This window comes from Pseudoalteromonas sp. SR41-7 (genome assembly GCF_014163935.1).
Lineage (GTDB): Bacteria > Pseudomonadota > Gammaproteobacteria > Enterobacterales > Alteromonadaceae > Pseudoalteromonas > Pseudoalteromonas distincta.
Genome location: NZ_JACJEF010000001.1, coordinates 254,739 through 370,081, shown reverse-complemented (window position 1 = coordinate 370,081; position 115,343 = coordinate 254,739). Strand labels below are relative to the sequence as shown.

Sequence of the window (115,343 nt, the reverse complement as noted above, 5' to 3'; positions counted from 1 at the left end):
CCTAATGAAGGATTACCCGTTTCAAAGTACAGCATACCTAGGTGAGCATGTAGGCCAGGTGCAACATTCTTACTTTTGTTTGCGGCATCGGCAATAATTTGCTCAAGCATACTAATTTGCTCTTCGGCTGTTACGTCATCTGCTTTTAAATAGGCGTATACGGCAGTGCTATAGTCACCGTAATAGTAAATAGGTTCTTTCGTTGAGTTACAACCCGTTAGGGCTATACAAACAAATGCTAAGGTAATTAGCTTTTTCATTATTTATTGCCCCATTGGCCAGCTTCAAGACCAGTAACTAACTTGTTAACGACTTCGCGAATAGCTAGATCAAGTACTTTGCCATTTAATGTGGCATCGTATGAAGCTGTGCTACCAAAACCAATAACTTCACGTTCTGATAGGCTGTATTCACCAGCACCTTGCACTGAATAAATAACTTCTGATGTAGTAACATCAACAACATTAAGCGTTACTTTAGCATAAGCAATTTGCGATTTACCTTTACCCAATAAACCAAAAAGCTGGCGATCGCCAATGGCTTTACGGCCAAACTCTGTTACATCACCAGTTACAACAAATTTAGCACCGCTAAGAACTTGTTTTGTACCTGTTAACTTTGCCTCTTCCGCAAGGGCTGCCATATTGTCGCGATCAAGCACACTAAAGCGATTTGTTTGTTGTAAGTGGCTCATTAGTGTTGTTTTTGCTTGGCTACCTAAACGGTCTTGGCCTGATGCAAATATACCATTTTGAAAGCTCGAACGGTTTACAAACTGACCTACGACTAGTTTGCTTTTTGCACCTGAGTAGGTTGTGTTATAGCTAGCAACAGTTGGTGTTTCTATTACTTTTGATGATGTTGTAGCACACCCAGCTAAAGACGAAGCTGTAATTGCAGCGATTACAATTGTTTTAATGTGGCTTTGGTTAATTCGCATAAATTTTTGTCCATATAGATAATTGCAGAAGTTTTTATTGATAGGCGCTTGATTTTTATACTTATAAGTCAATTACTTATTTCAAGAGTCCATTCAACTTACTTTATAAACAAAAGTCGATGTAAATACAATGTTATTTATGTTTTATACAGATACACACAATAAAAAAGAATAAATTCTTTGTAATAACAATGCTAATTCATTAGTTTTTAAATTATTGAAAGCCTTTTTCTATAGTTGATATACAGGGACATTTATTGCGTGCTGAGTTGTTAATTAATAATTTTATTCAATTAACTTTAATTTTTAAAACCAATTGGCTGCAACTTGAAGTGGGGTAGGGTCGCCTTTTTTAGATACCCAAAACACTAAGGCTTGCTTTGTTGGCGATATTTTTTTAGCGCGAGGCAGGGTTAAGCCAGTTAATGATAATTGCTGCTTGGTCTGCATGTCATTTTGCTCGTAGCCAATAACAACAAAGTCGTGTTTTAACTTATGTCCTGCGTTTTCGCCGCTGTGTATTTGTGTTTCTATGCCAAAGCCTAATAGAGCTACATGGGCTATTAAGTTTTGGTTAGTATTATCTTCGATATTAACAGTATCGTATTCGAGATTAATTTTACTGTTGTTTGTAGTCGCTTTTAAATTACCTAAATAACGGGCTTTAGCTACAGGAATAGCTTGTTTATAAAACCAACCTTGCCACCCTTTGCCGTTAACCATAAATCCTGGAGTAGCTACAATCCTACTTTTACCGAGTGCCTTATACGTGCGTTGTCTTTTACTAAAAACAGCAGAGGCAAACGGGTCTTTCCATCCTAAATAATCCCAATAAGTAACATGAAAATTAATAGGGATTAAATCAGTCCATAGTTTTTCATCATCTGTAAACGTTGAAATCCAGCGCTCTGCTGGTGGGCAGCTACTGCAACCTTGCGATGTGTAAAGCTCTAAAAAGGTAGTCTGATTAGCTGTACTGGAAATAGTTACTTGCTCAGCAGCTTGGCTTTGAAAGCAAAAAATTATTAACCCAACAAGTGAGATTAAAAATGGACCGGATAGTGCTTTAAAAGGCATGTTACTTCTCGCAAAGGCTGATATTGCATTCAGCCTAAATGATATTTACGAATGAAGTATCACGAAATACTCACAATTAAATCACGTTTTAACTGTGTATTTTACTTAGTTAAAACTTAATTTGAACACCCGCTCAAGTTGTGCTTTAATCGTTGCTCAATTATTGAGGAACTTTACATGATTAAATTTTATTTTCACCATACTCCTAACCCAATGAAGGTTGCACTCTTTTTAGAAGAAACAGGCTTACCGTTTGAACTTGTTCCTCTTGATACTTTAAAAGGTGAGCAACATACACCTGAATTTAAAGCAATTAATCCAAACGCTAAAGCGCCAGCAATTGTTGATGGTGAAACACGTGTGTTCGATTCGAATGCTATTTTAATGTACCTTTCTGAAAAATATGGAAAGCTAGAAGGTAAGAGCGATGACCGCGCTGAAATGCTGTCGTGGTTAATGTTTATCGCATCTGGTTTAGGTCCGTATTCAGGGCAAAGTGTTCACTTTAGACATATGGCACCAGAAGGGCTTGATTACGCGGTTAACCGTTATTTACGTGAAGCGCAGCGCCACTACGAAGTACTTGATACACATCTTGAAGGTCGTGACTTTATTGTGGGTGATACATACACTATTGCTGATGTTTCTGCTTGGGGCTGGATCGATAAAGCACCGGTTGTATTAGGCGAAGAAGGTTTAGCACCGTATCCAAATCTTAAGCGTTGGTTTGAAAGCATTGATAGCCGCCCAGCGGTTGCACGTGCACGCGTAATTGGTACTGATGTAGCATTTAAAAAAGAGTTTGATGAAGACGCTAAAAAAGCGTTTTTCCCTTCAAATTATCCTAAAGTATAAAAAGTACTTAATACAAACAGCAGAGCCAGCTAGCTGATCTGCTGTTTAGTATTTTATGGATGTGTGAGCGCCTCTTTATTTTCATCTGCCACGAATAAATTAACTTCCTCTGTATGCTGGCTTACGCTATTTCTTTTTAGGGCGATGTATAGGTCTGAGTGAATGTATATGCCCTCTGTTCCTGACTTCATACCGGCAATTTCAAACCATGAGAGCCGCTGGCGTTTTCTGCCTGCAAGTTCAAGCCTTATATCGCGCTTTTTAAATATAACGTCGAGGTCGGCAATGATTGGTATTTTCTTTTATGTGATTAAAGTGATTGCTAAATTAACTGGCATGAGGTTGAACACATGGTTCATCCACAGTAATTTAAGCATAGATCCAAAGAAATAAAAAACGGGCCTTCATGAAGTTATAAGTATTCAAATACAAATTATTTAGGCTAACTTAAAGCCATATATCCTCAAACTTGACTCCGAGGGTATGCTATTAATTTAACACCTTGTTGATAGCTAGGCTTATCAACAAGGCGATACTGAATTATTACTTTTTAGTTGCTTCGAGGTTTGAAATATTTTTTGTATATTCTACACGGTGATTTATATGGACATTAATTATTGTAGTGCAGAGTTCGCAACAAAAATAATAAGGTTAGAATAATCGATGAATTTAAATAGGTACTAAAAGTATTAAAAAACAAAGGATAACCCCTCCACCTCTAATTTACACGTAAGCTTATTTACTTTGGGAGTTGAGTTATTACTCGTCAATCAAGTTGGTGTTAGTCTTGCAATTGCTTTTATGATGATAAAGTGAATTTATTAGTCGTATTTTCAATTATCAATAATTTTTATTAATGAGTGTTAGTAGTTTTACTAAACCACTATTTATTTAATGCGGAGATAATAGCCATGAAAGCGAATATAAGCAGTGGAGATAAAGCCACTAAAGTGGGTGGTATTTTTGACAGCGAACATAAAGCTAAAGCAACCTTTGATATTTTAAATAATGACGAGAATTTTGTAAAACAAAGCATAAGGCTAATTCCATCTCACGATCAACATTACGATGAAAAGGTTGAGCCTGAAGATAAAAAAATTGCTAAAACTATGTTGAAATCACACTTAGTATTTGCCGTAGTTGGTCTTGTTGTTGGTGTGATTATTGCCAGTATACTCTTTTTATTAGAGTTTGAATTTTTACAACAACACATCCTAGAAACATATGTTTCGATAGGTATTCTTTGTACTTTTGTTGGTTTACTAATTGCTGGAGCTTTTTCGTTAAGGCCAGATCACGATGATTTGATCAATAATATAAGAGAAGCAACTCGCTCGGGTCTGTGGGCGATTGTTGTACATACCGATTCCCACGAGAAAATGGAAAAAGCAAAAGATCTTATGCAGCCACACGCTGTATCAATATCGACGACTTTATAATGCTAATTGACATAATAATTTAACCAACAAGGTTGTATAGTAGTGTTGTTGGTTAAACCGTATTATAACTTAGCTGCTCTATTGATGTGACTTCAATATCAGAAGCCTGTTAAGAATTTAGTTATTTTAGCCCATTAAATAGCTTATGTAGTGAATTGAAAATAACTTACAGGGCAATCAGGGGGCTTAGCTGTTTAACTAATCATAAAATACAGTTACTCTTTTTTATTTTATTGCCGTTTATAATTTACAACACGGCTAATTCTTCCTAATTGGTATGAGCTTCAAATAAGGCAACTTCGTCGGTAGGCTGGCTTACACTATTTTTTTGTAGCGCAACATATAGATCGGAGTGAATATATATACCTTCTTTTCCTGACTTCATTCCTGCAATATCAAACCACGAAAGTAGTTGGCGTTTTCTACCTGCAAGTTCAAGCCTTATATCGCGCTTTTTAAATATAACGTCGAGATCGGCAAGCATGGCCATTACACTTAAATCTAAGTGAGTAAAGCAAGGTACAGCGTCAATTATTACACATTGTGTATCGTCTTTTTGTCTTGCGTATTGCTCAAGTAATCTGCGTTTAAAGTAGCTGGCATTAAAATAAGTTAAAGGTGAATTAAAGCGATAGATAAACACGCCTTGCACTGCTTTTGCTTTATCTGTGGCGTCTAAACTTCTTACTACACCGTTAACATCTACGCCGAGTATATTGTCGGTTGGGCGCATAACAGTGCGAATAAATTGAAATAACCCCAGTAATACAGCAAGCGTAATACCTGGGATAACGCCTATAAATAACACCGCTAGTAAGGTAGCTAAGGCGAGATAAAATGCCTGCTTATCTTTTCGTTTTAGTTGCCAAACAGCTTTTAAATCGAGTAAGTGAACAGAGGCAATAATAAGTACAACACCCAGCGCTGCGCTTGGAATAAATTCAAGTGGGGCTGTTAAAAATACAGCTATGAGCGCAATAATAGCTGCTGCAATTATTGATACTAACTGCGTTTTACCACCTGTTGCATCGTTAACAGCGGTGCGTGAGTCGGCGCCACTGACTGCAAAACCTTGCGAAAGAGCTGACGCTATATTGGCAATACCCAACGCTCTAAATTCTTTATCGGCGTCTATGTCGTAGCCATTTTTAGCAGCAAAGCTGCGGGCAGTTAGCATCATACTAACAAAGCTCACGATGGCTAAGTTAAGTGCGGGTACCACCAGCTCACGAATAATCCCTAAATCAAAAACAGGGGTATTAAAAACGGGAAGCCCGCCAGTTACGGTACCAATAGTTTTTATATCAAGCTGTTTTAAATCAAAAATCCATACTAAAAGCGCACCAAAAGCAATGGCAAACATAGATGCAGGCCACGTGGGTTTTATGCGTTTCATGGCAAAGTAAACCGCCAATGTGAACAAGGCCATTAACAAGGTGGGAACATGTGTTTGCGCTAGGTACGTGGGTACACCACCTAGGCGTTCAAGTAGGTAGCGCTCGTCAAAGGTAAAACCGAATACTTTAGAAAATTGACCAACAATAATAGTGATGGCTACGCCGTTTAATAAGCCCATTAAAATAGGTTTAGATAAAAAGTCGGCTAATACGCCTAACTTAAATTTACTAGCTATAAAACACCAAAAGCCGGTCATAGCGGTCATGGTGACAACAAGTTGCCAATGTTTAAAGCTGTCACCTGCAGCAAGAGGGGTTACTACGGCTGCAATAACGGCGCAGGTCGCGGCATCAGGGCCAACTATTAGTTGTTTGGAAGTGCCAAAAAGAGCATATAGCATCATTGGCAGTATGCAAGAATATAACCCTACGGCGGCGTTAACACCGGTTAGTTGTGCGTAAGCAATGGCAACAGGTAAAGCTACGGCAGCTACCGATAGCGCCGCTCTTACATCATCAGCAAACCATTGTCGCTCGTAGTGCAGCAATGTATCTAAACCCGGCATAAAATTATATAAACGCGACAGCACTTCAACCTTTCCTGTTAATAGTAGTAACGCTTTGATAGTAAATTTAATATTCAAATAAGTATAGCTAGGTGGGAGTGTTTTTTACGTAATATAAAGCCACTTTTTTATAGGCGTAAAAAAGCCTGCATAAAAGCAGGCTTTAGTTTCTAGGGAAAATTAAAATTTAGCGCGAATACCAAAGCTGTAACGGCGATCCGCTTCAGTGTACTTCCAAGCACCACCTAGTTCAGATAGGTAAATAGAAGGCTCACCCGTTAAGTTGGTCGCATTACCTACTAAGGTCACGTTTTCGTTAATATCCCAGCTTGCAGAGAAGTCTAACTGGCCTCTGTCGTCACGGTAGTTATTACCGTAAACAGTACCTTCTGCTGAAATACTGCCGTCTGAGTTAATATTTTCTACACGTTTCTCGTTTTCAGTATCTAAGAAACTGTCACGGTAGTTATAAGCTAGACGAGTAGAGAAACCTTCGTATTCCCAAAATACTTGTAAGTTATACGTATTTTTAGAAATATCTAATAACGGGTTACCGTTTGGTTGCTCGCTGTCTGCGTATGTGTAGTTTGCGTTAATGCCTAAGCCAGAAAATGCACCAGGTAGGTCTGTAAAGAACTGTTGATAACCAACTTCAAAGCCTTGTACTGAGCCGTTTTCACCGTTTACATTTTTAACAGTATCGATACCCGTTAGTCCTGCGTCACGTAAGCCTGCTACATGGTTAAAGCCATCAGCATCTACTGGGAAGTCAGTTGCATCCGAGTAAACTAGGTTGTCTTGTGAAACACCTGCAACGTCAAGCTGACATACTTGGTTCCATTGAGTTACGTTTTGACCTGTTGAAGTGCTTGATGCCGCTACACAGCTACTTTCGTTACTTAAGAAAGATTCAACATCTTTATAAAATACTGCGAAAGAAATTACGTTACCTTGGTCAAAGTAATGCTCTACAGATAAGTCGTATTGCGTTGCACGATATGGTTCTAAATCAATAGAGCCTTGCGTTGCACCTGTAATGTCGTTATTAACGTCAAATGCAGGGCTTAGTTCGCTAAAGTCAGCGCGGCGCATAACTTTTGCAGCAGCAAAGCGGAATAATGTTTCGTCTGAGTAGTTATACGTTACGTTTAAGCTTGGTAAAAAGTCGCTGTAGTCATTGTCGCCAGTTACTTTTTCGCCATTAAGAAATACGCTTGATTCTAAATCTGTAGTTACATAACGACCACCCACAATTGCAGTGATGTTATCAAAGTCTAAGTAGGCTGATATATACACGGCAGCAGTATCTTCAACTACGTTGCGGTATGCGCTTTCTTGGAACTCTTGGTTATCTGAAAGACTACCTGTTGACGCTAGGTTAGTACCTGCAAGTAACTGCTGAAGCTGAGCGTAAGTATTGGCCGGGTTAGATAAACCGTTGTAGCTTAAAAAGGTTAGTAGGTCGTTTTGTCCCGAATGACCTAATTGGTCAAATGAGTTGTCGTGGCTAACTGTTGTAAAGCTATTTGAAAAAGCAGCGTTGTAGTCATCAACCCATAAAGTGGCTAACGAACCGTCTGAGTCGTTAAATGCATTTTTATAAATGTCTTTAATTTCTACTTTGTATTGCTCATATTCGTAATCGCGGTTAGTAACACGTATACCCGCTTTTACTTTAGATACCCAGCTTAAGCTGCTGAGTGGCTCAAACATTTCAACATCAAAACGAATAGCTGTTTCGTCATTGTCTGTTCTTCTATCTTCACTTTTAAACGTACGAAGTGCTAAGTTTTGTGGGTCAGTAAATGCATTAGGATCTGAATGAATGATGCTTGGTAATTTATTACCGTCTTGAGAAAATGCACCATCATATAAATGATTTGTTAGCTGAGTTCCACCACTTGCTTCAAATGTTGATTTTTCGATTGGGCGAAGTGTAAATTCAGAATCAGGTCTTACGCTTTCTGATGATGCTACCGCAATTTCACCAGAGATTTTGATACTGTCAGTAAGGTTCCACTCTGCACCAAGTGCATTTGAAAACGAGTCAGTTTCACGAAAGTCACTGTATGTTTTAGGAATACCAAACTCGTTTGTTAACGTGTAATTATTTACGCCGTTAGCATCTTGAGTTGTATTTGCATCTGTTGATAGTGAACCTGCGACACCTAAAATAGAGTTACCAGCTTGTTCACCTGAGCGCTTTGTGCCGCTTAAATCAAGATACACCATGCCATTACCAGATTGTGGTGCCCATTGAAGAGATAAATTTACAGCAGTTCGTTTACGCTGCTCTACGTATTGTTCAACACTGTGCTCGTCTCTTACGATAGCGTTGCCACTAGGTGTATTACCTTCTTGGCCATTAATTTCGATATCTTGAGGTTTAACACGGCTAGATGTTTCATCTTGGCGAATTTCGCGATCTTGGAATGAAAACATAGCAATGGCACCAAAGGTACCCATTTCATCAAAGTCCCAGTTGTTACCAATTGAACCACTAAAAATAGGAGCTACATTTTCTGTTTTATCAGCGTATTCGCCATCTAATGAAACTGCGCCAGTTAGTTTATCTAACTCTAATGGGCGAACTGTCTTTAAACTAACTGTTCCGCCTAATGCACCCTCAATCATATCGGCAGTAGGAGACTTAACTACTTCTACTGTTTTTAAGAAGCTTGATGGGTAATCTTGCAAGCTAATGCCGTCACGAGAGTCACCAATAGTAGAGCGACCATTTAATTCAACACGGTTTTGAGGTAAGCCACGAATCGAAACACTGTCACCCACACCAAAATCGGTATTAATAGATACGCCAGTAATACGTTGCAACGCTTCTGCAATATTATTATCTGGTAACTTACCAATGTCTTCAGCAACAATCGCATCTACAATACGTCCGTCAGTACGCTTAAGCATAGCGGCGGCTTTCATACTGCCTAGCATGCCTTTTACTTCAATAACTTCAATGTCTGCAGCTGCCGTTTCTGAAGCTGCGGGAGCCTCTTGCGCTGCAATATTTGAAGAAGCCATTAATAAAAGGGCTGCGGCACTGATTGTTGTAGAGCTACTTCTTTTATGCTTATTAATTAATGTTGAAGTAATTTGATTGAGTTTCATGTATCTCTCCCGTTTGGGTACGACTTGCGTCATTGTGTGTGTGTTGTTACTTGGCTTGGTTAACCAATTTAACTGTTTCTTTCCTGTAGTGTGTCATACAGGTGGTATGGTTGAAATTAATCCAATTCAACTTTATTTACAACCTTTGTTTACCAAAATTTCACAATGTGTATTACAAAAACCTCTTTTATTTTTCTTATATTTAATAAATTTAATGGCTTATAGGGTGTTTTTATTTTTTGTATTTTGAATGAATTTTATTGAAGTATCTTTACCAAAGGCATTTTTATATATTATTTGTACTATTTAATACATTTGTTAGTACTATTTTGAAATTTTATGTCGTACTTTTATACGTGTTTAGTTTACTTTTTAAGTGATATTGAATTGGAAGAGCGACCATTAAAAGTTCTAAATGATTTATAAATTTGCGAAATAGTGGAGAGGTTAAAATAATTAAAAATCATTTTGGTAATACCAATTTTCTATTGTTTTTATATTGATTTTGTACTAGCTGGGGTGGGGGCGGTAAGCTAGGTAGCGATAAATAGATTTTTACGCAAAAAAAAGCCCAGCATAACAATGCTGGGCTTTCTTACTTTAGATGTATTAGCTTTGTAATTCGCCTGTAGATGATTCTAAATGTGCTCGTATGAACCACTGAAATTGCTCTAAATCGGCTAGTTGGCTGGTGATCATATCTTCAGAGACCGGATCTAGCTCAGAAAGAGTCTCAATTGCTTTGCGGTGATCGGCATTAACGCCATTATATACTTTATCAAGCGCAGCCAAATGTTCGGTTACTAGGCCTTTGCCTACTGAGTATTCGTCCCAAGTACGGCGATCTACAATTGATTTTGGTGTGCCAACAGGTACTGCACCAAGAGTCGCAATTCGCTCTGCAATTGTGTCTGTCATTTCGCGCACAATGTCTACTTGTGGGTCTATCATTTCATGTACGCCAATAAAATTAGGTCCCACTACGTTCCAGTGAATATGCTTTAAAGTTAGTTGTAAGTCTATCAATGCAACCATGCGGTTATCGAGGGTAGCTATTGTTTTTTGGGCTGATTCGTCACTCATACCTGGCGCGGTAAATTTAGTTGTTTTGTTTGATTCGTTATTGTTACTCATAATTTCTCCTACATTAAGTAATGTGTTGCTCATATAATATGTTGCGTTATGAGCATGACTTAAACTTAATGAAGCAACTGTTATGCCGTAAGTTGCTTTATTTGAAAAGTTATTCAAAAACAATTGGTTATATTTTAAATTAAGGTTTCTAAGGCTGCAGAGGAGATTGGGTTTTTGAAAAGCCTGCATATATTTGTAAAATATGCAGACTTTAATTTAGTTACTCTTAGGTGTATTTAAACGTTGGCTTTATATTCGTGCGCTTTTAAAACATCGAGCGGCACTATTTCTAATGATTTTTTATTTGTAGCCTCAAGCACCACTGGTGGCGCAACGTTTGCTGAAATAGCATGAAGCCATCTTACTGCACACAAGCACCATTTATCACCGGCTTTTAAACCTTCGAAATCGTAAAGAGGGTTCGGGCTTATTAAATCGTTACCTTGTGATTTTGAAAATTGTAAAAATTCATCAGTCATAATTGCACACACACTGTGATTGCCAAGATCTGATTCTGGTACATAACAAAACCCTTCACGTGTGTAGCCACCATTACCGCAACATAGTTTTAAGCGTGTGCCGAGTACATTAAATTGATTCGCCATGAAATACCTTAATTTGTGGTGTTTAATAAATTTACTCTAACAGGAGTAACTCGCTTGAGATAGCTATAAAACTTAAAAGAGGGAAGGGCTACACAAACTTAAGCCCGCAGCAAATTGCGGGCTTAGTATTGTTTATTATTTAATACGCAGCGCCATACAATCGCTATGACCGTTTATGATCATGCTTTTATCAACACGCACGCCACCACCAGAGTATTTACCGGCGGCTGTAAAACTACATATTTGTACAAAGTAGTCGTCTACTTTAGGCAGTGCAAATAGTTGTTGGTATATTTGGTCTTGCTCTGCAAAGTGCCCCATTGTTTTTTCTATAACTTGCTGCTGCTCATCAATAAGTTGAATATTAGCGCCACAGCGTCCTACTATTGGTTTAACTACATAACCGGATTGTAATAACTCGTCGTTAAGCTCAAACGCGGTATTAAGTAAATATTTATGATTAGGGAATAAGCTCCACAGTATTGGCAAAATAGCCTTGTTACTTGGAATTAATGTCCACAGCGGTTCAAACACCATGACATTTTTACGCAGTAATACATCGACTAAGCGTGGCGTTTCACCAGCTTTGAATTGTGGTTCAAAGTTATCACCTAATGATTGGTCGGCTTCGCATTCTTCACGAATTTGATCAAGTGCGGTTTCCCACGACCAGGTTTTCCATACGTAACTCAGTTGTGCGCCATCTGTATCTACTATGTTGCCTGACTCATTCCAGCGAAGTGTGCTTAAGCCAATTACTAGCTTACATTCAAAGCCTGCGGCTTCAATAGCTTCTTTCATAAATAATGCGTGGTAATGCTCTTCTGGTTCATCATCTTGCAGAATATGAACAAGACCTTTTACCTCACTTTTTCGCCATGCTTTTACGAGATCTTTAAATAAATTTTGGCCTGCATCTACACCTGTTTTAACACTAAAGTGTTTTGCCCACTTTCCCTGAACTTTGCCGCTTTCCATGTAACACGATGCCGAATCGCAATTGTATTCGTAAACTTTTAAACCTGCTGCTGTTAAGGCAAAGTCAAACCGGCTGGTAATTAATTGGTTTAAGCGGTTATCCCACGATTGGCGAATTTTATTAAGCACAACATCGGGTAAATTAAACTTTTTTAATAACTCAGGGTGCTGCAATACATAGTCGGTTGCATGCATAAATAAGCCATGCAGCTCATTTGTTGCATGCTCAATGCTTTGCTGTGCCGTTTGAGATATTGCAAAGTAATTATGTTGATCCTCATCTACTGATGTAAGTTTATGGCCTTGCATCATTTCTACGTAGGCAGCTTCATCGTCATTCGCAATATTTAACCATGACTTGTTTGCTTGGCCTGTATCTGCTGCTTTATGGGCTTCTATAGTAAATAAGTCAGTGTTTAGCTCAAACGTTGGCTCAGCATATTCTGTTTCATCAGTTTGTGTCATCCAACCTAAAATAGTGGCGTCGCTGTAAGAGCACTCAATCCAATAGTCGCCATCTTTAGTTACTTTTGCTTTTAGTTCACGGCACCAGTTTTGATTTGTTGGCCATATTTGATGCCCTACATTTTGCTCAGCAAGACGTATTTTATCTTCATGCACTTCAACAATGACAGCAACATGACCTGTTTCTTCAAACTCGCCGCCTTCTTCCCATATAAGTAAGCTACCTACTTGAGGATGATGTTTAGCACCATTTTTAAACGCGTTTAGTGGCAATCTGTTTTGGCTATTTACATCGCGCACTGAACGCAGCTCAAAAATATCGTAAGCCATGGCTATGTCATCAAAAATATAACTATGGTTGAGGTACATCCATCTACGGGCAAACTCAACGCATTGCCATTTATAGCCCATGTAAATACCGTCTAGGTAACTACGATAGGCGCTACGATTAGGATAAATGCTTTCGTCAGCCGTATCATAATCAGATGAGTAAACAGCAACATTACCAGGTGCATAACCTAATAAAGTACCAAAATCACTAGCAGGAGCAGAAGATTTCATAAACAAAGATGTTCAAAATAAGGTGTGATAATTTGCTGACTATATGAGCCAAACTGCGTTATAGCAAGATATTACTGGGTATAATCTTTAATTAAATATTGGCGCTAAATAGGGCTTAAAATTATATTTTATCAATCCATCGTTTTAAAAGCAGTAGTTAAGAAATCCCTCCTTCAAAGCGCTTATACATGTAAAACTGAACCTATATTCGTACTTTGGTTAATTTTTTGTTGAACTGTTGCGCTTGGTATAGCAAAACTAGCTAAAATTAGTTAAAAGTTTTTAAAACAGGAAAAATAATGGAAGACATAATAAACAACATTGATATTAATCAATATTTACCCGCTGCAATTACGTGGGCAACCAACATATTACTAGCAATTGCAATTTTACTTGCAGGCTTATGGTTAGCGGGCAAAGTACGCAATTTAATTATTGGCTTGTGTCATAAATACACTCATCTTGACGATACGCTTTTTCGCTTTTTAGGCAGCATGGCTCGCTACATCATATTAGCGTTCGTTATTATTGCTGTGTTAAATCGCTTTGGTGTACAAACAGCCTCTATTATTGCTTTACTCGGTGCTGCGGGACTTGCTATAGGCTTGGCGTTACAAGGTGCAATGTCGAACCTTGCCGCAGGCGTTATGTTGCTAATATTTAGACCTTATAAAGTGAATGACTTTATTGAGGCTGCAGGGCGTTTTGGTAAAGTAACAGAAGTAGATATGTTTACTACTATTTTACAAACGTTCGATAACCAACAGGTTATTATACCAAATAGTCAAATTTGGGGCGCGCAAATTATAAACCATTCACATCATCCAATTCGTGGTGTGGATATGCATTTTGGTGTTGCTTACGGTGAAGATACAACGGCTGTACGTAAAGTTATAGATGGGGTACTTGCAGCGCACCCACATATACTAAAAGATCCAGCGCCTTTTGTTGAAGTAGAAACACTTAACAACAGCTCAGTAGACTTTTTAGTAAGGCCATTTTGTAAGGGCGAGCATTACTTCGATATTCTTTACACTGTGCCAGAGTTAATTAAAAAAGCACTAGATAAAAACAACATTGAAATACCTTTCCCACATCGTAAAGTTATTTTAGTTAACGAGAATAAAGATTAACTAAATTTAAAAATGCATAAACCTAAGAGCACTTTTAAGTGCTCTTTTTTTGTGTGAAAAAGTTACATACCTGTGTAACTTTTTCTTTTATAAATCATCTCAAATACTACATTGTTATCTGTACAGCCCTTTTTTACTAGGTTGGATGGCTGGTCTTTATTTTGCATTTGCATAGTCGCTTTTAGCTTTAAAGCTCATAAAAACTATTGACCCATTAAATCAAACTGTATGAAGGACTAAACATGGCTGAATCATTTAAATACTCAGGTAATAAAGGGCATGGCGGCGAATTGCATCAAAAAGCGTCGGATGAACACCCTACCATGACCACCGCGCAGGGCTGCCCTGTAAGTGACGATCAAAACTCATTACGTGCGGGCAAACGTGGCCCCGGATTATTAGAAGATCACATAATGCGCGAGAAGATCTTTCACTTTGATCATGAACGCATTCCTGAGCGTGTAGTGCACGCTAGAGGCTATGGTGCACACGGATATTTTGAAACTTACGACACGCTTGAAGATTTAACCTGTGCAGATATTTTTCAGCGAAAAGGTGAAAAAACGCCTGTGTTTACTCGCTTCTCTACGGTTGCAGGTAATAAAGGATCACCAGATTTAGCACGTGATGTACGCGGTTTTGCGGTAAAATTTTATACCCAAGAAGGAAACTGGGATTTAGTGGGTAACAATATACCGGTATTCTTTATTCAGGATGCAATGAAGTTTCCTGATTTAATTCATAGCGCTAAAGCCGAGCCTGATCGTGGTTTTCCGCAGGCGCAAACAGCACATGATAACTTTTGGGACTTTGTGAGTTTGTCACCTGAGTCAATGCACATGGTTATGTGGGCAATGTCTGATAGAGCTATTCCACGCTCTTTACGCTTTATGGAAGGTTTTGGTGTTCATACCTTTAAATTTATTAATGCCAAAGGTGATGAGAAATTTGTTAAATTTCATTGGAAACCAAAAGGCGGAATGCAATCTGTAGTATGGAACGAAGCACTTAAGCTAAACGGCGCGGACCCTGATTTTCATCGCAGAGACATGTGGGAATCTATTGGCAACGGCGACTTCCCTGAGTGGGAACTAGGTGTACAGGTGTTTGATCAGCAATTTGCTGATGAATTTGAATTTGATGTTTTTGATGCCACCAAGCTTATACCTGAAGAGCAAGTACCAGTGCAAATTGTTGGTCGTATGGTGCTTGACCGTGTTGTAGACAACTTTTTTGCAGAAACAGAGCAAGTAGCATTTTGTACTCAAAACATTGTACCGGGGCTCGACTTTACACCTGACCCGCTACTGCAAGGTCGTAACTTTTCATACTTAGATACCCAAATCAAGCGTTTAGGTGGTCCTAACTTTACGCATATTCCGGTCAATGCGCCTAAATGTCCAATGCGTCATTTTCAGCAAGATGGCCACATGGCAATGCACAATCCAAAAGGGCGTGTTAATTATGAGCCAAACTCATGGAGCGGCGACGAAAACAACCCGCGCGAATGCCCAGTACATGGCTTTAAAAGCTCAAAGGAACCTGAAGTAAGTGGCGGTGATAAACTGCGTTATCGCTCAGAAACATTCAGCGATCATTACAGTCAAGCTCATCAATTTTATTTAAGTCAAACAGAGGTAGAGCAGGCGCATATTCAATCTGCGTACGTGTTTGAGCTGTCTAAAGTTGAGCATTTGCCAATACGAGAACGTTTGGTATCGCACTTGTTAAATATTGACGAAACCCTCGCAAATAAAGTTGCCGAAGGACTTGGCTTGCAAGAAATGCCAGATCCGGCAGAAGCTGCAATGCCAACACGTAAAGACTTACCTGTATCTGATGCGTTAAGTATTTTGAAAAATGCGCCCAACACCTTCAAAGGCCGTAAATTAGGTATTTTAGTAAGTGATGGCTTTAATGCAGAAATTTTTGAATCGGTTACCAATGCACTTAAAAGTGAAGGTGCAAACTTTGAAATTATTGCCCCGCAAGTTGGCGGTGCTAAATGCAGTAAAGGTAAACACTTTAAAGCTGATCAGGTTATTAATGGTGGTCCATCGGTTTTATACGATGCGGTACTTGTACTCACCACCGAAGATGGAGCTAAAAAACTAGCTGCCGTAGCAGAAGCTAAAGACTTTGTAAGTGATGCGTACGCACATATGAAATTTATAGGCTTTACAAATGAGGCTAAGCCTTTATTTAAAGCGGCAGGCCTTGATGGAAAAGTAGATGATGGTTGGATAGATTTAGAGGCACATTCAGCCGATAAATTTATAAATACATTGCGTAATTTAAGATATTGGGAGCGTTAGTAAGCTCAATAATTAAAAAAACCACAGCATGTAATTGTTGTGGTTTTTTTAGCTCACCTAGTTAAGGTATTAGTTCAAGCCAACAATAAATATTGGATATATTATGAAGCTTAATGGCGCTTGTCACTGTGGCAAAGTGGTATTTACGGTCAACTCAAAACACCCTTATCCTTACAATTTATGTTACTGCTCTATATGCCGTAAAACCGCAGGGAGCGGCGGGTTTGTTATTAATTTAAACGCGCAATACAGCACGCTTGAGGTTACAGGGCGTGAACACATAACTATTTATCATGCAAAAATAGGCGATAAAATCAGCCCTGCAGAGCGTCATTTTTGTAAGCATTGTAGTGCTAACTTGTGGTTATACGATGCACGTTGGCCTGAGCAAGTTCACCCCTTTGCTGGTGCAATAGATAGTGAGTTACCCATACCGCCAGAGCGCACTCATTTAATGCTTGGTAGTAAAGCAAATTGGGTAAATGCGCCCATTAGTGAAGGTGACAAGCAGTTTGAAGAATACCCTGATGAAAGTATTGCTGCTTGGCATAAACGTTTAAACCTCGAAAAGTAACGCAATTTTTTGTATGAGCTAAGCTTAAATTTAGGGGCAATTAAACGCATATTTAGTTAATTAAATATTAAAAATCACCGCGTAAGTAAAGGAGAATATTATGGCAGTCTCAGCAATACCAAAAGGGTTTCATTCAGTTACACCTTATTTAATTATGAATGACGCACAAAAAGCGATAGATTTTTATTGTGATGCATTTAGTGCTGAACACGTAATGCAGATGCCTTTACCTGATGGTGGAATAGCCCATGCAGAAATAATAATTGGTGATTCGCATATTATGCTTTCAGATAATGGTTCTGAAGAGCATTTAAAAAACCCAAAAGAACTCGGTGGTACAGCGCTAAGCCTTATGCTTTATGTTGAAGATGTTGATACCGTGTTTAAAAAAGCAATTGAGCTTGGTGCAACACTAATAAGACCCGTACATGACCAGTTTTATGGTGATAGGACCGGCACACTACAAGACCCATTTGGTCATATATGGATCATTGGTACACATAAAGAAGATGTTAGTGACGAAGAGTTAAATAATCGAATTGGGAATATAACAAATCAAGAGCAAGACGCATAACTCGCATGCTAATTAGATTTATGTACCTTTCTAATTACATTGATGGCTTTAATGGAAGGTTTGTGGCTTTTGCTTCAGCTTAACTAGGTTTTACCTTGTTATCGACACGGTTTTCTTATCTAAAAGTAGCTCACTTCGTAAAGCGAAGTGGTATAGATTACTAGTTAAATTTTAGGCATAAAAAAACCTCAGCCAATAATTAGCTGAGGTTCAAAAAGTGGTACCAGCGGCCGGACTCGAACCGGCACTCCTTTCGGAAGGGGATTTTGAATCCCCCATGTCTACCAATTTCATCACGCTGGCATAATTTTTCTTTAATCTTTTAAGCATAAAAAGATAAAGAAAAACCACTTAAAATAAAAAGGATACTTATATACCTCTTATTCTGTATCCGCATTATACAAACAAAAGAGGGGGCGGCAAGCCTTTTCTTTTATTTGCATAAACAACTGGTTGATAATTAATCGTTTATAGCAAGGAGACTCCATCGGTAAATTTTTTAAGTCTTTTTGGGCTGATATATAAAGCGAATATTTTGGGTTATGAGTGCTATTAAACTGTTATGCGATTGAATAAATAAGCAATTGAACTATTGATAATAGTGAATCGTATTATAATAATTATTCCTGCTTTATGCCGATTTTGCGCTTGGTTCAGGTATTATTTGTACAACAAGGTTTTTAAGACATTAATTATGACCCAATTAAGTGCCAAACAGAACATTCAATCGATTGTTAAAGCTATTAAGGCAGAAGAAGCATTACTTCGTCAAAAATACCCATTACTTGAACATCAAAATACCTTAGGGTTAATTATTTTATTGCTGTCGCTTAGCGCATTAATTGGTGTTGGTGTTTTATATTATTTAGCCCTAATACCTGCTTGGGTGTGTATAGTACTTGCCGCTATTGCTGCGTCTATTTCCCATGAGTTAGAGCACGACCTTATACATAAACAATACTTTAGCAATCAGCCTTTCATGCATAATTTTATGATGTTAGTAGTATGGTTAATGCGGCCAAATACTATTAGCCCATGGTACCGACGTAAAATGCATTTACACCATCACAAAACCTCAGGCACACAACAAGACCTAGAAGAACGCTTGGTGGGTAACGGTATTAAAAATCCATTTTTACGTGCGCTAGTTATTGTAGATGGGTTACTAGGGTTAGTTATTTCTACCAAACGTTTTAGAAAAGAAATTAATGGCTTTAGTTTTTCGAGTGTTTTTAATGCAGGATTTCCGGTAACAACTGTGTATTTTGCTATTTTATACAGCGTTATTGTGTTTCATAGCGTTGATTTATTTATACCACTTTCGCTAAATTCACCTAGTTGGTTGTTAAGTACAATGGATGTGTTTGAATTTTTAATGGTTGTGCTCATTGTGCCTAATATTATTCGCTCAAGCTCGCTTAATTTTGTTACCTCAAGCATGCATTACTATGGCGGCGTTAATAACATGCTTGAACAAACTCATGTCCTAACGAGTCGTTTATTTATGCCGTTTCACTTCTTTTGTTTTAACTTTGGTAAAACGCATACCATTCATCATTTTGTGCCAAATCAGCCGTTTTATTTACGCCAAATGCTAAGTAAAAAAATACTTAGAGTAATGGCGCAGCACAACGTGCGCTTTAATGATTTTGACAGCATTAAAAATGCGAATGCATATAAATAATTACCCCCAACATAAGGGAGGTTCTACATTGCTATTCTTATTTTATAGTTTGAATAGCGATTATGTGCCAAGCCCATTACCCGTGAATTTACTCTATCCATCGCAACGTTTATTAAGCCCAACTGTCCGCGCTTTGGTGGACTATTTAGTGCCATTTTTAAATCAACAAAAGCAAAAGTGGTAGGCTTAATTAGCGCTAAAACTTTAAACTAAAAATAGATAAAACCAGTGAAAAGTGAAGTGGCCCTTCATAGTTGGGCATCTAGCTTAAATGGGATTGATTATTGTAGAGCCTTCAGTAATAGTGGTTATAGAGCAAACTAATTATATTCTCAATAATACATAAGGGCTCGTGCTCATCAATATTATAAAACCAATAAATATAATAAGGACAAACAGGATGAAAAAATCACTAATTTCAATAGCGTTGGGCTTTGCTGCCCTTAGTGCGTTTAATGCCAATGCAAACATTGATCAGCAAGTTAAAAAGATAGAGCAACAGGTTATTGATTGGCGACGTGATTTTCATCAAAACCCTGAGCTTGGAAATCGCGAAACCCGCACAGCAGGTATTGTCGCTAAGCACTTAAAGTCGCTGGGTATGGAAGTACAAACAGGGATTGCTTATACAGGTGTTGTGGGGCTATTAAAAGGCGCAAAGCCTGGCCCGACAGTAATGCTACGCGCAGATATGGACGCGCTGCCAGTTACTGAAAAAGCAGATGTTGATTTTAAATCAACTAAAACCACTAATTACCGTGGTGTAGATGTAGGCATAATGCATGCTTGTGGGCACGACACGCACGTGGCTATGCTAATGGGCGCTGCACAAGTGCTTGCAAACATGAAAGATGAGCTACACGGTAATATTATGTTTGTATTTCAGCCTGCAGAAGAAGGCGCACCTGAGGGGGAAGAGGGGGGCGCTGAGTTAATGCTTAAAGAAGGCATATTTAAACAATACAAACCAGAAGCTGCTTTTGGGTTACACATAACATCTAGTTTGCACAGCGGTAAAATTGGCTATAGAAGTGGCCCTGCAATGGCCAGTGCAGACCGGTTTGAAATAACAGTACATGGCAAGCAGGCACACGGCTCTGCACCGTGGACTGGGGTTGACCCCATTGCCGCAGCTGCGCAAATAGTAACAGGCGTAAATCATATTGTTAGTCGCCAAATCAACATTACCAAAGAGCCTGCTATTGTCTCGTTTGGTAAGATAGCGGGTGGGGTACGTAATAATATTATTCCTGAAGAAGTCGAAATGGTAGGTACAATTCGTAACTTTGATATGGATAACCGAGCACAAATATTTGAAAAAATAAAAACCACAGCCATGCACATTGCTAAATCGTCAGGTGCTACTGCAGAGGTACATATTCACGAAGGTTATCCGGTAACGATTAATAACCCAAAGTTAACTGCGCAAATGTTACCTAGCCTTAAAAAAGCAGCAGGTAATGAAAACGTAGTTGAAATGGGAAAAATAACCGGCGCAGAAGACTTTTCGTTTTACGCATTAGAAGTGCCGAGTGTATTTGTATTTTTAGGCGGCACACCAAGTGAGCAAGATTTAAATACAGTGGCTAGTAATCACTCACCTTATTTTTATGCCGACGAATCATCGTTTAAAGTAGGCACTAAGGCGCTCAGCCTGTTAGCTGTTGATTATTTAAACGCACATAAAAGATAGCTTAAACACACCACGTTACGCTATTAGCTTAACGTGGTATTGCTGTTTTATTTAAAACATCGCATCATGTTTGTAGCACTTGCTCAATTTTGAAAAAATCACTCTCAAAAATTAAAAACCTAACCGAATATACAAATGAACCGGCGAGCAATTTTTTATATTTTAAAAATAATGGATCGATACTGCCGGTCTTATATCTCGATTCAATCTTCATAAGCATTAAGGATTTAAATAATGGAAATTACTGGAAGCTGTTACTGTGGTGAAATTAAATACCAGGCAAAGTCTCAAAATAACAATGCACTTGTTTGCCATTGTAGCGATTGCCAACGTATGTCGAGCGGCCCATTTAGAGCCGTTATAATTGCAGAGCCAAATTCGGTAGTATTTACCCAAGGTGAGCCAAAAGAGTTTGTTAAAACAGCGCAAAGTGGTAACAAGCGTGCGCAAGGTTTTTGTGGCACATGTGGTACAACACTTTATGCAACTAACGAAGCTAAAGCTGACCGTGTATATGGCTTGCGTATTGGTGCGGTTGATCAGCGTGATCAGTTTACGCCAACAGCACAAATTTGGGCTAAATCAACATTGAGCTGGTTGAGCGGCTTACACGAAGTACCTGCGTTTGATACAACCCCACAAAACTAGTTATTTGGGGTTATCAGTATTACTTTTTTAGTAAGCGGTTTGAAATTTATTTAACCAAATGACTGTCTACTTATAAGTCAGTCATTTGGAGAATAATATGTGTAGTTCACCTAAAAGCAGCCGAGCAGTGAAAAAAACAGCCATTAGTTTTAATGATGAGCTTACTCAAGAGCAGCGCTTGCGTTTTACTGCAAAAGCTAATTTAGCACAAGAGCGCCGTGAACAGCGCGAAGTAACGAATAAACGCTATGAGCAAAAGCACGCGAGTAGTAAACCTTCGTCTGGTTTATTTTCGTGGTTACAGCAGCTAGTTAGCTGATTTAGCTAAAGTGGTGTTTTTACCACTGCCCAAACCACATAAAGCACACAGTACTCCGGCAATAGCGCACAACCACAATGGCGCACTCCAACTGCCTGTTGTAGTGTGTAATGCACCAGCTAGCATAGGACCAATAGCCGCGAGCAAATAACCTACGCTTTGCGACATACCTGAAAGCGACGCTGCTTGTTGCGAATCGTCAGTTCGTAAACTAATAAACGACAGCCCCAATATAAAACATGCCCCAGAGCAAAAGCCCAGCATTAGGGTCCAAACAAAAGCAAAGCTAGGCATGTAAAGCAGCCCCAATGCACTGAGTGCACTCAACATGGCTAAAATAAAGCTAAGCGCGCTTTGATCTTTTAATTTGGCAAGTAACGGAATTAATATTAAACCCGGTAATGCAGTCGCTATTTGAAAAGCACCATGATAAGCACCTGCTTGGGTAGCTGAGTGACCAGTTTCGGTTAATATGCTTGGTAACCACGTAATAATTATATAATTTAAAAACGAGTTTAAGCCCAGCAGTAGGGTAATTTGCCATGCTAGTAAATAACGCCATACACTTTTTGACGTGTCGGTGTGTTGAGCAATACTCGCGGGTTTTGTGTGCTTACTTAATTGCGACATCCATACAATAATACTCGCCAAAGTAATAAGAGCTGATGAGCCCAGCGCAAGTTGCCATCCTAATCCGTTTAACTGACTAAGCGGAAATAGCAAAGTAGAAAACCCACCCGATACCACGCCCATAGTAAGCACGTAGGCTGAGGTCATTAACGCAACCTTTGCAGGGAAGTCGCGCTTAATTAAACTTGGTAATAATACGTTTGCGATGGCAATGCCCACACCAATAATAGCGGTGCCTACAAAAAGCATGGCTGAGGTATTTATTACCCGCGCTGCAACCCCTGCAAGTATAAATAACAAAGCCACAAACAAGGTGCGCTCTAACCCTTGCTTTTTAGCAAGAGTTGCCGCCATTGGCGATGCAACCGCAAAGGCTATGAGTGGCAGTGTTGTTAAAAAACCAGCTTGCGATGCGCTAAGCCCAAAGTGATTAATAATTTGTTCAAGCACAGGTGCAATACCTGTAAATGTGGCGCGTAAATTTGCGGCAATAAGTAATATGCCAAGCACAAGTAATATGCCAGCAAAGCGTGATTTAGGTGTGTTATTTAACAACAGGGAAGACCATTAAAGCTAATACTTAATGGGCGCTAGTATAAAGGCTTAGTAAAAACTATAATTTAGAGATAATGACATTAAATAACTAAAAACAGACAAAACTATGTTTGATGCAATTGGTTGGGACGACATTAAAAATTTTGAAACTATGGCGCAGCCCATAATAGCCAAAATAGAGCATGCCCATGCAAGTCACGAAATACCACTACATACCCATCCAAAAGGGCAATTAATTTTAGCGCTGCATGGGTATGTAACGTGTGAAGTATCGGCCAAAATTTGGATGGTGCCCACGCACAGTGCAATTTGGATCCCAGCACAAAAGGTGCATAGCAATAGGGCGTCTGATAACGCGCAGCTTTGTCATTTATTTATTGATAGTAGTAAAAACGGTATGCCGCTAAATACCTGTACGTTAGCTATTACGCCGTTGGTTAAAGAGCTAATGTGTGAGTTGGCTGGCCATAATCAGCACTATACTTTAAATAGTAAAACAGCGCGTTTAGCGCAGGTGTTATTTGATCAACTTATTGATATGCCCGTACAACCACTTGATTTTGTATTATCTAAAAACGAGGTAATTCAAACCATGAGCGATCAGCTTATAAATATGCCAAACAACCGAAAAACACTACCACAATGGGCTAAGCAGTTTGCATTAACTGAGCGCACATTAGCGCGGTTAATTAAAAAAGAAACAGGCATGACATTTGGAAAATGGCGTACGCAATTGCATATAATTACAGCCTTAAAAGCGCTTTCTGATAAGCAAAGTGTGCAGCAGGTGTCGGAGTTATTAGGGTATGAGTCGGTGAGTGCATTTATTACTATGTTTAAAAAGGTAATGAAAAAGTCGCCCATGAAATACATGAGCGACTTAAATCAGCTTAGCCCTTAAATAAGCACTACCACGTGTAAGTTGCCGAAAGCATCGCGTTACGAGGCCTACCCGGGAAGTATCTGTCACCGGTGAAACTGGTGTAATCGGCGCGCTCCGCATAAGCCTCATCAGTTAAGTTAATAATACGAGCAAGTAGCTCAAGATTACTAGTAACTTGCCACTGAGCGCGCAAGCTTAAAACATCATGCCCTTGGTATTTATTTAAGTTTTCTGGGTCGGTGTAGTAGTTACCAACGCGGTGCCACTGCAAAGCAAATTGCGCGTTGTTTAATGCCTGCCATGTTAAATCGAGATTAGCAATATTACGGGGCGCGGTATCTATGTCGTTGCCGTTTATATTTAAACCGTTAAGTATTTGGTTGTTAGTATAAGTATGCTTTGCGTGAGTGCCAGCAAAGTTAAGTGCAAGCGACTTAGTGAGCTGGTAGTCAAGCTCAAGCTCAATACCACGATGGCGAGAGCTGCCATTATTTACCGTAAAAAAGTCACTATCGCGGTAAATCGTATTGTGTTTACTCATAGCGTAAAGTGACACGCCATAACGTAGTTTTTCGTAAATCCCTTTAATACCCAGCTCTGCGTTATTAGCTATTTCGGCGCTTAAAATTGCAGTGGTTTGCTCGCGTTGTAATTGGTATAGCTCAGCCGCTTGTGGCGCTCTGTAACCACGAGAAAAGTTTGCATAAAGCGTGTTATTTGTATTGTACTGATAACTAACCCCAAGCTTTGGCGATAGATTACTAAAACTATTTTTAGCACTCGCTGGGCGGCTGTATCGGCAACCACCAAAGCTGCATTCTGTACCATCGTCTTTTGTTCTACCTGCTAGCATATTATTGGTGTAGTCGTACTGCATATGCTCGTAGCGCATACCTGCAGTAAGTAACCACTTATTTAATTGCCAATCAACCGATGCAAAAGGGGCATAAAGCGTGGCGTTTACATCGTAATCGTAATGCTTACCTTGGGGTACTGTAGCAACTAAAAATGCAGAACCTTGAGTGGGCTCGTTTTGGCTTTGAGTAAAATCGGCTTGCGTGTATTCGCCATCAAGCCCTAGGTTTATTTTTATATTACGTTGTAAATTATGTTGATAAAGCGATTGCACACCAAAGCCGGTTTGGCTGTTTGCTTCAAGCGGTGTGCCGGGTAAAAAGTGCTTAAAAAAGTCCATGCTTTGGTCGCGAAAATATAACGTAGTAGAGAGCACATCATCGTTATTTAATTGCCATGTTGCATTGCTCCATGCTCTAAATGCGCGTGCTTTTCTAAATGCGTCAGGGTCAAAGTTTTTTTGCGCGAGGTCTTCGTTTTTATAGCTTTCAAAGCCTGTAATAAATCCCGCAGTTTGCTGATCAAGATTTGTATAAGTAAGGCCTGAGGTAAGTAATAAATTATTATTTGAATAGCGATGGCGAATATTTACTTTTTGTTGCTCTACGCTTTCGTCGTCGCGGTAACCTCTATCGTCGGTAACACTTGCGTTAATGCCGATACCGCTGTTGCCGTAATCTTGCCCTGCGCGTAATTTGTAGCGAGTATAACCGTACGAGCCATAATCTAAACCAACTAAGCCACCGCCTTGTGTGGTGTCGGGCGTTATTACATTAATAACACCATGCACAGCGTTTGAGCCATAAAGTGCAGAGCCTGGGCCTTTTAGTACTTCAATGCGCTGCGCCATTTCGCTGTGCGCCTCAAATAGCTCGTTTATGTTACAAAACCCAGCGGCTCTCAGTGGTATGCCATCCTCCAAAGTCAATATCCCACCACAAGCGCCAGCGCCCGAAAGTACGGGGGAGCGAAGTGCGGGTAAATATTCTTGGCCATTTCCGCGTTGAATATTAGCTCCTGCTACACGTTGCAGGGCTTCTTCAATATGGGTAGGCGCTATGCTATTTAGCTGCGCTTCACTAAGTGTACTTATTGATAAAGGGAGTGGGGTAGATAGCGCTTCAATACGTGATGCCGTAGTTGTTATGGTTTCTATTGCATCGTTGTTTTGATTATCGGCAAACGCAGCGTGGCTAAAGGGTAATATCAGCGGCAAAAAATAAGGTTTCATACATTCCTTGAAAGTAATCTATATTGCATTGCCTCTATAATATGCGGTTTTAATATGCATTTAAACTTGTTGCGTTAAAGCGTACGTAACCTATAAATCCGATACGTAATTGATAAAACAAAACAAGCCACAGCAGGAAATACCAAAGCCAGCACTAAGTAATGCTTAAATAAAACGTAGCCGGTTATACCGCCTAGTAAAAAGCCTGCAATAATGAGTAAAAACATAACGCCTTTACGGGTATCAAATTGCTCACCTTTAAGCGCTTTACCTAGCATTAAACCAAGGTCAGTAAAAATACCGGTTAAATGTGTCGTACGTATAACAGCACCACTGTAATTAGTTGCTAGCGCATTTTGTAACCCACACGCAGCAGACGTTAAAACAATGCCGTAAACGAATGTGTTTTTGAGTAAATAAGCACTCGCAAGTAGTAGCAATCCTTCAATAAAAAGCAAAGTGTCGTAATGACGACCAAGTTTTAATGAGCCACCAGAGAGCAAAAAGCCCGACAGTGCCGAACCCAACATAAAGCTAATAATTATTGAAAGTAGCAATAAAGCAGCACTGGGATTAGTTATTGCTTTAATACCAAGTAAAGTAACAGTGCCAGATACATGCGAAATAGCCTGGTGCTCAAATCCCAATAAGCCTACAGCGTTTACTATGCCCGCTATAAATGCGAGCGTAAACGCGCCATATTCAACCCACTTTGGTAGTTTTGTAAACATTGGTTATCTCTTAACGTGTACAGTGTTAATTATTGAGTTTGTGCTTTAAAGCGCTTTATTTGCTCATCAACTAATTTTGTATCTATTACGCCACGCTTAAAAGCAATGTAAGTAGGAAACGTAAACTCATTGAACTGCCTAGCGTATACGTTTTGATATTCCTTTGAGTACCACAAACCTGCTTGATAGTTAGTTATTGCGTATTCAACGCGTTTTTTTTCTAGCAGCTCAAAAGTGTCTTTAGTTGAAAGTGAGCGAAGTAGATTACTCTCATCAAGTTTATACTTTTTAGCAATAACCTCAGGCACAGCAACACCGCGTAGCATTGCTATTGGGGTATTTGATAAATCGTCAGTGAGCAGTTTATCTTTGTTTAAAGCAAATAAACCATACTTAGTAGTATGCAAGGGCACGCTTGTAAAATCTAAATACTTTGCTCGTTCCTCTGTATTGGCCAAAGAGAAATAGCAGTCGTAGTAGCCCAGCGCCATTTCTTTTTTAACGCGCGCCCATGGAAGATGAATTACGTCAATCTTAAGATTCAAATTACGCTCAATAAAGGTTAAGTATTCAATATCTAAACCTGTGAACGTATCGCTTTTCTCATCAAATATAGTAAAAGGCGGGTAGTGAGTTGTTACGCAGCGCAAAGTCTTACTTGGCGCTGCAAGCAATAATGAAGGTAAAGTTAAAGCTAAAAACAGAAATATTGCGCGCATAAATAAAAATTCGATATCTTTTAAAATACATAAATTGAACGCCAATTATACAGTTACTGAGCTTAATTGCATTGATCTAAGTATTTTTACCTAGCGTATAAGTTAAATTTTGTGAGATATACCATGTTTAACGCAGAGCAGCAGTCACGCATTATCGAAATGGCGTGGGAAGATAGAACCCCTTTTGAGGCAATAGAGCAGTTATACGGATTAAAATACCCGCAGCTGGTGGTATTTATGCGCGAACATATTTCAAAAGGCAGTTTTAAAGTGTGGCGTAAACGCCATGCTGGTCGTAAAACAAAACACTTAAAATTACGCGATCCCGCTATTATGCGAAGCCACTGTAAAACACAATATAAACAACGTTAAATAAGTGTAAGTTGTTTCATATGATGTTCAGCCGTGTTTGTTAACCTTTAGCTATAAATTACGCTAGAGATTATTTATGAGAGCACTAACATACACAGCACTAATAGCATTGGCTTTATGTTCAATAAGCGCAGACGCAAAACCGCATAAAGATAAGCATGGTCATAAACACGGCCATAATAAGCATCATTCACATAAACACAACGACAATGACTACCAAGAGGCTAAGCAGTTAATTCGCGCAGGTTGGACGCCACCAGGGCTAAGTAAAAGCTACCACAGAGGCGACTATTTAGATCGTGATTTATATAAACGAGGTAGAGTGATTGAACGCTCTAGAGATAATGGTACAGTGAGTATAGAAATAGACCGTACAGTTATCCATATGGTGCACGACACCCGAGAAATACTTTCAATCTTAAGTCGCTAAATTAACTTTATAAGGATATTAAAATGCTTATTGCGCTGGCTATAATTATTGGATTTTTTTTACTGGTTACCTTGTTGCCTATGTCGTACAGCCAGCATTACTTAGTGCGTAGCTGCGACTTTGTGCGCTTGCAAGTATTTTATATTGCCAGTTTTGTAGCCGTTACATCGCTGTTTTTATTATGGCAAAGTAGCGCAATAGGCTACGTGTTTATAGCCTTAACCTCATTACTTATAATGATTTTACAAGGTAAATGGATTTACCCGTATACGTGGCTTGCTAAAAAAGAAGTGCAAAGCGCACCAAAGCATATAGACCACAGCGTACGAATTATGTCGGCAAATGTACTGATGTCGAACCATAAAAGCGAGCAGCTAATTAGCCTTGTAGATGAGCACCAACCCGACCTACTTATTACGCTTGAGAGCGATAGCTGGTGGGAAAATAAATTATCAGTCATTAAAAAAAATTACCCGTATTACATAGAATGCCCTAAAGATAATCGTTATGGCATGCACTTATACAGCAAGTTTAAAATACTCGATGCACAAATATGTGAGCTAATAGAAGAAGATATTCCTTCAATTCATATTTTGTTTGAAAACGATGAAGGCCTGCAAATGCAAGGGCACTTTATTCACCCCGCACCACCAAGCCCGACCGAAGAAGACTCATCACGTCCGCGCGACTCAGAGCTAATAATGGTGGCTAAAGCACTTAAAAACCCAACACGACCTACCATAGTTGCCGGTGATTTAAACGACGTAGCATGGTCGCGTAGCACCCGTTTGTTTATGCAAATAAGTGGCTTTTTAGACCCTCGAAAAGGCCGTGGTTTTTATAACACCTTTCATGCAAGCTACTTTTTTATGCGTTGGCCGCTCGATCACTTATTTCACAGCGAAGGCTTTAAAGTAAAGCGTATTAAGCGCTTAGCTAAGTATGGCTCTGATCACTTTGCACTCCTTACTGAGCTTTCTTACGAAAACGCTAATCAGGAGTCACTAGAAGATAAACCCGATGAGCTTAAGCAAGAAGAAATTCAAGAGCTTGCTATGAATAAGGCAGATAAGCGAAAAGTGCCGAGGTTTGAGGAAAAGTTATAGCTATTAGGCAGTGTAGGTCGGATAAGCGAAGCGCCATCCGACACAGTAAAATACCTTGCCAGTTATAATCATTATTTATGTTGTCGAGTGGCAGGAGAGTGCCAATTGCAAACAGTGGTAACGCCCGCATAACGGGCAAAAACACGTAGGCTATAATACCGAGCGAAGCGAGGGGAGCCTACGTGTTAGCTGCCGAACTACTCTAAGTCTTCATCGTAAATACGAGTAAAGTTTTCAAACTCTGTACCTACAAGGTCTTTTTCAATGATGCGCCTAGCAACCTCAAAATCGACAACGTAATTACATACTTCCATAGTATCACTGCCAATACTTCCGCCATCACAGTGTCCTAAGCCAGTCCATCCAAGTGTTTCATTTAGACGATCTTGAAGCCTTGCTCTTTTTTCTAGATCTTGTGGTGTCCCAAATCCGTCTACAGAATACTCGACCATAAGGGTAAATTCTTGCTCGACTTGATTGAATCCATTAGCGACTAAATCATCAATTTCCTTTTGAATAGCTTTCTGTGGATTTTTAAACAGGCCATTTTTGAGAACTTTACTCTCGCCAGTCGTACCGAGTTCTCCCCAGTGAACCGTATGAGATCCATCATCATTTGGCCAAGTTTCCCAGTATTCCTTTTTCTCTTCAGAGAATCGATATAGTTTTAGCACAAAATATCCTATAGGCAGCTAACGCCCGTATTTGCGGCGGTTTTGTAGTGAGGCACGAACGGAAAAACCGTCCAAGCCACGCAGTGGCTGATGCAACATGCGTTTGTTATAAGTCATGCAGATCTCAGAATAAAAGCTACAACTACAAATATTAAAAACAAAACCCAAGGCCAGTAGTCTAACATTTTTGCAGCAAGAAAATAATCGAACCACTCGTCTTTAAATGAAAGCTCTTCATACCAATCATCAAGTTTAATATAATCAAATTTAAGGTAAAGCATAGTTGTTATAAAAAAGAAACCCGACCATAAAGCGCCAACCGACAAGCTACTAGCATCGTCAAACATAACCAAATGTAAGGCAGCAGCTAGAGCCAGTATTAATAGCAACGGTAGAGTTCTAATTAGAAAAATCATATTTTAGACTTATAACAATTTAATAGTGCGCTCATCGCGCATATTTCTGCCGACGTCACGCTCATTTTTCTGAATGATATAGTTTTAACAAATAGTTTAAGGTATTACTATTACTAAGTTTCTGAAACTTTAAAGAAAAGATAAATAGAACAATATGCGCTCAGCGCTCATTTTCATGAATATATGCGCAAAGAGCAGCCTTACCAATCAATTCACGACGATATTTGGCCAATCTCAATGACCGCTTATCGCTCATTGTTGCCTGTCAGGTTAAGTCTAGTGAAATAGATTGCATTGCATTGCATTGCATAGTTAAAGTTTTTATATTGTTCGGCAATATTTTATTTGGTGCTAATAAAGCACTGCGTGCAAAGGAAAGCATGTGAATTATAAAAAAATGTACTACCCAGTTAAGGCGCTTGCTGTTTTATCTTTAGTTGCTGTTGCTATTAAGTACTGGATGCCAACTGAAATTGGCTTTGCGTTTATGCTGTTGCCTTATTTGCTTCTATATTTTTTAGCTAACGCTAAAAACTATAAAAATAAACGGCTCATTTTTATTAGAATTATAGCTGCATTACTTACTATTACTTTAGCGGCAGTACTTGTCTTTGGTATTGAACCTGACCCTCAAGCTGGGATTGGTATTATGTTTTTGCTGATAATGCAGCTAGCTGCAATTAGTGCCTCTGAATTTATTATATTATTCTTTTATGTTGATAATGATTAAAAAGCAAACTGCTCATTTACAGTTATTACTGTGTAGTTACTTTGCGGTTTGAACTTAGTAGAGACTAAGCTCTTCTGTAATCTAATTCTAAAGTTAAAAAAACCTAAAAGCGGTTACCCACTTTTAGGTTTTCTAATGTATTAGTATTTAAAGCTAAATTAGCTATTGATCATAATACATTTGATATTCACAAATTCGCGCATACCAAAGCCGCCGTGCTCTCGGCCGTAGCCACTTTCTTTAACACCACCAAACGGTAGGTTAGGTTGTGCTAAACCGTAGCCGTTAATATTGATCATGCCGGTGTCAAAGTACTTTTTAGCAAGCTCAATGGCTTTTTTCTCATCTTTAGAGAAAATACCGCCGCCTAAACCGTAGCGAGAGTCGTTAGCGATTCGCATTGCATCGTCGTTGTCTTTGGCTTTAATAAGCGAAGCTACTGGGCCAAATAATTCGTCGTCATAGGCTGGCATACCAGGGGCTAAGTTATCTAGTAGAGTAGGTGGGTAGTAATAGCCCGTTTGCGAAGGGATTTCGCCGCCCGTTACTATGTTTGCACCTGCTTTAACTGATTCCATTACTTGGTCGTGAATGCCGTCGCGTAAATCTTCACGAGCCATTGGCCCTAAGTCTGTATCGTCAGCCATTGGGTCGCCCATTTTCATGGCTTCAAATTGCTCTTTAATTTGCGCTTTAAAGTCATCGTAAAGTGACTCTACAACAACAAAACGTTTAGCTGAAACACACGTTTCACCGTTATTGATCATGCGCCCGGTTACACAGGTTTTAACTGCAAGCTCTAGGTCTGCGTCATCAAGTACTAAGTAAGCGTCGTTACTACCAAGCTCTAACACTGTTTTCTTAACGTATTTACCTGCTTCTTCTGCTACTTTTTTACCTGTCGCATCACTACCGGTAAAGGTTACGCCGCTAATTGCTTTGTGCGAAATTAAAGAACTGGCTGTTTTGCCGTCGATAAGTAGATTGTTAAAGCAATACTCTGGGAAACCAGCTTGTTTAAATAGCTCTTCTATTTTTTCAGCCATGCCAAATACATTACCAGCATGCTTTAATACGGTTGTGTTACCCGCCATGATGTTAGCAGCACTGTAGCGAATTACCTGATAAAGCGGAAAGTTCCATGGTTGAATGCCTAATAGTACACCTGTTGGTTGGTAGCTGATAATTGCGCGGCCGCCGTCCATATCACGTTCTTCGTCAGCAAGTACTTGTGGGCCTTGTTCGGCTGTATAACGACAAATTCCTGCACATAGTTCAACTTCTTGAAAGCCTTGCTCGTAAACTTTACCCATTTCTTCGGTCATGAGTTTTGCAATAGCTTCTTTTTGATCTTCAAAGAGTGAGGCTAACTTATTAAGGTATTTTGCACGTTCAGTGAATGACGTTAATCGCCATTTTAAATATGTTTCGTGAGATTTTTCGATTACCTGTTCTGCTTCCTTTTGAGAAAGTAGTGTATAGGTTTCAATGGTTTGCTCAGTTGCGGGATTAATCGTTTTAACTGTGTTACTCATTTCTATCTCCTTACAAATTTAGTTATTTAAAAGGTGCAAGGCTAGAGCCAGTTTTTATAAAAAGTTGATTTTGTTTTTATCCATCTGATTTTATTAATTAAATTTATATTTTTGCTGAAGGAGGATTTTTTAAATATAAAAATTGAGGTGCTCGAGGTAGTAAAATATTCTGGGCGTTGCAAAATTTACAACACCCTCTGGGGCAAACACAGAGCTTTATATTAGCTCCTTTGCAATGCGCTTTAATAAATAAGTTTCTCGTAAAATAGAAAGCCCTTGTTTTTCACTGTTAGCAATGGTGCGCTCGTTATGTGCAATTGCGTCGTTAATATCAACCCATTTAGCTGTCATGCCATTTTGCTGCTCGTAATGCTCTAACTGCGCTTTGCCAAACTCGTCGCCAATACTGCATACAAAGCAATACGATTTAATATGAATAATATCAAAATCGTCTTTATACCAAGGGCGATACTCTTCATAGAGTCCATAAGCTTTAACTACACTTATTTGTTGTGCACCGGTTTCCTCGCTTAGTTCGCGAATTAAGCCTTGCTCAATACTTTCGCCGTCATCTACTCCACCGCCGGGCAGGCTGTAGTCTTCATAACGGTTTGTATACATTAAAAGTATTTTATTATTTTTAATTACAATAGCGCGAGCTGTTAAGCGTGTAAATTGAGTACCTTGGTCAATATTAATACCTGAATGTATTAAGGTTTTTAATTGCTGCATTTCGTCTCCTTTTTTAGGTTTTTAATAATAATAGTTGCTACCATTCTATAAATAGAAACGGTTTTAATTATTAATCATAATTTGTGATCGATTTTTTTCAGCATACGTAAATGTTAGGTTGGTAACATTAATAGCATTTAATCGCTTAAGTTTATTTTAAAAATTAGATTCTGGGCGCACCTTTAAATTAATATCAAGGATGCGTAGAATAAGAAAAAAAGCATAGGGATTTATCATGTTAGACATACTTTTAGTAGACGATGACGTCGAGTTTAGTGACGTTGTATGCCACATAGTCGAATTCCTCGGCCACAATATAAGCACAGCTACCAGTTTAAAAGAAGCACATCAATGGTTTGAAAATAATGCCTTTGATCATGTGCTGCTTGATTTTATGCTGCCTGATGGTAGCGGTTTGCACTTACTTGATCACTTAAAAACGATTGGGCAATCTCCAAAAATTACACTTATTTCGGGCCATCCTTCAGTTAAAGGTATTTTAGCTGATATGTGTGAGCCAAATGTAGGGCATTTATTAAAACCTTTACAACGTGAAGATTTAGAACTCGTTTTAAATGGCCCTAAAAAAGCAGTTAAAAAAGCAAAGTCGAGCGGTATTCTACGCCACTTTGGCGGTTTAATTGGTGAATCTGAGCCAATGCAAAAGCTTTACAACATGATTGAACGTGTAGCTAAAACAAATGCTAACGTGATGCTTATGGGTGAAAGTGGTGCAGGTAAAGAAGTAGTGGCTCAAGCTATTCATAACGCAAGCCAGTGCGAAGGGCCATTAGTTGCTAGCAACTGTGGCGCACTTTCAAAAGAGTTAATTGGTAGTGAGTTATTTGGCCACGAAAAAGGCGCATTTACAGGCGCAATTGCACGTAAAGAAGGTGTATTTGAGCAATCAAATAACGGTACTTTGTTTTTAGACGAAGTAACTGAAATGCCAATTGATATGCAGCCAAATTTACTGCGAGTGCTTGAAACTAAAAAGGTAACACGCGTAGGTGGTAACAGAGAAATACCAACCAATTGCCGTGTTATTTCAGCTACTAACCGCTCGCTTACCGATTTGGCACAAAATAATGTTATTCGTGAAGATATTTACTTTAGGTTGGCTGTTTTTCCTATTGATATACCGCCACTTCGCGATAGAAAAGAAGATGTACCTTTATTAGCGAAAGCCTTTTTAGATCAACTTAATGACGAAAACGGCACTGCCTTTAGTTGGACTGCCGCACAGCTCAAAGAGCTGCAAAGCTATGAATGGCCGGGTAATGTGCGAGAGCTCCGCCATGCTATACACCGTGCATTTATTATGAGCGACCCCCAAACCAGCGACATTATTTTACCTGATAACTTAGAGTCACCCTTTTCGCGCGTTAATAATCAAGCTGCCGAAAAGCCTGTATCAGCAGGGCAAACAATTGAAGAAGTTGAAAAAGAACTTATTCATGCAACGCTTGATAAGGTGCAAGGTAATAAAACGCTTGCTGCACAAATGCTTGGTATTAGTACTAAAACACTTTATAACCGCCTTAATGCATATGGCGGTATTGGCGAATATAAATAGATTTGAGGAAGGGCATGACATCCGATAACCAAACAGAGCAACTCAATAAATTAGTACACGATGCAAGAGGGCCGCTAAATCGTATTTCGATGAATGCTGAGCTGATTAAATTGGTACTTGAAAACGATATGCCAAAAGAAAAAGCGTTAGATGCACTTGATAAAATTATTAATAATTGCCAACAGTGCAGCGAAAGTTTGCAAAAAATATCAGACTCTCAATAAATATTAAGTGTTGTATAAACTTTAATTCGGGAAGCTAAATGAGCAAGAAAAAACAGCAAGGTAAAGCGAATATCACTTGGGCAACATTTATGGTGGTTGTGCTAGGTATTATTGTGGGCAACGCATTTTTAGCATTGAATACGATTCAAGGCTTAACACAAACCCAAAAAAGTTTAGACAACACTAGCATGCTAACCACTGCAATTGAGAAGCTGCATCTATCCATAGTGCAGGCTGAGTCTGGGCAGCGTGGTTATTTATTGACAGAAGAGACTGACTATTTAACGCCGTACTACGATGCTGTAGGCCAAATTGAAGCGCAAACAGATCATGTCAAGTCGCTTCACTCTGAGATTGACGGTCAAGCTGAGCGTATAGCCCAGTTGTTAGTTCTTGTAGATAGTAAAATTAAAGAATTAAAACAAACTGTAAACCTTGCGCTAGATGACAAAGAAAGACGTGCGTTGTATGTATTAAATACGCATAAAGGAAGAAAGCTTTATAAGCAAATTAGAGAGTATGTTAATGAAATTCAAGACCGTGAATTACTCTTTAAAGTAAGCCATTTTTCTAAATTAGCACAGATTAAAAATGAAGCTAAAATTACTTTCGCTATAACAGCAATAACGAGTGCGTTACTGATTGTTAGTATGTTTATTATGACGCGCCTTAATTTAAGAAATGCAGCACAATATCGTTTTGAGCTTGAAAAACAAAACGAAACATTAGCAATGAAGGTTTCTGAGCGGACACAAGAGCTAACATTATATTCAGATGAATTGAGCCGTAGTAACCGAGAGCTTGAAGAGTTTGCTTTTGTAGCAAGCCATGATTTACAAGAACCTCTTAGAAAAATCCAAGCCTTTAGCGACCGTCTTGAAACCATGTTTAAAGATGAATTGGGTGAAAAGGGGATGGATTACATTGGGCGCATGAAAAATGCAGCGCAGCGTATGTCTAACTTGATTAACGACTTATTAGAGTTTTCGCGAATTACAACGCGTGGTAAAGATTTTGATGACACGAATTTAAATGAAGTTGTAGCTGATATATTAAGTGATTTAGAGATTGCGATAAAAGAGTCTGAAGCACAAATTGATGTAGATGATTTACCAGTTATTCAGGCCGATAAAAGCCAAATGCAGCAGCTGTTTTTAAACTTGTTGTCGAACGCGGTTAAATTTAGGCGTCCCGACGTAAACCCACACATAAAAATCAGTTATCAAGATGAAGATATTTTCAGCTCTGATCATAATACTCATTTAAGTTTTCAAGTTATTACCATAGAAGATAACGGTATTGGTTTTTCACAAGAATATGCCGATAAAATATTTGTACCGTTTCAGCGCTTGCATGGACGCTCACAATATAAAGGCACGGGTATTGGCCTTTCTGTATGTAGGCGTATTGTGGAGCGCCACGGCGGAACAATTACAGCCCAAAGTAAAGACGGTGAAGGTGCAACCTTTATTATAAAACTACCTGTGGAAGCTGAGCTTTTCACATTGCAAGGAGAGGCTTAAATGCCCTATTCAAAAGTAAAACCGATTACTATTTTAATGGCAGACGACGATGAAGATGATCGTTTGTTAACACAAGATGCCCTTGCTGAAAGTCGTGTCCTTAACGAGCTTCATTTTGTTGAAGATGGCGTTGAGTTGCTTGAGTATTTAGAGCGTAAAGGTAAGTTTGAAGACAAAGCAGTTTCGCCGCGTCCTGGACTTATATTACTTGATTTAAATATGCCTAGAATGGATGGCCGTGAAGCGCTTGAAGCTATAAAAGGAAACCCTAACTTAAAGGGAATTCCGGTTGTTATATTAACTACGTCTAAACAAGAAGAAGACATGGTTAAAGGGTATAACTTAGGTGCTGCATCTTACATTACAAAACCAGTAACGTTTGATGGTTTGGTTGATTTGATGAAAACGCTAGGAAAATACTGGGTAGAATTTGTAGAGCTACCGACAACATTTAACGATTAATGGAGATTGTATGTTAGATAAAGTGACTCAGTTGCTGCTTGTAGAAGACGATGAAGATGATTACATACTCACCTGCGACTATCTGGACCAATTGGATTCACACACGTTTAACATTCAATGGATAAGCTCTCCAGAGCAGGCAATTGCAACGCTTAGTAAAAATGAGCACGACATTTGCCTGCTTGATTACCGCTTGGGTGCATCGAATGGTTTAGATGTATTAAAAGAAGCAATTGCCAATGGCTTTAGCGGTCCCATTATTATGCTTACCGGGCAGTCAAACGACGAGTTAGACTCGGCGGCGCTTGATGCCGGTGCAGTAGATTACTTAATTAAAACAGAAATGAGTTCGAGCCGCTTTGCGCGAGCTATTCGTTATGCTTTGGCACGTAAAGATGTTGAAGGCGAGAGAGTAGAGCGCTTAAAAGCTGAAGCCGAAAACCGTTCAAAAGATCGATTTTTAGCTCATTTGAGCCATGAGTTACGTACTCCTCTATCGTCTATTTTAGGCTACACCGAACTGTTAATGCAGAGCGATTTTAGTCAGCAAGCTGAAAATGAATTGGGTGTTATTTATCGAAACGGTAAACACTTATTGAGCTTGTTAAACGACGTGCTCGACTTATCTAAAATAGCAGCCGATAAACTGGAGCTGACCCTAAGCGAAGTTAACCTTGATAGCATGCTTGCCGATGTTTACACGCTAATGCGCGTATCGGTGCTTGATAAGGGCCTTACGCTGCGCTTTGAATCACATCAGCCATTACCTTTGGTTGCACGACTGGATGCAACAAGAGTTCGTCAAATTTTAATAAATTTAATAAACAATGCGGTTAAATTTACCGATAAAGGCGAAATTGTTGTTAATGCGTGGATGCAATGGGTTGATGATCGCGAAATGCTATTTTTTAGCATTAAAGATTCAGGTATGGGCATTGCCCCTGAAAAACAAGAACTTATATTTAAGCCATTTGAACAAATAGCAGATGTAGAATCACGCTCTGTAGGTGGCGCAGGCTTAGGTTTGGCAATATGTGCTGAATTGTTAGCGCGTATGCACGGTGATATTAGTTTGCACTCTGAAATAGGCAAAGGTTCTACATTTACGATTTCGGTATATCCAGGTGATATTAGCGAAGTAGAACGACAAGTACTTAATTTTAGTAGTGCCCCACAATTACAAAGTAAATCGGCTCCATGCAAAGTGCATGGGCGAGTATTAGTGGTTGATGATTTACGTGATTTACGCATGCTAGTTGGTCATATGATCAGTACCTGTGGTGCGCGCGTAGATTATGCCGAACATGGCCAGCAAGCACTTGAAAAAGTACGCATAGCAGATGCGTATAAAGCGCCTTACGATATTATTTTTATTGATATTCATATGCCTGTAATGGGCGGCAAGGAAGCTACCATAGAGCTTAGAAAAATGGGCTACAAAGGCCCAATAATTGCGCTCACTGCAGCTACTATGAAAGGCATACATGAGGAGCTTGCTGCACTTGGTTTTAACGATGTAATACCAAAGCCTGTTGATAGCGCGGCTTTATATCAATGTTTGCAAGATTACTTGGTAGCGCCAGAGCATGCACCGCAAGCTAAAGATATAAATTGTAGTAATGGCTTAACCGAGAAAAAGCAGCGCTTTTTACTTGTGGAAGACGATCATGATGCAGCGCAAATTACGCAACTACTTTTAGAAAGTTTAGGCGTTGAAACCGTCATTGCGTCTAGCTGCGCACAATGTTTGCAAATACTTAATCACGACCAGCAATTTAATAAGGTATTGTTAGATATGCATTTACCTGATGGTCGTGGCGTTGACTTAGGCCAGCAAATTAATGAACGATACCCTGAATTACGTTTAGTGATTGTAAGTGGCGCAGAGCCAGATCCAAGAGAAATAAAAGATTTAAATATTGACCGAGTTTTACTTAAACCTATTAATTTGAGCTTACTTGAAACGCTTATTAGCTAGGGCCTGTTTATCTTTCGAGGTTAAATTTGCAGCAGTTTATTTGGTATTTAGGCAAGGCTGAGTCTATGTAGTGTGGTTATTCCCCATAAATAGGCGATAACGTAGCACAAATGCCAAATATGCGCTGCCCGAAGGGTTCTGTCCAGGGGCTATTTACTTTTTGTTGCTCGGTTTTTACTTATTCTTACAGGGATGTAAGTCAGTAGAATAACGCAGGAGCAGTTATCGAGCCCACTAGGTTACAAATCTCGCGCCGCGATTAAATAGCCCCTAGATTGAACAAATTTTAATCCTGAAAGGTCAACAGGTCCAATAACTGAGACATTATTTATATGCATTCAATAAAGTTAGTATCTGAAGAATTAACACCATCAAAAGTAGTGTGTGTTGGTCGTAATTATACCGCACACATTGCAGAGCTAAATAACGAAACGCCAGATCAAATGGTTTTATTTAATAAGCCAAATAGCGCAATTACTAATACGTTATTTGCAGCTCACAACGGCGATACGCTGCATTATGAAACCGAGCTATGTTTTGTAGTTAAAGATAAAAAATTTGTAGGTGTTGGACTCGGCCTTGATTTAACTAAGCGTACTGCGCAAAGTAAATTAAAAAATAAAGGGCTTCCATGGGAGCGCGCTAAAGCGTTCGACGGCTCTGTAATTTTAACTGATTTTGTAGCGCTAACTGATGCAATGAAGCACTTTACCTTTGAACTTAAAATTAATAATGAAGTGATTCAGCGAGGTGATACTCATTTTATGCTGCACAACCCTGACTCAATTTTACAAGAAATTAGTGAATTTATGAGCTTAGAAGACGGTGATGTAATAATGACAGGTACACCGTCGGGCGTAGGTGAGGTAACAGCTAAAAGTATTTTTGCAGTGGCGCTTTATGCTAATGATCAGTGTTTGCTTGAGCATCAGTGGCAAGTAAGTAAAAATTAATGACTTGCTGTTGGTAGTGTTTATCAAAGTCAGTAAAGGTGGTTTTAAGCCAATTATGCTGACTTTGTTGATACTCAGGCGATTGAAGTACATTATTTTTTAATGCGCGGTTAATTTTTTTAAGGGCTTGCTCTGCAAAATTATTAGGTGCTTTAGCCGCACAGCCTATTGCTCCTCTTATAAATTGAATGTCATTTTCTGCAATTGGCACACTTTCTATATTCGTATACTCCCCTTGTTTATTAAAGTAATCAGCCATAAACGGGTAATCAATTGAGTAGTCTAAAAAGCCGTGACTCAAGCGTGCTATAACAGCCTGACTTTCATTTTCGCTACTCCAACTTAACGAAGACTCTTTATCTCGTTTTGTATTTTCAATAATTGTATTAATTTTAGTTGTAAATTTACGTGCAGCCGCTTGCCCGTATACATATTGCGGGTCGGTTAATAAATTAATAAGGTGAATAGGCGAGCCGTGCTTTTCTTCTAATTGCGGCTTTAGATCTTTAGTCGTGATAATTGAAAATGGGGGATATACCGTTGTTGGATTTGAGTAGTTAAGTTGTTGGTTATTATTTTTTTTATAAATAACACATGGAAAACATACATTTTTCCCTTCATTTAAATATTTATTTATACGCTGCTGAGGAACAATTAAGCGAGTATGTTTTACATCAGTTATGGTTCTAATGAGTTGCTCGGTTAGGTTGTCGCAAATACCGCCTTGTGGTGCGCTTTCACTTTTAGCTATATGAAAAGGGGGCGTGTAACTTTGCAGCCAAATAATCTCATCTAGAGGTTGTACTTTTTGCTCAACGGCGTGCGCGTTGAATACAATTAATAAGCAAAATGCATAGTATCCGTTTTTCAGCATTGATAAGTGTTCGTTGAATTAAGAAAACTTAATTAAAGTATAGTGTTGGTTGTAGTAGGGTCAAATATTTTAGTTTAAAAGCAACCTCATTCAAGGCTGCTTTTAACTCATACATGCTTAATAAGGCATCGGATGGTTTCTAAATATGGTGTTAATCTCACTAAGAATTTCGTCGTTTAGCGTTATGCTAAATGCGTCTATATCTTCCTTTAGTTGAGCTATAGATGTTGCCCCAATAATTGAAGAAGTTACGCCATCTACTTGGTTACACCATGCTAAGGCTAGTTGTGCTGGAGTAATATTGTTTGCATGAGCGAGCTCAACATACTGCTTAGTGGCTTGATCTGCATTGGGTGTATCTCTAAAAATACCGTTACGCTGCATGAAGCTCCAACGAGAACCTTCTGGACGAGCACCGTTTAGGTATTTACCCGTTAATAAACCGGCTGCTAAAGGCGACCACGGTAAGTAGGCAATATCTTCGTGTACACATTGTTCTATTAAATACGGCCAGTCTTTAGCGTGCGCTAAGCTAAACTCATTTTGAATAGATACCATACGCGGTAAGTTATGCTCTTTGGCCAAACTTAAAAACTGGCTTATACCCCATGGCGTATCGTCAGATAAACCGCAGTGCTTAATTTTACCTGCTTTAACACATTCATTAAGGCCTTCTAGAATATCAAGCATACTAGCTTGCTGCTCTTGTGTATTTACGTCGGTAAATTTAAGAGTGCCGGGCCATTGTCTGCCAAAGTGAGGGGTAGAGCGGTTTGGCCAATGTAGTTGATATAAATCAATGTAGTCTGTTTGAAGTCGCTTAAGTGAATCATCCACGGCTTCTATTACTGTTTGGCGAGTAATATTGCCGCCATCACGTACCCACGATAATCCATTGCCTGCAATTTTTGTAGCTAGTACCACATCGCTGCGCTTTTGCTGATTACGCGATAGCCAATTGCCAATAATTTCCTCGGTTTTACCATAGGTCTCTGGCGAAGGAGGTACAGCATACATTTCGGCTGTATCAATAAAGTTTACGCCTTGCTCTAGCGCGTAGGCTATTTGTTCATCAGCGTCGCTTTGAGTATTTTGTTTACCCCAAGTCATACTCCCTAGGCACACTCGAGATACGTTTACGCCACTGCTACCTAGTGGGTTGTATTGCATAAAAATTCCTTAACTAAATTAGTTTTGAGCATGGCTGATTAAAGCCGATAAAAGAGGCTCGGAGATTGGGGCTTTTTGCCCTGTAGTAAAATCAAACATTACAACTTTAGATGCACCCGTAGTCGTTATTGCTTTTTGTGCATGGCTGTAAACTGTGTAGTTCATGGTAAAGCGATCTGTTTTAAGATCTGTAATTGTAACGCCTACAGTGAGTGTGTCGGGAAAAGTTACTGGGCGTTTATAGCGAACGTTATTTTCGCTTATTACTGGGCCCACACCGTTTGGGCTTATTGTGTCGAACAGATTTATTTTATTTAAAAAGTCGATTCGGGCTATTTCAAAGTAACGTAAATACACTACATTATTTACGTGTTGTAGCGCATCCATATCAGCCCATGCTACGGTGATATCGGTATGAATAGGGTGCTGATCTTTAAACGTTTGCATTATTTATTGGCCCTTGATTTTAAAGTACTTAGATTATCAACATGGTGTTACGAGCTCAAGGTAATTAATGGCATGTTTTTTTTATAAGATGATTGTACCTGTTTAATTTTAGGTCTACAGTTAAATTACACAGACACACAAAAACACACAAAGGTAATAATATGCAGAATATAATTAATTGGTCCTTAGCTTGTTTGGTTTTTATAGCCTCTTTTACCTGTTACGCGATGGGGAATGAATCTGGCGCTATCATTTTAATGTTGGCAGGATTTTTATTTGAGGTTATGTATTGGCTACGAGGTTATAAGAGATCGGAGGACAATAAACACTTTTTTTAATCGTTAACTAGGGCCTGTTGACCTTTCAGGATTAAAATTTGTTCAATCTAGGGGCTATTTAATCGCGGCGCGAGGTTTGTGACCTAGTGGGCTAAGTAAAAACCGAGCAAAGCTTCCGCGTCCTGCTCACGCCCCTTACCTACATCCATGTAGGCAACAAAGAGTAAATTGCCCCTAGGCAGAACCCTTCGGGCAGCATATGTTTGGCATTTGTGCTACGTTATCGCCTATTTATGGGGAATAACCACACTACATAGGCTCTGCCTTGCCTAAATACCAAACATACTGCTGCAAATTTAACCTCGAAAGATAAACAGGCCCTAGGCTTGCATATCACATTTTATTCTATAATAATGACTGTATAAATAACCAGTTATTATTGTGGTGATGAAGAAGTTTATTCACATAGACATGGATTGCTTTTATGCAGCAGTAGAGATGCGAGATAATCCAAAACTTGCATGTGTACCGCTTGCTATTGGAGGCAATAGCCGACGAGGCGTGCTCTCAACCGCTAACTATATAGCTAGAGAGTATGGCGTACGATCGGCTATGTCGAACTATCATGCTAAACAATTATGCCCCGATTTAGTTATTGTCCCAGGGCGCATGGCTGTATACAAAGAAGCTTCAAACCAAATACGTGAAGTATTTAGCCGCTATACAGACTTAATTGAACCCCTTTCTTTAGACGAAGCCTATCTAGATGTAACAGACAGCACCGCTTGTAAAGGCAGTGCCACACTTATTGCACAGCAAATAAGAGCCGATATTTACAATGCTACAGGGCTCACTGCATCAGCAGGTATTGCACCGATTAAATTTATTGCCAAAATAGCCAGTGACGAAAACAAACCGAATGGTCAATTTGTCGTTTTGCCTGATGAGGTTGATGACTTTTTAGCGCAATTACCGCTTGGGAAAATTCCAGGAGTGGGCAAAGTAACGCTCGAAAAGCTAAATTTAAAAGGCTTATATACCGGCATGGATGTACGTGAAAAAGGCGTTAACTGGATGCAGCAACATGTGGGTAATTTTGGTGTGTCGCTTTATCAAAAATGTGCAGGTGAGTATGTTGGTAAAGTATCCACAGATCGTATAAGAAAATCGCTGAGTGTTGAACATACCTACGAGTACAACAAAACAAGTTTGCAAGAGTGCTTAGATGAGCTGCCAAGATTGTTAGACGAATTAGTTTTAAGGCTTAATAAACAGCAGTTACGAAACCGTATTAATAAATTGAGTGTTAAGGTGAAGTTTGCAAATTTTGTAGTGACCTCTGCCGATCAGGTATACCACGAGCTAAATACAGAAATATTTGTTCAACTACTTACTAAGGCCTACCAGCGTGGGCTACAACAGCCTGTAAGATTACTTGGCATAGGCGTTGGCATTAAAAACGAGCCAGAGCAAAACTTCCAACTTAGTATTCTCGATTAAGCTGTAAAGCCTGTAACTCCAAGTTGCCATTTATTGATAGGTTATGTGATTAGCTCATCGCTCCTTACTGGTCTTCAATATTTAAATCGACGATAATAGGGGCTTATGTTTTCTAACAGGACCTTATTTATGGCATACCCTCAAGCGGTTAGTGCAAGCCTTGAATGCACATCTCATGATGCGCTTATTATTATTAGTAATGACTTTTCTCAGTTACCAAATAACTCATTACGTGATGCTATTTTAGCTCAAGCAAACGTAGATTCTCGCATCGGTAAGCAAGTTACTTTATTAGTAATTGAAAACAAGCGCGTTGTACTTGCGCCAACCGGTCCGTTAAATAGAGATTACGACGACGTGCGTCGTTATTTTGATGCTGCTAAATTAGCAATTAACGAAGCAAAAGCGTCGGGCAGTGTTAACCCTGCATTATTTTTAACAAATTTAAATGGCGATAGCCGTTATCAGCATGCTTTAGAAGTTGCTTATTTAGGCGCTTGCCAAGCCTTATGGCAGCCATTAGAAGCGCGTGAATATCACGGTGAAAGCATTGAACCTATTACACAGATTGGTTTAGTTGGCGCAAGCGAGCAAACTATTAAAGCTGTTAATGCAATTGCAGCAGGCCAATATGCAGCGCGTGACCTGTGTGGCACTGAACCTGAGCGTATGGCTCCCCCACGTTTTGCTGATTACTGCGTTGAATTGTTTAAAGGCTCAAACATTGCAGTTGACGTAATTGATGATATTGCAGCTATTGATAAACACTACCCAATGCTAAGTACAGTTGCTCGCGCATCGTATGCAGTTGAGCGCCATCACCCACGTGTTGTTAAGCTTGAATATGTACCAGAGGGCGAAATTACTCGCACACTTATGTTTGTAGGTAAGGGCCTTGTATACGATACAGGCGGTGCAGATTTAAAAGTAGGCGGCCATATGGCAGGCATGAGCCGTGATAAAGGCGGCGCAGCTTCTGTTGCGGGCTTTATGAAAGCCGTTGCTGATTATCAGCCTAAAGGCGTTAAAGTGGTCTCGTACTTAGCTGTTGTTCGTAACTCTATTGGCTCAGATTGTTTTGTGCCAGATGAAATTATTACTAGCCGTGAAGGTGTTCGTGTACGTATTGGTAATACCGATGCAGAAGGGCGTTTAGCAATGGGCGACCTGCTTAGCGAAATGAAAGATTTAGCTAAAGGTGAGATTAACCCAACGTTATTTACTGTTGCTACATTAACGGGTCATGCAGCTCGCGCAATGGGTCCTTACGGTGCGTATGTTGAAAATGGTCCAGCTCGTAGTGCTGGTGTTTCACGTCAAATAGCTGACCTTGGAGATTTGTGGGCCGATGGCGCTGAAGTATCGCGTTCACGCCGTGAAGACTACGACTTTATTAAACCACGTACGCTAGCTGACGATGTTTTATCTAGCAATAACGCAGCATCTGCCGTTACTGCTCGTGGACATCAGTTCCCTATGGCGTTTATGGCTATTGTTGGTGGGCTTGATAAGCACGGTAACGACTCTGCACAGCCTCTACCTTATGTTCATATGGATATAGCAGGTAGCGGTGTTGAAGGCGGTGATTGGCAGCATGGTAAGCCAACAGCTGCATCAGTAACGAGCTTGTTTGCACGTTATTGTTTGTAAGCTAAAAACTTACATGTAATAAAAAAGCCCTGTTAATTCAGGGCTTTTGCATTTTATGAGAACGCTATCGATTAATCTAATTTAAAACGATTAACTACGCTCGAAAGACCTTCGCTACTTTGTTTGAGGTTATCACTGGCATCGGTAAGCTGCTTAGTATTATTTAATGATTGCTCAGTTGATTGAGATAGCTCATTAATACGCAAATTAACCTCGTCGGCAGCTTGCGTTTGTTGCTCTGTGGCACGTGCTATTTGGCTGTTCATTTCGGTAATAATTGAAACAAGTCGTTCTATTTCATTAAGTGAAGTATTGGCTGATGACGCCTGCTCTACGGTAGAAACTGAAAGTGCTTGGCTTGATTTAACTGCTTCTACTGCTGCTTTTGCACCTTCTTGTAGTTTAGTGATCATGGTTTGAATTTCGTCAGTACTTTGCCCTGTACGACTGGCCAATGTTCTTACTTCATCTGCAACAACAGCAAATCCTCGACCATGCTCTCCTGCGCGAGCTGCTTCAATGGCAGCGTTTAATGCCAGTAAGTTTGTCTGCTCCGATATGCTTCTTATTACATCAAGCACAGAGCCTATATTATGGCTCTCGTTGGCTAAATCTTCTGTTACACGGCTGACTGTTTCAATGTTGCTTGAGAGTGTTTCTATTGCTGTAATTGTTTGCGCAACCACATTTTTACCCGTTGATGCGTTTTGTGCTGCATCCTTAGCTGCTTGCTCTGCGGCTTCAGCGTTACGGCTCACATCGTGTATTTGGTGAGTCATTTGCTCCATGGCAGCTGCAACTTGGGTTGAACTATCGTTTTGAAGCTCAATAAATGAGTGGCTTGTTCTACTTGAGTCGTCAACTGTATGCGCATGTTCGCTTACATCGTTTGCACTTTGTGCTACATGAACAAGTGACTCTCGCATTTTTAGAGCAAATAAATTAAATGAACGTGATAGTTCAGATATTTCATCATTACCGGATTCATTTAATTTACGGGTTAAATCGCCTTCGCCTTGAGAAATGTCTTTCATCATATCGGCTGCTAAGCGAGTCGGTATTAAAATACTCTTACCTATAAAGTAACTAAGTAAAATAACAGCAATAATCATAATTATTGCACTGATGACTATAAGGTTACGTTGCTCGCTAAATGCTTCTTCAATTGAATCAAGGTAAACACCCGAGCCAATAATCCACTGCCATTGATTAAAACCTTTAACAAATGCGATTTTTTCAACCGGTTTATCTTTACCTGGTTTTGGCCATTTATAAGGGATAAATCCCTCGCCAGAGCGTTTAACTATATTTACCATATCAACAAACAATGCTTTGCCGTCAGGGTCCTTGTTATTAGTTAAATCTTTTCCATCAAGCGCAGGTTTTATAGGGTGCATAACCATTGTTGGCTGGTAATTGTTAATCCAAAAGTAATTGGTTTTGTCGTAGCGCAGTGCTTTTATTGCATTAAGTGCTTGTGATTGAGCTTGTTGTTGAGTGAGAGTGTTATCTTGTTCAAGCGCATAATAGTGCTCGATTATACTGTACGCCGTTTCTACTACATTTTGTGTTTTTATGTATTGCTCGTCTTTTAGCGAACTATATTGATGAGTTAGGCTCGATATACTAAGTATTATTAGTCCAAATACAACGATGGCTATTAACAGTGAAAAACGCTGGGATATACTAAAACTTCGTAGATTAGGCATACATTTATCCTCAAAAAGTGTGCGCTTTAGCGCATAGAATAAGCGTAGCTAAAAAAAGAGTTTAATCTAGGCTTAACGCCTATTAATGCAAAAAAAAGGCTGATTTATCAATCAGCCTTTAGTCTGTTATTACTTTACTTGCTTATTTAACGTCAAAATGGCGATTAAAGAAGTTTGTAATTGTTTGATGTAAGTGTGTTTGCACTTGTTTACCGCGTAGGCTGTGCTTAGAGCCTGGGTAGGTCATCATTTCAAACTGCTTTTCGTTATCTTGCAGTTGTTTAAACAACTTAGTTGAATGCGTAAACAATACGTTGTCATCAGCCATTCCATGGTAAATCATTAATGGGCCTTTTAAGCCATCAGCATATGGAAATACTGCGCTGTCTTCATAGCCTTTAGCATTTGTATCGGGGTGACCTAAATAACGCTCTGTGTAATGTGTATCGTATAGAGCCCAATCGGTTACTGGAGCACCTGATACGCCGGCTTGAAAGTAATCGCCCGCTTTAAACATAGTCATAAGCGCCATGTAGCCGCCGTAGCTGTGGCCATAAACACCGATGCGTTGTGGATCAACGTAATCAAGTGTACGTAAAAACTCTACGCCTTTAATTTGATCGGCAACTTCAACCACACCTAAATGTTTATAAATAGCATCTTCAAACTTTTTACCACGGTTGTACGAACCACGGTTATCCAGTTGAAAAATTACATAACCTTGTTGCGCCATGTACTGAAAGTACAAGTTTTTACTGCGCCAGCTATTCGTCACTCGTTGAGCATGCGGGCCGCCGTATACGTTAACAATAACAGGGTGCTTTTTGCCATCAGCAATGGTGCTAGGCTTAAATAAACGGTAATGCATAACTTGACCATCATCGGCTTTAATTGTGCCGTATTCTGGTTTTGTTAAGTCGCTTAAATAAGGGGTAAGCGGATGCTTACTATCAAGCTTATTTTCTTCAAGCCAGGTAATGAATTCGCCGTTTACTTTACGAAGCGCTGCTGAGTTTGGTTTATTATCAGAAGAGCTATTATCGATAAAGGTTTTATTGTCCTTTGCTAGCACAACATTGTGGTACTGACCTTTTTCGGTAATACGTTTAGAATCGCCTTTTTTAAATAAAGGCGCGCTGTATAAATGGCTTTCAAGCGGTGTATCTTTTCGACCGGCAAAGTAAACAATGCCTTTTTTCTCATCAATACCTTTTAAGCTATCAACAGCCCAATCACCAGAGGTGATTTGACGAACAAGTTGACCGTTTGTGCGATACAGATATAAGTGTTTAAAACCGTCGCGCTCAGATGCCCATACAAAGTGTTTTTTGTCTTTTAAAAACTCAAGATCAAAATGTAGGTTTATCCACGTTTCGCTATTTTCGGTCAGCGCCACTTTTTGGACTTTAGTTTCGCTGTTATAAAAACGCAGTTCTAATTTATGTTGCGAGCGATTTTGCCATTGGTACGACAGTGTATTGCCGTCTTTTAGCCATTTAGCGCGTGCAATGTAAATGTCTTCATCTTTACCTAAATCAATCCAATCTACTTTTTGGTCGTTTAGCTTAACCACACCAAGTTGAATTTTAACATTATCGGTACCTGTAAACGGGTAGCGCTGGTTAAATAATTTAACTTCGTCAGCGTAAATTTCGTTACGGATAGCTTCTTTTACAGGGGTTTCGTCAACGCGGGTATAGGCAATTTTAGTTTCATCACCTGACCACCAGTAACCTGTCATTCGGCTCATTTCTTCTTGAGCAACAAATTCGGCCATGCCGTTTTTAATTACGCCGCCGCCATCTTTACTAAGCTGAATCTCTTTACCAGACTCAAGCTCTAAAGCATAAAGGTTTTGCTCTCTAATAAACGATACGTAGTTACCTTTAGGTGAAAAGCGTGCATCGGTTTCAAATGCTTCAGTGTCGGTTAGTTTTTTACTTTTAGCTGAGGCTAAATCGTAATAATAAAGGTCACCATTGAGTGGGAATAAAAGTGCTTTGCCATCTTTAGACCATTTGTATTCAAGTATGCCTTTACCAAAAATACGTTGGCGTTCGCGGCGTGCTTTTTCTTCATCTGATAGGTTTTCTGGGCCTGAAAATAACTTTGCTGAATCAACTAGCACACGGTTGGTGTTATCTTTTAGATTGTATTCCCATAAATCGTAGCGGTTGTAGTCATCGCTTTTGCCTTGTAGGTAAGTTACACGGCTGCCGTCAGGCGAAAATTTAAGTTGTACAGGTGATTTACCAGAAAGGCTCGGATCGTCAAAAATTCGCTCCAGCGATAAAGGTTTTGCTTGAACACTAATAGCGCCAACCATTAACGGTATAGCTAGTGAGAGGTGTTTTATTTTTTTTAGCACAAGGTTGCCTTAGCTTATTATAAATATTGCTTTGATGGTAAAGCCAAGCGTGTGCAACTGCAACTAAATGCTATAAAGTGGCGATTATCAAAGACAAAGTAGGACATAGCAATGACTCACCCTGAATTTAAACTAGCGCCAGAACTTAAACGTGACTGTATAGAACTTGCCGATTGGCCATTGTGTAAAGTGCTTTTACTGAACGACAGCTTGTATCCGTGGTTTGTATTAGTGCCTAGGCAGGCTAACTTAAAAGAGATAATTGATTTATCTGAGGATGATCAAATTGTTTATTTAAAAGAGTCAGCCAAGCTAAGTAAATTATTAATGGATGTATTTAAACCTGATAAATTAAACATAGCGGCTTTAGGTAATATGGTGCCGCAATTGCATATTCATCATATTGCGCGTTTTACGAGTGATGCTGCATGGCCTGCGCCAATATGGGGTAAACACCCAGCAGTGCCTTATACAGATCTACAAATCACAGAGCTAAAAAAAGCGCTGCAGTTTTAAGCTGCAACGCTTTTTTAGGGTTTAACTAACTAAACTTATTTAAGCCCTAGTATTTCCTTACCTTGCTTAAATGTTACATCTACAGGGATATTAGCTTTACTTAGTTTTTCTAAGTCTTTAGCAAGTTCTTCTTTAATGTCGCCATGCGTTGCAATTAGTTGATCTACTTTTTCATAATCGCCATCACCTTGCAGAGTTAAAATTAAGCGAGAAAGCTTGGCCATTGCAATGCTCATTTTTTCCATATTAACGCGGTATAAGCCTTCTTCATTTTTAGAAAAAGCACCCTCTTGAGCAAAAAAGTTAAAGCGGATCATATTTGCTTTACCATGCGCGCTTGATGCTCCAAAACGAACTGAGCGGAATATACCTGCCATGAAGGTCGTGTAATAATCTTCAATAGTGCCTTCAGTAATTTCGCCTTTTTTAAGTAACTGTTCAATCATGTATAGACCTAAAATATCGGCTTTACCTTCTTCAAGGGCACTTGCGTGTTCTTGTAGTGATTGACGAACAGTACCTTTACCAGTAATTGTATTTTTAATACCTAAACCGTGAGCCACTTCATGGAACATCGTATTGGCAAAAAATGCGTCAAAAGTAATGTGTTTACGCTGCTCTGGTACAATTAACTGCTCTGAAATTGGCACTAAAATTTTATCAAATTTAGCACGCATTGCGTTTTTAAGTTGCAGACGACGAGTTCCTTTTTCTAGCTGTACTTGCTCATCGTTTGGTAAGTTAATTGCTATTGTTTTACTACCTGCGTTTGAATGCCCAGCGTAGTAAACAACATCATATGCATTTAGGTCGGCGTCAGAGCCTGGTACTTCTTGTTTGTACTTAGCATCTACAGGTAAGCCTTTTTGAAGCTCAGGTAAAAATGCTGCAAATTTAGCTAAGCGTTCGCTCCATTTTAAATCTTTAATAAGTACGTAAGATTCATAAGCTGCGCGGTAACCAAATAATTGATCTTCATAAGTTTCAATTGGACCAATAACCACATCTACTGGGTTATTTTTCATATCCATCCAAGCAAAGTCAGATACTTGGAAGTCATCTTTTTGTAGAGCATCAGCACGCAAGTTTAGATAGTTAGCAAATTCTTTATCGTCAGCAAGTTTGCTTGCTTCACGTAAAATATCAGCGGCTTTTGCAAGCTCATCAGCGTATTCTTTTGAATAAGGCACGCTGTAAAGCTTACCTTGCTCATCACGCTTAATTACAGAATAAAGCCCTGTTTTATCTTCAACGTCTGCATTGTTTAACTCTTCTTTGGTTATATCAGCAGGGTAAAACTGTGCGCCAAGAGGTTTTTCTTTATAGCTGGATAAAAATGCTTCATCACCATTTAAACGATCCCATGGACCATAGTTAATATCAGCAAATTTACGTACTTTTTCATCGTTTAGTTTTGCTAAAAAAGCATCTTTATTTTCACCAAATGCTTGCTTCCAAAATAACTCATCCATTATTTTTGAAGCGTCAATAAGCTTTGCAACCATTGCTCGTTGATTATCGCTTAAGTGCGATAAATCACTTTGTAAGCTAAAGTCGGTGTAAATATCTAAACGTTGTTTATCTGCATTAATAAGCTTAGGGCCTGACTGTGCACTGCTTTTTTGAGCAAGCTCTACGGCTGTGTTGTCGGTAGAAGACGGCGCTTGTTCAGAACATGCGCTAAGAAAAACAACACCAGAGAGCATAATTGCTTGGCTAATTTTATTTAAGATCATTATATTGCCTGTTAAAAAGTAAGTTTAATAATTTGTACTGCTTTAGTTAAAATATTAAGTATGTACAAACGCTTCCTTATTGTGAGTGCATTAAAGCAAAACTAAATGGTAAATAGCAAGTATTTGGCGTTGTAAGGCAAGCATGAGCGGTAAAGCATTATAAATAAAAATAAACTTCTATAATTTTCTTAACTTTATCGGTAAGTTAGACAATACTAATTATATTACTAATACGAAAATTAACTGCCTGAGTTTGCAGTTACTTTACAGGCTGAACACAAAAGGATGGCAGCTTTATGTCTACAGAAAACGCTTTATTAACGATTCTAGTCGATAGAATAAATAACGATACGTTGGTTTTACCAACGCTACCTGAAGTAGCGATTAAGGTTCGCCAAGCTGCAGATAACCCAGATGTGAATTTAATCCAAATGTCAGATGTAATCTCACAAGATCCAGCGCTTTCAGCTCGTATGATAAAAGTAGCTAATAGTGCGATTATGGGACGTTCTGTAAAAGTATCTAATTTACAACAAGCAGTGACTCGTATTGGATTACGTCAAATTAAAAACATTGCTACAGCTATGGCTATGGAACAATTATTTGTATCAAATAATGAGCTAATTAAAGGCTACATGGGTAAGGCATGGCAAAAAACATTAACCGTTGCTAGCCATTCAATATCACTTATGGAGTTTTATTTAAAAAATAGTAAGCACACGTCACTTAACCGCGATTCTATTACACTCGCCGCACTTGTTTATAATATTGGTGTATTACCAATTTTAACTGAAGCTGAGCGCCACCCAGAGGTATTTGCTAATCCAAGCTTTTTGGCTCATGCAATTCAAAAGCTGAGTGGAAAAATTGGCTCATCTATTATGCAAGCGTGGGAATTCCCTAAAGAGTTTGTTGATGTAGCTCAGAGCTGGGCTGACCCAAGTTACAAACCTGAAAAAGTAAGTTACGTGGATTTTATTCGAGTAGGGGCTATTTTAGAGGGCACGTTACAAGTTTCTGATAAGTCGGCAGCGCTGCAAACGTATATAGACAAAGGCGTTATACCGTCTATGCAGCTATTCACAAGTGATGAGTACAACGACATGCTAAAAGATGTGAAAAACATGTTTAGCTAAAAGTGCCTTCCTACACAACCAAAAAGGGTTAACTTGCGTTAACCCTTTTTTAGTTTTATTTTTCGGTGGTATTTTCTGTTTTAGTTTTTTCGTATCGCTTTATTCCTGCTACCCATGTTTGCAGTACGTTTGTTTTGTATATCTCCTCAACAGGTACTTTAAAGTAGTCTTTATCAATTAAAATAAAGTCGGCCCATTTACCTTTTTCTAAACTACCCACCTTAAATTCTTGATGAGCTGCATAGGCGCCACCAAGAGTAAATGCACGTAATGCATCTTCGCGGCTTAGTACTTCACTTGCGCGCCAGCCGTTTTCCGGTAGTTTGTTATGATCCATGCGTGTAATGGCTGAATACAAACCATCAAATGGATTTGCAAGCTCTACAGGGTAATCAGAGCCCGCTGCAACAACCGAACCTTGCTGTAAAAATGTTTGCCACGCGTAGGCGCCGCTTAGTTGTTTTTCAGTTAAACGCTGCTCTGCCATATGCATATCTGAAGTGGCATGCACTGGCTGCATTGAAGGGATTATTTTTAACGCTTTAAAGCGAGGGATATCATCAGGGGTTACAATTTGGGCGTGCTCTATTCGGTTTCGTAGTAATATACCGCCCGTTTTTTTAAACACATTTTGATAGGCATCAAGTACTACTTTATTTGCTTTGTCGCCAATGGCGTGAGTATTTGCGCTAAAGCCGCTTTTAAAGCTTTGTGTAAAGAGTGCTTCGAGTTTCTCTTGTGTTTCAAGCATTAAACCATGGTGACCAGGTCTGTCTGCATATTCTTCAATAAGTGCTGCGCCACGAGAGCCCAATGCGCCATCGGCGTAAACTTTAACACTGCGAATTTCCATAAAGTCATTTTTGTCGTGGTACCGGCCTGCCTTTAACATTGTGTCTAAATCAGGGCTTGCACCACTTAACATTGCCACAATACGCAGTGGTAAATTACCAAGGTCGCCGCGCTCTTTGTAAACCTCCCATGTGGTTTTATCAATACCTGCATCGTGAGTAGAGGTAATGCCTAAACTTAATAAATGTTTACCTGCTGCATCAAGTGAGTCACTTATATCTTGTTTTGAAGGGGCTGGCATATGCTGGGTAATTAGCGATTCTGCTTTGTCTACAAAAATACCCGTAGGATTGCCAAATTCGTCTTTAATTATTTCACCGCCTTCAGGCGCTTTTGTTTGGGCGGTAATCCCTGCAAGTTCGAGCGCTTTTGAATTAACCCAAATGGCGTGGCTATCAACTCGAGAAAGCACCACAGGTCGATCGTTAACTACTTTGTCTAAATCTTTAGCCGTAGGAAAGCGTGTATCAGCCCATAGCTCTTGGTTCCAACCTCGCCCTATAATCCAACCTTGTTTGTTATCGGCAAATACTTTTAGTTTATTCGTTACTTCATCAACCGATTTTGCACCGCGTACATCAAGTTGCGATAAATTATCGCCAAGGCCAATAACGTGCCCATGAGCATCAATTAAGCCTGGTAATAAGGTATTACCGTGCGCGTCAATTAGCTTGGCATCTGGGTAGCTATCTTTAAGTGTATCGCTACCTAGTTTTACTACCTTGCCATTTTTAATAACGAGGGTAGTAAACTGCTGTACTTCACCTTGGTATAAAGGGGTATAACCATTTGCGTTATAAATTACTTTTGTTTGTGCAAGAGTGTAACTAGAACTAGCGCAAAGGCTGGCTAGTATGAGTGGTTTGATTATTTTTTTGAGCGACATAAGGCATTATTTTTTATTGTTAGTGCGTTAACACTAGCAAACCCAACTTTATAATACCAATATGTGAGACAAATTATGATGAAGAAAAAAGCAGTAAAGCTAGAACATAAAATATCTAGCTTTTGAAAGGGTTTATTTACTAGCGTATAAACTGTATTCACTTAGCGTTAGCTTGCCGTCTTTGTCTTGATCGTAGCTTGAAAACCGAGACCACAAAGCGGGGTCTACAGCGGTTTCTGAACGTGTTAAAAAACCATCCTGGTTTCTATCAAGTTTTTCAAATTGCTCTGCAACATTGTTGCTTGCAGCAAAGCCTAATGTGCTAAAAATACTAAACGCAAAAAGCGCTATATAGCTTGTTTTTTTCATGAAAAATACTCAGTAGAGGTTATTGGTAAGGTAATTTTTAAATTCGATTAACGAAATTTGGTTATCTTGGTTTTTGTCCCATTTTACAAATGTGTTTAATAGTTGTGGTTGGGGATCAAGTTCGTCATGCGTTAAATAGCCACTTTTGTCGCTATCGAGGTGATCAAAGCGTTGCTTTACATCAAGTGCAGCGGCATCAAAGCTTAATAGCATTAAGATGCTTATAACAAGGGGAAGTATCTTCATGGTGTTCCTTCCAAAAGATGTATTTAAAGTTTATGGCTAAAAAAAGGAAAAAGCACTTGCCGTAATTTAACTCCCAACATTAAATCCTTTTACACACTCCCTCAGGGATTATGGCAAATGCTTTTAATTCCAGTTTACCTATAACAAGCTTAAGTAAAGCTTAATCAGTAATTACTCATTAAGGTTTAAAGCTTTCAAATTCTTTTTTTGAGACCTTTTCATCACCGTCTTCATCTAAGTCGGCAAATTGTCTCATTACTTCCTTATCTTCCTTTGCTTCTGCAATTGATATTTGTCCGTCCATGTCTTTATCTAAGTGGGCAAAACGCACATTTGTTGGCGATGCAATTACGGTGGCACTAATTGCTAAAAACATTAATGAAAAAGCGGCTATAAGTTGTTTCATAATCACGTTCCTTATTAAATGAGTTTATTGAATAAATTTTTTGAATTCATCTAGCGACAATTGCCCATCTTGATTAGTATCAATTTGAGAAAAATTCTCGTGTAACACAGCATCTTCACCTGCTTCGGCTTCACTTAATGTGCCGTTACTGTCTTTATCAAGTTCGTTAAAAGTCGCGTGAACGTCCATTGCGTGTGCATTAGCGCCTAAAAAGCCTAAAGCCAGTAATGATGAAATTACTAAAATGCGTTTGTTCATAATTATTTCCTTATTGATTAAAGTTATTACTCCTATTACAAAAATGGTGCCAATAATAATTGTTGTTATTTTTCAGTTGGTTATTGTTTTAGCTTTAAGCCAGTGAGAAGTTTTTACTGGGTTTATTGTAATTTTTGTGCGCCTTTTGCAACACTATTTAATGGGGTTAAAAGGGAGTTTATTAAAATCAACGAGTTACGTTGTCTCTATTTGGCGACACATTGTTTTGTAGTGCTGGCTGTTAATCGTATTAAATATAATTGCTGGTTCAGCTAGTGTATAAGGTAAGCACTTAATAATAGAGCGCTTAACTTAAAAGGACTAAACGAAATGCCAGCAACCATAGCTAAAAAATACCAAGCAATGCTTAACTGGCGGCCTAATTTAATTGGGCAATTTGCAATGAGTATGCTGCTTTCACTACTCCCGCTTTCTATAGTGGTGATTGTATTTTTAAATGCGCTTAACAAGCAATTAGCGGTTACTCAAAGTATTGTGAGTAACAACTACCAAGTTACCAAATCGTTTAATACTTTAAAGCAAGAACTCAACAGCCTTGAACGCGCCACTAGGCAAAACTGGGTATTAAAAAGTGAATCGCTTGATAAGCTCATTGTCGATAAATGGCAATCATCCCTACAAAGCATTGATGAACTCAAATTTGTAAACACGAATAAAGAGTATATCAACCAATGGCAACGCTTATATACCACCTTACAAACCGCGCATGTAGAGCTTGTTGAGAAAAAACAACAGCAAGCTGAGCTATTTGTGCCAGTGAGCGATTTAGTTGCTGAGCTTACTTTATGGTTACGTGATAAAAACGAAGCGCAAATTACCAATAACCAAAAAGAGCTTACAAGCCTGCAAGCGTCATTTATAAATTGGCTGGTGGCACTTATTCCACTGACTTTAATTGTTGGGGGAGGTTTTTTATGGCGCATAAGTGGGCGGCTAAAAGGGTTAACTACGGTTATTGATAAGCTTGGGCAGGGGCATTGGCAGCAAAAAATATCTGTGAAAGGTTCAGCTGAGCTTGTTGAGCTAGGAGAAAAGCTCCAATGGGTACAAGAACAGCTTCATATGCTTGAGCAGCAAAAAGATACTTTTTTACGCCATGTAACTCATGAGCTAAAAACGCCGCTTGCTTCAATGGTCGAAGGCACTGACTTATTAACTGATGAAATAGTAGGTCCAATTACCGCTGAGCAAAAAGCAGTGCTTGAGCTTATTAGCCAATCTATGGTGCGCCTTCGTACAATGATTGACAGTTTGCTGAGTTATAATGCGATTCGCACCAGTAAAGATAGCCTAAGCGAAGTTGAATTTAGTCTTCTTATTAATAAAATTAATAGCCATTTTGAGCATCGCTTAACTGCGCGTCAGCAAGCTCTGCAGTGGCAAAATACTTTACCTAACAAACCGCTTGCTTTACCTAGTGAGCTTATTGAGATGATTTTAATTCAGCTTATTTCAAATGGCTTAAAATTTTCAGAAGATAAGCAAAGCGTTACTATTAATTTAGCGCTTGAGCAAAACCAGCTTTGTATCGTTGTACTTGATAAAGGGTGCGGTATTAAAGAGCAAGAAAAAACTCAAATTTTCAGCGCATTTTATCAAGGTAAACACAGTAAAAATGTTACGCTGCAAGGCAGTGGGCTGGGTTTAACTATTGTAAAAGAGTCTGTTGAACAGCTAAGAGGTACACTTAGTGTTGAGCATAACGAGCCACATGGTTGCCGGTTTTCAATTAAAATTCCCATAACAAAAAATCTAGGAGTTAATTAACATGCGCTTGCGTTTAATCGCTATTTTATGTGTGCTCAGTAGCAGCATGGTTATATCAGGTTGTGAAATTAATAATGGGCAAAAAGAGCGTGTGTCAATTACACCTGCACCTGTGGTCGATACAAAAAAAACGACCGACAAAAACAGTAACCCTAGTCCAAAACCTAGACCAAAAATTGAACCAAGCTATCCTCCTGCAGAGCAAGTTATTGCATGGCACGCTAATCAGTGTGGCGGGTTTAAATTGGTACCTAGCAAAAATGTTTTTACAGGCGAAAACGAGCTTAAACGCTTTTTTAAATTTATGTGCTTAAACATAAATAATGATCCAAATACGGTAATGACTCAGTTGCTAAAGCTCGATCTTGCTTACTTTTGGCCTGATGACATAAAGCAATATTTATGGCTTCAAAAGCAGCAAGTAACTATGCAAATAAATGCTAAAAAAGAGCAGCAAGCACTTAATAATAAAATGCAAGAAACCCTCTCATCGTTAGCAACGATTGAGCAGCAACTTTTACTACGAGAAGAAACGAAGGAGCAGTAACGATGGCCGCAACTAAAGTACAAGGTGCAAAAGTATTACTCGTAGACGACGACGCTAGCTTATTAAAACTGCTCGCTATTCGTATTGAATCAAAAGGATACGAAGTAACAACCTGCGAAAGCGGCTTAACCGCACTACAAATACTTAAAAGCCAAGTGTTTGACGCCGTAATAACCGACTTACGCATGGATGAAATGGATGGTATGGCACTGCATCGTCAGCTGCAAAGCCGCTACCCTGCATTACCTGTCATTATGATGACAGCGCACGGCTCAATTCCTGATGCAGTAGAGGCAACTAAGCAGGGCATTTTTGCATTCATAACTAAACCAGTGGATAAAGATGAGCTATTTGACAGCCTTGCAAAAGCGATAGAAATTCATGGTGTTAACGCCGATGAAGCTGCACCTAAAAGTAATATAGTTACGCGCAGTGGTGCAATGCTGCACTTGTTAGAGCAAGTAAAACTACTTGGGCCAACGCAAGTTAATGTACTTATTTCGGGGGCTAGTGGTACTGGTAAAGAATTACTCGCACAGGCGATTCACCAGCATAGCCATGTAAGCGGTGGCCCTTTTGTTGCAATTAACTGCGGCGCTGTACCAGGGGAGCTTTTAGAGTCCGAATTATTTGGTCATAAAAAAGGCTCGTTTACGGGTGCAATTAAAGATCACCAAGGTTTGTTTCAACAAGCACAGGGTGGCACGTTATTTTTAGACGAAATTGGCGATATGCCGCTTAACTTACAGGTTAAGTTACTGCGCGTATTACAAGAAAAAACAATTCGTCCAGTAGGTTTTCAAGAAGAGATAGCAATTGATGTACGCATAGTGTCGGCAACACATAAAAATCTTCCTGAAGCTATTTTAAACCAGCAATTTAGAGAAGATTTATACTATCGCTTAAACGTAGTTAATTTAAAATTACCGCCACTGTGTGAGCGCCGCGAAGATATAAGCTTATTAGCACAGCACTTTAGTGCAAGCATTGCTAAGCGCATGAACCAAACTGAAAAACACTTTGCAAGCGATGCTATGCATGCGCTTGTACGTTACGACTGGCCAGGTAATATCCGCCAATTACAAAACGTAGTAGAGCAGGTTGTAGCATTAACGCCAAGCGATGTTATTTCAGAGCATTTAGTGTTAGCTGCGCTAAATAGTAACGAAACAAACGTAGAACCATTATCACTAAACGACGCTAAAAAAGAGTTTGAGCGCGACTATGTAATTAACACTTTAAAAATGGCAGGTGGTAACGTAGCTGAAGGCGCTAAGCTTGCCAAGCGCAACCGCTCAGATTTTTATAAGTTGATTAAAAAGCATAATATTGATGTTGATAATTTAGGTTAAGGAAAAGCATGCAGTTATTTATGGTGTATTTAGGTGGCCGGATTCAAGGTTGCCACATTGAAATGCATGATATTCGTTTTGTAGTAGGGGAGAATATAGAGCAAACCTACTCAAAGTTAAAAAGCCAATGGGTAGGCGACAGAAGTAGTGTTCACATGGATAGCTACATGGCAATTAATCATATTGATGGCTTTAAAGTAGAAGTTGTTGATAGCTATGTGGAGCAAAATAAACAACTCTATTTTGTAAATTTAGGCGCTTACAGAAGTGATTCCATGGCTGAGCAACATGACTTTGCACTGTATGTTGCAAGCAGTAGCCATGAAGCTAAAGAGCGCGCTAAAAACGATTTGCTCGCAGGGCTTAGTCATATTCATAAAGATGATTTACATGATGTGGACGATTGCTTTGCCATTGATTTACTCGACAGCCAGCTAAACATTAAGCTCACGCCCAGCGGTATATCGCAGCCGATAAAGCCAGACTGGTTTGGCTATCATATACTTTAAATTATAATAAGTAGCTAAAACAGAGTAGGATTAAGAGTCCTGCTCGTTTTGTTCATCCTTTTCGCTTTTAGCCGCCATTTTAAACGCCACAATAACCAACCCAAACATAGCAAACGGCAGTGCTGCCAACATGTATTCAACCACATTACTGTCTTGAAAATTTGCTTGTAGTAAAAAGTGACCCGCCACACACATTAAAATAACCACTAATAAAATGGGTAGTAACATGAGTTCTTTTTTTGATGAATGGTTTTTCATTAATTGTGAGGCTATAGCTAAAAATAATGCGCCATTGTAATGAGCTTACTTAAGCTTGGCAAATACCGCAGAATTTTTTAATTAATGATATGATTAGCGTCAAACAATTGGGCAAGTGTTATTGGGAATAAAGTGAAAAGTAACTTAAAACAAGTTTACCTCGTTGGTGGTGCAGTGCGCGACAAACTGCTAAATATAAAATCAAAAGATAACGACTATGTAGTGATTGGGGAAACACCAAAAACGATGGAATCGCTTGGTTTTGTGCCAATAGGTAGTGACTTTCCGGTTTACTTACACCCAAAAACAAAAGAAGAATATGCACTAGGGCGCACAGAGCGTAAAAGTGGCAAAGGCTATACAGGCTTTGTGGTTGATGCCAGCCCAACCGTTACGCTAGAAGAAGATTTAGCAAGGCGTGATTTGACCATAAATTCAATGGCGCTTGATGAACACGGTAATATTATTGACCCGTTTAATGGCCAAACTGACTTACAAAATAAAACACTGCGCCACACCACTGAGGCATTTGTAGAAGACCCTGTTCGAGTACTGCGTATTGCCCGTTTTTTAGCGCGCTATGGCAGTGATTGGCGTATTCACCCAAGTACCTATGCATTAATGCGCGAGCTTAAAAATAAAGGTGAGCTAAATCATTTAGTATCTGAGCGCGTGTGGCTTGAAACTGAAAAAGCACTGGGTGAAAAGCACCCTGAGCTTTATTTTGAAGCACTGCAAGGTTTAGGTATTTTTCCAGAACTTGAGCGCATGGTTAATGTACCGCAACCGGCAAACCATCATCCTGAAGGGGATGTATTTGTTCATACTATGTTGGTACTTAGGCGTGCAGCTGATTTAAATTTTAACTTAGAAGCACGTTTTGCTGCACTTACCCATGATTTTGGAAAAGCGCTTAGTTTTAAAAAGCATGGAAACCTACGTGGGCACGAACGCGAAGGTGTTGCAGTTATTGAGGCGTTTTGTGAGCGCTTAAAAGTGCCTAACCGTTTTCGTGATGTTGGCGTACTCACCAGTGATAATCACACCCTTTGCCATACAATTGATCAGTTAAGGCCGCAAACCATTCACAAGCTAATAGTGACTAACTTAAATGCGTTGGTACACCCAGAACGTTTTATAGCGTTTACCCAAGCATGCCAATGTGATGCACAAGGGCGTGGTGAAACACTGGTCGATAAGCCATACCCGCAAGCAGCTAAGCTGCGAGCAATTCATACTGAACTGCAAAAAATGGATAAGAAACAAGTAGTGCAAGATGCACTTAAAAATGGCAAAAAAGGCCCTGAAATAGGCGAAGAAGTAAAACTTGCAGAAATAAGCTGCATTAAAGCATTTTTAGAACATGAGAAGTCCCAAGCGTAATAAAATCAGACTAAGTAGTGCGATACGCCTTGGTTTTTAGTCGCGTCGTGCTTTCTTAGCTCTTTGTAATTGGTGCTTTTTGGTTTTATCTCTTCAGGCTCAGGTTTTTTAGAGGGCCTGTATAAGTCAAAAATAAAGTCTAGTTCTTCACGCTCTAGTGATGGTTTCATGAGTATTCCTTCAATTTAATACTTTAATATGATGTAGGGTATGGTCATTCGACTGAATAAAAAGTGAATAGTTACATTTGAAGTTGTACTAAATTGTAACTGGCGGGTTTTAAGGGATGAGAGGGGTTTATTTGTTAATTTATATAGAGTTAAGATAAATTAAAGTAACTCTTTTTAACTAAAAATATACAGCTGAATTTAATTTATTGCGTACTTACTATTTGCATATAATGCTGTGGCTATAAATATAACGGTACAAATATAACGGTATAAATACAGCCTTAACCATTAACTAACGGCAGTGTTACGGTAAATACTACACCATCACCTTGTTCGTTGTTTTGCGCGGTTACACTGCCTTTATGGTAGTCGCACACCAGCCTTACAATATAAAGCCCTAATCCCAAATGTGGCTGTTGCTGCATTTGCTGGCTACGTACCGACACCATTGAATCAAAAATATGCTCAGTTAACCCTTCAGGTAAAGCGGGACCAGTATTACTCACAGTTAATGTTGCTTTATTTTCGCTCTGCTTAAGGCCTACATTAATAGCCGTATTGGCTTCACTAAACTCCAGCGCGTTATTAATAAGTTTATCAAGCAGCTGAGCTATAAACTCCGGAGCACCTTGCATAGGTAATTTGTTTTGGCATACATCAAGCGTAAATAACTGGTTTGGGTAAGTAAGCTGATAGCCTTGCATGCAGCCATTTATTACTTTTTGTAAATCAAAAGGTTCAGGTTCGTTGCTTTGAATGCTTTGCTCAAGGCGAGTGGCTTCGCTCATGGTGGTTATTATTTTACCTAAGCGTTCAACGCCTTCACTGGCGCGGTCAAGGTATTTTTGACTCAGCTCGTTTTGTGGCAAGCTTTGTAAGTTCTCGAGTGATGAGCGCACTACGGCAACTGGCGTGCGCAGCTCGTGGGATAACCGTGACGACATATTTTCTAAGTAATCGGTATAGCCACCAAGTCGGCTCACAATGTTTGAAAAACTACGAGACAGGTCGCCAATTTCATCGTTAGCATCGCTGTAATTAATACTCCCTGTAACACGCCCTTGTGCATCAATCGCTTGCTCAGCAGTATCGCGCAGTCGCCTAATTCGGTTCGATATACGTGAGGCAAAAAAGAACAAGGTGACAGTACCAATTAGCATCACAGCTAAAATAACGTTAAAGAGTTTTTCGAGCGATTTGTTACGCAGCGTACGTACGCCGTTTGTGGTTTCCTCTGCTATTACCGCGCCAATTACCTGGTCTTGAATCCAAATAGGGTAAGCGGCCGATAAAATAACGGCTTTACTGTCGGGTGTTAATCGCCAAGACGATGCAGGTTGTCCTTTTAATGCTTTCGCTAAATGTGTGCCCTGCATAGAAGCTACATCGTGCAGGGTATCTAAAAACTCATTTTCGGGGCGCGTTAATATTTTATAGTAAATTGGGTGTAAGTAATTTTGCTCAAAGCGCTGCCACCAAGTTTCAGGTGCTTTGTTAGCAAGTCCATCAGCCCATACGCCATCTGCATTTTGAATAGTACCCGATTGCGCAAGTACACGATGATGGTTATCAACCACCCAAATGCGGCTACCACTGTGGCCCATACCTTTTAAAATACGGCTAATTTCTGGGGAAGGGACTAATACCGAGCCTAAATCGTTTGGGTTATTTAAGTTTGAGGTCGACATTATTTTAGGCTCTAGCAATGCCTCTTTACTATCAATGTCAACAATAGCAAAGCCAAGTTTGTTGCCCAGCATGCTAATAGGAAAGCGCAGCTCTACGTTATAACCTGATTCGGTACTTTCAAAATAGCCCTGAATTTTTGTAAAAGGGGCTTTGGTATTTGCATCAAACGCATTAACCCAGCCATCTTGGCGTGGCGCAATAATGTAAGTATTAAACTGGCCGTCAGGCGTTTTTAAGCCAATTTGTAAATAATCGTTATTGGTAATGCTTAAACTATTTTTAGCGCGATAAATAAGGGTATTGTCGGTGACTTTAAATGCGGCGTATAAGTAGTTATCAAACTTGCCAACCATATGATCAAACGATAAGTCACTGGCTTGATGTTTGTTATCTGTTTTTTGTAAGTAGCGCTTGTCGTAATGCCAAAATAACGGCTGGTAACTTTCCCAATCGTTAAGTTTACCGTCGAGCTGAATAGGGTTTTTAAGATTATAAGCGTATAAATCGCGGCCTTTTACTACTTGGTCTAAAAAGTTAGTTTGCTCGTCAAATAATGCAGGGCGCTCATGTAATGCAGTAGCAAGTGCACGAGTGGTGCCTACGAGGGTTTTTTCTTGGCCTTGGCGTAAAAACTTTTCCATTTCCCATACGTACTCGTAGCCAAGCCACGGCAGCAAAAACAAAAAACATGAAAGTAATATAAATTTACTGCGCAGACCAAATCGTAGCATTAGTGTTGTTCCCACCGATAGCCCATGCCATACACGGTATCTATGCAATCAAAGGTGCTGTCGAGTGCTATAAACTTTTTACGAATACGTTTTACGTGGGAAGTAATAGTGCTGTCGTCTACATAAATTTTTGCATCGCTCATTAAATCGTTACGGCTTTTAACATGGCCTGGTCGCTGGGCGAGTGAATGCAGCATCCAAAATTCGGTTACGGTTAAATCAACTAATTGTTGCTGCCAAAATACCTGCATACGTTGCGTGTCGAGCGTTAACTGCCCGCGTGTTATGAGTGCATTTGCATCAGTGGGTTGTTCAAGTGCTTCCATTCGGCGAAATAGCGCACCAATACGTGCAGCCAAGTGAGCCAAGCTTATGTCTTTTGTTAGGTAGTCGTCGGCGCCCATGCGTAGGCCGCATACGGTATCTATTTCGCTATCGCGGGCGGTTAAAAAAATAATAGGCAGTGTTTTAGAAAGCGAACGCAATGTTTGGCACAGTAAAAAACCACCATCTATTTCATGGCCTAGGCCAATATCAACAATGGCTAAATCGGGCAGGGCATTTTTAAATTCAGCTTCAGCGCTGGCGCGATCGGCAAAGCCACTTACTTGGTAGCCCTGTGCACTCAACATTTCTATGTAGTTTTCGCGGATTGCGGGTTCATCTTCAACGATGGCTATTTTTTTCATCTTAATCATTATCCTATCGGCTCTGTTGTGCACTATATCGAAGTTTTTAAGCTAAGTACGCTTAAAAAGGCAATTGCCATTTTTTTGCCACAATTGCTCAGCAGTTTGCCATTTTTGATCCCCTTTGTTGCCACTTGAGCTTGTTTTAATAGGTCCATCAAAACAAAACATCACAAATTAAAAAGTAAGTTTAAGGATCAAATCATGAAGAAGACATTAATTGCGTTAACACTCGTTGCTATTTTTTGTACTCCAGCAATTGCCTCAACATCTAACACGCCATCAAAAGAAGCCCATAAAGAAACGGCTATTGGTTTAGGTGCAGGCGCTATTATTGGCGGCGTAGTAGGCGGGCCAATAGGTGCGTTTATTGGGGCATTTGCCGGTGGTTTAATAGGTGATTCAAAAGTAGCTGATAACAAAATTGCAGAGCAAGAGCGTGCAATTACGGTTATGAAAGAAAAAACCAGCGATTACCAACACGTGCTTAACCACAACAATATGTTAGAGCAACAGCTAGAAGTGCTTGCCAATCAAAATGAGCAGTTAACTCAAGTTCAAATTAATAACTTATTGGCGATGACGGTGCAATTTAAAACAGGTTCAAGTGTTATTGCCCCGCATTTTGCGCTGCAGTTAGACCAACTGGTTACCTTGTTAAACAACCAACCACAACTCGCACTTGATTTAAGTGGCTTTGCCGATCAACGAGGCGATGAGCAAGCCAACCTTTTACTTTCCAAAGCACGTGTAAATGCCGTGCAAAGCTATTTAATAAAACACGGCGTGAGCCATAAACGCTTAAGCACGCAGGCATTTGGCGAGCAGCAAACATTGGCTAACAGTAACACGGTGGAAGATAACTTTTTTGATAGACGCGTAACGCTTACCACTCGCTCAATGAACTCAGTAAATGGCCAAACGGCGAGTAACTAAATCTAACTGAATCTAAGTAAAACAAAGCGTTCGATGGAGTGATTTTATGTTGAGTAAACCGACCAAAATGCTTACTAAAGTAAGCATTTTTATATTCATAGCGATTGTGCTGTTAGCGAGCTTCAAAAGCCATGCGCAATCACCCAAGTTAGAGCTTTTTGATAGCAATGGTGCGCCAGCAGGCCCAGCAATAATATTAAAAAGCGACGCCAATATGACCTTAACCGGCCTAATTAATCATGTTGTAGTTACGCAAACCTATCAAAACGAAAACCCGTTTGCGGTTAATGCGCGCTACGTTTTTCCATTGCCTGATGAAAGCGCCGTACATGCCATGACTATGCGTATAGGTGAGCGAGTCATTAAAGGCCAAATTGATAAAAAGGTAGAGGCCGAAAAAAAATACGAGGAGGCTAAAAAAGCAGGTAAGCAAGCGGCCCTTGTACGCCAGCAACGCGCCAATATGTTTATTACGAATGTGGCAAATATTGGCCCTGGTGAGCAAGTAATTATTGAGCTTGAGTATCAAGAAATAATTGATTACAGCAGCGGCACATTTGCTATTAGATTTCCTACTACCATTACACCGCGTTATCACGCGATTAGTGGTGAAGTTGAGGTGAGTACTCAGAACCAAACGCACGTTAACTCACTCCCAACGGGATGGTTAAGCCCTGTTTACAGTATTAAAAGCAGTAATCAAAATGATAACGTACCAAGCAGCCAATTTAGCTTAAACATAGATATAGACGTAGGCTTAGAGCTGGTGGATATCAATTCTAAATTTCACAATGTTGATGTGCAAAACACCGCGTTTGGACAATATAAAATAGCGTTAAATGAGACAAATGCAGTTAATCGCGACTTTGTACTTGAGTTTAAACCGCTGCAAAAAGAGCAAGCTCAAGCCGCATTTTTTACTCAGCAGTTTGAAAATGGTGACCGATACGGGCTTGCTATGCTAATGCCACCAGGGGATCATTTCACACAAACACAGCGCTTACCTCGTGAAATGGTATTTGTAGTTGATACGTCAGGCTCTATGCATGGGCAATCTATGGAGCAAGCTAAAAAAGCGTTGTTTTATGCACTTTCATTACTTGATAGCGACGACAGCTTTAACATTATTGGTTTTGACAACATAGTAACTCCAATGAGCGATAAACCACTTATAGCCAGTGACTTTAATTTACGCCGTGCAGAGCGATTTATTTATAGCCTAGAGGCCGACGGTGGCACTGAAATACAAGGTGCGCTTAATGCCGTACTTGATGGTAGCGAGTTTGATGGTTTTGTGCGCCAAGTTGTATTTTTAACTGATGGCAGCGTAAGTAATGAAGATGCATTATTTAAAAATATTCAAAGTAAATTAGGCGATAGCCGCTTATTTACAGTGGGTATTGGCAGCGCACCGAATAGCTTTTTTATGCGCCGAGCGGCAGATATAGGTAAAGGCTCATTTACGTTTATAGGCAGCACAAGCGAGGTGCAACCTAAAATGCAGCAGTTGTTTGATAAGCTTGCACATCCGGCTATTACTAATTTGGGGCTAAGCGATGAAAGCGGTAACAGCTTAGATTTTTGGCCGTCACCACTACCTGATTTATATTTTGGTGAGCCTATCATGGTCGCCATAAAACTTAATAATGCTAAAAATGTGGTACTTGCTGGGCAAACAGCACAAGGTCCTTTAAGTATTAAATTAAGTACACAAAATAGCTCAAGCGCTCAAGGTATAGCAAAACTGTGGGCGCGCCAAAAAATCAAGTCATTACTTTTATACAACGAGCAAAATACAGTTAAAGATGAAGTACAGGAGCTTGCGCTTACTCATCAATTACTTAGCCCGTTTACTGCTTTTATAGCGATTGAACAAACTCAAATAAAAGAAGTGGCAGAGCAAACGGCGCAAGCTACTAATGCAGTACCACAAGGTATGGCAATGCGTTTACCGCAAACCGATGGGCAAAGCAGGTTACATATATTACTAGGCTGTATTTTATTATTGGGATCTAGCGCCCTTAAAATAAACCGATCATTTAAGTTAAGCAGGGCACGTAAATGAAAAAGTGGCTAAGCGCGGGTTTACTAATAGCTGGGCTTGGATTATTTGGTCACGGCGCTTATATGCAGGCAAAAGCGTGGCTTGCTCAAGTATTAATTGAGCAAGCATGGCAAGAGGCGCTTAAATCACCCGGCACTAAAGTAAAGCCGTGGTATTACGCCGACAGCTACGTGACTGCAAAGCTTGATTGGCCAAGCCATAATAAAACATTAAGTGTATTAGCTGGAGCGAGTGGTCGCAATTTAGCGTTTGCGCCTAGCCAATTTTTACCCGCAGGGGAGCTGGGCGGAAAAGAGTTTGGAAACGAAAAAGGCGCGCTAATAGCAGGGCATAACGACACCCACTTTGCATTTTTACAACACGCCAAAGTGGGAGAGGCGTTTACTTTGCAACTGCAAAGTGGGGTGATTCAAAATTATAAGGTAACGGGGATTGAGGTTATTCATCAATCCCAAAACTCATTTTTACAAACACCTGGGCTGTATTTGCTTACCTGTTACCCTTTTGATTCACTTGCCTCTGGTACTGATTTAAGGTTGCTTGTATCTGCGCAAATGTCTTCGCCTGATTCGCTAAGCGGTATATCAACCACGAGTTCTTGATGGCGCTGGCTTACCATTACGCCAATAAATACCACAAATATGCTCAGCCATTGCCAAACGTTGAGCACTTCGCCCAAAATAATAGCTGATAAAATAAGTGTAAAAATAGGAATTAAATTAGAGTACGCAGCCGCGGTTAATACTGATACTTTGCTAATTGCATAGTTGTACATGCCGTAGCCGCCAAGGGTTACACACGAACCTAAATACAAAATGCTCATGAGCGCAGTTAAGTCGTGCTGGTTTTCGCTTGGTAGGTCGATAAAAAATAAAAACGGCGCAAAAAACAAGCTGCCGCTAATACCTTGCAAAGCAATTAAAGTCAGGGGCGAGTAGCGATTAGCTAAATGTTTAATACTTACGGTATAAAATGCAGCGCACACCATCGCCATAAGCTCTAAAAAGTTACCTAGTAACGGATTAGGTGCTTGGTCGGTACTTGGTGAAAGAAGCGTAAGTAAAATACTGCCGCCTATACACAGCGTAAAACCGACAACAATGGCTTTGCTTATATGCTCTTTAAGTAATACAAAGGCAAGCAACGCAATAATAATAGGCAAGCAAGAGACAATAACACCAGCCTGCGAGGCTGATGTGTATTCCATTGCATGGCCTTCAAATAAAAAGTATAAGCAAGGCTCAGCAAGCGACATACCCACTAAATACTTCCAGTCACCTTTTAAGTACTCAAACCGAATAACGTAGCGCCATAAACAAAGCGACAAAACTAACGTGGTGAGCATGCGTAAAAATATCACCAATGCAGGGTCGTAAATAGCAATGGCGTATTTGAGCGCAATAAAAGAGCTGCCCCATAAAAAGGTGGCAATAATTAAACATAAACTGGCAGGCATAGAGAGTAATTTACTTAATTTAATAAAATCAGATCCTAGCATGAAAATTTTTAACTTGTTCAAAAATACCGAGCTGGTATAAATTAATTCATCTTTAATTAATCAATAGTAAAAAGCACATGCAAAGGGAACAGGTAATAGTTGTAAAGCTTGGTACAAGCGTACTAACTGGCGGCACCGATAAGCTAGACAAAGCACATATGGTTGAATTAGTACGCCAATGCTGCGAGCTTAAAAAGCAGGGGCATCAGGTTATTTTAGTGTCGAGCGGCGCGGTAGCTGCTGGGCGCGAACAACTATTAAAACCCTGTGGCAGAAGCTTAATTGATAAACAAATGCTTGCTGCAATTGGACAAGGTCAACTTATTCATATTTGGCAGAGCTTGTTTGCTTTATATGGGGTAAATGTAGGGCAAATGCTGCTTACCCGCGCTGATGTAGACGACAGAGAGCGCTACCTTAATGCCCGCGATACACTCAATGCGTTATTAAATTACGATGTTGTGCCCATCATTAACGAAAATGACGCAGTCGCTACCAGTGAAATAAAAGTAGGCGACAACGATAATTTATCGGCACTTGTTGCTATTTTGGCTAATGCTAATAAATTATTGCTACTTACCGATCAAGAAGGGTTATTTACCAGCGATCCTCGCACCAATGCCGATGCCACCCTCATTGGTGAAGTAACACATATAAACGATGAGCTGCGCCAACTTGCTGGTGGCAGTGGTACAAACTTAGGTACTGGCGGCATGGCAACCAAATTACAAGCAGCCGACATTGCAAGGCGTGCAGGCGTTGAAGTCATTATTGCTAAAGGCGCTGGTAAAAACGTTATTTTAAAATGTATGAGTGACGAGTTACCTGGTACACGCTTTTTAAAACTCACCGCCCCAAAAGATGGCCGTAAAAAATGGCTACTAGCTGGGCCTAAAAGTACCGGCCAAATTGTTATAGATGCAGGTGCTATTAGTGCCCTTCAAAATAAAGGTGCAAGCTTACTTGCTAAAGGCGTTACTAATGCATTTGGACGTTTTGAAAGAGGCGATTTAATTGATTTAATAGATACTAAAAATCAAGTAATTGCACGTGGCTTAACGCGTTTTAGCAGTACCGAGGTAAATAAAATCAAAGGCGCACACTCAAATCAAATAGGTGAGTTACTTGAATACGATAGTGGTGCAGAAGTATTGCATCGCGACGACTTAGTATTACTTTAATACCTATTCTAAAGGATTAGTTAATAAGTATTACCTCATAACTTAGTAAATTCATGAGTATTGTCTAGACTAATAAAAGTTTAATTAGTTTAGGCAGTGTAATGAAGGCAAATAAGTGTGGGCACGAATGGATTATTAAGCTTACCCAGCAAGAGGAAGAAAGTGATTTAGATAGCGCATTAATACAAATAATTAGCGACTTGCTCGAAGTTGATAATTTTGCCATTTACGTCAATAAAAATTTTTCAGCCCCCATACCCCCTACTCTTATTAATTCAAACAGTAATTTAGAGCAATTAAGCCCAGATGAAGCATCATTGTTATTACAAAAGGTCACTCAAAATAAAATTAGGGTGAGCTATGCCTTTAGTAGCACATCAAGTTACGTGCCTATTTATCATTTTGGAAAAGTAGTCGGCACTTTATTAATAGAAACCGAGCAAGAATTACCAGAACGAATAACTATGTTAGCTGTACATATTTTAAATATTTATGCTAATCAGCTTGGGCTATTATATAAGTCGCGGTTAGATCCACTTACAGAGCTTTTAAATAGGCAAACATTTGATAAAAAAGTAATTGAGATTGTATCGGGTAACGGTTTTTTGTTACCAAGAAATGATAACAATAAAAAGCGACGTTGGTATTTAGCTATTGCCGATATCGACAACTTTAAAAATATTAATGATAACTACGGGCATGTAATTGGCGATGAGGTTATTTTACTTGTTGCACGGCTACTAAAAAATAATTTTAGGATTGAAGACTATGTATTTAGGTATGGTGGTGAAGAATTTGCAATGTTATTTCAAGCAAAAACAGAGACTGATGCACACGTTGCACTTAACCGGTTACGCCTTAATGTTGCCCAATACCCTTTTCCACAAATTGGCCAATTAACCATTAGCATTGGTTTTTTAGAGTTAGTGAGTATTGATACTGTATCGAGTATTGTAAATCAGGCTGATTTAGCGCTTTACTACTCTAAAAATACTGGCCGTAATAGAGTTACCTCCTACAGTGAATTAGAAGTTAATAACGAACCAAAGATAGATAATAGTATTGAGCTTTTTTGATTGTAAATTTGTGCTAAAATCTGGCTCCTTAAATTGTTGTAAGCAGAGCACAGAACATGAAATTAGTTCGTTGGTTTTTAGGTTGTATAATCTTATTCTTTAATTTTGTATTTACTCCTCGCAGTAAAAAGCGTGCAAGCGACGAGCAAGCACAGCTTGATCAGCAAACCTCACAATTTAAACTGTACCAATTTAAAGCATGCCCGTTTTGTGTAAAAGTACGCCGCGCTATTAAGCGCGAAGGCTTAAACATAGAAACGCGTGATGCAAAAAATAATGAGCAATATCGTCAAGAGCTTCTTGAGCAAGGCGGCAAAGTTAAAGTGCCTTGCCTGCGTATAGAGAAAAATGGCCAAGTACAATGGCTGTATGAATCAAACGATATTATTGCTTACTTAAACAAAGTAGCTGCATAAACCACTTTTATTATCTCACTTATTTAAAGAGAATTTACCATGACAATTCGCACCCGTGTTGCCCCGTCGCCAACTGGTGACCCGCATCTTGGCACCGCTTATATCGCCTTATTTAACTACTGTTTTGCTAAACAACAAGGCGGTGAATTTGTACTTCGTATAGAAGATACAGACCAAGTACGTAGCACGCCAGAGTCTGAACTTGCGATTATGGATAGCTTACGCTGGTTAGGGCTTGAGTGGGATCATGGTCCTGATGTGGGTGGCGAATTTGGTCCTTACCGTCAATCTGAGCGTAGCGATTTATATAAAAAATACGCGCATCAGTTAGTTGACGATGGGAAAGCGTTTTACTGCTTTGCAACAAGCGAAGAGCTTGATCAAATGCGTGAAGAGCAAATGGCAGAAGGCTTGCGCCCTAAATACGACGGTCGTGGTTTAAACCATACAGATGAAGAAATTAAAGCAAACTTAGCGGCAGGCAAACCTTACGTTATACGTATGAAAATCCCAAGCGAAGGCACATTTAAGTTTAACGACTACCTACGAGATGAAATTGAGATCCCGTGGGAAAACGTAGACATGCAAGTGCTTTTAAAAGCGGATGGTTTCCCAACGTACTTTTTAGCGAACGTAGTTGATGACCACCATATGCAAATTAGTCATATTTTCCGTGGCGAAGAGTGGATTAACTCAGCACCTAAGTTATTAAAACTTTATGAAGATTTTGGTTGGGAAGCGCCGGTACTTGGTCATTTACCATTACTACGTAACCCAGATAAATCAAAGCTGTCTAAGCGTAAAAATCCAACGTCTATTAACTACTATAAAGAAATGGGTTACCTACCAGAAGCCGTGCTTAACTACTTAGGTCGTATGGGTTGGTCAATGCCAGATGAGCGTGAAAAGTTCACACTTGATGAAATGATTGAAAACTTTGACATGAAGCGCGTATCGCTTGGTGGCCCAGTATTCGACGTGGATAAATTAAGCTGGTTAAACGGCATGTGGATCCGTGAAAATTTAACCGACGAGCAGTTAATTCAGCGCTTTGTTGATTGGAAGTTTAACGGTGAAATGTTAGCTAAAGTATTACCTGAGGCTAAAACGCGTATTAATACCCTTTCGGATATGGTTGAGCTGGCAGGGCACTTTGTAGGTGGTATTCCAACTTACGATCCTGCGCTATTAACAGCTGGTAAAGCAGACGAAAACGTAATACGCCAAGCACTACAATTTTTTGTATGGCAGCTAGAAGGCTTACGTAGCTTTGATAAGCCCGCTATTTTTGCAATTGCAAAAGAAGTGGCTACATTCCACGAGCTTAAAATTAAAGACTTTTTAGAGCCAATTTTTGTCGCAATTACAGGCAAAACATCAAGTACGTCAGTGCTTGATGCAATGGAAATATTAGGCTCTGACTTATCACGTGCTCGTTTACGTGTTGCACTTGCTCATTTAGGTATTTCTAAAAAGCAGGCTAAAAATATAGAGCGTGCGTACCGCGAATACCCAAGTGCATAATTACTAAACAATGTACTTTTAAAAGCCGAGCTTAGTAAAATAAGTTCGGCTTTTTTGTTTCAGGCTGTTTAGCTATATGACATCGTATTTTGATATTGTTTAGCCTAAGCATTCATAATTTACTAAATGCTACAATGCGGCATATAAACTCATAGGAGGCAGTATGATTGCACTTGTAAAAAACAAAGCCATTTTTAGCAGTAACACATTTTCGATAAACCTTGTTACTTACCCAACCAATCATAGCGTAATGAACCATATTGACCCTGTGCAGCAAGGGCGCTATTACAAGCTTAATTTTGTATTAGAGAAACCTAAAGCGGGTGGGGTATTTAAATGCTCAAAATGCATTATAAATTTATTTAATCGCGTGTATTTGTTCAGACCCGATAAGTACGAACACAGCGTATCTAAAATCGAGTCTGGAAAGCGTGTACTACTGAGCTTTGCGCTTAATATATAATTTGCACTTTTACTTATTAATAGTCGTAGGCCTGTCCGGTGCATAAAACAGATAGGTCGCAGTACGATACAGAGGTTTCACTACAGGAATTAATAGTAAAAGCATTCCCGCCCCTGCGCATAGCATCAGCTTTAAGTAAATCAATCGCGTTTGATTTAGAGCGATTGTAGCTTACATTATTGTTGCCCATACCGTCGCCATCACAGCTTTCACCTTCTATTCGGCCTAAAAGTGTTGCGCCACTTTCGTGTGCTTCTTGGTCGCTATAAAATTGCTGTAAATCTCTTTTATTAACGTAGGTGCCAATTTCTTGAGATAAAACACCGTTGTCTATGTCTGTATGATAGGTCATTCCTGAACAACCGGTTATTGTGGCCAGCACTGTTATTGCCGCTATAAAACGTAGCATATTTATTAGTCCTTTAATTTATTATTTAAAGTAGTAAATTACTAACAAAATCAAACGCTGGCAATGTTTGCTAACGGGTAAATTGTTAGCATTTGTAAATGTATTTAGATTTTACTGAGCATAGGGTAAGTAAACAAAAAGAAGTGAAAAACGTTCACTAACCAGTGGCATATAATAGCCCATTCTAAACGCAGCGTTTTATAAAGAATATAGCCGTATCCTAAGCCTGCAATAAATGAAACCAATACATAGTTAATTCCTCCAGCAAAATGTGCTAAAGCAAACACTGCAGCAGTCATTATTGGGGCAAGTAACGCTAGGCGAGTAGATGTGATTATTTGGCTAAGTTTGGTTTGTAATAAACCTCGAAATAAAGCTTCCTCAGCTACACAGGTAAATAAAAGATTAATAGCAATAAAGGCTAACCAAAAGTTGGGCACTTTTGGGTTAAAGCTTACAAGTCCAAGTGTTAAAGCCGCAGTGAGCGAAGCTAAAACAGTAGTAATAACTATTAAAATGGGTTGTTTAACGTTTAATGGGCCTGCTTTATTGGAGTCTGCTTTTAAAGCTTTTTTATTCGAATAAAAGTAAGCACAAAGGAATAACCCAGCCATAGCTTTATCAAAATTAGCATAAAGGGTAAAAGCAATCGCATCGCTTGTAATACGCTCATCTATAACAATAGGGAGGTTATTAAAACCAGGCACCCAATGAAGTGCTAATGCCAGTGAGGAAATTATAAAAACAGTACCTAAAATAGCGCGTATTATTGCCCGCTTTGCATTTAGCACACAGTAGTATAAAACAACGTAAAGCCCAGTGCTGAGCAGAGCATACAAATTTATATAACCTTGAAAATACCCACTTAGAACACTTAAAGCCATTAAGTAGTGCCAAAAGGGTTGCCGCATTATTGATATTTTGCAGTACGGAAAAACACATATAATTGATAGCGCTAACAAATAAAAGGTCATTGTTTTTTTATTGCTCTGTTTTATTTAGCCATTAATCTAACAGATTCGACCTCTCAATATTTTTTTTCTGGTAATATAGATAGGTTATAAGCAGTTTAAGCAGTGAACAAACTATGTTAAGTCCTTTTTTTCAGCAGCATGCTGATTATGTTTCTATCTCTCGTGAGCAGGGTTGTCGCTTCGCTAAATGCGTTGCTGACGATTACAATCCACTTCATGACAAAGATGCCAAAAAGTTTTGCGCGCCAGGAGACTTACTTTTTTCATTGGTACTAGACCGCTACGGTATTAGTGAACAAATGGAATTTACTTTTGCCGGTATGGTTGATGAAAACACCAAACTTCATTTCCCTGAGGGAGCCGATGAGTTTGATGTAACCAATGGCGAAAAAGTCATTTTAAAGGTAAAGCGCAGCGGTAAAACCAGCCAATGCCCAGCACTAACTAATAGTCTAATAAAAAATTATGTTGAGTTTTCTGGTACTACCTTCCCGCATGTAATTATCCCATTAATGGGCAAGCAAGAGGTAATGATAAACCCTGCTCGTCCGATGGTAATTTACGAATCAATGCTTATTAATCTTGATAACCTTGATATAACAGCGCCAGTACTTGAATTTGCAGAGCCAAGCTTTGAGTACACTGGTAAGCGCGGAAAAATTACACTACGTTTTAACCTGTTAGAAAACGGCGTTAAAGTGGGTAGTGGTGAAAAGCACATGGTGGTTTCGGGTATTCGCGAATACTGCCAAGCAACAGTTGACGATTTAATAGCGTTTTACAACGAACGTAAAGCGACACTAAAGCCAGCTTAAAGCTACAGCAAATTATAAAAGGCGCTAAATACAACGGTTATTTAGCGCCTTTTTTATTATTTTAGCGCTAAAGCGAAAGAGAGCAATCACGATTAAATACTTTTCTGGACTGGTTAATTTACGCAGTACAGTAATATGCGTACAATAGCGCTCTTTGTTATTTTAAAGCTAAGCCTATGTCTGCCACTACGTTCTCATCACTTAATCTCGACCCGTTATTATTAACAGCGATTGAGCAAAATAATTACACTCAACCAACCGCAATTCAGATTAAAACTATTCCGCCTATTTTAGCCGGAAGTGATGTAATGGGCAGCGCGCAAACAGGTACGGGTAAAACCGCCGCCTTTGTTTTACCTCTATTACATAAGCTTTTAAATACCCCTAAAAAGGATGAGCAAGGCCTTGCCCGCGTTGTAATTTTAACGCCAACACGAGAGCTTGCTCAGCAAGTATTTGCCAGCTTTGAAAAGTACGCACAAGGCACTAATATCATTGGTGCCTTAGCCTATGGTGGTGCAAGTATTGGCCCTCAAATTAAAGCACTTAAAACAGCACAAGTTATAGTGGCAACACCAGGGCGTTTACTTGATCATATAGTTAAAGGCAGTGTGGTACTTTCAAGCGTAGACTCTTTAGTGTTTGACGAAGCCGACCGCATGCTTGATATGGGCTTTATTGATGAAATTAGACGTATATTGCGACATATCCCGGGCGATCGCCAAACTTTACTCTTTTCAGCTACGTTTGATGACAGCGTGTTTGAACTCAGTAAAAAACTACTTAAAAACCCTGAGCTAATTGAAGTTGATAAACGTAACTCAGCTGCGGTTGAAGTAGAGCAAGTTATTTACGCTGTAGATGAAGACCGTAAGCGCGAACTTGTATCGCACATGATTGGCATGAAAAACTGGCGCCAAGTGCTTATTTTTACTCGCACAAAACAAATGGCCGATCAGCTTGCTAAAGAAATGTGTAAAGATGGGTTAAAAACCGAATCAATCCATGGCGATAAATCGCAAGGCGCACGTGACCGTGCACTGCAAAACTTTAAAGAAGGTATTACACGCGTACTTGTTGCAACCGATGTCGCTGCGCGTGGTTTAGATATTTCTACACTTAGATACGTAATTAATTTTGAACTGCCGTACATTGCCGAGGATTATGTGCACCGTATTGGCCGTACAGGTCGCGCTGGTGAACAAGGGCTTGCTATGTCATTGGTAAGTCTTGATGAGCAATGGCTGCTAGAAGAAATTGAAGTATTACTCGATACGCGTTTAACGCCGCAGTGGTTAGAAGGTTACGAGCCTGACTTAAATAAAAAGCCCAAAGATAATCGTAAAAATACGAATAAATCTCGAAAAGATCGCGATAAAAAACGCATTACAGGTAAAAGAGAGCCAAGTAGACGTCGTAAATAATAGCTTTTAGTTTACTTTTTTGCCTATACTGGAGCTATTAAATAGCCGAGGTAAAGTTAATGTTTGAAACTGATAAATGGGCATTCTCTGGTGTTGATGGCCAAATATCTTTGCATAAATGGCAAAAAACAATGGACCTTATCACGGGGCTTTTTTCAGCCCCGTCTGGTTATATAGTTCAGGCAACAAGCAAAGGCTATCGCGTTGTTATTAGAAATAACGAAGGTGGCTCAAGCTTTGAAACCAACCCGATACTTCCCCCTCAAACTCCTCTTTTTTGTCGGCACGTCGCTGAAACTAATAATATTTTATATGTTAATGATGCAAGCAATAACGATGCATGGAACACCCTCCCAGAAGTAGTTGAGGACGGTGTTGAATCCTACTTAGGCTTACCTATTCATTGGCCAGAAGGTGAAGTATTTGGCACGCTATGCTTAAAAGACACTAAAATAACTAGCTACACCGATGAATACTTTGAGCTCATAGAGCAACTACGCGATTTAATTGAAGACGACCTAGCGCTTGTTTACAGCTATGAACAAATGCGCGAAATAGCCATGTTAGACTCATTAACAGATATTTATAATCGCCGAGCACTTAACTTACTAGCTCAGCAAAAGCTTAATTTAGCACTGCGTTTGGGCTTCGACGTATGTTGCTTGTTTATTGATATAAACGACTTTAAAAAATTAAACGACACCTTTGGACATGAAGTGGGTGACAAAGCCTTAATTATATTGGCAGATACGCTAAAAAACCATTTAAGGGATGCCGACATAGTAGGGCGTTTAGGTGGTGATGAGTTTGTTGCAGTAATGCAATTAAGTGATAAAAGCAAAATTAACTACATCATGGATAAAATATCCTCAGAGTATTCAAAAGCTTTACTCAAAGAAGACGTTTGCGATTTATCGCTCAGCATAGGTTATAGCTTTACTAATAAACAAAAGCAGCCTTTTGAAACGCTATTAAATGATGCAGACCACGCAATGTATAAAAATAAACAAGCGTATAAGCTCGCTAAAAAGTTGAACAATAAGTAGGAAAAAAATAAACGTTATTTTCAAAAAAACATCAGCGTTAAATTAACGCTGATGTTTTAATTAGCCTCAATTAAGGTTGATCATTGAAATAGAAAGGATAAATATTTCATAAATTAGCTTTAAAGAAAAAATGAATATTTACTTCAATATCCTCTCCCATATCAACTATGCCTAATTTAAAAGGATTAGATTCGCCTATTTGACATTTAAATAAAGTGTCTTTATCTGATATACAATAAAAACTATCAATAGCTCCGTAGTTTAATTTTAAACAGTAAGCTGTAGTATTATCGGGCCAAATTATTTCTCTATCTGTGAAACTGAAGCCATTATCAACTAGGTATTGCTGTATTCCCCTTGTAATAACTACAGCTTTAATACCAGAGCTTACGCTGGGAAAGTTCTTAGCCTGCGAGCATCCACGCTTTCGTAATATCAAATTAAGCTCATTCATTATATGTTTTGTTAAAATAGAGCCTATATTCCAAAAGTCTGTGTCTATATTGTTGTTTCTTAAAAAAGTTGTTCTAGGTAGCTTTACACTAAATGAAGATATGCTTTCATTTACTAATTTTATTTGCTTCAACCCTATTAAAGTTATAGGGCTATTTTCTATTTCGTCTTCAAATACTTTCTTAATTTTTTTAAAAGCATTTGGGTCTAAATCTCCATTTTTTTCAAGCTCTAATTTATATTCGTCTAACTCTTTTATCATCGTAGCTAGAAGAGTATTTGCTGCATTTAAAACTTCATCAATAGTTAAGTAATGACTCGATATGAAATGGGATACTTCGTTAATTAAGACGATGTTTTTTACAATAATCTCTAACCTTTTAGCCGAATAGATAAGAATACTTAAGTCTTGATATTGGAACTGCTTACAGGAAAATAAAGGTTTTTTATTATTGTAAATGCATTTAATAACCTCATAGATTAGAAGCATCCCTGATGAATGAATTATGTTCTCTCTTGGTGAATCTCCAAAGACAAAATAATCTAACTTTTCTGAATTTGTAATGTGCGAAAATATTTCATCTATCGAACTCGGTAATAGCTCTGATGTAAGGTTGTTAAAATTTGTTTTTATTGGGTTGTTTATATTCCTTATTGTTAGGAGGTGACTCTCTTTATTATGGAAATACAGAAGGAAAGTATATGTTAACTGTTCTGCAGCCTTAACATATGCGTTGTCCCAAACCTCTAGCATAAATTCATCGACCTTTTTGTCATCCTGGACGCCTGCATTTTTTAGGACTAACGTGATCTGAGATTTAGTGACTTTTGATTCATTATTTTTAAATAATTCTTCTAGTTCTTTATGTAGGTTAGTTTTGTATAAGTGCTCACCAATTTTGAAGTGAAAGAAAAAGTAAAAATAAGAGCCATTTTTCTCTCTCTGCCATAATGATTTACAAATATTTTTATAAAGCTCTGTTATGATATGTATATTTTCTTTCTTAGAGTGCCATATCAGAGTTCTCAAATGCTTTATTAAGTCAGGAATGCAAATATTAACTCTGTTCTTAAAATGTTCGAATTCAATTAAAAACCTACCGGATGTAAGCGGTTTATATGTATCGTCCCTTTTGCTCTCAACCCACACTATAATTTCATTTAATCTACTTAAAGATATATCATGTTTTGAATCACCAAGTAGCTGAAATGTTAGATAAGATAAGAAGTTAGCTGTTTTTGTATATTTTTCCTCGGGCGCTGTTTTAGGTAAGCTATATAAAATTTTATGTAGGCTATTAAGATAGGTATTCATACTTTCAATAGATTCATGGATATCTGAACTTTTTAATAAATGCCCAAGATCCCTAGCTTGACTACTTAACTCATTAATTTCTTGTTTTTTGATTAATCTAACTTTTTCAATATCCATTAAAACTGCAATTTCAGTGACTGTGATTTCATCTAAACTCTCAGTTTTTTCTAATATTTTGTCATATATATACGTTGTACTACTCAGGTTCTTAAATACGTATGCAAAATACCTAGAATACATTACTACGACATATGCAAAATAGGTAATGATAGTGATAAAGAGGAACGCTTTTAAAGGTATTGTTAAAAGCTCATGTGCCAAAAAAAAGATTAGCGAAAACAGTAAGTATATTAGTACTTTTGGTACTATTGAATTAGCTTGAATGGGGGCTTTGTCATTTAAGTATTTAACTACACTTTCAGAATCGTACTTGTCTTCCATCCATTGCAATGACTGTTGTGTTAGCGGAAGCGCGATAGCCGTTAGTGTAACTAACACTGTTGCTATATAAGTTATAATATTAGAAATGTTGGAGAGAGCGTTGTTCGCTGTCAACTCTAAACAGCTACCTGCGTATAGTTCACCTATAACTTTGAGTGTTAAGTTAATTGATTCCATTTATCTGATCTCCCTATCCACAGTTATCATTTACAGAAAATTGTTAACGCTCTATCGTTAACAATTAAGTGATAGTACTGCTATATGAATTACTCGGTCAATCAGCAAGTTAAGAGAGGTGAAATTATAGGCTTAATTAAAAGCTCATAACCATTTTTAATTTAAGATTAATAAAAAAAGCAAGCCACTAGGCTTGCCAAGAAGGGTGTGAATTGGTTTAGGCTCAAGCTCTAAGCTATTAGCTTTTCCGCAAGGTTCAATTCCATAATGGCTTTTAATAAACGGTATAAGTTTATTGATGCATCAATTTCTTCTTTACGGTTTGTTAAGCTTTCAATATTTAAGCCCAACGGCACGTCTAAATGTGCACAGCTTTTAAGTATTAAGTCGAGGTTTTCGCGGCAAATACGAACTGATTCGCTTAATGTATTGTCTGCATCAAGCATGCGCCATTTTGTAGCCTCTGGCACTGAGATACCCAACCATTGCATAAACTCTAAGGTTTTTTCGCCGCCGCACGGGGTAAACGTTAATATAATACGTTGAGGTGTAATACCCTGTGCTTTACATGTACGTGCGTAGCTAGTAATTAACTCTATAGTAGCTTGTGCGTCGTAAACAGCTTGCGATATAAAAAACTTACAACCCTGTGCTGTTTTTTCTATTAATCGTTCGTGCTCATTTCGTTTACTTGAATGGCGCTCGGCAATTGTAACGCCACCTAAAAAGAAATCATCTGATTGCTCAGCCAATGCTTTATACGCATCTGGCAGGCTTAGCTTTATATCGCCTACCGATGACGGGCTACCTACTAAAACTACATTTTGTAAATCGTAGTCGTTTTTAGTTTCACTTAGCCAATCTTTAAATTCGCCTACGCCACGCTGCGCCACACTTTTATAAGTAATTACATCTTGTGCAGATAAATTACGCAGTAAATGGCTGTATTCACGCGGATCAACGGTTTGTTTAAACGCAAACGGGCGCGCTTGATTGGTTCGACTGCTTTCGTCTTGAATGTCGTAAATTATTACGCCGTCGTATTCAATTTCGTGTAAGCGACCTAATAGCTTTTCTGCAATAGTTTTTAATTGCGCTTTATCGGTGCCTATTTTAGGCGGGGTAGTACCAATAAGATAAACACCTTGGTTGGTGTCCTCTATTTTCTCTTTTAATGATAAAGCCATAATCCTCATTCCAGCCAAGTGCGTTTTGATGGATTTAATATAGCAGCCATTTAGACGTCTAGATAGATTTATTTAGTGAAAATTTTTCAATTAACATGATGTTTATTCATAGTGCTTGTTCCCATAATTTATAATTGACACAGTTGTTTACATAATAAATTCCCTTGGGACTCTTATATTTATTGGCTTTGGGGCATAATCGAGGGTGAGTTAGTATTAAATCTAACAACAAATTTGCTCAATTTAAAAAGGGACAACAATGAAATTTAAATTATTAGCAACCAGCTTAGCGGTATCGCTGGCGTTAACGGGTTGCGCCATGCAACAAAACCAAAGCACGCAAACAACAGCACAACAAGAACAAGTAAATAAAGCTGATGACCGTGTTTTTTCACAAGATTACTTAATTGAAGAGCTAGAAAACGGCTTACGTGTCATGGTTGTTAAAACCGATTACCCTGATGTAGTGTCGCTGCAAATTCCGGTATCGGTTGGATCGCGTAACGAAGTTGAAGAGGGCAAAACAGGCTTTGCTCACTTTTTTGAACACATGATGTTTAAAGGCTCACAAAAATACCCTGAAGATGTGTACTCAGACATATTAAAAAATTCAGGTGTTGATAACCGCGCATATACAACAAACGATTACACAAATTACCATTTAAACTTTTCAAAGCAGCACCTTGATAAAGTACTTGAGCTTGAAGCTGATATTTTTCAAAATTTAACCTACACCGAAGAGCAATTTAGAACCGAAGCACAAACGGTAAAAGGTGAGTACTTGAAAAACAACGCGAGCCCAATTCGTAAATTATTAAGCGCTGTACGCGAAAAAGCGTTTGATAAGCACACGTATAAACACACCACTATGGGCTTTTTTAAAGACATAGAAGCCATGCCTGATCAAATGGCCTATGGTAAAGAATTTTTTGCCAAGTTTTATAAGCCTGAGTATGTGTCACTTGTCATTGTGGGCGATGTAGACCCACAAGCAACAATGGCAATGGTTAAAAAGCATTGGGGCAGCTGGAAAAAGGGTAACTATGTTGCTGACATTAAAGCAGAACCTGTTCAACAAGCACCAAAATATTTACACCAGCAAGATGAAGCGCTACCAGGGCATTGGTTACTCGTATCGTACAAAGGCGCTGCGTGGGAGCCTGCTAAAAAAGACAGAGCGGCGCTTGATTTAATCTCACAGCTTTATTTTTCTAGTAATTCAGATTTATATCAAGAGCTAGTGGTCGACAAACAAATTGCCAGCCAAATGTTTACCTATAACCCAGAGACTAAAGATCCGGGTTTATTACACGTATTTGTTAAAGTAGAAAACGCAGGCGATTTAGCCACTGCGCGCGATGCCATTAATCGAACTTATGCAAAAGCACGCACTGAGCTTGTTGATGAGCAAAAGCTAAGTGATTTAAAATCGAATCTTAAATACAGCTTTATTAATGGCTTAGATTCGTCGCAAGCGATTGCATCAACCCTTGCCAGCTACATGCATTTTGAGCGCGATCCTGAGGTTATAAACCAGCTGTATAAATCGGCAGATAACATCACCAGCGCAGATATTAAAGCCGTTGCTAATAAATACTTTACTGATAACGCACGTACCACATTAACAATGTCGGCACTTGATAAAGCCCCAGGTTTTGAGCAAGAAGTTAATTTAAATGCGCTTACTGCAAAGCTTGAACAAGCACCTGCGGCACCTGCATTTAAAGTACTTGATAAAACCAATAGCTCGCCGTTAATCGATGTTAACTTTTTATTCAATACCGGCGCGGCTGCCGACCCTCAAGGCAAAAAAGGTGTTGCAGCGCTCACTGCGGCAATGCTTGCACAAGGTGGCTCAGAGGCGACAAGCTATAAAGATATTCAAAAAGCACTTTATCCGCTTGCAGGTAGCTTTGGTTATCAAATAGATAAAGAAATGCTGTCGTTCCAAGGGCGTATTCATAAAGACAATGCAGCGCAGTGGTATTCACTTGTGAGCGATCAATTATTAAACCCAGGCTTTAGAGACGATGACTTTAAACGCCTTAAAAAAGAAATGATCGATGGTATTAAATCAGGCTTAAAAGCATCTAACGATGAAGAGCTAGGCAAAGAAGTGCTATACAGTGCACTTTACAAAAATCACCCTTACGAAAGTTACAACTACGGTGATATTTCGGATTTAGAAGCGTTGACGCTAGATGATGTTAAAGCGTTTTATAACATCGAGCTTACGCAATCTAAACTCACGGTTGGCTTAATTGGGGCTGTGCCTGCAAACCTTAAAGCTAAAATGATGAGCGATTTTGCAACGCTACCAAAAGGTGAGCAAAGCCGTTTAAGTATTCCTGATGCGCCAGTGCTTAAAGGTCATCATGCAACTATTGTAGAAAAATCGGCACAATCGACTGCTGTATCGTTTGGTTTTCCTATTGATACAATAAGAAGTAGCGAAGACTGGACAGCCCTTTGGCTTGTGCGTTCGTACTTTGGTGAGCACCGTAGTTCTAACAGCTTTTTATATGAGCGCATTCGTGAAACTCGCGGCATGAACTACGGCGATTACGCATACATTGAATATTTTCCACGTGGTATGTTTCAAACCAAGCCTGATGCAAACCTAGGGCGCTCTGAGCAAATTTTTCAAGTGTGGTTACGCCCACTTCGCTCTAATAACGATGCGCACTTTGCAACACGTACAGCCTTGTTTGAGCTAGATAAGCTAATTAAAAATGGTATGAGCGAAGGTGATTTTGAAGCTACGCGTAACTTTTTAATTAACTTTGTGCCGCAAATGGTCGCAAGTCAAAATCGCCAATTAGGTTACGCACTTGATAGCGAATTTTACAACACAGATAGCTTTGTAAGTTACGTTACTAATAAACTTAAAACGCTAACGCTTGCTGATGTTAATCGCGTTATTAAAGAAAACTTACAAACAGACAATGTTCACTATGTATTTATTACTGGTGACGGCGCTGATATGCAAAAACGTTTAGCATCGCAGCAAACATCACCAATGATTTATAACACTAATAAACCTGCTGAATTAGTGGCTGAAGATAAAGTGATTGCTGATTATAAATTAGCAATTCCTGCAAAAAATATTGAAGTGATGAAAGTCGATAAAGTATTTCAATAACTTAAGTGTTTTTTAAGCGTTAAAATAATGCCTCGGTGCTATAAGCATCGAGGCATTTTTATTATTTAATAATGAAACTTAATAAACAGTTATACCTAATAACCAGAACAAATAACTAAGGGATTAACACCTTAGTGGTTAAATCCGTTAGACTTGGGAAAAGGCTATTTTATATCAACTTAAGGCAGTGCAGTATTATGCGTCATGCAATTTGGCAACAGCTTCGCGACGAAGCTAACGATGTAGTAAAACGTGAACCATTATTAGCAAGTCATGTTTATTCATGTGTTTTAAATCATGATTGTTTAGGTTCGGCATTGAGCTTTATTGTTGCTAATAAGTTGGCTGATGCGGTGGTATCTGCATTCACTATCCGAGAGCTGTTTGACCAAGCATTTGTAAAATGTGACCGTATGCTATCTTTTGTTGCTGAGGATATTAAAGCGGTAAAAGACCGCGACCCTGCATCAGAAACCTATCTTACGGTTATATTAAATCTAAAAGGTTTTCATGCTATTCAGGCGCACCGTTTGGCTAATTGTTTGTGGCAACAAAATCGCAAAGAGCTAGCGCGCTTTATTCAAAGCCGTAATTCTGAAGTGTTTGGGGTCGATATTCACCCAGCATGTAAAGTGGGTAAAGGCATTATGTTTGACCACGCAACCGGTATTGTTATTGGTGAAACAGCGGTAATTGAAGATAACGTATCAATTTTGCAATCTGTAACGCTTGGCGGTACAGGCAATGAGCAGGGCGATCGTCATCCTAAAATTAGAGCAGGCGTATTAATTGGCGCGGGTGCTAAAGTACTTGGTAATATTGAAGTAGGTGAGGGCGCACGAATTGGTGCGGGCTCAGTTGTACTTAGCAATGTTCCACCACACACAACCGCTGTTGGCGTACCCGCTAAAATTATTGGTCGACCGGATTGTGAGTGTCCGGCGCAAAGTATGAACCAAAATTTTTTAGCAAATCCTGAGCCTGAAAACGAATCGCACACGAGTGCAATGTTATAAGTAACTAAAAATAATAAAACTTAAAAGGAATTAACATGAACAAGAATAGTTTATTGGCTCTAGGGATTGGGTTTATTGCGGGTGTAGGTTTAACTTGGAGCTACTTTAATGCAGCTTCAAGTTATCCGGAATCTGTTAAGTCGCAGCCAAGTTATGAAAAACAGAAAAAGCTTCATACTGAACAACAAAGTAATGAGGTATTGAGTAATACAGGTTCAGCACCTGAGCAAGTCGCTAGTATAGAGCCCGCTGAAGTCTCGCCTACAACCAATTCAGAAACCCAAATGCTTGATGAACTACCTTTAGAAGAGCAAGTAACTCAGCTTAAGCAGCAACTCGCCGAACAGAAAGCGGCGCTCAAAAGTGTTTTAAAGAAAATGAGGGGCCTTCAGATTTTGAGCAGATTTTACGTGATAAATTTGAAAATCAAACGCGCGATGAAGAATGGGCTTATCGTACTGAAATGGCATTACAAGATTTTTTATTAACAGCTGATTTATCAATTATTCCTGACGTTGTTAGTGCAAAATGTAAAAAAACAGTATGTGAATTTGAACTTGCCGCCCCTATTGATAACGACACATTTGGTAATGCTCAATGGCGAGAGCTAAACGATAAGTTGATGGAACAAGAGTTTTGGCAACAATTTAAAAGCACTACCTCCACATCGAGCGATAGCGAACTTAAAATGTTGCTAAGTACAGAGCTTTAAATAATTTGTGATTCTATAGAGCCATCGACTAACTCTGTAACTAAAACATCGCCTGTTTTAATTTGCCCCACAGATTTAACTACTTTTCCTTGCTGTGTTTTAGTGATGCTATAACCGCGCGCTAAAACATTAAGCGGACTTACCGAGTCTAACCTGCTTGCTTGCAGTGCTAAGCTATTATTCGCTTGTTGTAACTGATGCTGTATAGCTTGGTTTAGCCTAGCTTGTAATTGCGAGAGTTGATGGCTTGCTGAAGCGAGTTTTTTATCAGGTGATTGGCGCATCAAACGCGGCGTTAAGTTATTGAGTGTGCGTTCTTGCTGATATAAACGATTACGCATAGCTTGTTGCAGCGCAATGCTTAGCTCATCCAAACGTTGTGATTTTTGACTAAGCTGACTACGCGGATGACACAAATTAAGGCGGTGTTGTAACTGCGTTTCTAGAGCGCGTTTATCGGCAATGTCGTGCTTAAACGCGTTAGATAAACGATTAACCAATTGCGTTACTTTGTTGTGTAACTCTTGCGTATTTGGGCTTACAAGCTCAGCTGCGGCTGATGGAGTTGCTGCACGAACATCAGCAACGTAATCGCTAATGGTTGTATCTATTTCATGGCCTACTGCACTTACTATAGGTAATTCACTTTCAAAAATAGCTCGTGCGAGCTGTTCGTGATTAAAACACCATAAATCTTCAAGTGATCCGCCGCCTCGTCCTAAAATAAGTACGTCAACTTCATCACGAGCATTAGCTAATTCAATTTGATTAATTAAATGTAGGTGTGCTTCTTTGCCTTGTACCATAGCAGGGTAAATGATTACCTCTAGCTGCGGCGCACGGCGTTTAAGTACCGTTAAAATATCTTTTATAGCAGCGCCGGTTGCAGAGGTAATAACACCAATACGATTAATTTTTTGCGGAAGTGGTTTTTTATACGCAGAGCTAAATAATCCTTCGGCGGCCAAACGCATTTTAAGTGCATCGAATTCTTGTTTTAGCTGACCTTCGCCGGCCGGTTCCATATGCTCAACAATAAGCTGGTAGTCACCGCGAGGTTCATAAAGTGATACACGCGCTTTTACTGTAACTTGCGCGCCATTTGCAGGGCGATAGCTTTGGTTGCGATTATTCCCACGCCACATAGCGGCTTTAATTTGTGCTTTATCGTCTTTTAACGAAAAGTACCAATGTCCAGATGCAGGGGTAATAAAGTTAGAAATTTCGCCCGTGAGCACTAAAGATGCAAAACCTTGCTCAAGAATTGTGCGAATTTCTCTATTAAGGCGTGAAACGGTGTAAACCGCCTGCGAAGGCTTCGAAAACATAAAAAACAACCTAAAACTATTTATAAAGCAAGGGTCTATTGACCTTTGTAGATTAAAATTTGTTCAAACTAGGGGCGATTTAATCGCGGCGCGAGGTTTGTAACCTAGTGGGCTAAGTAAAAACCGAGTAACAAAGAGTTAATCGCCCCTAGGCTGAACCCTTTGGTCAGCGCTTGTTTGGAATTGATGCTACGTTATCGCCTATTTATGGGGAATAACCACACTGCATAGGCTCTGCCTTGCCTAAATACCTAACAAACTGCTGCAAATTTAACCTTGAAAGGCTAATAGACCCTATATTATCATAAATATTTGCGAAATATTATTTACTCATGCCAACAACGCTGTTAAAATTTGGCCGCAATTCCTTATCTTAGATCCACATGTGAGAAGTTGCCAAAATGCTTAGAATCGCTAAAGAAGCTCTTACCTTTGATGACGTACTTTTAGTACCTGGTCATTCTACTGTTTTGCCACACACGGCAAATATTTCAACTCGCTTAACGCGTGGTATCAAACTTAACTTGCCGCTTATTTCAGCATCTATGGATACTGTTACAGAAGCTCGTTTAGCTATTGCCCTTGCGCAAGAAGGTGGTCTTGGTTTTATTCATAAAAACATGACTATTGAAGAACAAGCGAAAAACGTACGTAAAGTTAAAACCTACGAAGCAGGTATTGTTTCATACCCTGTAACGGTTACTGCCGATTTAACAATTGCAGATGCAATTGAGCTTTCGCACGAAAAAGGTTTTTCAGGTTTTCCGGTTACCGACAGCAATAATGTGCTTGTAGGCATTGTTACTAGTCGTGATATGCGTTTTGAAACTAAGCTTGAACAGCCTGTTTCTACCGTTATGACCAAAAAAGAAAAGCTTGTTACCGTTAAAGAGGGCGCAGCACGCGAAGAAATTTTAGGCTTAATGCACGAACACCGCATTGAAAAAATCCTTGTTGTTGATGATGAATTTAAACTCAAAGGCATGATCACAGTAAAAGATTACCAAAAAGCCCAAGACAAACCTGACGCATGTAAAGATGACCAAGGTCGTTTACGTGTAGGTGCTGCTGTAAGTGTTGGCGCAGGTACTGATGAGCGTATTGCTGCATTAGTAGAAGCGGGTATTGATGTTTTACTTATCGATACATCGCATGGTCACTCTCAAGGCGTTATTGACCGTGTTACTAAAACTCGCAAAGAGTACCCAAACCTACAAATTATTGCAGGTAACATTGCAACGGCTGAAGGTGCGATTGCACTAGCTGATGCCGGAGCGGATGCAGTTAAAGTAGGTATCGGCCCTGGTTCTATCTGTACTACACGTATTGTTACCGGTTGTGGCGTTCCACAAATTACCGCTATTTCAGATGCTGTTGAAGGCTTAAAAGGTCGCGACATTCCTGTTATTGCTGATGGTGGCATTCGTTTTTCTGGTGATATTGTTAAAGCACTTGTTGCTGGTGCATCGTGTGTAATGGTGGGTTCTCTTCTTGCTGGTACAGAAGAAGCACCAGGTGAAGTTGAATTGTACCAAGGCCGTTATTACAAATCTTACCGTGGTATGGGCTCATTGGGCGCGATGGATCAAAAAGAAGGTTCATCAGATCGTTACTTCCAAAAATCAAACGAAGCAGACAAGCTAGTACCTGAAGGTATTGAAGGTCGCGTAGCTTACAAAGGTCCTATTGCAACGATTATTCATCAGCAAGTGGGCGGCCTACGAAGCGCTATGGGCTTAACGGGTTGTGCAACAATTGAAGAGCTAAATACAAAACCACAATTTGTACGTGTTACTTCAGCAGGTATGGGTGAGTCGCATGTTCATGATGTGCAAATCACTAAAGAAGCACCAAATTACCGCTTAGGTTAAGCAGCGTAATTAATTTAATATACTGGGCTTGCTTTGCAAGCCCTCTTTTTAGTCGTTTACATTAACAAACGGCATTTAGCATCAGACTTTACGAGATACTCCATGAGCAAAGATATTCACGATTCACGAATTCTCATTTTAGACTTTGGTTCACAATACACTCAATTAATCGCCCGTCGTGTGCGTGAAATTGGTGTTTACTGTGAACTTTGGGCATGGGATGTGACTGAAGAGCAAATCCGCGAGTTCAACCCACAAGGTATTATTCTTTCTGGTGGTCCAGAATCAACAACACTTGAAAACAGCCCGCGCGCTCCTGAGTATGTATTTAATGCAGGCGTGCCTGTGCTAGGTATTTGCTACGGCATGCAAACAATGGCAGCTCAACTTGGCGGAAGTGTACACAGCTCTGATAAAAAAGAGTTTGGCTACGCACAAGTTGAAAAAGTAGGCAGCTGTGCATTATTTGATGCAATTGAAGACCATATTACTGATGGCGGCAACGGCATACTTGACGTATGGATGAGTCATGGCGATAAAGTAATGGACATTCCAGCTGATTTTACAACAACAGCTAAAACATCTACTTGTCCACATGCTGCAATGTCTAACGAAGAAAAGCGTTTTTACGGCGTACAATTTCACCCAGAAGTAACGCATACTCATCAAGGGTTACGTTTGCTTGAGCGTTTCGCTATTGATATTTGTGGCTGTGAAAAATTATGGACTCCTGCAAAAATCATCGATGATGCTATTGAGCGTATTAAAGAAACTGTAGGTGATGACGAAGTTATTTTAGGTCTATCTGGTGGTGTTGATTCATCAGTTGTGGCTATGCTTATTCACCGTGCAATTGGCGCAAAGCTAACATGTGTATTTGTTGATAATGGTTTACTTCGTTTAAACGAAGGTCAGCAAGTTATGGACATGTTTGGTAATAAATTTGGCTTAAACATTGTTAAAGTTGAAGCTGAAGAGCAGTTTTTAAATGATTTAGCTGGTAAGTCAGACCCAGAAGATAAACGTAAAGCCATTGGTCACACGTTTATTAATGTATTTGATGAGCAAGCCAAAAAGCTTAAAAATGCGAAATGGTTAGCGCAAGGTACAATTTATCCTGACGTTATTGAATCTGCGGCATCTGCCACAGGTAAAGCGCATGTTATTAAATCTCACCACAATGTGGGCGGATTACCAGATGACATGAAAATGGGCCTTGTTGAGCCATTGCGTGAATTATTCAAAGATGAAGTGCGTAAAATTGGTCTAGAACTTGGTTTACCGTACGACATGCTTTACCGTCATCCTTTCCCTGGACCAGGCTTAGGTGTACGTGTACTTGGCGAAATCAAAAAAGAGTACTGTGATTTACTACGCCGCGCAGATGCGATTTTCATCGAAGAGCTACACAAAGCTGAGCTTTACCATAAAGTAAGTCAAGCGTTTACTGTATTCTTACCAGTTAAATCGGTAGGGGTTATGGGCGATGCACGTAAGTACGATTGGGTTGTATCACTTCGTTGTGTAGAAACAATCGACTTTATGACAGCACGCTGGTCACATTTACCATATGAGTTTTTAGGTGTGGTTTCAAACCGTATCATTAACGAAATTGATGGTATTTCTCGTGTTGTTTACGATATTTCAGGTAAACCACCTGCAACTATCGAATGGGAATAATTAATTTTAGTTTTAATTAACTAATTTTAAGTGATTAAAAAACGGCGAATTAGCATGCTAATTCGCCGTTTTGTTTATTTAAAAAGCAGTTGAACTAAAAGAGTGATTTTTCTCTTTACCTTTGGCGAAACTTCTCTATAATTCGTCGTCATTGCAGGGGCGTAGTTCCAATTGGTAGAACAGCGGTCTCCAAAACCGATGGTTGGGAGTTCGAATCTCTCCGCCCCTGCCATTTCTTCTTTACATCGTTTTTATTACTTCTTATATTGTTCAAATGTCTAATCTACTGAGTTGTTATGCATCCACGTTACGCAGCTATTTTTGATATAGAAAATCTTGAACTCAATCAGCATTATTGTTCTCAAGCAAATGACCAAGCAGATACTTTATCGCAAAGCACGACAGCTAGTTCTTTAACGATAAATGAGCAACTATTTGCAGACATTAAGCTCAGTGCAGGGGCTATTATTGTAAATAGCGTTGTACAGGGTAGTGAGATGCAATTAAACGACAATCAGCTTACATTGCCAACCCCACAGCTTACCGCCTCTGAGAAGCGTGCTTTATGGGCTTTAATGAGTGAACACCTTGATAAACTTTAAATCAGTAGATGAAACTGCAATACCTCAATTAATGGCCATCGAAACAGCATGTCATAGCCATCCGTGGACTTTAAATACAATGAGTTCATGTATAGGTGGGCGCTATTTTAATGTTGCCGCATTTGATGAGATGAGCATGATTGGTTTTTATATTGGTGAAAAAGCAGGGCCTGATTTTACGCTTATGGATATTTGTGTAACACCAAGCCACCAGGGTAAGGGTATTGCAAGGCAGTTGTTAGCCCAGTTTATTGAATATGGTGAACAGCAAAATGCTGAAAACCTCTTTTTAGAAGTACGCGAATCTAATACGCGGGCTATTGCGCTATACGAGAACGCTGGCTTTACAGAGATGTCAGTGCGTAAAAACTACTATCCAAGTGATAATCCGGCCAAAAATGGCTTTGAAGACGCTATTTTAATGGGCATGGCATTAGGTTTAAACTTTTCATAATTAAAGTCGGTGGTTAGCGTTTTAAGCATAGAGCACTAACGCACCGAACTTGTACTATTTTGTAAGTTTTCTTTTAGGTTACTTTGCCACTAATTGCTTGCTCAATGGCTGCTATTAATTTATTTACCAGCTCGTCTCTTGGCACTTTATTGTTACTTTTTAAATTTTCTTCAAGTGCCGCAGCGCTGTGATAAATTTCATCAAAATTAAAGCACCCAGAACTACCTTTAATACTGTGCGCTATACTTTTTAATGCTTCCCAGTCATTACAATGTTGCAGAGTTTTAACTTCTTCTAAATAAGTAGGTAAGTTGGCTAAATAGTTATCAGTAATTTGCTGAAACTTTTCGCTTTTTAATAAGCTGTCCCACTTATTTTGATTATCCTTTTCAAGATGTAGGTAGCTTACGAGTACATTTTCCAGAGCATCTTTATCAATGGGTTTAGCGAGTGCTTTGTTGCAGCCAGCTTCTAGGTAAGTGCCTATATCGTGGTTCATTACATTAGCAGTAAGGGCAATAATGGGGCCATCGTATGCTGCATGACGAAGCATTTTAGTCGCTTCTAATCCGCCCATTACAGGCATTTGCATATCCATTATAATAAGCTGATAGTCATTAACGAGTGCCATTTCTACAGCTTGTGCGCCATTACTAGCAATATCGGGTTCAAGGCCCCAAGTTTGCAGTAATAATTTAATTAATAGTTGGTTATCAGGGTTATCCTCAGCGACTAAAATATTAGCCTCAAAGTTATTGGTCGCAAACGATAAGAGAGGGTCTTTCTCTGGTATTAACTGGCTTTCTTGCGTTAAAAACTCAAGCATTGGTTGATCATCAGATAACTGACACGACACCCTAATTGTAAAGCGGCTACCAACGCCAACTTCACTTTCAAGCGTTACATCGCCACCAAGTAACAGTGCTAAATTTTTAGAAATACACAACCCAAGGCCTGTACCACCAAAACGACGTGTGGTTGTGGCATCGGCTTGCTCAAACGGTTTAAACACACGCTCTATTTGATGCTCAGACATACCAATGCCGGTATCTTTAATTACAAATTCTAGCTTTTGACTTGCTTGTAAATAATGCACGCAAATAGACACACTGCCATTTTCGGTAAATTTAACAGCGTTATTTGCAATATTTATAAGTATTTGTTTTAAGCGGGTCACATCACTATAAATGGTGCGAGGTAGCGGCAGTTGGTAATCAATATTAAGGGTTAATTGTTTTTCTTGTGCCAGTGGTTGAATAATCGATTCAATGTCATGCACAAGCTGCACTACGTTTAACGCAGACAAATCGACAGCTAGCTTTTCAGCTTCAATTTTAGATAAGTCGAGTATATTATTTATTAACTCTAGTAAGTGTTTTGAATTACGTAAAATAGTGCTTAGATGTTGTTTGTCGTTGGCTACTTTGTCGTTGTGGAGTAATTGCTCTGTAAAGCCCATAATAGCCGTAAGTGGCGTTCGTATTTCGTGACTCATATTAGCTAAAAAACGACTTTTAAGCTGATTAGCTTGCTCGGCTTGGCCAATTGCAAGCTCTAGTTGGCTGTTCATGGCTTCAAGTGCTTTAGTACGACTTTCTACTTTATCTTCAAGGTGATGTTTATATTCTTCAAGCTGCTGCTGGTAGTGTCTAATTTGATTAACCATGTGGTTAAAGTCGTTAAACAAAACACCCACTTCGTCATTTGTATGAGCTGGTAAGTGCACCGACAAATCGCCATCACCAACACGGTGGCTTGCAGCACCTAATAATTCAATTGGGTTAAGTAATAAATTACGTACCACTATAAAAATTAATATTGGCAGGGTGATTATCGAAATAATAACAATTAAGCCTGTTATTAGGCTTATGGCTTTACCAGATTGATAAAGCACACCTTTGGGAATGGTTGAAACGTAATAATATCCACCGGGCATTTGTACGGCAAAAATCATTCGCTCTATTTTATCTATGCTTGAGAGTTCAATGGTAGAAAGCATGCCTATATCGGCAAGATCATGTACTTGGTTAAGTTCATATTCGCTTATGTATTGGCCGCGCATGTTGTAGTCGGAGCTAAATAAAATTTTCCCGTCTTTGGTCAACATTAAATTAAGTGTGTTGTTATATGGCGCTTCTAAAATACTGGAGTTGAGTATTGAAGGCTCTATATGTATTACAATAAAACCAAGCTGCTGTGGACGTTTCAAGTAGTAATCAACGCTGTCAATTCGTTGAATGAAATATAAGCTCGTGGTGCCATCGTCCTTTTGAATCATAAATTGCTGTGTACTTAAATTACTTTGCAATACTCGATTAAAAAATGGATAGCTTTTAGGCGCTGTTGTTAGGTTATTAGAGTAGTAGGCATCACTTTTCCCACTTGCTGAAACTAAATTAATGCTAATTATATCTGGATAAGCTTCGCTGTAACTGGCAAATACATCCATAAGCGCGCCAAGTTTTCGGGTGTAATTACCGTTGGCACTAATATCGTTTGCTAAAAAGTCACTAAGTACTGGCGAATTTGAAAGTAGTTTTGCAGTAGAGTGAAAAGAGTCGATATAGTTGAATATTTTTTGCTGTTGTTGCTCAACAAAACGGCTCATTATTAAATCAGCTTGTTTTTGTGTTGAATTAGTGACATTGGTGAGCGTAAAGCCACCTAAAAATAGCAGTGGCAGAATAACAAGAGGTGTTATATACCATAATAATCTTATACTTAACTTACTGGTTTTCATGACCAAACGACTTATCCTCCATGCAATCTGCCAATAATATGCGTTACGACCTGATTACACAAGCTTATAGCGGTCTTGGTGGCTAAATTACAATCATTAGTTGCATGATCTTTAGCTCTTTTTTTCTGTTTAAGTTATATAAATTTAACAAATTACACTGAATAATATTAATTCAGTGTTTAAAAACTTACATAGTTTTACATCTTTTAAAGTCAATAACTAAAGTTGATGCATTGCCAGGCGTGACATTAAAAGGACACGTTGACAGTCTAAGTCCAGCAAGTGGTGTAAGTTACTCCACTATTGGTGAGCATAATGCAACAGGCAACTTTACTAAAATAGCGCAGCGCCTACCGGTAAAGATTAGTTTAGATGCTAAGCAGCCTTTACTTAGTCAACTACGTGTTGGAATGTCCGTTGTACCTACTATTGATGTTGTTAAGTAACTACTCATTTTTATTTAAACGATCTACGAGCAAATTGTAGGTCGTTTAAATATTGCTTGCTGTACACATTTATTTTAAAGCTAAGATATTTTTAAGTAGATAGCACACTTTTATACCGACTCCTGTTACAATTGCCATTATTAAAAAATCAACTATTGACGCTTTATTATCAGCTGTTTGCAACGTGAAAATCAGCGAGAATAGCAGTTAATTACGATCAACATAACGGGTTTACTCGCAGACGCTTATTAAAATGCATTCAACCCCGCATATAAACTAAAAGAATTTATCAATGGCAGACCAGACTATTATCAATGAAATCAGCAAGCGAAGGACCTTTGCTATCATCTCTCACCCGGATGCTGGTAAAACAACGATTACCGAAAAAGTATTGTTATTCGGACAAGCTATTCAAAGAGCTGGTACTGTAAAAGGTCGCGGCTCTAACCAGCATGCTAAATCTGACTGGATGGAAATGGAAAAAGAGCGTGGTATATCAGTTACTACGTCTGTAATGCAATTTCCATATAACGACGCACTTGTTAATTTACTTGATACGCCAGGACACGAAGATTTCTCTGAAGATACGTACCGTACATTAACAGCAGTAGATTCGTGCTTAATGGTTATTGATGCGGCTAAAGGTGTAGAAGACCGTACCCGTAAGCTAATGGAAGTTACACGCCTGCGTACCACACCTATTGTTACGTTTATGAACAAATGTGACCGTGATATTCGCGACCCAATGGAAGTGCTGGACGAAGTTGAAACAGAGCTAAATATTGCCTGTGCACCCATTACTTGGCCAATTGGTTGTGGTAAAGAATTCAAAGGTGTTTATCACATTCATAATGATGAAGCTGTTTTATATAAAACGGGCCAAGGTCATAAAATTCAAGATGTTCGCACAATTAAAGGCCTTGATAATCCAGAGTTAGATATTGCCATTGGTGAAGACTTAGCTGCGCAGTTACGTGATGAGCTTGAGCTTGTTATTGGTGCATCAAACGAATTTGATTTAGATTTGTTTTTAGCCGGTGAGCTTTCGCCAGTTTATTACGGTACCGCACTTGGTAACTTTGGTGTTGATCACGTGTTAGATGGTTTAACTAAGTGGGCGCCAACGCCATTACCACGTGAAACCGAAGATAGACTAATTGTTGCAACTGAAGAAAACTTTACCGGGTTTGTATTTAAAATTCAGGCCAACATGGACCCTAAACACCGTGACCGTATTGCATTTATGCGTATTGTATCGGGTAAGTACAGCCAAGGCATGAAAATGAATCACGTGCGAATTGGCAAGCAAGTGAGCATTTCTGATGCGGTAACCTTTATGGCGGGCGATCGTGAACGTGCCGCAGATGCTTTCGCTGGCGACATTATTGGCTTGCATAACCACGGTACAATTCAAATTGGTGATACGTTCACGCAAGGCGAAAAACTTAAATTTAGTGGTATTCCTAACTTCGCCCCTGAACTATTTCGTCGTATTCGCCTTCGCGATCCGCTTAAGCAAAAGCAATTGTTAAAAGGTTTAGTACAGCTTTCTGAAGAAGGTGCTGTACAGGTATTTAGACCACTTATTAATAACGACTTAATAGTAGGCGCGGTAGGCGTACTTCAGTTTGATGTGGTTGTAGCGCGTTTAAAAGCAGAATATAACGTTGATGCTATTTATGAAGGCGTAAACGTGAATACGGCACGCTGGGTAAGCAGTGATGACGTTAAAAAGTTTGAAGAATTTAAACGTAAATGCGAAAGCAATTTAGCACTCGATGGCGGTGATAACTTAACTTACATTGCGCCGAGCCGTGTAAACCTTAACTTATCGGTCGAGCGTTACCCAGAAGTAACGTTTAGCCATACACGCGAAAACTAGAGCTCATTTACAAGAATTAAAAGAAAACCTGCTTTGGCGGGTTTATAAAGGTAAAAAAATATGAATATTCGTACTATTTTAATTGAAAAAGCCATTGCAGCTATGGTCGGTGCAGGCTTACCTGAAGATACAAACCCGGCAGTAACGCAAAGCACGCGTCCACAATTTGGTGATTACCAAATTAATGCAGCCATGGGCGCAGCTAAAAAAATGAAAAGCAACCCGCGTGAGCTTGCACAAAAAATTATTGATAACCTTGATGTAAGCGATATTGCACAAAAGACTGAAATTGCGGGTCCAGGTTTTATTAATATTCATTTAAAGCCTGAGTTTTTAGCGCAAAGCGTGAAAGCGGCTAACAATGATGCAAAACTAGCTGTAAACGAGCACGCTAAGCCACAAAAAGTAGTTGTTGATTATTCATCACCAAACCTAGCTAAAGAAATGCACGTAGGTCATTTACGTTCAACTATTATTGGTGACTCAATTGTACGTGCGCTTGAATTTAGAGGCGATACGGTTGTACGTCAAAATCACATGGGTGATTGGGGCACGCAATTTGGTATGTTAATCGCGCATTTAGAAGATCAAATTAGTCAAGGCGTTGACTTAGATACTGTTGCGCTTGCTGATTTAGAAACTTTTTACCGCGATGCTAAAAAACGCTTTGACGACGAAGAAGGCTTTGCAGATAAAGCACGTGACTACGTTGTTAAATTACAAGGCGGCGATGCGCATTGTGAAAAACTTTGGAAACTATTTATAGCCACCTCAGTTAAACACTCTGAAGAAGTATACAAGCGTTTAAATGTAACGCTTACGCAAGCCGATATTATGGCTGAAAGCGCATACAATGCAGAGCTTAACGATATTATTAGTCTACTTAAAGATAAAAACATTGCCGTAGAGTCGCAAGGCGCGCAAGTGGTGTTTTTAGATGAGCTAGCTAATAAAGATGGCGAGCCATCAGCCTTTATCGTACAAAAATCTGGCGGTGGTTTTTTATATGCAACAACAGACTTAGCGGCATGTGACTACCGTTCAAATAAATTAGGTGCTGATCGCATCTTAATTTTTGTAGATGCACGTCAAAATCTACACTTTAACCAAGTAGAGCTAACAGCGCGTAAAGCTGGTTTATTAAGAGACGAAACAAGCTACGAGTTTTGCCCGTTTGGCACCATGATGGGCGCCGATAATAAACCATTTAAAACACGTACTGGCGGCACAGTAAAACTTGCTGATTTATTAGAAGAGTCAATTAACCGCGCAGCAGCAAAATTAGCTGAACGTGAGTCTGATTTAAGTGATAGCGATCGCAGCGAAATTGCCCGTAAAGTAGGTATTGGCGCAGTTAAATATGCCGACCTTTCTAAGCACCGTACCAGTGATTACATTTTTAACTGGGACAGCATGCTAAGTTTTGAAGGCGCAACCGCTCCTTACTTACAATATGCTTATACACGCGTACGCAGTATTTTCCGCAAATCAGGCGTTGATGCTGCTACATTAAATTCAGACGTTGCAATTGTTGAGCCTCAAGAAAAAGCACTTGCACTTAAGCTACTACAGCTCGAAGAAGTACTTGATTTAATGATCAGCGAAGCAACACCGCACGTACTATGTGGTTACTTATACGAGCTTGCAAGCTTATACATGACATTTTACGAAGCCTGCCCAGTACTTAAAGAAGGCGTAGAGCCAAGCGTGCGCGATAGCCGTTTAGTGTTGTGTAATTTGGTTTCAAGAACATTAGAAACGGGATTAGATCTGTTAGGCATTGAAGTCATGGAGCAAATGTAATCTGCTGCGTGTAGTTCGTTTTGACTGCGTTGTCGTGCTTTTTTAGCCTAAGTCACATACTAAATGTATGCTCCTTGGCATAAAAAAGCACTCCGTCTTGTCAGCACTTCTACACTTGCAGATGCAATGTTTTACATTGTAGGTTGGGTTGAGTGAAACGAAACCCAACGATACACCCGAGACTCGGTGCTATTTCTATCGTATATACCTGAGACTCGATACTTGTTATTACTCAATATCTATTGTTTTAAGCTCGCTACTCTAAGCTCTTTTCTAAGTCTTTATTTAAAGGATTTGTTATGAAACTCGAAGATATCCGCCGTGAATACCTGCAAGACGCGTTAAGCGAAGATAACTTGCAAGATGACCCATTCAAGCAGTTTGAAACATGGCTTGAGCATGCTGTAGCAAGCCAATTACCCGATCCAACAGCGATGGTTGTAGCAACTGTTGATGAAACCGGTCAGCCTTCACAGCGTATAGTGCTTTTAAAGCACCTGGATGATAACGGCTTTGTATTTTTTACCAATACAGGTTCGCGTAAAGCGCAGGAGCTTAAAGGCAATAACAAAATTTCCTTGCACTTTCCGTGGCATCACATGGAACGCCAAGTTATTGTTTATGGCGAGGCTAAACCGTTACCAACTTCTGCTGTGGCAAAGTACTTTTTATCTCGTCCTAAAGAAAGCCAATTAGCAGCGTGGGCATCAGCGCAAAGTCGTCCGGTGTCATCACGTAAAGTACTAATGGAAACCTTTGCTAATATGAAAAACAAGTTTGCTAAAGGTGAAATTCCATTACCTGATTTTTGGGGCGGTTATTGTGTAGTGCCCACTAAAATTGAGTTTTGGCAAGGTGGGGCGCATCGTTTACATGACCGTTTTATGTATCAGCGCCAAGCAGATAACAGCTGGCAAATTACACGCTTAAATCCTTAATAAATAGATGAGTAAGTAACCGTGCAATTTATTGACTCTCATTGCCACCTCGATTTTAGTGAGTTTGATTCAAGTCGTGAATCGCTCATAACCGAGTGTGTCGCAAAGGGAGTTAATCAGTTTGTTGTACCGGGTATTACGCTTGCTCAATCGCATACTCTTATAAAGCTCAAAGCAACCTATCCAAGTATAAAAATAGCGGCAGGGCTACATCCTTACTTCTTAGATCAACATAAAGAATTGCACATAGAAGCGTTATTCGAGTTTGCAACTACAAATAAGCATCAGTTAGTGGCCATTGGTGAGTGTGGGCTTGATAGAAGCATTGAAAACCTCTCTAAACAAACTTATTTATTTGAACAGCAAATAGGGCTTTCTAATGAGCTAAGCTTACCGCTCATTGTACATCACAGGCAAAGCCATGATTTAATTGCGCAAGCGTTTAAACGTTGTAAGCCAAAAAATGGGGGAGTGATTCATGCATTTTCAGGTTCAATCCAACAAGCGAAGTATTATATCAAACAGGGCTTTAAGCTTGGCGTAGGCGGTGTTATTACCTATCAACGTGCAGCTAAAACCCGTGCTGTTATTACCGCTATTGAGCCCGAGCACTTAGTGCTTGAAACAGATTCACCTTCAATGCCGTTAAGTGGCTACCAAGGGGAGGTTAACACGCCATTGCATATACCTGATGTGTTTGACGCACTATGTGATTTAAAGCCACACAGCGAAAAAGAGACGCTTGCAAAGCAACTTTATGATTCTTGTTCAGATGTTTTTTGCATATAACGATTTACCTGCCAGCGCTTTAATCCGCGGCCTAACTGCCACGTAAATATACAAGCAATCACTAGCATTAATAAAACCTGCCTGCCTAAGTCATGAAAATGATTATGGCTGTCGGATATTGCAGCGCGAGTTAAATAAGTAATAGATACAAAACCTATAGGGCGGTCATCATCGCTTATAACAGGTTCCATAAAAGGTGTTTTTAACTTACTTATTCCGGGGGTAGAATCAGAAAGTTGACCATAAACATGGTGCGACTGCCAATTGTCGCTACTGGCTAATAAAATACCCTGTTGATCGTAAATAGTGGCCGAAAGCACGAACTCATCTTTACTTATATCGTTACAAATTGCATTGAGCTGGGGTTTGTTTTTTTCGATTAAAGGTGTTTTAACATTTAAAGCCATAAACTGAGTGAGGCTTTTGGCGGTGCTGTCGGCGCTATCGTAAAGTAACTGGTGACTCTGAAAACTACTATTAACACCCACCCAGCTTAGTAATACAAAACAGCCAGCCGCAAGAATTAAGCGAACGAGCCGCTTTCTTTGGGATGCGCTTATAGGGTTTTTAATATGGTTATTTTTCATAGTCACCGTTTATGCTACTGACAGCATTTTGATTTGATGTTACAACTACACTAACTATAACCTTAAATCCCACCTGATGGCGAATTTAGTGTTGAGAATAGCAGTTTTGAGATGCCAACTATCAGGAAAATAAAAATAAACACGGAGATCCCATGTCGCAAATCAACATGGCACAGCAAGCTGCTGAGCAACCATTACAACACTTAACTCTAAATAAATGGTTTAGCTATAGTGGTGGTGTATCTACACCTCTCGATTATATTCCAAACAAAGCATTAGGGTTATTTAGCATCGCATTTGCAGGTGATTTTGCAGAAAAACACATTGCCAGTATTGTTGACTTTTTAGCGACACATAACCAAAACGTCACCGCTATATGCCAATACCAACCTGATTTAGGGCTTGCACCAGCACTGTGTTTTTACGCGCAAAATGCAGATAAAACTATAAACCCGTTAGTACTACAAGAATTTTCAAACACGCTTGATTGTCAATTAGTGCAAGTTGCTACGCCGCCTAATTTATATGAGCCTGGTTTATTGGTTATGGATATGGATTCAACTGCTATAACTATTGAGTGCATAGACGAAATAGCACGCCTTGCGAACGTATACGATGAAGTTGCTTCTGTAACTGCACTTGCAATGGCGGGTAAACTTGATTTTAGTGAGAGTTTACATCAGCGTGTAGCTAAGCTTGAAGGTATTGAAAAAAGCTTAATTGAAGAACTGAAAAGTTCATTACCATTGATGCCTGGTATTAAAATACTGTGCCAAATTTTAAAGCAACATAACTGGTATTTGGCGATTGCCTCAGGTGGTTTTGTGCCTTTTGCAGAGCGTGTACAAGAGCTGATTAATTTAGATGAAGTGCACGCTAATGTGCTCGAATTTAAAGACGACAAGCTAACAGGTAAAGTACTGGGCACGATTGTCGATGCGCAGCAAAAAGCGGTCGTATTAGAGGTGCTTCAGCAAAAGCTAGGGCTTAAAAAAGCACAAACTGTAGCTATTGGGGATGGCGCAAATGATCTAGTCATGATGGCAAAAGCTGGCCTAGGTGTGGCCGTACATGGTAAGCCTAAAGTGGTTGAGCAAGCACAAGCGGCTATTTGTGAAGGGTCATTATTGCAATTGTTGTATATGTTGGCTATTCCGTTAGAAAAACAACCAACACTTTAAAATAAATTAAGTTAAACCGCTTAACGTAAGCGGTTTAACCAAATAAGCTTACGGCGGCTCATTTGTGCTACTTGCTCTTTTTTTAGTTCTAAATGGCTTAGCGCTTCTTCAGTTATATCTACTACATCACCCACACCAGCTACGGCCCATAAGGCTTCTTCTAAATCTTTAGCTTTGTGCATTGCGTACTGACTTACGTATTTTAGCTCATTAGAAAGATAATCAGTATCGGGGCGACCTGTGCGCGATATATACAAACGCATTACGAATATAAGTTGCGATGTAATACCTTTACTAATTTGTTTATAAAAACTTGAGTAGTCTTCACCTAAAGCGCATTGGCTAACAATAGCCTCTTCAATACTGCCTTTTCGAGGATCGAAGTTAATAGCAAGTGTAAAAGCAAGTGGTGCATCTTGGCGGCTGCGATCTTTAATATTTGGTGTTATTACATTAATAATTTGCTCTTCAGTCAGAATGCTCGAAAAGTCAGTTTTGTTACTTAATAAACCAAAGTTTTGCAAAATTACGTGAATAGGGCTGGCGTATAATCCATATCCAATTGCGCCGGTTTTAAAGTGTGCAGCTTCTTTGTGTAAATATAGCGGAAATTGGCAAACGCTTTTTGTAACCATATTTCTAAGTGCGGTAGATAAGCCTTCTACTTTAGGTGCTTCTTCAGATACTTTAAGTTTGTCTTTATTACCTTCTATTAGCTGAGTGAAAAAGGTCACGCCAGCATGGGGTAAATCAGCAATACGATTTGCTTTTAGGTTAATAGTAGTAAATGACTTACTGATGGCCATTACTTCGTACTTTAGTTCACTAAGCTTATGCTTTTTAGTTATTTTTTGAAGTTCAGGGAATGCTAAAAGTACTATATCGCCTTTTTTAAATGTGGCAGGTTGTTCGCACTCTAACTGCAAACCCATTACCGAAAAGTCACGTGTATAGCCGTTAAATACTTCATCATTAATAGTGACACTAACTGGTGTTTTATAAAGATAGCGCTTATGCGAGCGTAAATTTACGTATTCAAGTGGCACAATATCTAAGTAGGGTGGTGTTTTGTGTTTTGCGTGGCCAAAGTGCTTAAGCTGATTTACTAATGCTTTATCAAAAGTAAGTTGTTTATAATTTGCTTGTTCAGCTTTATTGCCAATATTTGTAAGTACAACAATATACTTAACATCTTTTATAAGGCCTTTTACACGAGGTGAAGGTGGCTTATTTAATTTTTCTATATTTTCACCGGCACTATTAGGTAGTGAAAGCGGTATAAAAGAATCATCTGGATGACTTGGCATTACTTGTATTTTAAAGCACTGCCAGCTCTCTTTTTGGCTACCAAAACCTAAAAATAGATCACGTAATTTAGGGTTGTTATTTAACTCTGTACGCGTCGCTGAGTAGTAATAAATTTTACCTGATGATATATGTGTAAATGTATAGAGGTAATCTTCTTTTACTGCGGTAATTTGAGTTAGTAATTGTGTAATACGCTGATGATTAAGTATATTGTACAAACACGGTATTTTTCTTTCATCGGTAAAGTAGCGCTGAATAAAAATATTATTTTCAGTGGTAAGGCTAAGGCTTGGGTAATATTGCTCATCTTTTTTACTTAAAAACACATATAAAGACGTTACGCGAGGAATGTAGTACTGCTCATACCCCTTTGATACTACAGCATCGAGCGTATTATCTAGATTTACTTTATAACGACGCTTATTACCATGAATAAAACTTTCTAAAAAGTCATTAAAGGCATCGTTGTTTTCTATATAAGTGCGCTTTAAGCGGATGTGATTAAATTCACGAGAGATATTTTCTACTGCAACAACTTCGTATTGAATACCGTTTTTTAGGCCAAGTTCAAAGTCTTGCTCAAGGCCTACTAAGCGCATTGCGATGAGTTCGCCTTTTTTTATAGAGTAGCGCGTTGCAAGCTTAACTTTACAACCGCTTAAAGATATATCTGAGGTGCTAGCAGCAATGTTCTTTTTATCTTTGTAATCAATCGTTACTTTTATTGAGTAATTCATCCGTTCTTCACGGCGGCTCTCGTAAGAGGCAAACTTAATTACTTCAGTGTTTAAGTTATTTTCTAACTCTTGTAACTCTGATTTTTCGGCTGCTTGTTTTTGTAATACGCGGTGGTTATTTTCTGTATTCATTACGGCTTCGTAAACAGCTAAGGTGTATTCACCATGTTGTTTAAGCGCTTTTTCAAACACTTCAATGGCTGTGTCATCCATAAAGTGTTGCTTGCCGTTATGCTCATATGGTTTTACTTGGCCTGTCACTAATCCGCGAAGATCAACAAAACGTGCCACTGGCTGAGATAAACGCGACATTTCCATTTTCATTAAAAATTGCTCAGGTTTAGTTAACCCTGCGGTTTTTGATTTGAAAATTAGATCAAATTTAGCGTTGCCTAAATATGTTTTTAACTCATTCACGAGGTCTTCGTGTTTGAGCATTATGTCATCAGCCATTTATAAAACCATCACCGTCTAATTGAAAAAGTAGGTATACTGTTAAGTCCATTTATTAGAAGTTCAATAAACGTTAAATCGCGCTATGTTATTAATATAGGTACAATTATTTGAGTTACTACTGTTTAGCTCTTGTTATGTATGTGTTATTTGCCATTTTATTGGCAAGTTACTTTAAACTATTACAAAGCAAAAAGTATGCCCTAAATTATAGCTAAAAAGAAACACCATGTGTATTTATTGATTGTGACGCTAGATTTTTAAGCAGGCAAGAGTTTGTTGCTAAGTAAATGCCTGAAATGGCAAAATAAGCGCTTAATAGTAAGAATTTTTTTAATTAAAGAATAGTAGGTAAAGTGATCAATGGCTAAAGCGGCAAAAGTAGAATTTGTTTGTACCGAATGTGGCATGAACTATCAACGTTGGCAGGGTCAATGTCGCTGCGGTGCGTGGAACACATTAGCGGAATTTAAGCCTTCCGCAGGGCACAGTAAAAAAGCATCAATACGAGCAAACGTTGGTGGTTATGCTGGTGGTGTTGGTGGTGGCTCTAAAAAAATCAATGATATTGCTACATCAGAGGCTGAAAAGCAGCTAACTGAAATCGGCGAGCTTGATCGCGTACTAAGCGGCGGGGTGACTACTGGCTCTGTTAATATAATTTCCGGCGATCCGGGGGCGGGTAAGACAACTTTGCTATCTGACCTAGTGGCGAGAATGTCACAACGGATGCCGTCACTTTACTGTACGGCAGAAGAATCTTTATCGCAGTTTAAAAACAGGGTAAATCGTTTAAAGTTAAACTATAACCCGGACGAGCTTTATTTACTTTCAGAAACGAGCGTTGAAACCATCATCGAAGAGCTCGAGAAAAATAAAATTAAGTTTGCTGTTATTGACTCTATTCAAGCTGTTGTAACCGATACGGCAAATGGTAGCCCAGGTTCGCCTTCGCAGGTAAAAAGCGCCGCCCAAGCATTAACTCAGTACTGTAAGCAAAATGATGTAACCATGTTCATTATTGCTCACGTAAATAAAAATAACGAAATAGCAGGCCCTCAAACACTTGTACATATTGTTGATGCGCTTTTACACATAGATACCAACGATGGGCAAATACGAACCCTTAGGGCAAATAAAAACCGCTTTGGTGATATTGATACTGTTGGCATTTTTAAAATGTGTGAACGTGGAATGTTAAGCGTTGATAATCCAAGTGAAATATTTTTATCGGGTTCAACCACCGACTCACCTGGCTCTACTATTACCTGTATTCGTAAAGGGAATCGTAATTTATTGCTTGAGATTCAATGTTTAACTACCGAAACAGAAGCTGAATTTCCGCAGCGTGTTTGTGTTGGTTTAAATATGAATCGTATAAAAATGCTGACCGGTATATTACGTAAGCATACTAAAACTAAAATATTTCACGATACGTTTTTTAATATTGTGGGTGGTTTAAGAATTGATGAGACAGAAACCTGCATCGATTTAGCATTAGTAACCGCGTTACTTAGCAGTTTAAACGAATTTGTTGTACCTCGTACCACGTGTATTATGGGAGAACTTAGCTTAAACGGCGATGTACGCCCAATAGACAGTGGTGTACCGCGTGTTAAAGAGGCTGCACAACATGGTTTTACAGAAATATATATTCCATTTCGCAATTACCATAAATCGATGGAAGGGCTAGGCGCTAAAATTACCCCTGTAAAAACCGTACATGAGTTACTTAGTTTGATTAATTAACACTTATCGGTGATGTTCTTCAGTGTTACTCTTAAGTTGAGACACTTTATAGAAAGAATTAAATAAGGAAATGACATGAAAAAATTAGTTATAGTTGCAGCTCTTGTGGCCGCAGGCGTGGGTGGTGTTAGTTACGCAAACTACGTAGCAACTCAAGAAGTGCGTGCAGAAGTAGATAAGCAACTTGCTTTAGTAAGCGAGCAAACTGGCGCTACATTTAAATACGCTGGTTTATCGGCAAGTGTTATTTCAAAGAGTGTAGAAATAACAAACATGGAAGTAATAAGCCCTGAAGGTGACAATGTTGCTAATATTCAAAGCATTGAAATAACTGGCTACGAGCCGGATAAAATATCACCACATACATCATTTGATGTAAAAAGCTTTCAGTTTGATAAAAGCTTCGTATCAAAATTACCAGCTGATACAAACGAAATGTTAGCGTCGGCAAGTTACGACTTACATTCATCACTTGATTACGATGAAGAGTCTGGCAATAGTGATGTAGTAGTTAAGCTTGATGCAAAAGACATTGTTAGTTTTAATATGGATATGGGTTTAGCTAATTCAAAAGCGTTAATGGATGCTTCATTGGCTATTAGTAAGGCGCAGCAAGAAGCGGGTGATCAACCGCTGACGTATGAACAAGAATTACAGCAGCAAACACTTGTTATGCAAGCAATGAGTAAATTAGAGCCGCGTAATGTTAGCTTTGCCTTAAATAACCAAGGTAAATTAAAAGATTTACTATCAAGCGAGCTTGAAAAGCAAGGTATGACGCTTGAGCAAATGGAAATGACGCTAGAGCAACAGTTACAACAAGCTCCTGTAACTGAAGATATTGCAGAGGCTTTAACTAGCTTTGCGAAAGGTTTAAATTCATTCAGTGTGTCTGCAAAGCTACCTGAAGGTAAAACTATGATGGAAATTAACCAACAAGTTATGATGCTAGTAGGGCAACCTGAAGAACTAGTTAAGTTTATTAACTTAGAAGTTAAAGGTGATTAGGCCTTAGTTCTGTATTAATAAAGGCGCCAATTGGCGCCTTTATTGTAATCTTATTAGCTAAAGCAATTTGCTTTTATAAGATCAGTGATTATTTGTTGTGATGGTTTTATTTTTTCCATCGCTAAAAATTCATCAGGCTGGTGTGCTTGGTTAATTGAGCCTGGGCCCATTACAATCGTTTCACAACCGAGTTGCTGGATAAACGGCGCTTCAGTGCAGTAATTTACTGCGACCGCTTTTTGCCCCGCTATTTTTTCAGCCATTTTTACTAAAGCACTGTCGGTGCTCCCACTAAATGCCGGTATTGGTTCATGTAAATCAATAACGCTCACCGCATTTGGGTATTGCTGATTTATCTCTTTCGTTGCATCGAGTACTAATGCTTGTAGTTCTTGTACACTTAAACCTGGTAATGGGCGCATATCTATATGCATTTCACAGCAACCACAAATTCTATTCGCGTTATCGCCGCCATGAATATTACCTAAGTTTAATGTTGGATAAGGGATTTCGAAGTGGTTTATTGAATACTTATGCTTTAATTGTTCTTTTAAGATCATCAATTTTGTAATCACTTTATGCATTACTTCAATGGCGTTAAGACCACGTTCGGGATCGGAGCTATGCCCAGAGCGACCAACCACTCTTATTGCTGTACTCATATGGCCTTTGTGCATAAATACTGGCGTCATATCAGTAGGTTCGCCTATTATACAACGCGCAGGTTTTAAATTCGGGTGCTTACATATTTGTTGTGCACCAGCCATCGTTGTTTCTTCGTCGGCGGTGGCAAGGATTAAAATAGGCTGAGTTTGCTGCTTTTCATCAAGTTCACTAATCGCTTGTAATACAAAAGCAAAAAAACCTTTCATATCAATACTTCCTAGCCCATACAATTTGTTATCGAGTTCGGTAAGTTTAAATGGATTATGATTCCAACGACTGTCATCAAAAGGCACTGTGTCGGTATGACCAGCTAGCATTAATCCGCCATCACCTTCTCCGCGTTTTGCTAATAAATTATAGCGCCCTTTACCTCCTTCTAATTCTATAATTTCACACGTAAAACCGATTGTTTCGCACCAACTGGCTAGGAGTTCAATTACGTTTTTATTGCTCATACACAGGTTGTCTTCAATAGCACTAATAGAAGGGGCTGCAATCAATTGTTGGTACATGGAAATAAACGAAGGCAAAGGCATAAAAAAATCCAAAATTATTATTCAATTTAATTGCATAACAATATAAAAGTATTTATGATGAATATCAATTCACTTTTTAAGCATAAATATATTAAAAGTAACGCCATGAAAATAATGCGACGATAATCAAAATTCATTAATAAAAAAGACTTAATTAGCGTCTAAGCTAGTTTAAGCGAACATTATAGATAAGTAGTAATTAATTTTAAGATAACGAGTAACAAATGAATGTAGTGATTATTGGCGCAAGCGGATACAGCGGCGCAGAGTTAGCAAGTTTAGTTGCTAAGCATCCAAACTTAACTTTAACAGGCTGTTATGTATCTGAGGGTAGCTTAGATAAAAATAAATTGCTAAGTGATTTATACCCAGAGCACCTTGGCTTACTAGACTGCCCTTTACTTCCTCTTAGCGTATCAGCTTTTGATGACATTCAAAGTGATGCTGATTACGTATGCTTATGTACCGATCACAAAGTAAGTGTTGATCTAGCGCCGCAATTTTTAGCTATGGGTAAAAAGGTATTTGATTTATCTGGTGGCTATCGTTTAGCAAGCAATGACGACTACGTTACTTACTATGGTTTTGAGCATCAACATCCAGAGCTTTTAAATGAAGCGGCTTACGGTCTAGCTGAGTGGAACCATGATGCTATCGCTAATGCAAAGCTAATTGCTGTTGCAGGCTGTTACCCAACAGCAGCGCTTAATGCGCTAAAACCGCTTAAGCAAGCAGGCTTATTAAGCAGCGAAAGTATTATTATTAATGCGGTTTCGGGCGTTACAGGCGCAGGGCGTAAAGCCAGTGTAGGAACGCATTTTTGTGAAGTGTCGCTTGCACCTTATGGTTTGTTTAACCATCGCCACGGCCCTGAAATTGAACAACACCTTGGCCACAAAGTGTTGTTTACACCGCATCTAGGTAATTTTCCGCGCGGTATTTTAGAAACTATTTATGTACAGCTTAAGCCAGGCGTTACCAAGGAAAACGTTGCATCGGCTTATCAAGTACTTTCGAGCGAGCCATTAATTCGTTTATTAGGCGATAAAGTACCTTCAATTAAAGGTGTAGCTAAGCAGCCATTTGTTGATATTGGCTGGCAGCAACAAGGAACGCAGTTAATTGTGATGTCTGCTATTGATAACTTATTAAAAGGCGCTGCTGGACAAGCTTTGCAGTGTATTAATATTTCTATGAATTTAGATCATACCACTGGTTTAAAAGGAGCGTTTTAAATGAGTAAAAAAACGTGGGTAATTAAACTAGGTGGTGCAGTACTTAATACAGAAAATGCAGCAAAAGCGTTGTTTGATGTATTAAATGAGCAAACAAATGATGAGTTTGTGATTGTACATGGCGGTGGCGCTTTAGTTGATACATGGTTAAAACAAGCGGGTTTTGCCAGTGCTAAACACCAAGGATTACGTATTAGCCCAGCAGAGCAAATGCCTTATATAGTGGGTGCGCTTGCAGGTTGCGCTAATAAACAATTAATGACTCAAGCTATTAGTGCTGGGCACAAGCCTGTCGGCTTAAGTCTTTTTGAGGCAGGTGTTACTGCCACTCAAAAGCTAAAAGCGCTTTGCTTGGTGGGTAAATGTAAAAGCAACGACGATTCTATTGTTAATGATTTACTTAAAATCGGTCGCCTACCCATTGTTAGCTCTATAGGCTTTGATGAGCAAGGGCTTTGGTACAACGTAAATGCAGATGAAGCAGCAGCGGCTATTGCTAGTAACTTAAATGCCGAGCTTATTTTTATGACGGATGTTGAAGCAGTGCTTGATGAAAATAAACAGCCGTTACATCAACTTGACACAAAACACATTGATACTTTAATTACAAATGGAGTAATTGTGGGCGGGATGGAGGTCAAAGTTAAGACCAGCCTTCACGCTGCCCAACATTTACGACGCGGTGTGTATATTTCCAGCTGGCAAAAGCCAGAAAATTTAACTGCTCTGCTACAAGGCGAGCATGTCGGAACTAAGATTACACCATAGGTTTATTATGTTTGAGAATTTTTTAACGGGTTTAGAGTTAGACCAAGAAGGCGCACTTAATTTATTAAAGTTAGCGCAAGATATAAAAGCAAAACCAGAAAAATACAGCAATGTATTAGCGGGAAAATCAATCGTAACATTGTTTGAAAAACAAAGTTTACGTACTCGCTTATCGTTTGATATAGGTATTAACCGCCTTGGTGGCCATGCAGTTTATTTAGATCAGCAAAATGGCGCTATGGGTGCACGTGAATCAATTAAAGATTTCGCACTTAATATTTCTACTTGGGCCGATGGTATTGTTGCACGCGTAAATCAGCACAGCACATTAACTACATTAGGTGAATACGCATCAGTACCGGTAGTAAATAGTTTGTGTGATTTATACCACCCATGCCAAGCGCTTGCTGATTTTTTAACGCTTCAAGAAGTTCACGGCGATGTGAGCGAGCTTAAAGTGGCTTACTTAGGTGAGGGCAACAATGTAACTCATTCATTAATGCTTTTAGCGGCAACGCTTGGCACTGATTTTGTTGCTGTAACGCCAAAAGGCAGCTCGCCTGATTCGCAAATCCTTAAAAAGGCAGAGCAAATAGCGGCAATGAATGGCGCATCAGTGATGGTAAGTGACCGTGTTGAAGCGGCTGTTGGTGCAAACGTTGTATATGCAGATACATGGGTATCAATGGGTGATACAACACCGCTTGAGCAAGTTAAAGAAAAATATATGCCTTATCAATTAAATCAGGCATTGCTAGATCAAACCGGTGCAACTACGGTATTACATTGCCAACCGGCACACCGTGAATTTGAAATTACCTCTGAGGTAATGGATGGTCCAGCATCGAAAATTATTCAACAAGCAGAGAATCGCATGCACGCGCAAAATGCTTTGCTAGTTACATTACTAAATCCAAATTTTGTTAAGGAACACCTATGAGTTCAATTAAAAAAGTCGTTTTAGCCTATTCAGGTGGTCTTGATACATCGGCTATCGTGCCATGGTTAAAAGAAAACTACGGTTGTGAAGTTGTTGCGTTTGTAGCGGATGTAGGTCAAGGCGCAGAAGAACTTGAAGGCGTAGAAGCTAAAGCAATCGCTTCAGGTGCTTCAGAATGTTACGTAGTTGATTTAAAAGATGAAATGGTAAGTGATTACATTTATCCAACACTTAAAACGGGCTCGATTTACGAAGGTACTTATTTACTAGGTACGTCTATGGCGCGTCCTATTATTGCTAAAGCACAAGTTGAAATTGCACGTAAAGTAGGTGCTGATGCACTTTCTCATGGTTGTACTGGTAAAGGTAATGACCAAGTTCGTTTTGAATCATGTTTTGCAGCCCTTGCTCCAGATTTAAAAGTAATTGCGCCATGGCGTGAGTGGGACTTATCGAGTCGTGAATCATTACTTGATTACTTAGCAGAGCGTGACATTCCGTGTTCAGCATCTGCTACAAAAATTTATAGCCGTGATGCTAACGCTTGGCATATTTCGCACGAAGGTGGTGAGCTTGAAGATCCATGGTGCCAACCAACTGAGCAAGTATGGACTTGGACTAACTCTCCAGAGCAAGCACCAGATAAGGCAGAACTAGTAACTTTAAAAGTTGTTGAAGGCGAAGTGGTTGCTGTAAATGGCGAAGAACTTAAACCATATGACTGTTTAGTTAAATTAAACGATATTGCATCGCCTCATGGCGTTGGACGTGTTGATATTGTAGAAAACCGTTTAGTAGGTATGAAGTCACGCGGTTGTTATGAAACACCAGGTGGCACAGTAATTATGGCTGCGCTTCAAGCCATTGACGAGCTAGTGCTTGATAAAGCAAGCCGTAAATGGAAAGAAGTACTAGGTGGTGAATTTTCACATTTAGTATACGACGGACGTTGGTTTACACCACTTAAAGATTCTATTTTAGCTGGTGCAGAAGCACTTTCTAAAGTGGCAACAGGTGAAGTGGTACTTAAGCTATATAAAGGTCAAGTAACTGCGGTTCAAAAGCAATCACCAAATAGCTTATACAGCGAAGCATTTGCTACATTTGGCGAAGATGATGTGTATGACCAGTCACACGCTGAAGGCTTTATTCGTTTATTCTCGCTTTCAAGCAGAATTTCAGCATTGGCTAAAAAGTAAATTATTTATAGCCCCTTATAAAAGGGGCATTACAGGGTTTGGAGAGATTTCATGGCATTATGGGGCGGACGTTTTTCTACGGGTCCAGATGAGGCGTTTAAGCAATTTAACGACTCTCTTCCCTTTGACTACCAGTTAGCAGAGCAAGATATTATTGGCTCTGTGGCATGGGCTGGTGCACTTGAACAGGTAAATGTACTTTCAAGTGATGAGCATACAAAATTAGTTGCTGCATTAAATGAGCTACTTGAAGAAGTTAAAGCT

At 39.3% G+C, this 115,343-nt stretch carries 103 protein-coding genes, 2 tRNA genes and 1 pseudogene (2 of these 106 cut by a window edge); 63 read left to right on the top strand and 43 right to left on the bottom strand.

Annotation, left to right across the window (positions count from 1 at the left end; genetic code table 11):
* The 3 genes from H5092_RS01670 to H5092_RS01660 form a co-directional block, all read right to left on the bottom strand.
* Positions 1 to 260 carry the 5' portion of a DUF4810 domain-containing protein gene (locus H5092_RS01670; RefSeq protein ID WP_008165258.1) on the bottom strand. The gene continues 88 nt to the left of window position 1, outside the view, so the window shows 260 of its 348 coding nt (coding positions 1–260); its start codon is at positions 258 to 260; its stop codon lies beyond the left edge, outside the window.
* Positions 260 to 940: a CsgG/HfaB family protein gene (locus tag H5092_RS01665; protein WP_076923668.1), complete on the bottom strand. Its 681-nt coding sequence runs from the start codon at positions 938 to 940 to the stop codon at positions 260 to 262. The genes H5092_RS01670 and H5092_RS01665 overlap by 1 nt, the downstream gene beginning before the upstream one ends.
* Before the next feature lie 306 nt (positions 941 to 1,246).
* Positions 1,247 to 2,017, bottom strand: coding sequence for a DUF1223 domain-containing protein (locus tag H5092_RS01660; protein WP_182732789.1), 771 nt, complete (start codon positions 2,015 to 2,017; stop codon positions 1,247 to 1,249).
* 177 nt (positions 2,018 to 2,194) lie between these two features.
* On the opposite strand from H5092_RS01660, the gene H5092_RS01655 reads away from it, so the two are divergent.
* Complete coding sequence (locus tag H5092_RS01655) at positions 2,195 to 2,872, top strand: glutathione S-transferase family protein (protein ID WP_024590248.1); 678 nt, start codon at positions 2,195 to 2,197, stop codon at positions 2,870 to 2,872.
* A gap of 53 nt (positions 2,873 to 2,925) precedes the next feature.
* Here H5092_RS01655 and H5092_RS20585 read toward each other — a convergent pair.
* A pseudogene (locus H5092_RS20585) lies at positions 2,926 to 3,162 on the bottom strand (sodium-independent anion transporter); the annotation flags it as partial.
* 621 nt (positions 3,163 to 3,783) lie between these two features.
* Between H5092_RS20585 and H5092_RS01650 the strand changes: the two are divergent.
* A complete protein-coding gene (locus H5092_RS01650) occupies positions 3,784 to 4,311 on the top strand; it encodes a hypothetical protein (protein ID WP_182732788.1) in 528 nt (175 codons plus the stop codon).
* Between the two features lie 268 nt (positions 4,312 to 4,579).
* On the opposite strand, the gene H5092_RS01645 is transcribed toward H5092_RS01650, so the two are convergent.
* From H5092_RS01645 to gss, 5 genes are all read right to left on the bottom strand, one after another.
* Positions 4,580 to 6,298, bottom strand: a complete 1,719-nt coding sequence (locus H5092_RS01645) for a SulP family inorganic anion transporter (RefSeq protein ID WP_182732857.1) — start codon at positions 6,296 to 6,298, stop codon at positions 4,580 to 4,582.
* 156 nt (positions 6,299 to 6,454) lie between these two features.
* Entirely contained in the window at positions 6,455 to 9,394 is a 2,940-nt protein-coding gene (locus tag H5092_RS01640) for a TonB-dependent receptor (protein ID WP_182732787.1), read from the bottom strand.
* A gap of 609 nt (positions 9,395 to 10,003) precedes the next feature.
* A complete protein-coding gene (gene dps, locus H5092_RS01635; RefSeq protein WP_024595435.1) occupies positions 10,004 to 10,528 on the bottom strand; it encodes a DNA starvation/stationary phase protection protein Dps in 525 nt (174 codons plus the stop codon).
* Positions 10,529 to 10,764: 236 nt separating this feature from the next.
* The gene (locus tag H5092_RS01630; protein WP_182732786.1) at positions 10,765 to 11,133 is read right to left on the bottom strand and encodes a DUF2237 family protein; all 369 of its coding nucleotides are present in this window, start codon (positions 11,131 to 11,133) and stop codon (positions 10,765 to 10,767) included.
* A gap of 135 nt (positions 11,134 to 11,268) precedes the next feature.
* Positions 11,269 to 13,137: a bifunctional glutathionylspermidine amidase/synthase gene (gene gss, locus H5092_RS01625; protein ID WP_182732785.1), complete on the bottom strand. Its 1,869-nt coding sequence runs from the start codon at positions 13,135 to 13,137 to the stop codon at positions 11,269 to 11,271.
* A 299-nt stretch (positions 13,138 to 13,436) separates the two neighbouring features.
* Between gss and H5092_RS01620 the strand changes: the two genes are divergently transcribed.
* The 4 genes from H5092_RS01620 (at position 13,437) to H5092_RS01605 (ending at position 17,733) form a co-directional block, all read left to right on the top strand.
* Positions 13,437 to 14,270, top strand: coding sequence for a mechanosensitive ion channel family protein (locus H5092_RS01620; RefSeq protein ID WP_182732784.1), 834 nt, complete (start codon positions 13,437 to 13,439; stop codon positions 14,268 to 14,270).
* A 242-nt stretch (positions 14,271 to 14,512) separates the two neighbouring features.
* The gene (locus H5092_RS01615; protein ID WP_182732783.1) at positions 14,513 to 16,585 is read left to right on the top strand and encodes a catalase; all 2,073 of its coding nucleotides are present in this window, start codon (positions 14,513 to 14,515) and stop codon (positions 16,583 to 16,585) included.
* 103 nt (positions 16,586 to 16,688) lie between these two features.
* Positions 16,689 to 17,159: a GFA family protein gene (locus H5092_RS01610; RefSeq protein WP_182732782.1), complete on the top strand. Its 471-nt coding sequence runs from the start codon at positions 16,689 to 16,691 to the stop codon at positions 17,157 to 17,159.
* A gap of 100 nt (positions 17,160 to 17,259) precedes the next feature.
* Positions 17,260 to 17,733, top strand: coding sequence for a VOC family protein (locus tag H5092_RS01605; RefSeq protein ID WP_058154199.1), 474 nt, complete (start codon positions 17,260 to 17,262; stop codon positions 17,731 to 17,733).
* 218 nt (positions 17,734 to 17,951) lie between these two features.
* Here H5092_RS01605 and H5092_RS01600 read toward each other — a convergent pair.
* Positions 17,952 to 18,036, bottom strand: a tRNA-Leu gene (locus tag H5092_RS01600).
* A 391-nt stretch (positions 18,037 to 18,427) separates the two neighbouring features.
* Between H5092_RS01600 and H5092_RS01595 the strand changes: the two genes are divergently transcribed.
* The 4 genes from H5092_RS01595 to H5092_RS01580 all read left to right on the top strand — a co-directional run bounded on the left by H5092_RS01595 (position 18,428) and on the right by H5092_RS01580 (position 22,077).
* Positions 18,428 to 19,417, top strand: a complete 990-nt coding sequence (locus tag H5092_RS01595) for a fatty acid desaturase (protein ID WP_182732781.1) — start codon at positions 18,428 to 18,430, stop codon at positions 19,415 to 19,417.
* A 400-nt stretch (positions 19,418 to 19,817) separates the two neighbouring features.
* On the top strand, positions 19,818 to 21,110 hold the full coding sequence (locus H5092_RS01590; protein WP_182732780.1) for an amidohydrolase: 1,293 nt from the start codon (positions 19,818 to 19,820) through the stop codon (positions 21,108 to 21,110).
* Between the two features lie 234 nt (positions 21,111 to 21,344).
* Complete coding sequence (locus H5092_RS01585) at positions 21,345 to 21,758, top strand: GFA family protein (RefSeq protein WP_007377055.1); 414 nt, start codon at positions 21,345 to 21,347, stop codon at positions 21,756 to 21,758.
* A 97-nt stretch (positions 21,759 to 21,855) separates the two neighbouring features.
* A complete protein-coding gene (locus H5092_RS01580; protein WP_154903460.1) occupies positions 21,856 to 22,077 on the top strand; it encodes a hypothetical protein in 222 nt (73 codons plus the stop codon).
* On the opposite strand, the gene H5092_RS01575 is transcribed toward H5092_RS01580, so the two are convergent.
* Positions 22,066 to 23,262, bottom strand: coding sequence for an MFS transporter (locus H5092_RS01575; protein ID WP_182732779.1), 1,197 nt, complete (start codon positions 23,260 to 23,262; stop codon positions 22,066 to 22,068). The two genes, H5092_RS01580 and H5092_RS01575, sit on opposite strands and share 12 nt — an antisense overlap.
* Before the next feature lie 106 nt (positions 23,263 to 23,368).
* Here H5092_RS01575 and H5092_RS01570 point away from each other — a divergent pair, with 106 nt between their 5' ends.
* Positions 23,369 to 24,163 (top strand): helix-turn-helix domain-containing protein, encoded by a 795-nt coding sequence (locus H5092_RS01570; RefSeq protein WP_182732778.1) that lies wholly within the window; start codon positions 23,369 to 23,371, stop codon positions 24,161 to 24,163.
* Between the two features lie 7 nt (positions 24,164 to 24,170).
* Here H5092_RS01570 and H5092_RS01565 read toward each other — a convergent pair whose 3' ends face one another.
* The 3 genes from H5092_RS01565 to H5092_RS01555 all read right to left on the bottom strand — a co-directional run bounded on the left by H5092_RS01565 (position 24,171) and on the right by H5092_RS01555 (position 27,681).
* Positions 24,171 to 26,231 carry a TonB-dependent receptor gene (locus H5092_RS01565; RefSeq protein WP_182732777.1) on the bottom strand — a complete coding sequence of 687 codons (2,061 nt, stop codon included), beginning with the start codon at positions 26,229 to 26,231 and terminating at the stop codon, positions 24,171 to 24,173.
* Positions 26,232 to 26,305: 74 nt separating this feature from the next.
* Complete coding sequence (locus tag H5092_RS01560; protein WP_182732776.1) at positions 26,306 to 26,962, bottom strand: YoaK family protein; 657 nt, start codon at positions 26,960 to 26,962, stop codon at positions 26,306 to 26,308.
* A 29-nt stretch (positions 26,963 to 26,991) separates the two neighbouring features.
* The gene (locus H5092_RS01555; protein ID WP_182732775.1) at positions 26,992 to 27,681 is read right to left on the bottom strand and encodes an ABC transporter substrate-binding protein; all 690 of its coding nucleotides are present in this window, start codon (positions 27,679 to 27,681) and stop codon (positions 26,992 to 26,994) included.
* A 123-nt stretch (positions 27,682 to 27,804) separates the two neighbouring features.
* Here H5092_RS01555 and H5092_RS01550 point away from each other — a divergent pair, with 123 nt between their 5' ends.
* The 3 genes from H5092_RS01550 (at position 27,805) to H5092_RS01540 (ending at position 29,589) form a co-directional block, all read left to right on the top strand.
* Positions 27,805 to 28,053, top strand: coding sequence for a TIGR03643 family protein (locus H5092_RS01550; protein ID WP_024595124.1), 249 nt, complete (start codon positions 27,805 to 27,807; stop codon positions 28,051 to 28,053).
* Between the two features lie 76 nt (positions 28,054 to 28,129).
* Positions 28,130 to 28,483 carry a hypothetical protein gene (locus H5092_RS01545; protein ID WP_182694402.1) on the top strand — a complete coding sequence of 118 codons (354 nt, stop codon included), beginning with the start codon at positions 28,130 to 28,132 and terminating at the stop codon, positions 28,481 to 28,483.
* Positions 28,484 to 28,506: 23 nt separating this feature from the next.
* Positions 28,507 to 29,589, top strand: coding sequence for an endonuclease/exonuclease/phosphatase family protein (locus H5092_RS01540; RefSeq protein WP_182695738.1), 1,083 nt, complete (start codon positions 28,507 to 28,509; stop codon positions 29,587 to 29,589).
* 197 nt (positions 29,590 to 29,786) lie between these two features.
* On the opposite strand, the gene H5092_RS01535 is transcribed toward H5092_RS01540, so the two are convergent.
* Positions 29,787 to 30,263, bottom strand: a complete 477-nt coding sequence (locus H5092_RS01535) for a hypothetical protein (RefSeq protein WP_182732774.1) — start codon at positions 30,261 to 30,263, stop codon at positions 29,787 to 29,789.
* A gap of 113 nt (positions 30,264 to 30,376) precedes the next feature.
* Positions 30,377 to 30,679, bottom strand: a complete 303-nt coding sequence (locus tag H5092_RS01530) for a hypothetical protein (RefSeq protein WP_182732773.1) — start codon at positions 30,677 to 30,679, stop codon at positions 30,377 to 30,379.
* Positions 30,680 to 31,061: 382 nt separating this feature from the next.
* Here H5092_RS01530 and H5092_RS01525 point away from each other — a divergent pair, with 382 nt between their 5' ends.
* A complete protein-coding gene (locus H5092_RS01525; RefSeq protein WP_182732772.1) occupies positions 31,062 to 31,409 on the top strand; it encodes a hypothetical protein in 348 nt (115 codons plus the stop codon).
* A gap of 158 nt (positions 31,410 to 31,567) precedes the next feature.
* Here H5092_RS01525 and H5092_RS01520 read toward each other — a convergent pair whose 3' ends face one another.
* Complete coding sequence (locus tag H5092_RS01520; RefSeq protein ID WP_182732771.1) at positions 31,568 to 32,944, bottom strand: NAD-dependent succinate-semialdehyde dehydrogenase; 1,377 nt, start codon at positions 32,942 to 32,944, stop codon at positions 31,568 to 31,570.
* 216 nt (positions 32,945 to 33,160) lie between these two features.
* Positions 33,161 to 33,676: an NUDIX hydrolase gene (locus tag H5092_RS01515; protein WP_182732770.1), complete on the bottom strand. Its 516-nt coding sequence runs from the start codon at positions 33,674 to 33,676 to the stop codon at positions 33,161 to 33,163.
* A gap of 235 nt (positions 33,677 to 33,911) precedes the next feature.
* Here H5092_RS01515 and H5092_RS01510 point away from each other — a divergent pair, with 235 nt between their 5' ends.
* The 6 genes from H5092_RS01510 to H5092_RS01485 all read left to right on the top strand — a co-directional run bounded on the left by H5092_RS01510 (position 33,912) and on the right by H5092_RS01485 (position 40,392).
* Complete coding sequence (locus H5092_RS01510) at positions 33,912 to 35,252, top strand: sigma-54 dependent transcriptional regulator (protein WP_182732769.1); 1,341 nt, start codon at positions 33,912 to 33,914, stop codon at positions 35,250 to 35,252.
* Between the two features lie 14 nt (positions 35,253 to 35,266).
* Positions 35,267 to 35,476, top strand: a complete 210-nt coding sequence (locus H5092_RS01505) for a histidine kinase (protein WP_039485081.1) — start codon at positions 35,267 to 35,269, stop codon at positions 35,474 to 35,476.
* A gap of 38 nt (positions 35,477 to 35,514) precedes the next feature.
* On the top strand, positions 35,515 to 36,999 hold the full coding sequence (locus tag H5092_RS01500; protein ID WP_182732768.1) for an ATP-binding protein: 1,485 nt from the start codon (positions 35,515 to 35,517) through the stop codon (positions 36,997 to 36,999).
* Positions 37,000 to 37,461, top strand: a complete 462-nt coding sequence (locus tag H5092_RS01495; protein WP_039485075.1) for a response regulator — start codon at positions 37,000 to 37,002, stop codon at positions 37,459 to 37,461.
* 10 nt (positions 37,462 to 37,471) lie between these two features.
* Positions 37,472 to 39,439, top strand: a complete 1,968-nt coding sequence (locus tag H5092_RS01490; RefSeq protein ID WP_182720829.1) for a hybrid sensor histidine kinase/response regulator — start codon at positions 37,472 to 37,474, stop codon at positions 39,437 to 39,439.
* 332 nt (positions 39,440 to 39,771) lie between these two features.
* Positions 39,772 to 40,392, top strand: coding sequence for a fumarylacetoacetate hydrolase family protein (locus H5092_RS01485; RefSeq protein ID WP_154903471.1), 621 nt, complete (start codon positions 39,772 to 39,774; stop codon positions 40,390 to 40,392).
* On the opposite strand, the gene H5092_RS01480 is transcribed toward H5092_RS01485, so the two are convergent.
* The 3 genes from H5092_RS01480 to H5092_RS01470 all read right to left on the bottom strand — a co-directional run bounded on the left by H5092_RS01480 (position 40,343) and on the right by H5092_RS01470 (position 42,883).
* Complete coding sequence (locus H5092_RS01480; RefSeq protein ID WP_182732767.1) at positions 40,343 to 41,266, bottom strand: ABC transporter substrate-binding protein; 924 nt, start codon at positions 41,264 to 41,266, stop codon at positions 40,343 to 40,345. The genes H5092_RS01485 and H5092_RS01480 overlap by 50 nt on opposite strands.
* A 117-nt stretch (positions 41,267 to 41,383) precedes the next feature.
* Entirely contained in the window at positions 41,384 to 42,436 is a 1,053-nt protein-coding gene (locus H5092_RS01475; protein ID WP_182732766.1) for an aldo/keto reductase, read from the bottom strand.
* Between the two features lie 18 nt (positions 42,437 to 42,454).
* Complete coding sequence (locus H5092_RS01470; RefSeq protein WP_002958095.1) at positions 42,455 to 42,883, bottom strand: thioesterase family protein; 429 nt, start codon at positions 42,881 to 42,883, stop codon at positions 42,455 to 42,457.
* 725 nt (positions 42,884 to 43,608) lie between these two features.
* Here H5092_RS01470 and dinB point away from each other — a divergent pair.
* Positions 43,609 to 44,661, top strand: coding sequence for a DNA polymerase IV (gene dinB / locus H5092_RS01465; protein WP_182732765.1), 1,053 nt, complete (start codon positions 43,609 to 43,611; stop codon positions 44,659 to 44,661).
* Positions 44,662 to 44,790: 129 nt separating this feature from the next.
* Entirely contained in the window at positions 44,791 to 46,311 is a 1,521-nt protein-coding gene (locus tag H5092_RS01460; RefSeq protein WP_182732764.1) for a leucyl aminopeptidase family protein, read from the top strand.
* Between the two features lie 71 nt (positions 46,312 to 46,382).
* Here the strand turns inward: H5092_RS01460 and H5092_RS01455 are convergent, their stop codons facing one another.
* The gene (locus H5092_RS01455) at positions 46,383 to 48,020 is read right to left on the bottom strand and encodes a methyl-accepting chemotaxis protein (protein WP_182695734.1); all 1,638 of its coding nucleotides are present in this window, start codon (positions 48,018 to 48,020) and stop codon (positions 46,383 to 46,385) included.
* Positions 48,021 to 48,162: 142 nt separating this feature from the next.
* On the bottom strand, positions 48,163 to 50,388 hold the full coding sequence (locus H5092_RS01450) for a S9 family peptidase (RefSeq protein ID WP_182732763.1): 2,226 nt from the start codon (positions 50,386 to 50,388) through the stop codon (positions 48,163 to 48,165).
* A gap of 111 nt (positions 50,389 to 50,499) precedes the next feature.
* Here H5092_RS01450 and H5092_RS01445 point away from each other — a divergent pair, with 111 nt between their 5' ends.
* Positions 50,500 to 50,904: an HIT domain-containing protein gene (locus tag H5092_RS01445; RefSeq protein WP_024597591.1), complete on the top strand. Its 405-nt coding sequence runs from the start codon at positions 50,500 to 50,502 to the stop codon at positions 50,902 to 50,904.
* A 35-nt stretch (positions 50,905 to 50,939) separates the two neighbouring features.
* On the opposite strand, the gene H5092_RS01440 is transcribed toward H5092_RS01445, so the two are convergent.
* Positions 50,940 to 52,640, bottom strand: coding sequence for a dipeptidyl-peptidase 3 family protein (locus H5092_RS01440; protein ID WP_182711485.1), 1,701 nt, complete (start codon positions 52,638 to 52,640; stop codon positions 50,940 to 50,942).
* A gap of 296 nt (positions 52,641 to 52,936) precedes the next feature.
* On the opposite strand from H5092_RS01440, the gene H5092_RS01435 reads away from it, so the two are divergent.
* On the top strand, positions 52,937 to 53,776 hold the full coding sequence (locus H5092_RS01435) for an HDOD domain-containing protein (protein ID WP_002961652.1): 840 nt from the start codon (positions 52,937 to 52,939) through the stop codon (positions 53,774 to 53,776).
* A gap of 55 nt (positions 53,777 to 53,831) precedes the next feature.
* Here the strand turns inward: H5092_RS01435 and H5092_RS01430 are convergent, their stop codons facing one another.
* From H5092_RS01430 to H5092_RS01410, 5 genes are all read right to left on the bottom strand, one after another.
* Positions 53,832 to 55,514 (bottom strand): amidohydrolase, encoded by a 1,683-nt coding sequence (locus H5092_RS01430; RefSeq protein ID WP_182732762.1) that lies wholly within the window; start codon positions 55,512 to 55,514, stop codon positions 53,832 to 53,834.
* Between the two features lie 132 nt (positions 55,515 to 55,646).
* Positions 55,647 to 55,883, bottom strand: coding sequence for a calcium-binding protein (locus tag H5092_RS01425; RefSeq protein WP_002961647.1), 237 nt, complete (start codon positions 55,881 to 55,883; stop codon positions 55,647 to 55,649).
* Between the two features lie 9 nt (positions 55,884 to 55,892).
* Positions 55,893 to 56,129, bottom strand: coding sequence for an EF-hand domain-containing protein (locus H5092_RS01420; protein WP_182732761.1), 237 nt, complete (start codon positions 56,127 to 56,129; stop codon positions 55,893 to 55,895).
* A 178-nt stretch (positions 56,130 to 56,307) separates the two neighbouring features.
* Entirely contained in the window at positions 56,308 to 56,535 is a 228-nt protein-coding gene (locus H5092_RS01415; protein WP_024597597.1) for a hypothetical protein, read from the bottom strand.
* A 24-nt stretch (positions 56,536 to 56,559) separates the two neighbouring features.
* Complete coding sequence (locus H5092_RS01410; RefSeq protein WP_002961641.1) at positions 56,560 to 56,793, bottom strand: EF-hand domain-containing protein; 234 nt, start codon at positions 56,791 to 56,793, stop codon at positions 56,560 to 56,562.
* Positions 56,794 to 57,123: 330 nt separating this feature from the next.
* Between H5092_RS01410 and H5092_RS01405 the strand changes: the two genes are divergently transcribed.
* The 4 genes from H5092_RS01405 to H5092_RS01390 are packed head-to-tail and all read left to right on the top strand — an operon-like array spanning position 57,124 to position 60,989.
* On the top strand, positions 57,124 to 58,581 hold the full coding sequence (locus H5092_RS01405; protein WP_182711487.1) for a sensor histidine kinase KdpD: 1,458 nt from the start codon (positions 57,124 to 57,126) through the stop codon (positions 58,579 to 58,581).
* A gap of 1 nt (position 58,582) precedes the next feature.
* Positions 58,583 to 59,128, top strand: a complete 546-nt coding sequence (locus H5092_RS01400; RefSeq protein WP_182732760.1) for a hypothetical protein — start codon at positions 58,583 to 58,585, stop codon at positions 59,126 to 59,128.
* Positions 59,129 to 59,130: 2 nt separating this feature from the next.
* A complete protein-coding gene (locus H5092_RS01395; protein ID WP_024597600.1) occupies positions 59,131 to 60,480 on the top strand; it encodes a sigma 54-interacting transcriptional regulator in 1,350 nt (449 codons plus the stop codon).
* 8 nt (positions 60,481 to 60,488) lie between these two features.
* Positions 60,489 to 60,989, top strand: a complete 501-nt coding sequence (locus H5092_RS01390) for a DUF1543 domain-containing protein (protein ID WP_002961636.1) — start codon at positions 60,489 to 60,491, stop codon at positions 60,987 to 60,989.
* A gap of 30 nt (positions 60,990 to 61,019) precedes the next feature.
* On the opposite strand, the gene H5092_RS01385 is transcribed toward H5092_RS01390, so the two are convergent.
* Positions 61,020 to 61,247: a hypothetical protein gene (locus tag H5092_RS01385; RefSeq protein ID WP_007581571.1), complete on the bottom strand. Its 228-nt coding sequence runs from the start codon at positions 61,245 to 61,247 to the stop codon at positions 61,020 to 61,022.
* 132 nt (positions 61,248 to 61,379) lie between these two features.
* Between H5092_RS01385 and H5092_RS01380 the strand changes: the two genes are divergently transcribed.
* Positions 61,380 to 62,630, top strand: a complete 1,251-nt coding sequence (locus H5092_RS01380; RefSeq protein ID WP_182732759.1) for a multifunctional CCA addition/repair protein — start codon at positions 61,380 to 61,382, stop codon at positions 62,628 to 62,630.
* 5 nt (positions 62,631 to 62,635) lie between these two features.
* On the opposite strand, the gene H5092_RS01375 is transcribed toward H5092_RS01380, so the two are convergent.
* The 3 genes from H5092_RS01375 to pdsR form a co-directional block, all read right to left on the bottom strand.
* Entirely contained in the window at positions 62,636 to 62,800 is a 165-nt protein-coding gene (locus H5092_RS01375; RefSeq protein ID WP_164487638.1) for a hypothetical protein, read from the bottom strand.
* A gap of 281 nt (positions 62,801 to 63,081) precedes the next feature.
* A complete protein-coding gene (gene pdsS / locus H5092_RS01370; RefSeq protein WP_182732758.1) occupies positions 63,082 to 65,220 on the bottom strand; it encodes a proteobacterial dedicated sortase system histidine kinase in 2,139 nt (712 codons plus the stop codon).
* On the bottom strand, positions 65,220 to 65,909 hold the full coding sequence (gene pdsR, locus H5092_RS01365) for a proteobacterial dedicated sortase system response regulator (protein WP_182732757.1): 690 nt from the start codon (positions 65,907 to 65,909) through the stop codon (positions 65,220 to 65,222). The genes pdsS and pdsR overlap by 1 nt, the downstream gene beginning before the upstream one ends.
* A gap of 204 nt (positions 65,910 to 66,113) precedes the next feature.
* Between pdsR and pdsO the strand changes: the two genes are divergently transcribed.
* The 3 genes from pdsO to H5092_RS01350 are packed head-to-tail and all read left to right on the top strand — an operon-like array spanning position 66,114 to position 69,512.
* Complete coding sequence (pdsO, locus tag H5092_RS01360; protein ID WP_024597605.1) at positions 66,114 to 66,845, top strand: sortase-associated OmpA-like protein PdsO; 732 nt, start codon at positions 66,114 to 66,116, stop codon at positions 66,843 to 66,845.
* Positions 66,846 to 66,891: 46 nt separating this feature from the next.
* On the top strand, positions 66,892 to 68,910 hold the full coding sequence (locus H5092_RS01355; RefSeq protein ID WP_182732756.1) for a marine proteobacterial sortase target protein: 2,019 nt from the start codon (positions 66,892 to 66,894) through the stop codon (positions 68,908 to 68,910).
* Positions 68,907 to 69,512, top strand: a complete 606-nt coding sequence (locus H5092_RS01350; RefSeq protein ID WP_182721374.1) for a class GN sortase — start codon at positions 68,907 to 68,909, stop codon at positions 69,510 to 69,512. Before H5092_RS01355 ends, H5092_RS01350 begins: the two co-directional genes overlap by 4 nt.
* Here H5092_RS01350 and H5092_RS01345 read toward each other — a convergent pair.
* On the bottom strand, positions 69,407 to 70,366 hold the full coding sequence (locus H5092_RS01345) for a DMT family transporter (protein WP_024597327.1): 960 nt from the start codon (positions 70,364 to 70,366) through the stop codon (positions 69,407 to 69,409). The genes H5092_RS01350 and H5092_RS01345 overlap by 106 nt on opposite strands.
* Before the next feature lie 119 nt (positions 70,367 to 70,485).
* On the opposite strand from H5092_RS01345, the gene proB reads away from it, so the two are divergent.
* The 5 genes from proB (at position 70,486) to H5092_RS01320 (ending at position 75,068) form a co-directional block, all read left to right on the top strand.
* Positions 70,486 to 71,589, top strand: a complete 1,104-nt coding sequence (gene proB / locus H5092_RS01340; protein WP_024597326.1) for a glutamate 5-kinase — start codon at positions 70,486 to 70,488, stop codon at positions 71,587 to 71,589.
* 101 nt (positions 71,590 to 71,690) lie between these two features.
* Positions 71,691 to 72,665 carry a GGDEF domain-containing protein gene (locus H5092_RS01335; protein ID WP_182695723.1) on the top strand — a complete coding sequence of 325 codons (975 nt, stop codon included), beginning with the start codon at positions 71,691 to 71,693 and terminating at the stop codon, positions 72,663 to 72,665.
* A gap of 56 nt (positions 72,666 to 72,721) precedes the next feature.
* Positions 72,722 to 73,081 (top strand): glutaredoxin domain-containing protein, encoded by a 360-nt coding sequence (locus tag H5092_RS01330; RefSeq protein WP_002961611.1) that lies wholly within the window; start codon positions 72,722 to 72,724, stop codon positions 73,079 to 73,081.
* Between the two features lie 39 nt (positions 73,082 to 73,120).
* Positions 73,121 to 74,605, top strand: coding sequence for a glutamate--tRNA ligase (gene gltX / locus H5092_RS01325; RefSeq protein WP_182721375.1), 1,485 nt, complete (start codon positions 73,121 to 73,123; stop codon positions 74,603 to 74,605).
* Positions 74,606 to 74,768: 163 nt separating this feature from the next.
* Positions 74,769 to 75,068: a 2OG-Fe(II) oxygenase gene (locus tag H5092_RS01320; protein ID WP_154903479.1), complete on the top strand. Its 300-nt coding sequence runs from the start codon at positions 74,769 to 74,771 to the stop codon at positions 75,066 to 75,068.
* A 16-nt stretch (positions 75,069 to 75,084) separates the two neighbouring features.
* Here H5092_RS01320 and H5092_RS01315 read toward each other — a convergent pair whose 3' ends face one another.
* Entirely contained in the window at positions 75,085 to 75,477 is a 393-nt protein-coding gene (locus tag H5092_RS01315) for a hypothetical protein (RefSeq protein ID WP_154903480.1), read from the bottom strand.
* Positions 75,478 to 75,581: 104 nt separating this feature from the next.
* The gene (locus tag H5092_RS01310) at positions 75,582 to 76,451 is read right to left on the bottom strand and encodes a CPBP family intramembrane glutamic endopeptidase (protein WP_182721376.1); all 870 of its coding nucleotides are present in this window, start codon (positions 76,449 to 76,451) and stop codon (positions 75,582 to 75,584) included.
* 113 nt (positions 76,452 to 76,564) lie between these two features.
* Between H5092_RS01310 and H5092_RS01305 the strand changes: the two genes are divergently transcribed.
* From H5092_RS01305 to H5092_RS01295, 3 genes are all read left to right on the top strand, one after another.
* Positions 76,565 to 77,266: a DUF3581 domain-containing protein gene (locus tag H5092_RS01305; RefSeq protein WP_182716070.1), complete on the top strand. Its 702-nt coding sequence runs from the start codon at positions 76,565 to 76,567 to the stop codon at positions 77,264 to 77,266.
* Positions 77,267 to 77,442: 176 nt separating this feature from the next.
* Complete coding sequence (locus tag H5092_RS01300; protein WP_182721377.1) at positions 77,443 to 78,690, top strand: DEAD/DEAH box helicase; 1,248 nt, start codon at positions 77,443 to 77,445, stop codon at positions 78,688 to 78,690.
* Between the two features lie 59 nt (positions 78,691 to 78,749).
* Positions 78,750 to 79,736 carry a sensor domain-containing diguanylate cyclase gene (locus H5092_RS01295; protein ID WP_182711497.1) on the top strand — a complete coding sequence of 329 codons (987 nt, stop codon included), beginning with the start codon at positions 78,750 to 78,752 and terminating at the stop codon, positions 79,734 to 79,736.
* A gap of 106 nt (positions 79,737 to 79,842) precedes the next feature.
* Here the strand turns inward: H5092_RS01295 and H5092_RS01290 are convergent, their stop codons facing one another.
* Entirely contained in the window at positions 79,843 to 82,122 is a 2,280-nt protein-coding gene (locus H5092_RS01290) for a hypothetical protein (RefSeq protein ID WP_182711498.1), read from the bottom strand.
* 230 nt (positions 82,123 to 82,352) lie between these two features.
* Positions 82,353 to 83,309, bottom strand: a complete 957-nt coding sequence (locus H5092_RS01285) for a methylenetetrahydrofolate reductase (protein ID WP_182711499.1) — start codon at positions 83,307 to 83,309, stop codon at positions 82,353 to 82,355.
* 259 nt (positions 83,310 to 83,568) lie between these two features.
* On the opposite strand from H5092_RS01285, the gene H5092_RS01280 reads away from it, so the two are divergent.
* The 4 genes from H5092_RS01280 (at position 83,569) to H5092_RS20580 (ending at position 88,179) form a co-directional block, all read left to right on the top strand.
* Positions 83,569 to 86,451, top strand: coding sequence for a pitrilysin family protein (locus H5092_RS01280; RefSeq protein WP_182732755.1), 2,883 nt, complete (start codon positions 83,569 to 83,571; stop codon positions 86,449 to 86,451).
* 197 nt (positions 86,452 to 86,648) lie between these two features.
* Positions 86,649 to 87,467, top strand: a complete 819-nt coding sequence (gene cysE / locus H5092_RS01275) for a serine O-acetyltransferase (RefSeq protein ID WP_002958786.1) — start codon at positions 86,649 to 86,651, stop codon at positions 87,465 to 87,467.
* Between the two features lie 35 nt (positions 87,468 to 87,502).
* On the top strand, positions 87,503 to 87,955 hold the full coding sequence (locus tag H5092_RS01270) for a hypothetical protein (protein WP_259398350.1): 453 nt from the start codon (positions 87,503 to 87,505) through the stop codon (positions 87,953 to 87,955).
* Positions 87,931 to 88,179 carry a hypothetical protein gene (locus tag H5092_RS20580; RefSeq protein ID WP_259398349.1) on the top strand — a complete coding sequence of 83 codons (249 nt, stop codon included), beginning with the start codon at positions 87,931 to 87,933 and terminating at the stop codon, positions 88,177 to 88,179. The genes H5092_RS01270 and H5092_RS20580 overlap by 25 nt, the downstream gene beginning before the upstream one ends.
* Here H5092_RS20580 and xseA read toward each other — a convergent pair.
* Positions 88,176 to 89,507, bottom strand: a complete 1,332-nt coding sequence (xseA, locus tag H5092_RS01265) for an exodeoxyribonuclease VII large subunit (protein ID WP_182732754.1) — start codon at positions 89,505 to 89,507, stop codon at positions 88,176 to 88,178. The two genes, H5092_RS20580 and xseA, sit on opposite strands and share 4 nt — an antisense overlap.
* A 401-nt stretch (positions 89,508 to 89,908) precedes the next feature.
* Between xseA and guaB the strand changes: the two genes are divergently transcribed.
* The 5 genes from guaB to rimI all read left to right on the top strand — a co-directional run bounded on the left by guaB (position 89,909) and on the right by rimI (position 94,114).
* Positions 89,909 to 91,378, top strand: coding sequence for an IMP dehydrogenase (gene guaB / locus H5092_RS01260; RefSeq protein ID WP_182732753.1), 1,470 nt, complete (start codon positions 89,909 to 89,911; stop codon positions 91,376 to 91,378).
* 102 nt (positions 91,379 to 91,480) lie between these two features.
* Complete coding sequence (guaA, locus tag H5092_RS01255; RefSeq protein WP_002958782.1) at positions 91,481 to 93,058, top strand: glutamine-hydrolyzing GMP synthase; 1,578 nt, start codon at positions 91,481 to 91,483, stop codon at positions 93,056 to 93,058.
* Between the two features lie 155 nt (positions 93,059 to 93,213).
* A tRNA-Trp gene (locus H5092_RS01250) sits at positions 93,214 to 93,290 on the top strand.
* 64 nt (positions 93,291 to 93,354) lie between these two features.
* Positions 93,355 to 93,660: a hypothetical protein gene (locus H5092_RS01245; RefSeq protein WP_182732752.1), complete on the top strand. Its 306-nt coding sequence runs from the start codon at positions 93,355 to 93,357 to the stop codon at positions 93,658 to 93,660.
* Positions 93,647 to 94,114, top strand: a complete 468-nt coding sequence (gene rimI / locus H5092_RS01240; RefSeq protein WP_024596083.1) for a ribosomal protein S18-alanine N-acetyltransferase — start codon at positions 93,647 to 93,649, stop codon at positions 94,112 to 94,114. The genes H5092_RS01245 and rimI overlap by 14 nt, the downstream gene beginning before the upstream one ends.
* A gap of 73 nt (positions 94,115 to 94,187) precedes the next feature.
* On the opposite strand, the gene H5092_RS01235 is transcribed toward rimI, so the two are convergent.
* Positions 94,188 to 96,854: an ATP-binding protein gene (locus tag H5092_RS01235; protein WP_182732751.1), complete on the bottom strand. Its 2,667-nt coding sequence runs from the start codon at positions 96,852 to 96,854 to the stop codon at positions 94,188 to 94,190.
* A 242-nt stretch (positions 96,855 to 97,096) separates the two neighbouring features.
* Between H5092_RS01235 and H5092_RS01230 the strand changes: the two genes are divergently transcribed.
* The 5 genes from H5092_RS01230 to H5092_RS01210 all read left to right on the top strand — a co-directional run bounded on the left by H5092_RS01230 (position 97,097) and on the right by H5092_RS01210 (position 102,712).
* Positions 97,097 to 97,300 carry a multidrug transporter gene (locus H5092_RS01230; RefSeq protein ID WP_310735991.1) on the top strand — a complete coding sequence of 68 codons (204 nt, stop codon included), beginning with the start codon at positions 97,097 to 97,099 and terminating at the stop codon, positions 97,298 to 97,300.
* A gap of 292 nt (positions 97,301 to 97,592) precedes the next feature.
* Positions 97,593 to 99,182, top strand: a complete 1,590-nt coding sequence (gene prfC, locus H5092_RS01225) for a peptide chain release factor 3 (RefSeq protein ID WP_002958776.1) — start codon at positions 97,593 to 97,595, stop codon at positions 99,180 to 99,182.
* A gap of 60 nt (positions 99,183 to 99,242) precedes the next feature.
* The gene (gene argS / locus H5092_RS01220; protein WP_002958775.1) at positions 99,243 to 100,985 is read left to right on the top strand and encodes an arginine--tRNA ligase; all 1,743 of its coding nucleotides are present in this window, start codon (positions 99,243 to 99,245) and stop codon (positions 100,983 to 100,985) included.
* Between the two features lie 299 nt (positions 100,986 to 101,284).
* Positions 101,285 to 101,923 (top strand): pyridoxamine 5'-phosphate oxidase, encoded by a 639-nt coding sequence (pdxH, locus tag H5092_RS01215; protein ID WP_002958774.1) that lies wholly within the window; start codon positions 101,285 to 101,287, stop codon positions 101,921 to 101,923.
* A 21-nt stretch (positions 101,924 to 101,944) separates the two neighbouring features.
* Entirely contained in the window at positions 101,945 to 102,712 is a 768-nt protein-coding gene (locus H5092_RS01210) for a TatD family hydrolase (RefSeq protein ID WP_182732750.1), read from the top strand.
* On the opposite strand, the gene H5092_RS01205 is transcribed toward H5092_RS01210, so the two are convergent.
* On the bottom strand, positions 102,679 to 103,299 hold the full coding sequence (locus H5092_RS01205; protein WP_002958772.1) for an AhpA/YtjB family protein: 621 nt from the start codon (positions 103,297 to 103,299) through the stop codon (positions 102,679 to 102,681). The two genes, H5092_RS01210 and H5092_RS01205, sit on opposite strands and share 34 nt — an antisense overlap.
* Before the next feature lie 152 nt (positions 103,300 to 103,451).
* Here H5092_RS01205 and serB point away from each other — a divergent pair, with 152 nt between their 5' ends.
* Complete coding sequence (gene serB, locus H5092_RS01200) at positions 103,452 to 104,480, top strand: phosphoserine phosphatase SerB (protein ID WP_182732749.1); 1,029 nt, start codon at positions 103,452 to 103,454, stop codon at positions 104,478 to 104,480.
* Positions 104,481 to 104,500: 20 nt separating this feature from the next.
* Here serB and H5092_RS01195 read toward each other — a convergent pair whose 3' ends face one another.
* Complete coding sequence (locus H5092_RS01195; protein WP_182721392.1) at positions 104,501 to 106,978, bottom strand: PilZ domain-containing protein; 2,478 nt, start codon at positions 106,976 to 106,978, stop codon at positions 104,501 to 104,503.
* A gap of 363 nt (positions 106,979 to 107,341) precedes the next feature.
* Here H5092_RS01195 and radA point away from each other — a divergent pair, with 363 nt between their 5' ends.
* Together radA and H5092_RS01185 are read left to right on the top strand one after the other, a co-directional pair.
* Positions 107,342 to 108,727 (top strand): DNA repair protein RadA, encoded by a 1,386-nt coding sequence (gene radA, locus H5092_RS01190; protein ID WP_002958769.1) that lies wholly within the window; start codon positions 107,342 to 107,344, stop codon positions 108,725 to 108,727.
* Positions 108,728 to 108,802: 75 nt separating this feature from the next.
* Positions 108,803 to 109,735: a hypothetical protein gene (locus H5092_RS01185; RefSeq protein WP_002958768.1), complete on the top strand. Its 933-nt coding sequence runs from the start codon at positions 108,803 to 108,805 to the stop codon at positions 109,733 to 109,735.
* Positions 109,736 to 109,788: 53 nt separating this feature from the next.
* Here the strand turns inward: H5092_RS01185 and argE are convergent, their stop codons facing one another.
* Positions 109,789 to 110,937, bottom strand: a complete 1,149-nt coding sequence (gene argE / locus H5092_RS01180; protein WP_149602219.1) for an acetylornithine deacetylase — start codon at positions 110,935 to 110,937, stop codon at positions 109,789 to 109,791.
* Between the two features lie 224 nt (positions 110,938 to 111,161).
* Between argE and argC the strand changes: the two genes are divergently transcribed.
* The 5 genes in view from argC to argH are tightly spaced (at most 51 nt apart) and all read left to right on the top strand, a layout consistent with a single transcriptional unit that may run on beyond the window.
* On the top strand, positions 111,162 to 112,172 hold the full coding sequence (argC, locus tag H5092_RS01175; protein ID WP_024596072.1) for an N-acetyl-gamma-glutamyl-phosphate reductase: 1,011 nt from the start codon (positions 111,162 to 111,164) through the stop codon (positions 112,170 to 112,172).
* Positions 112,173 to 112,940 carry an acetylglutamate kinase gene (gene argB, locus H5092_RS01170; protein ID WP_002958765.1) on the top strand — a complete coding sequence of 256 codons (768 nt, stop codon included), beginning with the start codon at positions 112,173 to 112,175 and terminating at the stop codon, positions 112,938 to 112,940.
* A 7-nt stretch (positions 112,941 to 112,947) separates the two neighbouring features.
* Complete coding sequence (locus H5092_RS01165) at positions 112,948 to 113,880, top strand: ornithine carbamoyltransferase (protein ID WP_002958764.1); 933 nt, start codon at positions 112,948 to 112,950, stop codon at positions 113,878 to 113,880.
* Positions 113,877 to 115,079, top strand: coding sequence for an argininosuccinate synthase (locus H5092_RS01160; RefSeq protein WP_154903484.1), 1,203 nt, complete (start codon positions 113,877 to 113,879; stop codon positions 115,077 to 115,079). Before H5092_RS01165 ends, H5092_RS01160 begins: the two co-directional genes overlap by 4 nt.
* A 51-nt stretch (positions 115,080 to 115,130) precedes the next feature.
* Positions 115,131 to 115,343 carry the start of an argininosuccinate lyase gene (argH, locus tag H5092_RS01155; RefSeq protein WP_149602222.1) on the top strand. It continues 1,653 nt past the right edge of the window, so 213 of the gene's 1,866 nt are visible here — the first part of the coding sequence; its start codon is at positions 115,131 to 115,133; the stop codon falls past the right edge of the window.

Coding starts and splice junctions, on each gene's coding strand:
- H5092_RS01665 (WP_076923668.1), bottom strand. CDS start 940: ATGCGAATTAACCAAAGCCACATTAAAACAATTGTAATCGCTGCAATT.
- H5092_RS01660 (WP_182732789.1), bottom strand. CDS start 2,017: ATGCCTTTTAAAGCACTATCCGGTCCATTTTTAATCTCACTTGTTGGG.
- H5092_RS01655 (WP_024590248.1), top strand. CDS start 2,195: ATGATTAAATTTTATTTTCACCATACTCCTAACCCAATGAAGGTTGCA.
- H5092_RS01650 (WP_182732788.1), top strand. CDS start 3,784: ATGAAAGCGAATATAAGCAGTGGAGATAAAGCCACTAAAGTGGGTGGT.
- H5092_RS01640 (WP_182732787.1), bottom strand. CDS start 9,394: ATGAAACTCAATCAAATTACTTCAACATTAATTAATAAGCATAAAAGA.
- dps (WP_024595435.1), bottom strand. CDS start 10,528: ATGAGTAACAATAACGAATCAAACAAAACAACTAAATTTACCGCGCCA.
- H5092_RS01630 (WP_182732786.1), bottom strand. CDS start 11,133: ATGGCGAATCAATTTAATGTACTCGGCACACGCTTAAAACTATGTTGC.
- gss (WP_182732785.1), bottom strand. CDS start 13,137: ATGAAATCTTCTGCTCCTGCTAGTGATTTTGGTACTTTATTAGGTTAT.
- H5092_RS01620 (WP_182732784.1), top strand. CDS start 13,437: ATGGAAGACATAATAAACAACATTGATATTAATCAATATTTACCCGCT.
- H5092_RS01615 (WP_182732783.1), top strand. CDS start 14,513: ATGGCTGAATCATTTAAATACTCAGGTAATAAAGGGCATGGCGGCGAA.
- H5092_RS01610 (WP_182732782.1), top strand. CDS start 16,689: ATGAAGCTTAATGGCGCTTGTCACTGTGGCAAAGTGGTATTTACGGTC.
- H5092_RS01605 (WP_058154199.1), top strand. CDS start 17,260: ATGGCAGTCTCAGCAATACCAAAAGGGTTTCATTCAGTTACACCTTAT.
- H5092_RS01595 (WP_182732781.1), top strand. CDS start 18,428: ATGACCCAATTAAGTGCCAAACAGAACATTCAATCGATTGTTAAAGCT.
- H5092_RS01590 (WP_182732780.1), top strand. CDS start 19,818: ATGAAAAAATCACTAATTTCAATAGCGTTGGGCTTTGCTGCCCTTAGT.
- H5092_RS01585 (WP_007377055.1), top strand. CDS start 21,345: ATGGAAATTACTGGAAGCTGTTACTGTGGTGAAATTAAATACCAGGCA.
- H5092_RS01580 (WP_154903460.1), top strand. CDS start 21,856: ATGTGTAGTTCACCTAAAAGCAGCCGAGCAGTGAAAAAAACAGCCATT.
- H5092_RS01570 (WP_182732778.1), top strand. CDS start 23,369: ATGTTTGATGCAATTGGTTGGGACGACATTAAAAATTTTGAAACTATG.
- H5092_RS01565 (WP_182732777.1), bottom strand. CDS start 26,231: ATGAAACCTTATTTTTTGCCGCTGATATTACCCTTTAGCCACGCTGCG.
- H5092_RS01560 (WP_182732776.1), bottom strand. CDS start 26,962: ATGTTTACAAAACTACCAAAGTGGGTTGAATATGGCGCGTTTACGCTC.
- H5092_RS01555 (WP_182732775.1), bottom strand. CDS start 27,681: ATGCGCGCAATATTTCTGTTTTTAGCTTTAACTTTACCTTCATTATTG.
- H5092_RS01550 (WP_024595124.1), top strand. CDS start 27,805: ATGTTTAACGCAGAGCAGCAGTCACGCATTATCGAAATGGCGTGGGAA.
- H5092_RS01545 (WP_182694402.1), top strand. CDS start 28,130: ATGAGAGCACTAACATACACAGCACTAATAGCATTGGCTTTATGTTCA.
- H5092_RS01540 (WP_182695738.1), top strand. CDS start 28,507: ATGCTTATTGCGCTGGCTATAATTATTGGATTTTTTTTACTGGTTACC.
- H5092_RS01530 (WP_182732773.1), bottom strand. CDS start 30,679: ATGATTTTTCTAATTAGAACTCTACCGTTGCTATTAATACTGGCTCTA.
- H5092_RS01520 (WP_182732771.1), bottom strand. CDS start 32,944: ATGAGTAACACAGTTAAAACGATTAATCCCGCAACTGAGCAAACCATT.
- H5092_RS01515 (WP_182732770.1), bottom strand. CDS start 33,676: ATGCAGCAATTAAAAACCTTAATACATTCAGGTATTAATATTGACCAA.
- H5092_RS01510 (WP_182732769.1), top strand. CDS start 33,912: ATGTTAGACATACTTTTAGTAGACGATGACGTCGAGTTTAGTGACGTT.
- H5092_RS01505 (WP_039485081.1), top strand. CDS start 35,267: ATGACATCCGATAACCAAACAGAGCAACTCAATAAATTAGTACACGAT.
- H5092_RS01500 (WP_182732768.1), top strand. CDS start 35,515: ATGAGCAAGAAAAAACAGCAAGGTAAAGCGAATATCACTTGGGCAACA.
- H5092_RS01495 (WP_039485075.1), top strand. CDS start 37,000: ATGCCCTATTCAAAAGTAAAACCGATTACTATTTTAATGGCAGACGAC.
- H5092_RS01490 (WP_182720829.1), top strand. CDS start 37,472: ATGTTAGATAAAGTGACTCAGTTGCTGCTTGTAGAAGACGATGAAGAT.
- H5092_RS01485 (WP_154903471.1), top strand. CDS start 39,772: ATGCATTCAATAAAGTTAGTATCTGAAGAATTAACACCATCAAAAGTA.
- H5092_RS01480 (WP_182732767.1), bottom strand. CDS start 41,266: ATGCTGAAAAACGGATACTATGCATTTTGCTTATTAATTGTATTCAAC.
- H5092_RS01475 (WP_182732766.1), bottom strand. CDS start 42,436: ATGCAATACAACCCACTAGGTAGCAGTGGCGTAAACGTATCTCGAGTG.
- H5092_RS01470 (WP_002958095.1), bottom strand. CDS start 42,883: ATGCAAACGTTTAAAGATCAGCACCCTATTCATACCGATATCACCGTA.
- dinB (WP_182732765.1), top strand. CDS start 43,609: ATGAAGAAGTTTATTCACATAGACATGGATTGCTTTTATGCAGCAGTA.
- H5092_RS01460 (WP_182732764.1), top strand. CDS start 44,791: ATGGCATACCCTCAAGCGGTTAGTGCAAGCCTTGAATGCACATCTCAT.
- H5092_RS01455 (WP_182695734.1), bottom strand. CDS start 48,020: ATGCCTAATCTACGAAGTTTTAGTATATCCCAGCGTTTTTCACTGTTA.
- H5092_RS01445 (WP_024597591.1), top strand. CDS start 50,500: ATGACTCACCCTGAATTTAAACTAGCGCCAGAACTTAAACGTGACTGT.
- H5092_RS01440 (WP_182711485.1), bottom strand. CDS start 52,640: ATGATCTTAAATAAAATTAGCCAAGCAATTATGCTCTCTGGTGTTGTT.
- H5092_RS01435 (WP_002961652.1), top strand. CDS start 52,937: ATGTCTACAGAAAACGCTTTATTAACGATTCTAGTCGATAGAATAAAT.
- H5092_RS01430 (WP_182732762.1), bottom strand. CDS start 55,514: ATGTCGCTCAAAAAAATAATCAAACCACTCATACTAGCCAGCCTTTGC.
- H5092_RS01425 (WP_002961647.1), bottom strand. CDS start 55,883: ATGAAAAAAACAAGCTATATAGCGCTTTTTGCGTTTAGTATTTTTAGC.
- H5092_RS01420 (WP_182732761.1), bottom strand. CDS start 56,129: ATGAAGATACTTCCCCTTGTTATAAGCATCTTAATGCTATTAAGCTTT.
- H5092_RS01415 (WP_024597597.1), bottom strand. CDS start 56,535: ATGAAACAACTTATAGCCGCTTTTTCATTAATGTTTTTAGCAATTAGT.
- H5092_RS01410 (WP_002961641.1), bottom strand. CDS start 56,793: ATGAACAAACGCATTTTAGTAATTTCATCATTACTGGCTTTAGGCTTT.
- H5092_RS01405 (WP_182711487.1), top strand. CDS start 57,124: ATGCCAGCAACCATAGCTAAAAAATACCAAGCAATGCTTAACTGGCGG.
- H5092_RS01400 (WP_182732760.1), top strand. CDS start 58,583: ATGCGCTTGCGTTTAATCGCTATTTTATGTGTGCTCAGTAGCAGCATG.
- H5092_RS01395 (WP_024597600.1), top strand. CDS start 59,131: ATGGCCGCAACTAAAGTACAAGGTGCAAAAGTATTACTCGTAGACGAC.
- H5092_RS01390 (WP_002961636.1), top strand. CDS start 60,489: ATGCAGTTATTTATGGTGTATTTAGGTGGCCGGATTCAAGGTTGCCAC.
- H5092_RS01385 (WP_007581571.1), bottom strand. CDS start 61,247: ATGAAAAACCATTCATCAAAAAAAGAACTCATGTTACTACCCATTTTA.
- H5092_RS01375 (WP_164487638.1), bottom strand. CDS start 62,800: ATGAAACCATCACTAGAGCGTGAAGAACTAGACTTTATTTTTGACTTA.
- pdsS (WP_182732758.1), bottom strand. CDS start 65,220: ATGCTACGATTTGGTCTGCGCAGTAAATTTATATTACTTTCATGTTTT.
- pdsR (WP_182732757.1), bottom strand. CDS start 65,909: ATGAAAAAAATAGCCATCGTTGAAGATGAACCCGCAATCCGCGAAAAC.
- pdsO (WP_024597605.1), top strand. CDS start 66,114: ATGAAGAAGACATTAATTGCGTTAACACTCGTTGCTATTTTTTGTACT.
- H5092_RS01355 (WP_182732756.1), top strand. CDS start 66,892: ATGTTGAGTAAACCGACCAAAATGCTTACTAAAGTAAGCATTTTTATA.
- H5092_RS01350 (WP_182721374.1), top strand. CDS start 68,907: ATGAAAAAGTGGCTAAGCGCGGGTTTACTAATAGCTGGGCTTGGATTA.
- H5092_RS01345 (WP_024597327.1), bottom strand. CDS start 70,366: ATGCCTGCCAGTTTATGTTTAATTATTGCCACCTTTTTATGGGGCAGC.
- proB (WP_024597326.1), top strand. CDS start 70,486: ATGCAAAGGGAACAGGTAATAGTTGTAAAGCTTGGTACAAGCGTACTA.
- H5092_RS01335 (WP_182695723.1), top strand. CDS start 71,691: ATGAAGGCAAATAAGTGTGGGCACGAATGGATTATTAAGCTTACCCAG.
- H5092_RS01330 (WP_002961611.1), top strand. CDS start 72,722: ATGAAATTAGTTCGTTGGTTTTTAGGTTGTATAATCTTATTCTTTAAT.
- gltX (WP_182721375.1), top strand. CDS start 73,121: ATGACAATTCGCACCCGTGTTGCCCCGTCGCCAACTGGTGACCCGCAT.
- H5092_RS01320 (WP_154903479.1), top strand. CDS start 74,769: ATGATTGCACTTGTAAAAAACAAAGCCATTTTTAGCAGTAACACATTT.
- H5092_RS01315 (WP_154903480.1), bottom strand. CDS start 75,477: ATGCTACGTTTTATAGCGGCAATAACAGTGCTGGCCACAATAACCGGT.
- H5092_RS01310 (WP_182721376.1), bottom strand. CDS start 76,451: ATGACCTTTTATTTGTTAGCGCTATCAATTATATGTGTTTTTCCGTAC.
- H5092_RS01305 (WP_182716070.1), top strand. CDS start 76,565: ATGTTAAGTCCTTTTTTTCAGCAGCATGCTGATTATGTTTCTATCTCT.
- H5092_RS01300 (WP_182721377.1), top strand. CDS start 77,443: ATGTCTGCCACTACGTTCTCATCACTTAATCTCGACCCGTTATTATTA.
- H5092_RS01295 (WP_182711497.1), top strand. CDS start 78,750: ATGTTTGAAACTGATAAATGGGCATTCTCTGGTGTTGATGGCCAAATA.
- H5092_RS01290 (WP_182711498.1), bottom strand. CDS start 82,122: ATGGAATCAATTAACTTAACACTCAAAGTTATAGGTGAACTATACGCA.
- H5092_RS01285 (WP_182711499.1), bottom strand. CDS start 83,309: ATGGCTTTATCATTAAAAGAGAAAATAGAGGACACCAACCAAGGTGTT.
- H5092_RS01280 (WP_182732755.1), top strand. CDS start 83,569: ATGAAATTTAAATTATTAGCAACCAGCTTAGCGGTATCGCTGGCGTTA.
- cysE (WP_002958786.1), top strand. CDS start 86,649: ATGCGTCATGCAATTTGGCAACAGCTTCGCGACGAAGCTAACGATGTA.
- H5092_RS01270 (WP_259398350.1), top strand. CDS start 87,503: ATGAACAAGAATAGTTTATTGGCTCTAGGGATTGGGTTTATTGCGGGT.
- H5092_RS20580 (WP_259398349.1), top strand. CDS start 87,931: ATGGCATTACAAGATTTTTTATTAACAGCTGATTTATCAATTATTCCT.
- xseA (WP_182732754.1), bottom strand. CDS start 89,507: ATGTTTTCGAAGCCTTCGCAGGCGGTTTACACCGTTTCACGCCTTAAT.
- guaB (WP_182732753.1), top strand. CDS start 89,909: ATGCTTAGAATCGCTAAAGAAGCTCTTACCTTTGATGACGTACTTTTA.
- guaA (WP_002958782.1), top strand. CDS start 91,481: ATGAGCAAAGATATTCACGATTCACGAATTCTCATTTTAGACTTTGGT.
- H5092_RS01245 (WP_182732752.1), top strand. CDS start 93,355: ATGCATCCACGTTACGCAGCTATTTTTGATATAGAAAATCTTGAACTC.
- H5092_RS01235 (WP_182732751.1), bottom strand. CDS start 96,854: ATGAAAACCAGTAAGTTAAGTATAAGATTATTATGGTATATAACACCT.
- prfC (WP_002958776.1), top strand. CDS start 97,593: ATGGCAGACCAGACTATTATCAATGAAATCAGCAAGCGAAGGACCTTT.
- argS (WP_002958775.1), top strand. CDS start 99,243: ATGAATATTCGTACTATTTTAATTGAAAAAGCCATTGCAGCTATGGTC.
- pdxH (WP_002958774.1), top strand. CDS start 101,285: ATGAAACTCGAAGATATCCGCCGTGAATACCTGCAAGACGCGTTAAGC.
- H5092_RS01205 (WP_002958772.1), bottom strand. CDS start 103,299: ATGAAAAATAACCATATTAAAAACCCTATAAGCGCATCCCAAAGAAAG.
- serB (WP_182732749.1), top strand. CDS start 103,452: ATGTCGCAAATCAACATGGCACAGCAAGCTGCTGAGCAACCATTACAA.
- H5092_RS01195 (WP_182721392.1), bottom strand. CDS start 106,978: ATGGCTGATGACATAATGCTCAAACACGAAGACCTCGTGAATGAGTTA.
- radA (WP_002958769.1), top strand. CDS start 107,342: ATGGCTAAAGCGGCAAAAGTAGAATTTGTTTGTACCGAATGTGGCATG.
- H5092_RS01185 (WP_002958768.1), top strand. CDS start 108,803: ATGAAAAAATTAGTTATAGTTGCAGCTCTTGTGGCCGCAGGCGTGGGT.
- argE (WP_149602219.1), bottom strand. CDS start 110,937: ATGCCTTTGCCTTCGTTTATTTCCATGTACCAACAATTGATTGCAGCC.
- argC (WP_024596072.1), top strand. CDS start 111,162: ATGAATGTAGTGATTATTGGCGCAAGCGGATACAGCGGCGCAGAGTTA.
- argB (WP_002958765.1), top strand. CDS start 112,173: ATGAGTAAAAAAACGTGGGTAATTAAACTAGGTGGTGCAGTACTTAAT.
- H5092_RS01165 (WP_002958764.1), top strand. CDS start 112,948: ATGTTTGAGAATTTTTTAACGGGTTTAGAGTTAGACCAAGAAGGCGCA.
- H5092_RS01160 (WP_154903484.1), top strand. CDS start 113,877: ATGAGTTCAATTAAAAAAGTCGTTTTAGCCTATTCAGGTGGTCTTGAT.